We start from the raw sequence: 111,488 nt of genomic DNA on the forward strand, positions 1-111,488 counted from the left end.
GCCGCAATGGAACAGGCGAGAATTCGCCCGATTTTCGACATGTGTGTACTCCACTCTCAACGTGGCCGACGTGGTTCAGCTTCGCCTGCCGGCGACAACGACGGGCGGGGGCGGCCCTGAGTCCGGCAAGCCGCACCCGCACACCGGACGTGGTTACCTGCGGGTGCTGTAGATGACGGTGCTGCCGTCGTTCTTGATGTCGTCGGGGTACACGCCGGTTCCGCCGTTGGCGTCGAGCTCGATGCCTGCGGCCTTGTAAGCCCGCCAGACCAGCTCGGAGCAGTTCAGTCGCAAAGTGCTGTTGATCTTGTTGATGGCGAAGTCGATGTCGTAGGACTTTCCGCGCAGCTCGTTGTAGGCGTAGTTGGCTGCCTTGTTGCGGGTGGTCTGCTTGGCCTTGACGTACATCTTGTAGACGGGGCCGCACTTGTTCAGCGTGGCCGCGGTGCGGGCCTGGCTCAGGCTCTTCGGTCCAGGCGCCTCCACGACGGTTTTCGTGGTGTAGAAGATGCCGACGTGGTTGTGGGGGACGACGGTCTTGGCCCACGAGTGGAAGATGTCGCCCTTGTACCGCGAGTTTCCGACCTTCACCTTCTTGGTGCAGTCGGCGTCGGAGGCGGTGTCGAAGTCCGCGTCGGAGGCGGCGCTGGTGTCCGGCGTGGCCGTCTCCGTGGCCTGCGCGGGTGCGACGAGCAGCCCGGTCATCGCCGCTCCTGCCACCACGCCGGCCGCAATGGACGAGGCGAGAAATCGCCCGATCTTCGGCATGTAGAAACCCTCTCCAGATCCAGGACCTCGACCCTGCCGGGGTGCGTAATCGACACCTGAGCCCTGGTCGCGCATCGAATGTGTTGGTCCTGTCGGGAATTTCCCGATGCTGCGAACAGTGACAGGTCCTGGAATACGGCGAGTACATGCCGGGAATACGAGGTCAGTGGAAGGTTCAGTCGCCTTGCTCGGCCGATAGGTCCAGTCAGCGACCGGACGCAGCCGTTCGTCAGTGGGCTGAGGTCGCCGTCGGCCGCCGAGCTGTTCGCTCACGCCGGCGAGCCCGGAGACGAGGTGCACGACGCTTCTGCGGCCACTCGTGTTCTGGACGTATACCAGACGTATTCCCGCTGCGGTTAACCTCAGGCTGGAATGCGAACCCGATTCGTCGGGATGCGGTCACGAAGAAAGGCTGGATCGGCTTTGATGAAGAAGATGGCCTCCGGTGGCGTGCTGGCGTCACTCGTGGTGGCCGGTGGTCTGATGCTGGGCATGGCCTCACCGGCTCACGCGGACTACAACAGCCCGCTCTACCCGACGTTGTCGAAGTGCAATGAGGCCCGAAAGACCTATGTCTCATCGTGGACCTCGCCTGGACCGTGCTTCCGGATCGAATATGGAAACGGCAGCTTCGCCGGTTACCAGTTCCGGGTGAAAACCCGGTACTGAGACAACGCGCTCAAGTTCAACGTCAAAGTCGCATCCTGAATCCGGATGGCGACTCCAGAACGGAGATCCTGGCCACCCCTGCCCGGGCAACGGAGCCGACCTCGGCGTCTGCCGAGGTCGGCTTCTCCGGGCCGTTCCCCCACCGCTTGACGGATGCCGCTGTCGAACGTCTTCCTCGTGCACCGACGCGCTCGGGCTCTCGTCGTCGACCTCTACAGTGTGTCCAGTCGAGGGGGCGCGATGAGGTTTGGGATTCTGGGACCGCTGGCGGCGTGGCGAGAAGACGAGGAACTCGACCTCGGCACCCCCAAGGCACGAGTGCTGGTGGCGGTGCTGCTGAGTCGAGCGGGCCGCCCGGTTTCGGAAGATCAGCTGGCAGTGGCCCTGTGGGGGAACAACCCGCCGAAGAGCGCCACCAAGAACTTGCAGACCTACGTCCACCGGCTCCGCCGTCAGCTGGGCGATCCGGCTCGCGTCGTACGGCAGGGCGCCGGGTATCTGATTCAGGCGGACAGGGACGAGCTCGACGCCGCGAGGTTCGAGGACTTGGCCCAGGCGGGGCAGGTGGCGGAAATCGCCGACGCGCCGGACGAGGCATCGCGGCGTCTGCACGAGGCGGTGCGGCTCTGGCGGGGGCCCGCGTTCGCCGGTATGGCCGATGTGCCGATGCTGGCCGCGGAGGCCGCACGGCTGGAAGAGGTCCGCCTGTCGGTGCTGCAGTCGAGGATCGCCGTGGACCTGAAGCTCGGACGTCATGCCGAGTTGCTGGGCGAACTGACCGCGCTCGTCCGCGCTCACCCGTTGCGAGAACGGCTTCGCGCCCAGCTGATGCTGGCGTTGTACCGCTGTGGCCGCCGGGCGGACGCTCTCGCCGAGTACACGCGTGCCCGTGCGACCCTGATCGAGGAGACCGGCCTGGACCCGGCCGCCGACCTGCACGATCTGCAGCAGCGGATCCTCAACCAGGACCCTTCTCTCGATCTCGCTCCCGGCGTCGCGGCCACGCTCACAAACGCGCCGAAGACCCCCACCCCCGCCGAGCTGCCGCCGGACATCCCGGACTTCACCGGCAGGGACGACGAGGTGGCCGACCTGGAGGAGGTCCTCACCGCGCTGAGGCCGGGTGCCGTTGCCGTGGCCTGCATCGCGGGTCTGGCGGGCCTGGGCAAGACCACGCTCGCCGTGCACGTTGCTCACCGGATCGCCGATCGTTTTCCCGACGGCCAGCTCTACGCGGACCTCCGTGGCGCCTCCGCCGAGCCTGCCCGCCCGGAGGACGTGCTCAGCCGGTTCCTGTTCGCACTGGGCATCAGCGGCAGCGGTATCCCCGAACTCCTGGACGACCGCGTGGCGTTGTTCCGCAGCTGCGTGGCAGGCCGCAGAATCCTCGTCCTGCTCGACAACGTGGCGGGAGAAGAGCAGGTGCGGCCGCTTCTGCCAGGGGGACCCGGCACGGCGGTCCTGCTCACCGGACGTGTGCGGCTGGTCGGCCTCGAGGGCGCCAGCCTGCTCGAACTCGACGTCCTGCCGTCCGCCCAGGCCATGGATCTGATGCGCGCCATCATCGGCGACGAACGCGTCCAGGACGATCCGAACGCGGCTCGGGAGATCATCCGGTTGTGCGGCCACGTACCGCTGGCGGTGCGCATCTCGGCGGCCAGGCTTCTCAGCAGGCGGCAGTGGACGCTCTCCCACCTCGCCGACGTCCTCGGGGAAGAACGACATCGGCTGGACGAACTCGTGGCGGGCGACCTCGACGTCCGCGCGGGGTTCGAGATGAGCTACCGCATGCTGCCACGGGGCGCGCAACGGGCCTTCCGGCTGGCTGGGCTGCTCGACGCGCCCGACTTCGCCTCCTGGGTGGTGGCGGCGCTCCTCGACCTTCCGGTGCGGCAGGCGGAACGTGAGATCGAGACGCTGGTCGACGCTCATCTGCTGAACCTCACCGGGACCGACGAGACGGGCAGACTCAGGTATCGGTTTCACGACCTGATCCGGTTGTACGCGCGGGAGCAGGCGCGGCGCGAGAACTCCGAATCCGAGCGCCGTGCCGCGCTCGCGCGGGCTTTCGGCGCGTGGCTGGCGCTGGCGGAGGTCGCGTCGGAGTGCGTCCCAGGGCCTTTCTACAGGCTCATGCACAGCGACGCGGCACGCTGGCGGCTGCCCGAGGCCGTCTCCGGCTCGCTGCTGGCCGATCCGATGGCCTGGTTCAGTGCGGAACACGCCGCTTTGATGGCCGCGGTCGTCCAGTCGTGCGAGGAGGGACTGACCCAGCTCGCCTGGGATCTGGCGGGGTCCACCGAGACGTACCTCAACGTGCGCGGTGTGTACGACGGCTGGCAGCGCATGCACGAGCAGGCCCTCGCGCTCTGCCGCTCGACCGGCGACAAGCGGGGTGAGGCCGTGCTCATGCGCGGTCTCCTGCACGTCACCACGTGGAACTCGCCGCCTGGCCCCGGACCGGCGATGACACGGATGCGGGCGAGCGCCTCACAGCTCCTCGAACTGTTCACCACGCTGAACGATCCGCTCGGAACATCCGACGCACTGGCGTCCCTGGCCTGGAGCATGACGGCCGACGGCAACAGCACCCAGGCACTCGGTCTGGCGGAGCGCGCGCTGCGGATGGCCACCGACGCGGACTACGTCGAAGGTCAGGCGCGGGCCTATCACGTGATGGCGATCATCCACGGCGAGGACGACCCCCAAGGGGCGCTCCCGGTCCTGGAGAAGGCGGCGAAAATCGCCGAGAGGCTCGGCAACCCCCACTACACCACGACGATCACCCAGTTCCTCGGAGCGGCGAAGTCGTTCTCCGGTGACGTCGCGGGCGGCCGGGAACTGCTGGAGAGCTCGCTGGAAATGGCGCGGCGGCTGAACTACCGCTATTTGGAGACGTTCTCGCTGCTCTACCTCTCGAAGCTGTTCACAGCGGTGGGGGACGAACGAGCCAGGGCAACCGCCGAGCTCACGCTGGCCTACAGCGAGGACGGCAACTTCGGCCACTACCTCGCCGATGCGCTCAGCGTCCTCGGACAGGTGGACCTGTCGGAGGGCAACGTGTCCGCCGCTGTCAGCGCCTTCGAACGCTCGGTCCAGGTTTGGCGAACTCGCGGTTCGATTCCCTACCTGGCGAGGACACTCCGCGCCCTCGGTGACGCGTACGGCACCGCCGGCGACCACCGCAAGGCCAGGACCGCCTGGGAAGAGGCACGTGAACTGTTCCGCGGGATCTCGCACGAAGAGGGCTTGAGAACCCTGAACGCCCGGCTCGGGTGAGAGGCTCAGCGTCAGACTGCTGATCTGCGGGAGGAGTGCAACGTCCCTGAACGGCGCTCAACGGTGCCGAACGGCGGCTAGTTGCGTTGCGGTTTTTGGTGTTCTAGCGTCTGCGCTGGTAAAGGTCCTTTGTGGACCATGCTGGCAAGGACGCTCGCCATTTGCGTTTCACCGGTGTTTCTGGGGGCCGGGCCCCCAGGCCCCACGCCGGGCAGGCCCCCGGACTCCCGTAGGTTGACCGGCAGATCGGGGTTGTGGTGATTTTCGCTGGTCAGCCATGTCTTGTGTCCGTGGAAAGTGCTGTGCCACAACCATGTTCCGCTTTCGAGCCGGAATGCTGGGTACTCTGCTGACCGTCTGACGGAAGGACACGGGTGGACGACTCGTCGAAGGTCGGTAGGCACGCTCGCGCGGTGCTGGGCGCCGCGGAGGAGTTTCGCGCCGAGGCGGCAGGGGTGCGTGCGGAACCGGAGCGGCTGCTCGCGCTCGCCCGCGCGAAGTACGAGGCGGTTCGGGACTCGCTGGTGGCCGAGCGGCTTCGCGTCATGCCGGTGGACAAGTTGCGGGACACCAAGGCGAACCTGAGGCTGAGCACGCTGAAGGCCGCCGGGTACCGGACTGTCGCCGACGTCGCCGAGGCGCGGTTGGAACAGCTCGACGGCGTGCCCGGGGTCGGGAGGCAGACCGCTGAGCAGATCGTGCGGGTCGCCCGAGCCGTTGTCGACGGTGTCGCGCGGGACACGACTGTCCGGTTGAACCCCGATCGTGCTGACCGTGCTCAGACCGAGTTGCTGCAGCTGATGTCCAAGCTGCGCAGGGCGAACCAGCTCGTCGGTCCGCTGCGCGAGCCGCTCGGAGACGTGCTGGGCAGGGTCGACGCCGACGTGCGCGCCGCGTCCCGTGCCTGGAGCCGGGTGCGGATGTTCTTCTCGTTGCGGAAGAACCGGCAGGCCGCCATCGAGTCGCTCGACCGGCTCGAGGCCCTGCTGGCCAGTCGTGACGTGGCGGCGTTGCGGGCGGTGGGCACGCAGTTGCGCGTGCCGGATCTGGATCACCGCTCGCTGTGGCGCGACTACGAGCGCGACGCGGCCGCCTACAACACGCTGCTCGCCGACCTCGCCGGTGCGGACGCGGTGCCGGATCGCAGTGCCGCCAAGGGGTTCGTCCCGGCCGACATCGAGCACGAGGTCGACGCGACCACACTGGACACCAGTCTGCTGAAGGTGGCGCTGCGCGGCTATCAGGTGTTCGGGGCCAAGTTCGCGCTGGCCCGCAAACGCGTCATCATCGGCGACGAGATGGGACTGGGCAAGACGATCGAGGCCATCGCGGTGATGGCCAGCCTCGCCGCCGGCGGGCGGCGCGGGTTCCTGGTGGTCTGCCCGGCGAGCGTCGTCGTCAACTGGGTCAACGAGATCGCCAGGCACAGCGACCTCGTGCCGCACCGGATGCACGGCGCGGGCCGCGACGGCGCGGTCGGCGAGTGGCTGGCGCAGGGCGGCGTCGGCGTGACGACGTTCGGCACGTTGCCGAAACTGGTGCTGCCGAAGAGGTTCCGCCCGGCGCTGGTCGTGGTCGACGAGGCGCACTACGTGAAGAACCCGGACACGCAGCGCTCGCAGGCGGTCAACACGATCGTGCAGCGCGCGGAGCGGGCGATGCTCCTCACCGGCACGCCGATGGAGAACCGCGTCGAGGAGTTCCGCACCCTGGTCGCCTACCTCCAGCCGAGCGTCGCGGCCCACACCGGCGCCACCGACGCCGTGGTGGGAGCGAAGGCCTTCCGCCGCGTGGTCGCGCCGGTGTACCTGCGGCGCAACCAGGAGGACGTGCTGGGCGAGTTGCCGGAGCTGCTCGAGGTGGAGGACTGGGTCGAGTTCGGCAAGCAGGACCGGGGTGCGTACCTCGAGGCGGTGCGCGGGGGGAACCTGATGGCGATGCGCCGCGCCGCCTACGCGCCGGGCACGCCCCGCGGCTCGGCGAAGCTGGAGCGGCTGCTGGAGATCATCGAGGAGTCGAGGGACAACGGCTGGAAGGTCGTGGTGTTCTCGTACTTCCACGACGTGCTGGACGCGGTCGCGAACCACCTGGAGGTCTTCGGTCCTCTGACCGGCGCGACGTCGGCGCAGGGTCGTCAGGAACTGGTGGACGCGTTCACGGCGTGCGAGGACCACGCGGTGCTGGTGGCCCAGATCGAGGCGGGCGGCGTGGGCCTCAACATCCAGGCCGCGTCCGTGGTGATCATCACCGAGCCGCAGTGGAAGCCGAGCACGGAGGACCAGGCGATCGCCCGGTGCCACCGGATGGGCCAGGTCCGCAAGGTCCACGTGCACCGGCTGCTGGTCAAGGACAGCGTGGACGCGCGGGTGCAGGAGATCCGCGACCACAAGACCCTGCTGTTCGACCACTACGCGCGCGAAAGCGACACGAAGCACTCGCACGCGAGCGCGCTGGACTCGGCGGTGTCGGTGGAGCAGCGAGTGGTGCGGGCCGAGCAGCAGCGCCTCGGTCTCTAGGAGCTGGACGCCGCTCTCAGACACGACGAAGCCCGGCCGGATGAGTCATCCGGCCGGGCTTCGGTGTAGTCCTGCTTGCCGCTGAGAGCTCAGTGGCGGGCGAAGGGACTAGGCGGGGACGATGTTCTCCGCCTGCGGGCCCTTCTGGCCCTGCGTGATGTCGAAGGAGACCTTCTGGCCCTCCTGGAGCTCACGGAAGCCCTGAGCGGCGATGTTCGAGTAGTGGGCGAAGACGTCGGCGCCGCCACCGTCCTGCTCGATGAAGCCGAAGCCCTTTTCGGCGTTGAACCACTTGACGGTTCCGGTGGCCATGGTGCACTCCAAGCATGAATGTGGCGCCCGCACTGTGCGGGGCCGAGGTAACCCGTCATGGCCGAAGGACACCGAACAGCAAAATGCCCGTGACCTGCGATCACGGGCGAACGGTATTTCGTAGCCATGACAGATGACCATCACCCTACACGGGTCGGCCTCCGGGTGGGTACCGCACACGCCGAAAATCTCCAGTTTCTGAGCTGAACTCCGCGTGAACCGACTCGGCGATGTGCTTCATGTCTCGTCGGCACGTGCCGACCGGCACCCCTCGGGGCGTGACGTCTGACGTCCGAAGTGGCCGGTTGGGACTTCGGGGCACGGTGGTGGCGTCCCTAGCGTCGGTGGCGTGACGGACAACAAGATCTTCTTGCCTCGGTTCGGGGCTGTGTGCGGGGTCGTGCTGGGCCTGTCGATCGGGCTGCCCGGGGCCGTCGAGGCCTTCACCGGGGAGACGGCGGTCACCAGTGCGGTGATCGGGTTGGGGACGGCTTTCGGGGCACCCGCGGTTCTGGCGTTGCACGGGCATCAGGCGCACGCGTCGGGGAGGTTCGGGGCGTTCGCGTTCGCCGCGAACCTGCTCGGGCTCGGGCTGTTCACCGGGGTGGCGTTCGCGCTGAACCTGGTGATCTTCTTCCTCGAACCCGGGCAGGTGGCGCCGCTGACGCAGGTGGTGGTGAAGGTGGCCTCGCTGGTGTTCGTGGCCGGCACCGTGCTGTTCGGGGTGTCGATGGTGCGGACGAAGGTGTTCCCCGCGGTGCCTGCCTGGGGGTACGGGATCAGCTTCGTGTTGCTGGCCGTGTTCGCGGCGCTGCCGGACACGCCGTTGTCGGCGCTGGTGCACGTCGCGTGTGCGGCGGTGCTGGTGTGGCTGTCTGTCGCGGTGTGGTCGGCGCGTCCGGCACTAGCCTGAGCGGCATGTACACCTCGCGGCCCGCGTTCTGGGTCTCGCCTGTGATCTGTGCCGCGGTGCTGGTCGCGGGGGTGTACGCGGCGGTCTCCGGGCTTGGTGACACGAGCGTGCCCTTGCTGGTCGGCGGGCTGGTGGTGCTGGTGGCCGTGGACCTCCTGGAGTTCCGGCGTTATCCGGTGCGCACGCCCAAGGCGGTGGCGGCGGGGTTGTTGGTGTCGCGCGCGGTTCTGTACGTGGGACTGGCCTATGTGGACGGTTCCGGACTGGCGCGGGTCATGTTGCTGCTCGTGCCGTTCACGGCCTACTTCGCGTTCGGTCAGGGCGTTGCGGTCGTGCTGGCGGTGGCGTGTTTCGCGGTGGCCGTGGTGAGCACTCCGGACTGGTACGCCGATCTCGAACAGGCGTCGGACCTCGTGATGTTCGCGGTGGGGCTGGTGCTCACCATCACGATGGCGGCGGTGGCGGTGCGCGAGCGCGACGGGCGGATCCGGTTGCAGGAGTCGCATCGGACGGTCGCGGAGCTGTCCGCGGCGGCGGAACGGGCGCGGGTGGCCAGGGATCTGCACGACGACCTCGGGCACCATCTGACGGCGATCGTGGTGTTGCTGGAGAAGGCCGCCGCGTTCCACGACCTCGAGCCGGGCACGGCGAAGACCGCGGTGCTCGACGCCGAACGGTCCGCGCGGCGGGCGTTGGGCGAAGTGCGGGAGTCGGTCCGGTCGCTGCGGTCGTTCCACCTGCCGGCCGCCCTGGACGAACTGGTTGCGGGGCAAGGAGATGTGACGTTGACGGTCAGCGGCTCGTCCGAGGCGCACGACACGGGTGCGTTGCACGCGCTGTATCGGGCGGCGCAGGAGGGCATCACCAACGCGCGCAGGCACGCCGCCGCCGGCAGCATCGCCGTCGCGGTCGAACTCGACGCCGAACGGGCGCGGCTGACCGTGGCCGATGATGGACGTGGCATGGGTGCCGCGGCGGAGGGATTCGGGTTGCTCGGGATGCGGGAACGGGTCGCGCTGGCCGGTGGACGGGTCGACCTCGCCAGTTCGCCTGGCGGTACGACGCTGACGGTGACGATTCCGGTGAGGACGGCGTGACGCGCGTGCTGGTCGTCGACGACCAGCGGTTGATCCGGGAGGGCATCGCGTCGCTGCTGGGACTGCAACCCGGCATCGAGGTCGTCGGCACCGCCGCGGACGGGCACGAGGCCGTGGAGCAGGCGGTGACGCTCGCGCCGGACGTGGTGCTGATGGACGTGCGGATGCCCGGCCTCGACGGAGTGGAGGCGGTGGCGTTGCTGCGCAGGCGTGCGCCCGCCTGCAAGGTCGTCATGCTGACCACGTTCGACGACGAGGACTACGTGGTGCGTTCGCTGCGTGCGGGTGCCACGGGCTATCTGCTCAAGGACCTGCCGTCCCAGGAGCTCGCGGCGGCGGTCAAGCTCGCCGCGGCGGGCGTGGCCCAGTTCGACCCGGCCGCGGCGGCCCGGCTGGCGGCGGTGCTCGGCCGTTCCGACGGCCATCGCGAACCGCTCACCGTGCGCGAGGTCGAGGTGCTGCGACTGGTCGCGGGCGGGGCGACGAACAAGGAGATCGCCGAGCGCCTGCACCTGTCGGAGGGCACGGTCAAGAACCACATCTCGCGCATTCTCGGCAGGCTCGGGCTGCGGGACCGGACGCAGGCCGCGCTTTATGCCCAGTCGCACGGACTTGTGTAACGACGCCTGGCGAAGGTCGCGATGTGGCGGCCATGACCGTTTCCCAGCAGCTGTCGAGGACAGCCGCGATCGCTGCTGGTTTCCTGCTCGTCGTGTCCGCGTGCGGCTCCCCGGAGTCCACCCGGCTTCCGGCTGATCTCACCACCACGACCACGACGACCACCAGTTCGGCCGTCACGACGACCACGCCTCCGCCGGTGACCGTGGAGTCCATCGTGGACGGTCGTACGGCGATGTTGTCCAACGGCACCACGGTTGTGCTCTCCGGACTCGCGCAACCAGGCGAGTGCTGGGCCGCGTCGGCCGTGGAGTTCGCGACGAAGACCCTGGTGGGAAAGCCCGTCCAGGTCGTGGCGTCGCGACTGCTGCTGGCGGACGGCACGGACTACGCGGTCCTCGCCGTGGGACAGGGCGCCGCGCGTGCGATCGCCGGGGCTGACACGGCGATCCAGGTCGCGGAGACGGCCGCCAAGCGGGCGACGATGGGCTTCTGGGGTCCGTCGTGCGGCGGGCTCGACGTGAAGCCCGCGCCCGTCGTGGCACCGCCCGTCGCGCCGCAGCCGCAGCCGAAACCACAGCCCGCGCCACCTGCCCCGGCGCCGGTGAGCTACGCGAACTGCACCGCTGTGAAGGCGGCCGGTGCGGCACCCCTCTACCGGGGACAGCCCGGCTACAGCTCGTCCCTCGACCGCGATGGTGATGGCGTGGCCTGCGAGAAGTAGCTAGAAGCCGCCGCGCTCCAGCACGTTGCGCGCCTCCCGCAGCTCACGGTCGCCGTCGGCCTCGTCGAGGGCACCGGGCAGCGGCGGGTTCGTGTCCTTCTCCGCCACCCACTCCTCCGGTTTCGGGCGGTCGGGCAGCGCGTCCCACTTGTTCTCGCTCATGAATCCCAGTGTGCCCTGACAAACCGGTGGCCGCCGGTGTCAGCGGAATGTCAGCGGCTCTCGCAATCCTTCAGTCGAAACGAAGCTTCCCCGGCACGACTGGGGTGTGCTGGGGCCGGTAAAACGGGACAAAGGGTCAATCGTGCTGAAGAAATTCACTTTTGTGGCATTGATGGGCGCGCTGGTCAGCGCGTCCTTCGGGGCGGGTGTCGCGAACGCGGCGACGGACCGCAACGGTTCCTGCGAGTCGGGCGAGTTCTGCCTGTACTACAACAGCGACAACGCGGGCTCGGTGTCGGACTTCGCCGACTCGATCGCCGACTACGGCGACTCGCAGCCGAGCTGCTACGAGTTCAAGAGCGCCGGCAACGGCCAGGGCGTGTGTGTCAAGAACAACGCCGCGTCGGTATGGAACAAGTCCAGCAAGGCCGTCACCGTCTTCTACAACAGCAACTACGGTGGCGCGAAGCAGACGTTCGCGGCCGGCGCCAAGGGCAACCTCAAGGCCGAGCTGAAGAACGAGAACGCCTCGCACCGCTTCGGTGACGCCGGTGGCGACCCGGACCCGTCGCCGGGCACCTACCCGACGCCGCCGACCAACAACCAGCCGTCCGAGGCCGTTCGCGCGCCTCAGGCCAGCAAGCGCACCGCGTTCGTGCGGACGCAGATCTCCACGCTGACCAACGAGAAGCAGTGCTACGTCGGTGACTACCGTCCGGGCGAGCCCTCGACGAGCAACCACAACACGGGCAACGCGCTCGACTGCACCATCTCGAACGCGATCGGCCAGTACCCGAACGCCACGCAGAAGGCCCAGGGCTGGAAGCTGGCCTACTGGCTGCAGAAGCACGCCGTGAAGCTCGACGTCCGCTACGTGATCTGGCAGGGCAAGATCTGGAGCGTCGCCCGCGCGTCCGAGGGCTGGCGCAACTACACCGCCGGCAGCGGTGTGACCGGTGGCCACTACGACCACGTCCACGTCTCGATCCAGAACCCGTACGGCGACTGATCTGAGTCGTTTCCGAAAAGGCGAGCGCACGATGCGCTCGCCTTTTCGGCGTTTCAGGACCTCAGGTCGTGGACGATCAACGACGCCGAGAGCAGCCGGATGTCCGTCGGATCGGCCGGGTTGTAGCCGGTGAGCTCGGTGACGCGGCGCAGGCGGTAGTTGAGCGTGTTGCGGTGCAGGTGCAGCTCGTCGGCCGTGCGGTGGCGGTTGTGGTCGCTGTTGATGAACGTCCTGAGCGTGTGCACCAGGTCGGGGTGCTCGGACAGCCGGTCCATCACGCGGGCCAAGCGTTTGCGGCCCGGGCCGGGACGGCAGAGCTGGTACTCGAGCAGCACGTCGTCGAGGACGTACGCGCCGGGCGGGCGTCCGAGGCGCTGGGCCAGTTCGGCGATGTCGGCGGCCTGACGGGCGGCGGCGGGAACGTCCTCGCGGTGCTCCGCCGCGGCGATCCCGCCGATCAGGACGGTGCCCGCGGCGGTGTGCAGGCTGCGGACCAGCACGGCGGCGTCCTCCAGGTCCGACTCGACGGTCTCCGCGGTGGTGGGCAGCAGCACCGTTCCGCCGTCGTGGTCCAACGCCGAGAGGGCGTGCTTCGGCAGTTCGGCCCGTAGGCGTCGCACGAGACCGTGGACGGCGAGACGTGCGTCGGCGCCCTCGGCCAGTGCCGGCGCGTCGACACGCACGGCGACTACGACGTGGTGACTGGACAGCTCCAGCCCGATCCGTTCGGCCAGCGGCTCGGCCTCCCTGCCGGTCAGCAGGGCCGCGACCAGCGCACGACCGGCCTCACGGCGTTCGGCGTGCAGGGCCTGCTGCTCGGCGAGGTACGACCCGGCCACGGCGGGAACGGCGACGCTCAGGTACCGCAGCAGCGCCGGCACCGTCGCCAGCAGGTCGGGCACCTCGTCCGGCTCGGCGACGGCGGCCATCGCCTCCCAGCCGACGGTCGCGGCGACGTGGTAGGTGCTGAGCACGATGTCGAGAGGAACGCCCTGCTGAGCGCGGCGCACCGCCGTGGCGATCTGCATGTCGAGCTCCTCGGGCGCGGGCGGCCGCTGTTCCCGCAACGCGCGCAGGAAGACCTGCAGGTGCCGGGTCACCGCCTCGGTGATCTCGCGGTCGACCAGCTGGTGCGGCAGCTGCCGGTACGTCGCGGATCTGGCGAAGAACGCCTCCAGCACCTTCTCGGCGATGCTCGGGATCTGCGTCGCGACACGGTCGTACAGCGGCGAGGCGGGGTTTGGTGCCTGGATGTCGACCACCGCCAGAGGCTTGCGCATCCGTGAGCCTCAGGCGATAGCCCGTTCCGGTGTGGTTGCTTGCACGAAAGAGGGACACCCCCGTTGTGCACGTGCCCCAAACATTTGACCCTATCGAGTGATGGCCGATGAGGACGGCTGCGTCGCGCGGTCAGAATCAGGCGTTGTGAGCAGCGTCGAGGAATGCATGAAGTTGTTGCTGCGTCGCGGGTTCCGGCGGACGGTCGTGCACGATCGGTTCACGTGCGCCAACGCTGTGATGTTCAGACGGGTGTGGCGTGGCACCAACGAGACGGTGCTCGCGTTATCGGAGTCGGAGGCCCTGGCCTATCGCGTGGCCGAGAGCGACGCGGACCCCGCGGACCCGTTCGTCGTCGATCCCGATCTGGCGATGTGGCAGTGCGGTGGCGAGTTCCTGGACGTCGCGGGCCAGTTGCTGGGGCTGCCCGCCGCGCCGGGACAGTCCGCGTTCGACCGGAATTCCGGCGGGTGACGTACCGCCGTTGATGCGTTGAGATGGAGTTCGGCTGCCGCCTGTGTGAACCCTGCGACCCCACACAAGGAGCAACCCGATGCGTCTCATGGCGATCGCCGGTGTCACCGTTCTGATGGTGGCCGGCATTCAGCCCGCGGCCCACGCCGGACCGGTGGGCAGCGGCTGGACCGAGCACAGTCCCGCGTGGAACCTGCAGATCCAGAGCAAGGGCGTGATCACGTCCTATCCGAGCAGCACCACCAGCGCGTCCGGGCCCGGCGGCTCCTACGCCCGCTCGGGCGGGGTGCAGACCTTCAAGCTGGTCAACAACGGCTCCAACCGGGTCGAGGCGCGGATCCAGGACAACTACCGGACCGGGCAGCGGCAGTTCGAGGGTGAGCTCAAGGTCACCGCGGGCACCGACGACGAGAGCGCCATGCAGATCTTCGGCAACGACGGCGACGGCGCCACCACGTTGATGATCAGGTCGTTCTCCCGCGACGGCGGCACCCTGCGCGGCGGCGGCAAGGATCTGGTCAGCGGCATCAACGGCAAGTGGGTGCGGATCAACGTCACCCACAACGCCACCGCGGCCGGCGGCAGCTACTCGATCTACATCAACGGCAAGCAGGTGCACACGGCCAACGGCCCCAAGGGCGACCACTACTTCAAGTACGGCGTGTACGGCACGTTGAAGACGGCGAGCGCCGAGCACCAGTGGCGCAACGTGCACTTCTACCGGAAGTAGTAATCTCGTCCGGTGGGTGAGACCGACCGGATCGGAGTGTTCTACGACGGCACGTGGTTCGCCTACCTGAGCGATTTCTACGCCACCGCGCACCCCAGAGGCGCGCGCATCTCTCTTGACGGCCTGCACGACGCGTTGCGCTGGTACGTCCACACGGAGACGGGTCGTCCGCTGGACGAGTGCGTGGTCGCCGAGGCGCATTACGTGCGCGGTCGCATCGACACTCCCGCCGAATCCTTCGACCGGGCACTGGCTGCCGCCGGCATCAAGCGGCACGACCTGCCGTTGCACAACGGCAAGGAGAAGGGCGTCGACGTCCTGCTCGCGCTGGAGGCGTGGGACCAGGCGACGACGGTGCCGTTGCAGTGGGTCGTGCTGCTGACCGGCGATTCGGACTTCGCTCCGCTCGCGGAGAGGCTGACGGCGCGGGGGGTGCACGTGATCGTGCCGGTGGTGGACATCCGGACGGTCCAGGCGCCGCCCGCGTGGACTCCGCGCACCGCGGCGCCGTTGCGGGCCGCGACGCCGTTCACGCCGGGGTTCGACGCGCTGTTCGCGCCCGGTGACCAGGCCGATTACCCGTTGCGGCGCGCCTTCGTGCGGTCGTCGCAGGTGGTGGCGTCGCCGGTGGGAGCGCCGCGCGGTCGTCGCAAGGGCACGGTGGCCAGCTGGAAGACCGGGCAGGCGCACGGGTTCATCACCGACACGCGCGGCGGGTCGTGGTTCGTCTCGCGCGACGAGTTGCCGTCGGGGCTGACCCTGCTGCTGGCGGGCACGACCGTGTCGTTCACCGGATCGCCCTCGCCGTTGCCCGGCCGCAAGTACCCGAGGGCGCAGGCCGTCCGGCCGGAATGACAATTGTCATCCTCACGTCGTGACGCTGCCTCACTACTGGTGAAAGCCCGCTCCGACCAGGCTTGACGCCATGGAAACGGTGCTTGAGGTGCGCGGGGCGCGGCACGACTACGGTGCCACGCGAGCGTTGGACGTCGTTGATCTCGACGTCGGCGCGGGGGAGTGCGTGGCGCTGCTCGGGCCGAACGGCGCGGGCAAGACGACGCTGGTCAACCAGGTGATCGGGCTGCTGCCCGCCAAGGCCGGTTCGGTGCGCGTGCGCGGCGGAGATCCGCGGGTCGCGGCGACCCGGCGGAACCTCGGGGTGGTGCAGCAGTCGCTCGGGTTCCCGAACACTCTGAAGGTGTCCGAGCTGGTCACGGGGGCCGCGGTGCGGGCGGGCAAGCCCCGGTCGGCGGCCGGGCCGGTGATGGCCGAACTCGACCTGACCGACCTCGCCGGACGACGGGCGGCCAAGCTGTCGGGCGGTCAGAAGCAACGGCTGCAGCTCGCCATGGCGCTGGTCGGCGATCCGTTGCTGCTGGTGCTGGACGAGCCGACGGCGGGCCTGGACGTGCCCGCCCGCAAGCGGTTCTGGCAGATCCTGGCCGAACGGCGTGCGCGCGGGACCGGGGTGCTGCTCACCACGCACATCATCGAGGAGTCCTCGGCCGTCGCCGACCGCGTCGTCGTGCTCGACCACGGCCGCGTGCTCGCCGAGGGCACGCCGGACGAACTGGTCGCGCGGCTGCCCGACCGCACGGTCATCGCCCGAACGGGTCTCGGCTTGGAGCGCCTCCAAGCGCTGCCCGGTGTCGTGTCGCTGCGCAACGACGGCGAGCACGTCCACCTCGGCACGCGTGCGCCGGAGGCGTTGCTGCGGGTGCTGCTCGCGGAGGACCCCGGCCTGACCGACCTGCGGGTCGAGGGCGCCGGGCTGGAAGAGGCAGTGGCCGGTCTGATCGAAAGGGGTGCGGCATGACGGTGCGCGTTTCCGGGCACAGTTCTGGGAAGGTCTTCGGCGTCGAGCTCGCGGACGAGCTGCGGGGGATCGTCCGCGAACCCGCCGCGTTGTTCTTCTCGATCATCATGCCGGTGGCGTTCTTCGCGCTCTTCGTGTCGCTGTTCGGGAAGTTCAGCGACGGAGGGCTGTCCTCCGGCACCACGATGATCGCCACGTTCGGCGCGTTCGGCGTGATCTCGGTCGTGCTGATGAACCCCGGCATCGGCGTCGCGGCCGACCGGGAACGCGGCTGGCTGCGGGCGAAGCAGGTGTCCGCGGTGCCGATCGGCGTGACGCTGGCGGCGAAGGTGGTGGCGGCACTGCCCTACGCGGCAGGGGTGCTGGTCGCGATGACGGCGACGGCGGCCGTGACGGGTGCGTTGAACGCGCCGTTGCCCGCGCTGCTCAGGGTTCTGGGCGTGCTGGTGGCCGGGGCGTTGCCGTTCGCGTTGCTGAGTCTCGCGATCGGGTTCCAGGTCGGCTCGGGTGCCGCGGCCGCCGTGCTCAACGCGATCCTCATCCCGTCCGCCGTCGTGTCCGGACTGTGGATGCCGCTCGACTTCATGCCCGCGTTCTTCCGTGACGTGGCACCGTTCCTGCCGACCTACCACCTGTCAGAGCTCGCTCGCTCGCAGCTCACCGGCGGTCCCGTGCTGACGCATGTGCTGGTGTTGCTGGGGACGGCGATCGTGGCTGCGGTGCTCGCGGCCGTGTCGTATCGTCATGCGCGGTCATGAGAAAAGTCGCTGGGATCTCCCGCTGGTTGCACCTGATCTACCTGGGGAACCTGCTGTGGGCACCGATCTTCGACCCGGCCGCGGACTGGGTGGACTGGGCGCTCGTCGCCGTCGTCGTCGTCGCCTTCGTCCCGATGTACGTGCTGGCGTGGCGGCGGCCGGACCGGGTGCGCTGGTGGTGCCTCGTGCCGACGGTGGTGCTCGGTGCGTTGACGACGCCGTTCAACGCCGGTGCCGCCGTGCTCTTCGTCTACGCGGGGGCGTTCGCCGGCCTCGCGGAGTCACGGCGGGTGGCGATGCGGTGGTTCGTCGGCCTGACCGCGTTGATCTGCGTGTTCGGCGTGGTGTCGGTCGTCGAGATGCCGTACCGGCTGTGGGCGCTGCTGCCGTCGCTGATCTTCCTGTGGGTGATCGGCATCGTGCAGGTGGAGTGGTCCGAACGGGACCGCGAGGGGTCTGACCTGCGCATCCGCACCGCGCGGATCGAGCACCTCGCCACCCTCGCCGAACGGGAGCGCATCGCCCGCGACCTGCACGACCTGCTCGGCCACACGCTGACCGCGATCATCGTGCGCGCCCAGCTCGTCGCCGCGGATCCGGCGCGGGCACAGGAGGAAGCAGCCGAGATCGAACGCACCGCCCGTGCGGCACTGGGCGAGATCCGCGACGCCGTCACCGGCTGGCGCAGCGCGTCGCTCGAGACCGAACTGGAGGCCGCGCGCACCGCGTTGGCGAGCCTCGGCGTCGAGGTCGTCGTGCGCAGGGATCCCGGGCTGGTGATCGTCGGCTCGACCGAGCACGAACTGGCGCTCGCGCTGCGGGAGGCCGTGACCAACGTGGCTCGGCACGCGCGGGCCAGGACGTGCCACATCGGGGTCGAGGCCCGCGACGGTGAACTGCGGCTGGTGATCGCCGACGACGGCATCGGCGGGCACGCGCCGGAGGGCAACGGGCTGACGGGCATGCGCGAACGGATCGCCGCGCTCGGCGGCCTGGTCGCACGCACCGCCACGGCCGGCACCACCGTCACCATCGCCGTTCCGCTGAAGGTGGCCACGTGATCAGGGTCGTGCTGGCGGAGGACCAGGCGATGGTGCGCGGCGCGTTCGCCCAGCTGCTCGACCTGCAGCCCGACGTCACGGTCGTCGCGACCGCGGGGGACGGCGACGAAGCCCTTGCGGCCGTGGCGGAACATCGGCCCGACGTGCTGCTGACAGACATCGAGATGCCCGGCCGCACGGGCCTGGACGTCGCCCAGGAACTGAGCTCCCGAGGCGATCCGACGCGAGTCCTGATCATCACGACGTTCGCCCGCAGTGGGTACCTGCGGCGTGCGATGGACGCGGGCGTCGCGGGGTACGTGCTGAAGGACGCGCCGATCGCGGACCTGGTCTCGGCACTGCGTCGCGTGCACGCCGGCGAACGCGTGGTCGCCGCCGAGCTCGCGATGGCCGCGTGGGACAGCGCCGATCCGTTGACACCGCGCGAACGCGAGCTGCTGCAGGAGGTCACGACCGGTGCGAGCAACGCGGACATCGCGGCCCGGCTCAACCTCGCCGAGGGGACGGTCCGCAACTACCTGTCGACCGCGATGGCGAAACTGGGCGCGCGCAACCGTTCCGAGGCGGCGAACACCGCCCGTGAACGCGGCTGGCTCTAGTTCTTGCGCTTCACCATCTCGTTGATCCAGATCGGTGCGAACGGCGACGTGCAGCCCGGCGGCGTCGGGTAGTCCTTGAGGACCTCCAGTCGTTCACCGATCTCGATCGCACGGGCCCGCAGCGACGGGTGCTCGATCCCGATCTGCGCCAGGCAGTGGTTCATCGCCCACTGCAGCCGCTCCGGGGCGTCCTTCATGTCCTTCTCGACGACGTCGAGCAGACCGTCGAGGTCCAGGCCCTCCGGCTGCTTCGCCACGCGGTCGACGGTCAGCGCCCAGCCCGCGCTCGCGACCACCGGGTCGGGATCGTCGAACCACAGCACGCGCAGTTCCTCGGTGTGCGGGCCCTTCTTCACGACGTAGTTCACGAGCCAGTCGTGCACCTTGGGGCGCTTGGCCTCGCGCAGCATGGTGTCGAGCTGGTCGCGCGAGAACGCCTTGGGACGGCAGATCAGCAAAGCCAGCAGCCGGGCCGCGGTGTCGCCCGTCGCCCACAGTTCGAGCGAGAGGTCCTGCTGGGTCTTGAGGCGCTTCGCGATCGCGCGGAGCTTGCCGAGGTTCACGCCGTGGTCGTCGCCGTGCTTCTCGTTGACCGCGCGCGCCTTGGGGTCGTCGAGCGCGGCCAGTTCGGCCATCAGCACGGCCACCGTCTCGTCTGCCACCGCTCGACCTCCCGTTCGCCACCGACGCCTGACAGCCTACGAGCCGCAACACCGGAAGGCGGGTTGTGCCCTTTGCCGGGGGCACAACCCGCTGACTCAGTCGCTCAGCGCCGCGACCACCGGGCACTGGTCCTGGACACCGTTCTCGGCGACGTCCAGCAACGCCACCCGCACCCGGTCCAGGTCGCGCATCCGCTGCTCGATCTCGGCGACCTTGCCGGTGACCACGTCGCCGACGTCGGGCGTCGTCGAGGCGCTGAGGAGCTGCTCGACCTCGGTGAGCGTGAAGCCGAGCCGTGCCGCGCGGCGGATGAACTTCAACCGCTTCAACGCTTCCGGGTCGTAGTGGCGGTAGCCGCCGTGGGTGCGGGTGGTGGGGACGACGAGGCCGCGGCGCTCGTAGAACCGCACGGTGCTGATGCCCACCCCGGCGGCGCGGGCCAGTTCGGATATGCGCACCACCGGACGCTACCTCCGCACGAGTGCGCGTAGCTGGGCCGCGCCCCAGAACAGCTCCAGCACCAGGAACCCGGCCAGCGCCGGCGTGTGTCCGTTCCACAACGCCCACGCGAACCAGAGGCTGAACAGAGCGCGCCCCGCGGTGTCGGCGGCGATCAGCAACGGTTCGGGACGCAGCCAGCGGACGATCGACCACATCACCACGACCGTGCCGAACAGCGTCGAGAACAGGAGCGTTTCCTTGGCGTGGGGCGTGCCGAGGAGGTCCAGCACCAGCGCGCCGGTCCAGGGCGTGACGAACGCGATGCTCGCCACGAGGTCGTACAGTGCGCCGGCTTTGCCCCAGCGGGCCACGCGATCTCGGGTCATGCCGATCACGATGAGCCCTGCACCGTGGTGCAAGGTCAAGTCCGTTCCCACTACCGTTGCGAGTGGTTGTCGAACCGAAGGAGTCGCGTGACCGGCCAGATCGTCCGCCACGCCGGCCAGATCGAGGCCGTGCGCGTGCGGTTCGCGGCCGTGCACCAGGCCAGCGCGGTCGTCGTCGGCGACGAGACCGTGTACGGGCGGCTGTGCCGGTGGATCATCCACCCCGTCCTGGAGAAGCACGCCCGGCAGGACGAGCTGGTCTCCTACGTCGAGGAGAACCTGCGGCTGATCGTGGCCGGGTTGTACGACCTCTACGGCGTGCGGCCGCCTCGTCCCGACCCCGTGCGGGAGGCAGCCGTGCCGTCGCTGGTGGCGCCGGTCGAGGACTCGGCGCGGGCGGCGATGGAGCTGATCGGGCCGTTGCACGACGTGCTGGACGAGCTCACCGGGCTGCCGGACGTCGTCGCCGCACATGCGATGACCTGGTACAACATCGCGGCCGAGCAGCAGGACATGGCCGACGAGCTCGAGGACTTCCTCGACCACGACGTTCCCGAGTGGAGCGGCGCCGGGGAGCATCTGCGGTTGATGGGCCACAACATCGACGCGATCCGCGGGCTCAGTTCGGTGTCGGCGGCGTTCGGGGAGATCACCGAGAGCGTCGGGGTGCTGGTCGCGCAGACCCGGCGGCTCGTGCGGGAACTCGTGATCAGCCTGGCCGTGGCGCCGACGGACGCGACGCTGTGGCGGCTGGCGTGCCGGATCGCGGTGTACGGGGTGGCGCTCAACGCCACCCTCACGCACCTGGAGGACCGCCTCGAAGGTTAGGCGGCTCGTTGCGCGCGGCGGCGGGCGATCTGCGGCAGGAACCACATGTAGACGCCCGTTCCCATCAGGACGAACAACGGCAGCAGCGGCACGTACGACACCCACACCACCGAGTTGTCCACGGTCAGTGCGACTGCCGTGAACACGACGGTGGCCATGAAGACCATGCTCACCACGCGGTGGAACTGACGGATTCCCTTGCTGCTTACCATTTTCGCTGTCCTCCCGGTTGCTGGTGAGGACAACGGTAGGAGCGTCGGCTCAGCCGCGCTTCTCGATTCCTGACCGGACGATCGCGCGGGCCTCCTCGGGGGTGAGGTTGCCGGTCAGGGTCAGGCTCGCGAGCCCCAGCGCCAGGGCGAGGAGCTTCTTCGCCGCGTCGCCGACCAGCGCCGTCAACAGGGCGATCAGCTCGTCGTAGTCCTGGCGGAGGCGCCCGGCCATTTCCGGGTTCGTGAGGGCGTGCGTCTCGAACGCCTGCGCGACGCGGAACAGCCGGCGATCTTCGTCGGTCGCGGGGATGAGTTCGGTCAGCAGTGCCTCGGCCGGTGACGACTCGGAGAGCCGGGCCTGGACGCGGGCGGTGCCGCGATCGTTGATCGCGGTGAACGCGGCCGTGAGCAGGTCGTCCTTGCTGGGGAAGTAGTGCTGGACGCGACCCACGGACACGCCCGCCCGCTCGGCCACGCGGCGGATGCTGACCTGATGGGTGCCCTCGGTGTCGACGATCGCGAACACCGCCTCCAGGATCGCGCCGCGCCGTTCGTCGTGGGCGGCACCCCTGCCTCGTGCAGGCTTCACTCGGCTCCCTCTTTTCGAGACGTTCGCATTGATTTGACCACATGTCGGATCGCGGCTACCGTCGAGCATCAAATCAATACGTTCGTATTCATCAGGGGGAGCTGTGGAGCTGATCGCACTGGTGTTGCTCGTGCAGGGTGGCGGCGGGTTGATCAACAACCTGACCGGTGGCTCGAAGAGCTGGTTCGCGTTGAACTACGTGGAGATGCCGGACGCGCTGCGCGTCGCGGCGTACGCGGTGATGGTGCTGCTGGGCCTGGTTCTCGTGGTCCGCAGGTTCGGCTGGGACTGGTTGAAGGGCTAGTGCTGTCGTGCGCCATGCAGTGCCTCCGTGACCACTGGAAAGACTCCCTCACCTGGCCGGCGGCGCTGGACTCGGTGGGGTGTGCGGCGCCGCCGGCACTCATGCCGGAAACTTTCTTGGCGCGAGATGTCGATACCGGGCATCTCCCGTTCGACGCACTGATGACAGCAAGCGCGAACACCGAGGAGAACCAGATGCGCACCCTGATCGCCACCGCCTTCGTCTCCCTCGACGGCGTCGTCGAGGGACCCGGTGGCGAACCCGGTCACCGCAGCTCCGGCTGGACCTTCAAGGATATCGAGTTCGACGAGGCCGCCTACGAGATCAAGGGCCGTGAGCAGGAAGAAGCCGCGGCCATGATGATGGGCCGGGTCAGCTACGAGGCGTTCGCCCCGGTGTGGCCGACGCTCGACTACTTCCCGCAGTACAACGCGATGCCGAAGTACGTCGTGTCCAGCACGCTGAAGGAAGACCAGCTGGTCGACAACTGGGGCGACATCACGATCCTGCGGTCGCTGGACGACGTCGCCGCGCTCAAGGAGACCGAGGGCGGCCCGATCTCGCTGCACGGCAGTGCGACGCTGAACCGCAACCTGTCCGACGCGGGCCTGATCGATCGCTACCACCTGCTGGTGTTCCCGGTGCTGCTCGGTGCGGGCAAGCGGCTGTTCAGCGAGTCCGACAAGGACAAGCAGATGCTCAAGGTCGTGGAGAGCGAGTCGTACTCGAACGGCATCCAGAAGCTGGTCTACGACGTCGTGCGCTGACGCACCAGCTCGGCGAGCCGCAGCCACGCCGGCGAGAAGTCCTGGACGTGCGCGCCCAGCAATGACTTCTCGTCGGCGGACAGCACCTCGTGCACGGTCTGCGCCGCCTCCTGTCGCAGCCTGGCCGCCATGACGTCGGCCAGGTCTTGCAGCCGCGGGTCGGCTGGATCCCAGTCGTGGGCCTGGTCGTAGGTGACGTAGAACTGCCGGAAGCCCGGATCCGCCAGCTGGTCCCGTTTCTGCGCGATCCACGTCAGCGCCTGATCCGGGTAGGCGGCGGCGAGCACGATCCAGCCGTCGCGTTCGAAGCTCACGCCGCGTTCGCTGACGCCCAGAGCACGTAGCTGGTCCAGGTAGTCGGTGATCTCGGCGGGCAGGAACATCCGGTCGCCCGCCCGCAGTGCCGCGACGCCGGCCTTGCGGTGCTCCAGCTCCTCGATCTGCCGGGTCAGGCCCTGGCCGATCTCCTCGACGGCCGCCGCGAACTGCTCCGGGGTCGCCCTGATCAGCTCGTGCACGCGGGTCAGCGGTACGCCGGCCGCCGTCAGGGTCCTGATGCGGATCAGGTCGACCACGGCCTGCGCGGGGTAGCGCCGGTAGCCCGAGGCGTCGCGTTCGGGTTCGGGGAGCAGACCGGTCTGGTGGTAGTGGCGCACCGCGCGCACGGTGACCCCGACGTACTCGGCCAGTCGCTTGATCGTCAGCACGTCGTCATTCTGGGGCTTGACCTTGACGGTGCGTCAGCCTTCGAGCATTGCCGGCATGTTCACGAACTGGCATCGCCCGCTCCTGGTCAACACCGTTCTCATGCTCGGACTCGCGCTGGTCGCCGCGTTCGGCATCCTCCTCGACGACCGGGAACTCCTCGGTGAGCCGATCTGGCTGAAACCGCTGAAGTTCGGCCTCGCGTTCGCCCTCTACTCCGGCACTCTCTCGTGGTTGCTGAGCACGTTCACGAGAGCACGCGGGTTCGGCTCCTGGATGGGGACGGCGTTCGCGATCGCCTCGTTCGCCGAGGTCGCGGCCATCACGACGCAGGCGGCCCGCGGCACGTTCAGCCACTTCAACACCTCGACCGACTCGATCACCCTGCTCGCCACGCAGGTCTTCACCAACGGTGTGGCGGTGTTGTTCCTCGTGCAACTGGCGATCGTGGCGCTGGCGCTGCTGCAACGGGACGGCGACCGCGGGCTGAAGCGGGCGGTGCGCGCCGGTCTCGCGATGGCGACGTACGGCATGGTCGTGCCGGTGTACTTCCTGGCCACCGAGGTCCACCAGCGCACGGTCGTCGACGCCAACGGCCGGGAGATCGTGATGTACCAGGGACACGGCATCGGTGAGGCCGGCGACTTCCGGGTGCCTCACTTCGTCGGGCTGCACGCGGTCCAGGTGCTGCTGGTGGTGTTCTTCGCGCTGCGGCGGATGGACGAGAACAGCCGAGCGCGGCTGATCACCGTCGCCGCGCTCGGCTACGCCGGACTGCTGGCCTTCGTGACGTGGCAGGCCGGCAGCGGTCACGCCCTGCTCCCGTGGTGATCAGGTGCACTCGCGCACCGCCGCCACGACTCCGGCGAACGAGTCGACCAGCCAGGTCGGGTTCGCGCTGAGCAGCTGGTCGACGCTGTGCACGCCGTAGGTCACGCCGATGGACGACATCCCGGCACCGTGCGCCATGTGGATGTCGTGCGTGGTGTCGCCGACCATGACCGCGTTCGCCGGTGCCACGCCGAGCTTGCGCAGCACGAGGAGGCCGGACTCCGGGTCGGGCTTGGGCTTCGCGACCTGGTCCGCGCCGACGACGACGGAGAACTCCTCGCGCAGACCGGCCGCGGTGAGCAGTGCCTCGGCGTTCACGATGAACTTGCTCGTCGCGACGGCGAGCCGGAAACCGTCCTCCCGCAACGACTGCAGCCCGTCGTACACGCCGGGGAACACCAGCTGCGTCGCCATCGGCAGCACGATCTTGCGGAACGTCGACTGGTAGACCTCGACGCACCGGGCGACCACCGGTTCGTCCTCTGGCAGGCCGAGCACCTTCGCGAACGCCGAGGGCAGCGGCAGCCCGATCGTGCCGCGAATGGTCGGAGAGTCCACTGTGGGCAGATCGAGCTGGGCGAACACCGCGGCGAACGTCGTGACGATCCCGCGCGGGGAGTCGACCAGCGTGCCGTCCAGATCGAAGATCGCGCAACGGTTCACGAGGAGAACTCCTTCGCGTGGGCGGCGGCGAGCTCCCCGGCGACCTCGGCGGTGTTGATCAGCACCGCCATTGTCGCCTTCGCGGAACGCCCCTCCGTCGCGCGGTCAACGGCACGCTCAAGGTACTTCGTTCCCGTGGCGAGAACGGATGTGATCACGGACTCGATCTCGGCGCTGTCGATGGCGTCCGCGGGCTTGGTCGGTGTGGTGACGAGGAACGAGCCCGGGCTGCCGAGGGCCCAGTGGCTCTCGATCGCCCGGGCGAGCACGGCCGGGTCGTCGACGCGGTGCGGAGCGCGCAGTCCGCTGGACACGCAGTAGAACGCGGGGAAGTCGTCCGACCGGTGGGCGACGACCGGAACGCCGTGCGTCTCCAGGAACTTCAGGGTGAGGCCGAGGTCGAGGGTGCTCCTGGCGCCCGCGCAGACCACCGCGACCTTCGAGCGGGTGAACTGGACGAGATCCGGCGAGACGCGGCGCGCGTCGCGGTGCACACCACCGATCGCGGCCGCGGACAGGAACTTCAGCCCCGCCAGCTCGGCCGCGATCAACGAGGACGCGACGGTCGTCGCGCCCGTCGTCCCGCGGGCCAGCACGACCGGAAGATCCCGGTTGCCGACCCGCGGAACACCTGGTGTGGAAGCGAATCGCTCGATGTCGGTCTCCGAGAGGCCGACGAGGATCCGGCCCTTGTCGATGCCGATCGTGGCGGGCACCGACCCGCTCGCCCGCACCGCGTCCTCGGCCAGGCGCGCGGTCTCCGCGCTGTCCGGGCCGGACCTGAGCACACCCGACGGAAGCGCCACGACGGGCTGCCCCGCCGTGATCGCCTCGGCCACTTCCTCGCCGTACACCAGGGGAATGTTCATCGGCACCTCAGTAGCTCGGGGTCTTGCGCAGGAACTCCTTGCGTTCCAAGATCTCCGGCGCGTAGACCTGGTCCTGCCACGCCTGCGGGTCGACCGGTTCCACGGCGATCGACACGACGCCCTCGTCGCAGCCGAACGCCCGTGTCACCGCCTCGGTGATGGCCGAGACCAGCTCGGACGTCTGCTCCTCGTTGAGCGGGGCAGGGAAGTGCTTGATGTTCACGTGCGGCAATGCGACCTCCTCACGACTGGCCTCCCGCGATGGCGAGGGTGACCGCCTTGGTGACGGCCGCGATCAGTTCGGCCATCTGCTCGTCGGACAGCAGCACCGGCACCGCCGCCACTTCCTCGCGCACGGCGGCGTTCTGCTCCATCGACGCCAGCAGCTCGTCGATGTCGGGCTCGCGCAGCAGGCTGTAGTGGTCGGCCTCCAGCTCGACGATCACCGGGTCGGTGACCGAGAAGCCCTCGCTGCCCTCGATGAACGAGTAGTCGTCGCCCCGCGCCTTGAAGATCGTGAGCGGCGCGGTGATCGTGCGCTCGGCCAGTTCGCTGAAGGTGTACTTGAAGGAGAACGTCTCGGTGACGATCCTGATGATCCGCCGCACGAGCTCGCTGTCGAGGTCGCGGAACTCGCTGCTGATGAACGCCGCGAAGCTGTCGTCGTCCTTCGCGACCTCCAGGCACCGGCCCAGCCGCGCGTCGGTGATGCTGCCCGCGAAGACCGAGAACAGGATCGTCACGAACGCGCTGTTGTCGTAGGACGCCTCGTCGCTGTCCCGCTCCGAGCGCACCTTCGGCGACCCCGGCGCGATCAGGTACAGGTTCGCGATCTCCTCGCCCGCCTGCTCCAGCTGGTAGGCCGTCTCGAACGCGACCCGCGCGCCGAAGGAGTAGCCCCACAACGTGTACGGGCCCTCCGGCTGCACTTCCTTGATGGCCTCGATGTCGGCCGCGGCCATCTCGCGGATCGTGCTGTACGGCGTCTCGCCCTCGTTGATTCCGTGCGCTTGCACGCCGTAGAACGGGCGCTCCGAACGACTTGCGAGCGTGCGCAGGTTCATCGGGTAGCCGCCCAGGCCGGGCCAGCAGAACACCGGCACCGCGTCCCCGTTGGGCTGCAACGGGACCAGCCGCGAGATCGGTCCCTCGTGCAGGCCGTCGACGCGCCGTGAGAGTTGCTCGATGGTCGGCGACTCGAACAGCACCTGCAACGGCAGGGAGGTGCCGAAGTCCTTGTTGATGCGGTTGACCAGGCCCACCGCGATCAACGAGTTGCCGCCGGTCTCGAAGAAGTCGTCGTGCGTCGAGACGGTCTCGCGCTTCATCAGCTTCTTCCACATCTCGCTGATGCGGCGCTCGGTGATGGTGCGCGGCGCGACGAACGGCCGGTCCTGGTCGTCGACGTTGGTCTTGTCCGACTTCTCCAGGGCCTTGACGTCGATCTTGCCGTTCGCGGTGACCGGCAACGCGTCCAGCACCACGACCTTGTTCGGGATCATGTAGTCCGGCAGGAAGTTGACCAGATCGTCCCGGATCAGCTCGGCCGGGCCCTTCATGTGGACGACGTCCTCCTTCATGCCGGGGCTGCGGCGCTGGTCGTAGGAGACCTTGCCGCCCAGGAAGAAGTACGACGGCCCGTCCTGCCGGCCGGCGGCCTTCAGGACGTCGCAGATGCGCTTGGCCGACGGGAGGTCGTTGTTCGTCTTCGAGCTGTAGCCCGACGACATGAAGCCGAGGTCGACGTCGTTGGCGGACAACCGGTGCATGGTCCTGCCGAGGTCGATGTAACGCCGCCACGGCTCAGTGGAACGGCCGATGGCGCTGATGCCGAAGCTCGCGCGCTCGTACACCGCCTGGTTGATGGCGATGACGTGCTTGCGCAGCACCAGGTCGTCGGACACGCGCTCGAACTCGCCGTCGGCGAACCGGTACTGGCCGCCGGGCAGGTTCGTGACGCGGCCGGGGTGCGTCTGGACGTAGACGTCGACCTCGTCCTCGCGGATGCCGGTGTAGGCGCTCAGTTCGAACGTGCCGAGGTAGTAGTCCTCGTCGGCGACGTCCAGCAGTTCCTTGGTCTCCGGGGTGTGCGCGGCGGCCGTGATGTCGAGTCCGTAGCCGGGGAGGACCTCTTCGAAGAGCCCGACCATGTGGCCGGTCTCGATCTCCAGGACCTCCTGGATGTTGTTGAGGTACACCGACTCGATCGCTGCCTTGCGCCCGATGAAGTGCAGTTTCGCCTGCGCTTCATAGCTTTCCGGCAGCGGCGAGATCAGCACGAGCTGGTGGCGCAGCGGGTGGTAGTAGTACAACCCGCTCGGCAGGCCCGCGATGTGGTGCAGTTCCAGGTGGAGCTGGGTCGCGTAGAGCGAGCCCGGTGACGCGTAGCCGTACTTCGGCAGCAGCCGCTGGTCGCTGAAGTGCGCGCCGAAGTAGCGCAGGATCTCGCCCAGCTCCGCGAAGTGGATCGCCTTCGGGTCCTTGGAGCCCGCGCCGATCGGCTTGCGTTCCAGCAACCGCCGCAGGTCGGCGTCGGTGACCTGGCCGCCCTCGTAGAACCGGTAGGACTTGCGCGAGAAGACGACCTTGCGCTGCAGGCAGCTCGCCTCCTCGCCGGGCAGTTCGAAGCTCTGCCGGTCGCTGAGGTCGTCGCGCACGCCGGGGTTCGACAGCTGCGCGCGGACCTGCAGGCGGCTGGACTTCGACTGGTGGTGCGAGCCGGAGTTGCCCTGGTCCATCAGGGCGGCTTCCTTGGGGTTGAGCTCCACGCACGCGATCAGGTTCTGGAACCCCGTGCGCTCGTCCTCCTTGACGATCACCGCGGCGTTGCGCACCCAGTCGTGCGTCTCGATCGCGAGCCGGATCTCGTCCAGCTCGACCCGGTAGCCGCGGAGCTTGACCTGGCTGTCCGCGCGTCCGGCGAACTGCACGGTGCCGTCGAGGTTCTGCGTCACGAGGTCGCCGGTGCGGAACATGCCGTCCACGAACCGTTCCTCGGTCAGCTCCGGCTGGTGCAGGTAGCCGCGGGCGACCTGGACGCCACCGATGTAGAGCTCGCCGATCTCGCCCGGCGTGACCATGTCGCGGTTGTCGTTGAGCACCAGGTACGTCGTGTTCGCGACGGGCAGGCCGATCGAGATCGACTTCGGCGCCTCGGCGAGTTCAGCCGGGTCGACCACGTGCGACGACGAGTTGATCGTCGTCTCCGTCGGGCCGTAGACGTTGATGAGCGCGACGTTCGGCATGTCCGCGACGAACGCCTGGGCGAGCGTGCGGGACAACGCCTCACCACCGCTGAAGACCTGCTTCAGCGACGTGACGGTGTGGAACTCCTCGGTGTCGATCAACGCCTGCAACAGTGTCGGCACGCACTGCAGCGTGGTGACACCGTGCTCGCGCATGGTCTCGATCAGCATCTCCGGGTCGCGGTAGATGCCGGGACGGCCCATCACCACGGTGCTGCCGACCGCGGGGGCCAGGATCTCCCACTGCGCCGCGTCGAAGCTCATCGGCGTCTTCTGCACCACGCGCTTCGTGCCGTCGATGGCGTAGGTGTCGTGCAGCCACAGCATCTGGTTGACGATGCTGCGGTGCTCGATCATCACGCCCTTGGGCCGGCCGGTGCTGCCCGAGGTGTAGATGATGTACGCGAGGCTGTTGTGGGCGGGGGAGAAGCCGTCGTCGAACGCCTCGTCGCAGTCGTCGAGCGTGACGATTCTCGTTGTGCTGGGCGCGAGTTCGGCCAGGCGTTGCTTCAGCGCGGGCTGCGTCACGACGACCTTCGTGCGCGAGTCCTCGATCATGTACCGGAGCCGGTCCTCCGGGTACTCCGGGCTCAACGGCAGATAGGCGCCCCCGCCGCAGAGGATTCCCCAGGCGCCGACCACGAGGTCGAGCGAGGGTTCGACGAACATGCCGACGCAGTCGTCCTCGCTGATGCCGAGGCGGCGCAGATGCGTGGCGAGCGCGGAACTCTGCTCGAAGAGTTCGCCGTAGGTGATGCTTTGTTCACCGAAGACGACGGCTGTGCGATCGGGGTGTTCCTCCACCTGCTTGCGCAGCAGGTCCGGGAGGCAGCCGCCGTCCACTTCAGCTTCGTGCGACATCTCAGAAATCCCCCAAGCGGTCGACAGGCAAGAGTGGTGCGAGCGCGTTCTTGGTTAGTTGAAGAACGTATGAGTAACGGCTCGAAACCCACTGGAGCGATCTGCCTGGTGACCAGCCGAGGAGGTCTACCAGAACCGCCTTGAACGGCAACGGATTCCCGCCCACTGAGACGCGTGGTTCGGTGGCGAATGGTTGCCCCACCGTCCACAGTGGTGTTGGGTGGATGCCAACTTCGAGGGCGGGGCCGCGAGGATGAATGTTCTGCAGTACGTGGCCGATCGCTGGGATCGGCTGTCTTTGCAAGCGTTTCTGCATGTCAGTGCCGTTGTGCAGTGCACAGTTCTGGCGACTGTGCTCGGTGTGGCGATCGGGGTCGCGGTCTATCGCAGTCCGGCCGGATCCGCGCTGGCCACGGCGTTGGCGAGCACGATTCTGACCATTCCGTCGTTCGCGTTGCTGGCGTTGCTGATTCCGGTGTTCGGACTGGGCGCGAACACCACGGTCGTCGCATTGGTGCTTTACGCCTTGTTGCCAATAGTTCGCAACACGGTGGTCGGGCTGGCCGGAGTGGATCCGGCTGTGAGTGATGCCGCAAGAGGGATTGGGATGAGCAGATTCGGGGTACTCGCGCGCGTCGAGTTGCGTTTGGCGTGGCCCGCGATTCTCGCGGGAATGCGGGTCGCCACGCAGATGCTGATGGGGATCGCCGTGATCGCGGCCTATGCGAAAGGGCCGGGTCTGGGGTCCGAGGTGTTCTCCGGGCTCGCGAACGCGGGCAGTGCGAACTCGATGAACCAGGCCCTCACCGGAACGATCGGCGTGGTGATCCTCGCCCTGCTGCTCGACGGCGTGTACGTGCTGGTCAACCGTTTCACCGTGTCGAGGGGCGTCCGTGGCTGAAGGCATCGAGATCCGGCTCGACCACGTCACCAAGCGGTATCCGGGGCAGAAGGCGGCCGCGGTCGACGACTTCTCGATGGTCGTGCCCGCCGGGCAGATCGTGGTGTTCGTCGGGCCGTCCGGCTGCGGCAAGACCACGACCATGCGGATGATCAACCGGTTGATCGAGCCGACGTCCGGCACGATCACGATCGGCGGCGAGGACGCGCTGAAGATCGACCCGGACGACCTGCGCCGGCGCGTCGGCTACGCGATCCAGCAGGCGGGGCTGTTCCCGCACTTCACCGTGGCGCAGAACATCGGGATCGTGCCGGGACTGCTCGGCTGGGACAAGAAGAAGATCGCGGACCGCGTCGACGAGATGATGGACCTGGTCGGGCTCGATCCCGGCGAGTTCTCCGATCGTTTTCCCCGTCAGCTCTCGGGCGGCCAGCAGCAACGGGTCGGCGTCGCCCGCGCGTTGGCCGCCGATCCGCCGGTGCTGCTGATGGACGAACCGTTCGGCGCGGTCGATCCGATCACGCGCGGGCACCTGCAGGACGAGTTGCTGCGGCTGCAGAGCGAGCTCCGCAAGACGATCGTGTTCGTCACGCACGACTTCGACGAGGCCGTGAAGCTCGGCGACAAGATCGCCGTGCTGGGCGACCGGTCCACGATCCTGCAGTACGACACCCCGGACGCGATCCTGGCCAACCCGGCGGACGACACGGTGGCCGGGTTCGTCGGCGCCGGTGCGTCGCTGAAGGCGTTGACGCTGACGCGGGTGCGGGACGTCGAACTGGGTCAGGCGGTGACCGCTCGGTCCGACGCCGATCCGTCCACTGTGGAGCTCGGTGACGAGAAGTTCCTGCTGGTGCTCGACCAGCGCGACCGGCCGCTGACGTGGGTGCGCGCGAGCGAACTGAAGCGCGCGACATCGCTGCATCGCATCGGCCAGCCGGTGCAGGACTCGGTGTCGCTGCAGTCGACCCTGCGGGACGCACTGGAAGCGATGATCACCGAGGGAGGCCGCGCCGTCGTCACCGGTGGTCGCGGCGAGTACGTCGGCACGATCGACCTCGCGACCGTCACCGAGGTCGTGCAACAGCTGCGGACGAACGCATGACGGCCGGGCGGATCCGGTTCTGGGCGCAACCCGTCGCGGTGTTGCTGATCGTCGGCGGAGTGCTGGCGTGGGTGTTCTCCACCGAACTGACGGCGACCGAGAAGGGCACGCTGAACGCGTCGTCGTTGCTGACCGCGTTGCGCGACCACCTGGCGATGACTGTCGTCGTGACCGCGATCGTGGTGGTGGTCGCGGTGCCGGCGGGCATCGTCGCGACCAGGCCGTGGGCCCGTTTTCTCGCACCGGCGTTCCTGGCGGTCGCGAACGTCGGCCAGGCAGCGCCCGCACTGGGTGTGCTGGTGCTGTGGTTCCTGGTCACCGGTGCTTCCGGCGGGCTGTGGGTGGCCGCGCTGCCGCTCGCGTTCTACTCGCTGCTTCCCGTGCTGCGCAACACGATCGTCGGAATCCAGCAGGTCGATCCGTCCCTTGTGGACTCCGGTCGCGGCATCGGCATGTCGGCGTCCGGCGTGTTGTGGCGCGTCGAGCTCCCGCTGGCCGTTCCGCTGATCCTCGCCGGTCTGCGCACCTCGCTGGTGCTCGCGGTCGGCACGGCCACGTTCGGCCTGTTCGTCAACGCCGGCGGGTTCGGGTTGCTGATCGACACCGGCTACAAGCTGAACCTGATGAAGGTCCTGGTGACCGGCTCGGCGCTGGCGGCGGGTCTCGCGCTGCTGGTCGACTGGGTCGGCGCGGTGATCGAGCAGTGGTTCGGCCCCAAGGGGGTCAGGTGAAGAGGGTTCTGCTCGTTCTGGCGCTGTGTCTGGCCGGCTGCGGCCTGGACGTCAACAGCGCGTTGCCCTACAAGGTGTTGCCGGGCTCGATCCAGCTCGACCAGTCGCTCCAGGGCGTCGAGATCACCGTGGGGTCCAAGGACTTCACCGAGAACATCCTGCTCGGCTACCTGGCCGAGATGGCGTTGTCCGCGGCCGGTGCCGACGTCGTCGACCTGACCGACCTGAAGGGCTCTCAGACCGCCCGGCAGGCGCTGCTCAACGGCGAGGTCGACGTCACCTGGGAGTACACCGGCACCGGCTGGATCAACTACCAGGGGAACGTTCTTCCGGTTCCCGGCGGCGAACAGGCGCAGTACGACGCCACGAAGAAGGCCGACCTGGAGAAGTACGGCGTCGAGTGGCTCGCCTACTCGCCGCTCAACGACCAGTACGCGTTCGCCGTCACCGAGGCCTACGGCGAGCAGCACGGCCTGAAGACCACCTCCGACCTGGCGGCGTTCCTCACCCAGAACCCGGATCAGGCGGTGTTCTGCCTGGAGACCGAGTTCACCAGCCGCCAGGACGGTTTCCCGGCCGCGCAACGCACCTACGGGTTCCCGACGACCGAGGTGAAGAACTTCGGCATCGGCACGATCTACTCGGCGGTCGCGGGCGGCACCTGCCCGGTCGGCGAGGTGTTCACGACCGACGGCCGCATCGCCGCGCAGAAGCTCCGCGTGCTGGAGGACGACAAGAAGGCCTTCCCGCAGTACAACGTCGCACCGACCGTGCGCGCCGAGTTCCTCGCGCGGTACCCGCAGATCCGCGGCCCGCTGGAGAAGGTGAGTGCCGCGCTGACCAACGACCAGATGATCGAGCTGTGCCGTCAGGTCGACGTGGAGGGCAGGGACGCGGGCGAGGTGGCGCGCGACTGGATGGTGTCGAAGGGGTTCATCAGGACGGACTGATCAGCGCATCGCCCGTCCGACCGGAGGCAGCACCGAGACCATCGCCGCGGCCAGCCACAGCATCAGCGCGAGGCCCGGCACGATGATCAGCGTGCCGCCGTGGTCGATGGTCAGTCGCACGACTGCGAAGACGTAGTAGGCGACCACGAGGAACCCGAGCCCGGCGAGGACCCGGCGCGCGAACCCGAGCCGGGCGATCACCAGTGCGGCGAGCAGCAGCACCACACCGCCCGCGACGTAGGTGGCGACGATCGCCGGGTCGCCGTTGGCGATGAAGCCGCGCCCGAACGCCAGTCCCAGCAGCGCGACGGCGGCCTCCGGGGTCTGCCGGATGCCCTTGCCGTCGGCGGAGTTCAGCCCTGCCAGCACGAAGCACAGCACCGCGACGAGCAGCCACAGCCCACCCGCGAGGAACGCCGGCGCGACGCTCGGCGGCAGCGGCTGACCCCAGCCGGGGGCGGGGCCGTAACCCGGACCGTGTCCCTGCGGCTGCTGCGCCTGCCAACCCTGGTTCGGATGCACGGCAGCCACCATACGAGCCGTGAGGCCAGGCCGCAGGGAATTCGCGGAAGGCCCAGCGCGGCAGGCGTTTTGCCCGATTGACGTTGCCGGTCCGGCGCGGGAGGTTGTGGGGAAACCGAAGGGGGAGAAGCGAATGCGAGCAACCCTGCTAGGTGTCGCTCTGGCCGTGAGCGGCATGGTGGTCGCGGTGGGACCGGCGAGTGCGGCGGGACCGTGCTCGGTCGACTCGACGAGGACGACTCCGGGCGGCTACGTCGCCAAGGTGTCCTGTTCCAGTCCGACCGCGTTCATCGACGGGTACGGCAGCACGACCGGAGACGCGAATCGGGAGGCGTTGCTGCTGAGGCAGTTCCAGAGCAACGGCGGGCCGCTGTGCAGCGGCGACCTGAGCAGGACGGCGGTCGGCGGGTTCGAGGTCAAGATGTCGTGCGCGAAACCGACCTCGTTCGTCGACGCCTTCGGCACCACGCTGACGGACGCGGCGCGGGAAGCCAGGCTGCTCAAGGAGATCGCGCCCGGCCGGTTCTGCACGCACGACACCGTGCGTGCCATCTCCGGCGGTTACGAGGTCAAGGGCGGTTGCACGAAGCCGACCGTCTGGTTCAGCGGTGTCGGCAGCACTGTCACGCAGGCCGCGGAGAACGCGCGACTGTCCTCAGGCGTCGGCTGAGTTCTTGCGATCGGTGTGGCCCAGAGAGCGTTCCGGCGCCACCCGGTCGCGCACGAGCTGCTTGAGCACGGCGAGGTCCGGGAAGCCTTCCTGAACCTTTCGCGACCACAGGGTCTCGCCGTCGAGCCGCACGTCGAACACGCCGCCGGTGCCGGGGATCAGCGCGACCTCGCCCAGTTCCGCGGTGAACGTGGTCAGCAGCTCCTGAGCGGTCCACCCGGCGCGCAGCAGCCACCGGCACTGGGTGCAGTACTCGATCTCCAGACGCGGTGTCCTCATGTCCGATTCTCAACAGACTCCCCGGAGCGGGTCGCGTCCCAGCCCCAGCTGGCCAGCAGTTGCAGCGCCTCGGCGGACGGCGTGCTCGGCTCCGCGTGGTAGGTGGTCAGGAAGAGGTCGGGCTCGCTGGGCATCCGCAGCGTCTCGTACGACAGCGTCATCTCGCCGACGAGCGGGTGGCGGATCGCCTTGGTGCCGAAGGACTTCTCCTTGACGTCGTGCCTCGCCCAGAGCTGCCGGAACAGCTCGCTCTTCACCGACAGCTCGCCGATCAGGGCGGTCAGCTCGGGGTCGTTCGGGTAGCAGCCCGCGTCCATCCGCAGGAACGCCACGACGTCGGAGGCCTTGCTCTCCCAGTTGACGAAGAGCTCCTGATAGGAGGGCCGGAGGAAGATGAACCGCGCCCAGTTCCGGTCGCGCGGCTCCAGCTCGCCCCAGTCGCCGAACAACGCCGCCGCCATCGGGTTCCACGCGAGCACCTCGCAGCGCCGCCCGCCGATGTACGCGGGCACGTTGATGTTGTCGAGCAGGTGCTTCAGCGCCGGGCGGACGCTGCTGCGCCCCACCTTCTTCTGCTTCTTGTTGTCGTACGGGCAGGCGGCGAGGTTGCGCAGGTGCGTGTGTTCGGCATCGTTGAGCCGCAGCGCACGGGCGATCGCGTCCAGCACCTCGTCCGAGACGTTGCGGCCGTTGCCCTGCTCAAGCCGTGTGTAGTACGCCACGGAAACGCCCGCGAGCTGCGCCAGTTCCTCACGGCGCAGGCCCGGCACACGGCGGGTGCGGCCGTAGCGGGGCAGCCCGACGTCGTCGGGGGACAGCCGCGCACGGCGGCTGCGCAGGAACTCGCTCAGCTCGGTGCGCGGGTCCACGTCCATGCACCCGAGTATCCCCGGCCTGGGCGAACCGTGCCTGCTACTGCTGGTGGTAGGCACGGCAGACGTACGAAAAGCAGGTGTCTGGGTAGCGCCCTCGAACCCGAGCAGTGTCGTCATCGACACGACAACGAGGAGAAACCTGATGAGCACCGTCGCTGCCTACGCCGCTCCCGCACCCAAGGCACCGCTGGAGCGCACCACCATCGAACGTCGCGCGGTCGGCGCGCACGACGTCCTGATCGACATCAAGTTCGCCGGCATCTGCCACTCCGACATCCACCAGGTCGACGAGGGCTGGGGCCAGGGCATCTTCCCGATGGTCCCCGGCCACGAGATCGCCGGCGTGGTCGTCGAGGTCGGCTCCGAGGTCACCCGTCACGCCGTCGGCGACCGGGTCGGCGTCGGCTGCATGGTCGACTCGTGCCGTGAGTGCGAGTTCTGCCTGCGCGGGCTGGAGCAGTACTGCGCGAACGGCAACACCATGACCTACAACGGCATCGACCGCCGCGGCGACGTCACCTACGGCGGCTACTCGCAGCAGATCGTGGTCGACGAGAACTACGTCGTGCGCATCCCTGACGCGCTCCCGCTCGACGTGGCGGCGCCGCTGCTGTGCGCGGGCATCACGCTCTACTCGCCGCTCAAGCACTGGGGCGTCGCACCGGGCAAGAAGGTCGCCGTCGTCGGCCTGGGCGGGCTCGGTCACATGGGCGTCAAGATCGCGGCCGCGCTCGGCGCCGAGGTCACCGTGCTGTCGCAGTCGCTGCGCAAGAAGGACGACGGGCTCAAGCTCGGCGCCCAGGACTACCGCGCCACCAGCGACCCGGCCACGTTCACCGAGCTGGCCGGCAAGTTCGACGTGATCGTCTCCACGGTGTCCGCGCCGCTGGACTTCACCGCGTACCTCGGGCTGCTCAAGACCGACGGTGCCCTGGTGAACGTCGGCGCGCCGGAGGAGCCCGTCTCGATCAACCTGTTCGGGCTGCTCGGCGGCCGCAAGACGCTCGCGGGATCGATGATCGGCGGCATCGCGGAGACCCAGGAGATGCTGGACTTCTGCGCCGAGCACGGCCTGGGCGCCGAGATCGAGCTGATCAACGCCGACGAGATCAACACCGCCTACGAGCGGGTGCAGTCGAGCGACGTGCGGTACCGGTTCGTGATCGACACCGCCACGATCTGAGGACTGCGCCGTGCCCGCTCAGCTGGGCGGGCACGGCACCCCGGTCGCGTAGGCCTTCGTAGCGCCCGCGATCACCGTGTCGAGCTGCAGGAGGGTCTCCTGCAGCTCTTCGATCTGCTTCACCACCGACGAGCGGTGCCCGCGCAGCTTCGCCAGGACCTCCGGTGCCGCCACCCCCGTCACCACGCAGGGCAGCATCTCCAGGATCGACGCGCTGGAGATTCCGGCGGCGTAGAGCTGCTGGATCAGCTTGACCCGGCCGACGGCATTCTCGACGTATCGCCGTTGCCCGCTCCCGCTGCGTTCGGACGCGAGAAGGCCCTGCTCTTCGTAGTAGCGCAACGCGCGCACGCTCACGCCCGTGCGTTCCGCCAGCTCTCCGATGCGCATTGAGACCTCCGCCACAAAAGCTACCTCTGACGTCAACGTCAGGTTTCTACCTTAGCTCTCATGCTGCTCACGAGCTACGAACTCGGAAACCTGACCCTGCCGAACCGCCTCGTCATGGCGCCGATGACCCGCGCACGGGCCGTTGACGGCAAACCGACCGAGGCCACGGCCACCTACTACGCCCAACGTGCCACCGCCGGGCTCATCGTCACCGAAGGGGTGCACCCGAACGCGGTCGGCCAGGCCGGTCCGTTCATGCCCGGTGTCCACACCGACGAGCAGGTCGCGGCCTGGCGCGTGGTCACCGACGCCGTGCACGCGAACGGCGGCCGCATCTTCGCCCAACTCATGCACGGCGGCCGCATCGGTCACGCCGAGGTCGCCGGGCACCAGCCCGTGGGGCCGTCGGCGATCGCGGCCGGCACCGACGTGTTCACCCCGACCGGAATGAAGCCCGCACCGGTGCCGCGCGCGTTGTCCGCGGCCGAGGTCGCCGACCAGGTGCAGGCGTTCGGGGACGCGGCCCGCAAGGCCGTCGACGCCGGGTTCGACGGGGTCGAGCTGCACGGCGCGAACGGCTACCTGATCCAGCAGTTCCTGTCCTCCAGCGCGAACGAGCGCACCGACGGCTACGGCGGCTCGATCAGCGGCCGCATCCGGTTCGCCGTGGAAGCCGTCGAAGCGGCCGTGGACGCCATCGGCCCGGACCGCGTCGGCATCCGGCTCTCACCGGGCGGCGAGATCCAGGGCATCGTCGAGGAGAACGTGCCCGTGCTCTACGGCGAGCTGCTGAAAGCGTTGCCGGACATGGCTTACATCCACGTGCTGGCGACCGTGGACGACGAGCGGCTGATGGAGTTGCGCAAGGCGTGGCCGAGCGCGTTCATCCTCAACCCCGGCGGCCAGATCGGCCCGAACGAGAGCACGCAGGAGCAGGGGGAGCGCTGGCTCGCCAACGGCGCCGACCTGATCAGCTACGGCCGCGCCTACATCGGCAACCCCGACCTCGTCGAACGGTTCCGCCAGGGTCTGCCGCTCGCGAGCTCCGACCAGGAGACCTGGTTCCAGACGCCCGCCGGCTACGTCGACTACCCCAGCCATCAGCACTGAAGCGCGCGCAACAGGTGGTCGACGAGCCGTTCGAGGTAGTCGGGCTCGATCTCGGCCCGCCGGACCGACAGCCGCCAGTAGACCGGGGCCGCGACCAGGTCCAGGGCGATCTCGAAGTCCAGATCCGCCGGTAGTTCGCCCCGGTCGATCGCCCGCCGCAGCGTCACGGCGCCGAGCGCGCGCCGGGGTTCGCCGATCGTCGCCGCGATCGCGTCGGACAACGCCGGAGTGCGCACGGCCTCGGCGGTGAGGTCGGGCAGGATCGTGGCGAACCGGGGGTGCGTCAGCCAGTCGTGCACGGCCGTGACCGTGGCCAGCAGATCACCGCGCAACGATCCGGTGTCCGGAACCTCGGCCAGCGGCACGGAGAACTCCGACAGAGCCGCGACCACCATGTCCTGTTTGGACGGCCACCGCCGGTACAGCGCGCTCTTGCCGACCTCCGCGCGCTTGGCCACGGCCTCCATCGACAGCCGGCCGTAGCCGTGCAGGGCGAGCTCGTCGAACACGGCGTCGGTGATCGCCTGCGTCACCTGGGGCTGCAGGACGGCGGCGCCGGTCGGGGTGCGCTTGGTCATGACGCACATCATAGGACTGGACGAGACGGTCCCGTCCCGCCTAACGTTGTGGACGGGACGGGACCGTCTCGTCCATTTCTTTCTGAGGAGCTTTCGTGGACCTCATCCCGAGGGCACTGCAACTGCTGCTGGACAAGGACATGATCGGGTTCGCCGGCCTGTGGGCCGAGGACGGCGTGGCGGAGTTCCCGTTCGCCCCGCCCGGCTGGCCGGCCAGGCTGGAGGGCCGCGCGGCCGTCGAGGACTACGTGCGCGACTATCCGAAGATGCTCGACATCCAGAGCTTCCCGAAGCAGGTCGTGCACGAGAGCACCGACCCGGACGTGCTGATCGCCGAGTTCGACGCCGAGGGTGTCGTGGTCGCGACCGGCAAGCCGTACCGGACCTCCTACATCGCGGTCATCACGACCCGCGACGGCGAGATCGTGAGCTACCGCGACTACTGGAACCCGCTGCTCGCGCAGGAACTGGCATGACCGCGTTGATCATCGGGGGCACCGGGACGACCGGCAGTCGCCTCGCCTCGTTGCTGCCCGGCGCCCAGGTCGGCACCAGGAAACCGGTGCGGCCCGGCCAGGTCCGGTTCGACTGGGACGTGCCGGCGACGTTTGAACGTGCGCTGGAGGGGATAGATCGTCTTTACCTGATCCCCCCGGTCGGCGTCGTCGATCCCGCACCGGTGGTCGAGTCGCTGCTCACTCGAGCGCGGCTCGTGCGGCGAGTGGTACTGCTGAGCTCGTCCGCGGTGCCGGAGAGCGCCACGGGGATGGGCGCTCTCCCGGCGCTCGTGCGCGCCATGCCGGAGTGGGCGGTGCTGCGGCCGTCGTGGTTCATGCAGAACTTCACCGGCGACCACCTCGTCGCCCAGGGCGTCCGGTCCGGTGAGATCGTCACCGCCACCGGGGACGGCAGGGTCGGGTTCATCGACGCCGCCGACATCGCCGCGGTGGCCGCGCGGGCGTTGACGGATCCGTTGCCGCACAACACCGAGCACCTGATCACCGGTCCCGAGGCGCTCAGCTACGCCGATGCCGCCGCGATCATCACCGAGGTCACCGGGAAGCCCGTGCGGCATCGTTCGGTGAGCACAGGGGAGATGGCCGAACGGATCGCCTCGGTGCTGCCGAAGGAGTTCGCCGCCGTCCTCGCCGCGCTCGACGAGGACATCCGCGGTGGCGCGGAGGACCGGGTCACCACGACCGTCGAGGACGTGACGGGCAGGCCCGCCCGGTCGTTCCGCGACTTCGTCAGGCGAACGTCCAGCGAGTAGCGCCACCCGGACCCGCGGTGGCCACGGCGTGCGCGCCGCGCAACGTGATCCGGTAGACGTACCAGGGCCCCGCGCCTCCGCTCGGCGCCATGAAGGGCGCGGTGAAAGCCGCGCCCTCGCGTTGCGCGGGCCAGCCCGACTCGCGGTACCTCGCGGCGACCCGGTCCAAAGTGGACTCATCGCCGACCAGGTGCGCGTCGCCCTCCAGCACGAGGTCCATTCCGGTCAGCCGCACCGAGATCGTGCAGGCCGGGTTCTCCGCGAGGTTGCGCGACTTGCGCGTGTCGAGCCCGCTCACGAAGTACAGCGCCTCCTCGAACCAGATCGCGCCTATGCCGACCGAGTGCGGCCTGCCGTCCGGTCGCACGGTGTTCAGGAAGAACGGCACGTCCTTCGCCGCGGACTCGGTGGCGAGCAGTTCCTGTGCCTGGCTCCACGGCAGAGCCGCGTTGCCGTACTGGTCGAGGTTGCGGGTCTCACTCGTCGAGTTCGTCATGCAACCGCGTCGAACGGGGATCCGCGTTTTCGACGAGTCAGCGCACCGATTCGCACGGAACGATGAAGAACCAGTCGTCAGGCGCGTGCTCCAGCCGTGCCTCCGTCGCCCCCGCGGCGCATTCCGCACGGGCGTTCGCGAGGCTTTCGTCCCACGCGACGCCCGTGAGCACCGTCTTCGGTTCCCGCAGGTAGGCGAACACGCTGACCACCACGAGGAATCCGATCAGGTAACGGCTTCCGGCGACCACCGCGCGTTCCCAGGTCTTCGCCGGCGTCGCGTCGAGGCCCACGAAGATCGCGGTGAACAGGAACAGGCACGGCGCGATGCTGTAGCGCTGCGCGGCCATCACCACGTCCTCCGCCTGCACCTGCAGGACCTGCGTCCAGTTCAGCACCAGGCACGCCACGATGAGGATCACGCTGTAGGCGCTGGCGACCAGCGCGAGCGTCCGCCCGGTGCGGTCACCGAACCGCAGGCCCGCCGCGATCGGCACGGCGGCGGCCAGCAGCGAGCCGAGGATCAGCAGGTTGCCCATCGCCGGGTAGAGCTCGCTGACCCGCTCGGATCCCGTGAACGCGACCACGGGCACCCGCAGCAGGCTCGCCAGCAGCACCTGCACCGGGTCGACCTGGTCGTGCGAGTACGGCGTGCGCGACGCGAACAGCATCGTCAGCCCCTGCACGACCAGTCCGGCGAGGAACGCGATCGGCACCTCCCTGCGCGGCTGGAAGAGCCGCAGGAGCGCGATCGGCGCCAGGATGAACACCAGCGGGCTCGACAGGGCGGCGAGAACCACGAACAGCGCGATCGGCACGCGTGGGGCGTTGCGCCACAACAGCGCCCAGAAGACGCCGTAGAGCAGGAACCAGTGCAGGTTCGCCATGTTGTTCAACGTCTCGGAGTTGCCCGCCGGCAACACGATGACGAGCGCGGCCAGCGCGAACCGCATCGGTGTCGATTTCAGGTACGCCTTCGAGGCCGCGAACGTGATCAACGCGATGAGCGCCCGCAACACCGCGGCGCAGACCGCGAACCCCGCTGCCGTCCACTCCAGCGGCAGCAGCGCGACCAGCTGGGCGACCAGGCGCGGCAGCATGTGCAGGTAGCCGCCGTACGGGTCGGTCAGGTTCGTCAGCACGGGCGAGCGCACGGCGTCGACCATGAACCGGGCGCCGTCCTCGGCCCACAGGTGGTCGAGCCGGGACCAGCCGGCCGGGATGAGCAGCAGGAACGCCATCGCGGCGAGAAACCCGCCCAGGAGCCCCAGCCACGCCAGTTCGTGCCGCGGTTCGTCCGGCACCGGCAGCACGCTGTCCGCGAGCGCCTTGGGCCGTTGCACCGTGAAAGCCATCAGTCGGTCCCCCGTGTCCGATTTCGAGCCAGGGGAGAACGTAGCCGGTCAGGGCCGGACGAGGTCCGGCAGGCGCTCGTAGGCGGCCCACTGCTCCGCGGAGACCGTGCTGATCTGGGACGAGTTCAGCGCCGCGAGCTCGGTCGAGTTGACCACCCACAGCTTGCCGTCGAGCAGCAGCCCGACCGCGCCGTCCGGGTTGCTCACCGCGGGCGCGCCGGCCGGGACCTTGGCCGTGAGCTTGAACGAGTCGACGCCCTGCGGACGGGTGCCGAGCACGCCGCGGGAGAACTTCTCGGCCACCGAGCGGCGTTCGAACCGCATCAGGTTGCCGCCCGCTACGACGTCGAGCGTGCGCTCCGGGGACGGCACCGCGAAGCCGTTGAGAACCCTCGCCTCGGCCGCGGTGGCGCATCCCCTGATGCCCCTCACGTCGATGCCGAAGTGGGAGATGTTCGTCGGTCCCGCCGGGCCTTCGACGGTGCCGCGCAGCACGTCGATCGCGACTCGGCCGCACGGGTCCTTGGCGTTGATCGGCGCGTGGCCCTCCGGCGTGCGCAGGAGGCCGGGGCCTTCCCTCCACGGGCCGGGGATCAGCACCGGTTCGAACGGGTGGCGGGTGAAGTCCCTGTTCCAGAACGTGATGGTGGTGCCGTTGTCGGTCTCGTGGGCGATGGCGAACGACGACACCGCGTCGATCCACATCCAGTCCGAGCTGAACGCCTCGACCACCGACCGGGTGCGCGGCCCGTTGTTCGACGTCACCGGCTTGAAGCCCTGCTTGCCGAGCGCCTCGACGCCCTTGGCGAACGTCGGGTCCTTCGAGCGCAGCACGTACTGCCCGGCGCCGTTCTGGTGCGAGGCGAGGCCGGTGGTGTCGGTGAACATCAGGTACACCCAGCCGTCGAGGTAGATCGCCGACTGCTGGCCCGCGCCGTAGGTGTTCTCGCGGATGATGTCGCCGGCCGGGCCGAGGATCGACTGACCGCCGTTCTCCCGCGTCCAGGTGATGCCGTCCTTGCTGGACGCGACGCCCGCAGAGCTGCCGTTCGCGTGGTTGTCCCGCGACGCGCCCGTGTAATACATGTAATAGACGTCGCCGATCTTGATCAACGACGGGTCGCACGTGTGCATGGCGTCGAAGCTGCCGCCACTGCCCGAGAACACCGGGACCGCCGTCGAGAACGGCCCACCGACGCCCGGACCCTCGCTGTAGAGGATGTCGTCGCCGCCGGGTGGGGCCGCGCTCAGCTGGCTGCACCACCACGCGCGCACCTTGCCGTTGTCGAGCATCACGGCGGGCGCGTAGTTGTACGGCGCGTCACCGGCTCCGGCGATCACCGTGCCGCCGCTCTGGCGGCCGTTGTCGAGCGCGAGCTTGAGCTTGTCCCTGGGCGGCGGTGCCGGTGCCGGGTCCTTCGACGACGTGGGCTTCTTCTGGTCCGACGGTGCTCCGACCGGGTCGCCGACCGCCGCGTTGGTGCACGCTGTAACCGCACTGACCAGCGCGAGCGCAGCGAGTAACGCGAGAGGTCGACGACTCAGGGGCACTCACCCATCATAGTGATCAGGTCCTCCGTACGGGTGAAGTGCGTTGGCGCAAACCGATTCATGCTCTCTCGATTAGCCCTTCTCGTGGCCGTGACGAGCGCGATTCCGCTGCCCAAGAGCACAATTTCGGCGGTTTGAGGCGCCAAGGGAGACGCACCGGTGTTAGCCGGCTTTGTCGCCGAACGTGTGTGGTGGCACCAGGTCCCCAGAGGTCTGCGCGACCGATGGCAGTCGAGCCGGGCCGGGCTGCTGCGGCAGTGCTGAGCAGGACGAACCCGCGGGCAGCGGGAGTCGTCGAGCCCGTCGCCGGCCCCGTAGAACCCGGCGAACGCCTCGGCGTTGGTGACCGTGCGCTTCGCGTCTGTGACGGTGAGCACACCCGTGTCGTCGGCGGAGAGCCTGCCTTCACCTCAGCCGGCCGGTGGGTGTTCGCGGACCGCGCAGCGGCGGCGGCGCAGGTTCGCCGGTGCCAGGTCGCCGTGCACGAATCCCGTCACCTCCGGCAGGTCCACGAACCGTTGCAGGACCTGCGAGGCTTGGCGCGTTCGTCGGCGTCGAGCAGCGGTTCATCAATCAGCGCACCGAGTTCGGCGTCCGGTTCCACTGCGGCGAGCGCGTCCAGCACCCCGCGGACGGCCTCGTCGCTCGCGGTCTCCGCGGGGGAACCGGGCGACCTACTTCCCGTGCACCACAACGGCATCGTTGAACGTGCCGCGCGCCAGTTCCGCGCCCGGCGTCCTGGGCAGGTCCTCGATCGTCATCAGCTGCCCAGGTAACGGACGACGGCCATCACGCGGCGGCTCACGCCGGACGAGCCGGAGAGGCCGAGCTTGTCGAAGATGGCGTTGATGTGCTTCTCCGCGGCGCTCTGCGAGATGTGCAGCTGCGTGGAGATGCGGGCGTTCGTGAGGCCTTGGGCCATCAGTTCGAGGACGTCCTTCTCCCTCGCCGTCAGCGTTTCGAGCGGGTCGACGTGGGTGGTCCTGGTCAGCAGCCTGCGCACGACCTCCGGGTCGAACGCCGCGCCGCCCGCCGCGACCCTGTCCAGCGCCTCCAGGAACTCGTCCACCTGCGCCACGCGGTCCTTGAGCAGGTAGCCGACCTTGCCGCCGGTGCTGGTGATCAGCTCGGTGGCGTAGCGGTTCTCGACGTACTGGGACAGCACGAGGACGCTGACCTCCGGCCACCGCTCGCGGATCTCCAGCGCGGCGCGCATGCCGTCGTCCTTGTGGTCCGGCGGCATCCGGACGTCGGTGACCACGATGTCCGGCCGGTGCTCCTCGGTGGCCCTGATCAGTTCCGGCGCGGTGCCGACGGCGGCCACGACGTCGTGCCCCTCCTCGGCGAGCAACCGGATCAGGCCCTCGCGCAGCAGCGTCGAGTCCTCGGCCAGGATCACTCGCACGGCAACCTCGCGTAGATCGTGGTGGGACCGCCTTCAGGACTGGTGACCTCGAACGTCCCGTCCACCGCCTTGACCCTCCTGGCCAGCCCGGACAGCCCGGTGCCGGTGGGATCCGCGCCTCCGAAGCCGTCGTCCCACACCATCACCGTGATGTCGCCCGGCGCCGGCCAGACGGAGATCTCCACGACCGTCGGATCGGCGTGCTTGGCCGCGTTGTTGACCGCTTCGGACGCCACGAAGTAGATCACCGTCTCCAGTGCCGTGCCCGGCGACGACTTGAGCTCGTTGCTGATCTCGACGCGCACGCTCGACCGCTCCGCCAGCACCTCGAGCGCCGTTTCCAGCCCCGAGTCGTCGAGCACGGCGGGGTAGACGCGGGTGGCGACCTCGCGCAGTTCGTCGATGGCCTCGCTCGCCGTGAGATGCGCCTGCTGCAGCAACTCCTGCAACTGCTCCTCACCCTTGGCCCGTCGAGCCCTGCCGATCAGCATGCCGAGCGCGACGAGCCGCTGCTGAACGCCGTCGTGCAGGTCGCGTTCGATGCGCCGGCGCTCGTCGTCGATCGCCTCGATCACCTCGGCCCGCGTGCTCGTCAGCTCCGCGACCCGTTGCCGCAGCAGGGTCTGCTGACTCGTCCCGAGCATCGCGGTGGCGAGCCAGCGGTCCAGCACCGCCACCCCGACCACCCCGGCCGTGGTCACGAAGATGACCAGCGCACCCGGAATCGCCACCAGCGCGATCAGTTCGAGGGTGACGCGATCCCCGTCCTTGATCAGGCCCCAGTCGCCGTCGAAGAGCCACGCCGTCACCATCGAGATGGCGACGGCGTACCAGAACGCCAGCATCGAGATCACGCCCGCGCCGAGCGTGCCGACCAGCCACCGCACCGCGAGGTAACGACGGCATCCCTTTCGCGTCAGCGGGTTCGTGTGCACGGCCCGGTCGAACCGCGCGATCCGGCCCAACTCGTATTCGGTCTGCCCGACCACTCCCACGTCGACGGCCGCGGCGGCGAGCCCCAGCAGCCCCGTCACCGAACCGATCGTGAGCCCGGCGAGCATCCGGAACCAGCCGCGCACCAGCGAACCCGCACTGAGCTGCCCCTCCTGATGCACATTCGCCACCGTACTGGCCTGCCTGATCCCGGGCATTGCGGTTTACCGCAGTATCGCCCTGCGGTTTCCCCCACGATTCCCGACGGACAACCTCATGGTCCCGCCCGTCACCCATTCCTAACGTGGATCCCGACCGAATCGCCTTTGTGTGAAGGGAAATCCAATGCTGGCTGAATGGGCCGTCTCGCTGATGGAGTCACTGGGAGGAGTGGGCGCGGCCGTCGTCGTGGGCCTGGACAACCTGTTCCCGCCCATCCCGAGCGAACTGGTGCTGCCCCTGGCCGGCTTCTCCGCGAGCAAAGGCGTGTTCAGCCTGCCCGCGGCCCTGTTCTGGACCACTCTCGGCTCCGTGGCGGGAGCCGTCATCGTCTACCTGGCGGGCATGCTCCTGGGCCGCACCAGAACTCGCGCGCTGGTGGCCCGAATCCCGCTGGTCCGCGTATCGGACTTCGACAAGACCGAAGCCTGGTTCACCCGTCACGGCACCAAGGCCGTGTTCTTAGGACGAATGGTGCCGCTGTTCCGCAGCTTCATCTCGCTGCCCGCGGGCGTGGAACGCATGAACTTCCCGAAGTTCCTCGCGCTCACCACACTGGGCAGCCTGATCTGGAACACCATCTTCGTAGGCGCCGGCTACGTGCTGGGAGAGAACTGGCACCGAGTCGAGTCCTATGCGGGAGTCTTCCAAAAGCTCGTGATCGCCGCGGTAGCCGTCGCCATCACGCTCTTCGTCGTCACCCGCCTGCGCCAGCGCTCCTCGGGCGACCCGGAGGCGACGGCCGTCTTACCGCGCGTGAAGCGCTGACGCCGCCCCGCACGTCACAGGACGAGCAGCTGGCCGAGCACCGCGGCCGGCACCGCGAGCAGGTACAGCACGACCGGCCGTCGTGGCGGGGAAGCAGGAGGCCGGACCAGCTCGCCGCGTTCCCGCCCGGTCCGCAGCGCTTCCATCAGGGCGGCCCGGTTGCGTCCCTTGCGCGCGGCATAGCTCTTGGAGATCTTCGACCACAGCCAGGCGTTGTCGAACTCCCACTCCTCCTCGCCGCCGTCGGCGAAGATGATGTGGATGCGGTTGAACTCCTCGTCGAACTTGGCGATGGAATCCCAGCGATACACCGACATCGTGAACGACCGGACCACGGCGAGCCCGCCATCGTTCCACCGCAGCCGAGGCCGGAGGCCGGACCGCCAGATCATTTCGAGCAGCGGCAGCGCGATCACGAGGATCAGCGCCCACGGGGGAACCCAGGCGGGCAACCGCACCAGTTCCGCCGCGGGCACGACGGCCGCGCCCGCGGTCAGCACGACCGCCGCGAAGTAGTTGATGAGGGCACTGCGCCGAATCTCGTGCAACGTTCTCCCAATCGCGGAACGGGGCCGGCGGACACGTCCGCCGGCCCCACCCTACTCAACCGTTCTCACCAGCAAGACCTGGCGACCATCAGCGGTAACGCGCCCTGAAACGCTGCTGGGTGTTGTATTTCCCGCGTTGCTTCAACGCCCACATGAGACCGGGCTTGAACTGCGCTCGCGCGTTCTTGTACTTGCTGAACAAGCCGCCCTTGTGAGAGCGCGCCACAGGCCACTTCTTGGCCGCGTACTTGGAGATCGCGAACCCGCGAAGGCCGGTGATGGCACCTGAGATTCCTCCTCGCACGACGTGACCCCACACGTTCTCGCTGCGGCGGTTGACGTACCAGTTCGCTGCGCCGAGGCTCGCGCCGACCGCGAAGCCGACGCCGACGGCACAGCCGATGCCGGCGGTGCCGACACAGACCGCGCCGACCACGAGTCCCGTCGCGATGCCGCGCACGTACTTGTTGTCGAGCGCTTTCTTCGCGAAGTTCTTCGTCGCGTTCCACGCCTTGCCCCAGTCCGGCCACTGGCCGTCGAGGTCGGTGTCGTTGATCGGGTCGCCGTTGACGTAGTCGTAGTCGTTGGCAGACCCGCCGTCCACCGGGTCGACGGACAGGAACCGGCCGAGCAGCGGGCTGTACGGACGGGAGCCCATCTGCACCAGGGACAGCGCACCGGCGTGCTCGTACGGGCGTTGGTGCTGTCCGAGCCAGCCGTTGTCCATCTGACCGGGCTGGTTGTCCGGCACGTTGTCCGTGTCGACCGTGCCGTCGGCCTTCACCGGCTCGCCGAACGGCGTGTAGCGCCGCAGATCGCCGACCTGGTTGCCCGCCGCGTCCGTGGTGAGCGTCAGGTCGCCGCGCACCGTCGGGTGGTCGTGCGTGCGCACGTCACCCGCGATGGTCAGCAGCACACCGCCGGGCAGTGAGATGGAACGCGACAGCAGCTTCTTCGTCCCGTCGAGGACGAGGTCGGCGGTGTCACCGGAGGCGGTGTAGCCGTAGAGCAGCACCGAGTGCTGGTCGCCCTGCGACGCACCGCGCCGGACGATCCGGTCGGTGGCGTCGCGCAGGTACGAGACATCCGCCGGATCCGCTCCGACCGAACGCGCGCCGATGCTGCGGCCCGCGCCGTCCCACGACAGGTGGGTGGTCGACCCGCCCGTCGTGTACTCCAGGGTGTTGCCTTCGCTGTCGTACTTGACGTTCGTGACCGCCGAGGCGCCCACGGTGCCGAGCAGCCGGTCCGCCGCGTCGTAGCAGTAGCCGGTCTCCGCGGTGCCCGCTGCCGTCTCGTCGATCAGCTTGACCCTGTTCGTGTTCAGGCCCGCGTTGCCCACGGCACCGGACGTACAACCCGCGGGCGCGCCCGACGTGAAGTCGTAGGTGTAGTGGTGACCCGGCACCCACGCCTCGGTCAACCGGCCGGCCGCGTCGTAGACGTAGTTCGGCTGGCCGGGGCGGGCGTCCACGCCACCGAGGCTCTCGTCGACGATCGTGCCCGCACGGCTGCGGGTCACCGCCGATGTCACCTCGGCACCGGAGGCCGTCCGCCACGTGAGCGAGACGTCCCTGCCCGCCGCGTCCCTGCCGATCGCCGCCAGCGACGTGCCGTTGGAGTACGACACCGACGCCAGCTGGCCCGCGGCGTTGTGGGTGGACGTCGCCAGCACCGAACCGTTGAGCGACGTGGTCTTCAGACGCCCCGCGTCGTCGTAAGTGAAGGTGCTGGTCTGCGCCGCGTCGATCGGCGGGACGACCTTCTCGGAGACCGAACGCCCGAGCTGGTCGTACTTCGACTCCGTGCGCACACCGTTGACGTCGGTGTGCTCGACGACCCGGCCGAGCAGGTCGATCTTCGTGGTGACCGTGCCGGTGTGGTCGGTCACCGAGGAGACCAGCGGATCACCGCCGACGGCGTGGTTCGTGGTGACGGTCCGTTCGCCCGACGAGGGGTTCGCCGGATACCTGACCGACACGACGCGGTCGCGCTCGTCGTAGGTGGTGCACTTCCACTTGCCGGCCACACCGTCCGCGACGACCCGGCCGGACGCGTCGAACACCTGCTCGTCCGAGCGACCGGACGCCAGCTGGGTCTGCTTGGCCATGCCGCCCTGGTTGATCGCCTCGACCGCCGGGGTGCAGGGGTTGTCCCGCGTCTCGGTGTCGCCGTAGAACGAGTAGACGGACTGCGCGCCGTTGGGCATGGTCTTGCCGGTCTTGCGCAGGTAACCCGAGCCCACCGCCTCGTAGCCGGTGCGGCTGGTGAAGCCCGCCGTCACGATGCTGGTCGCGAGTCCGTAGGCGGCGTCCAGGCCGTTCTCGGTGTACTTCGTCGTCGAGACGGAGTCGGGCACCCCGTTCGACTCGTCGCCGACCGTCGAGGTGGTCAGGCCGTACTTCGGCTTGAGACTCGTGGCGGGCACGACCTGCTGGGTGCCACCGGGGGTGGTCCAGTGCAGTTCGAGCTGTGCCAGCGAGACCAGGTCGTAGTAGTCGATCCGGATCTTCTTGGCGGCGCCCGCCGACGGGCTGTTGACCGTCGCCTCGCGCCACTTCGCGCCGGTGTCGATCCAGTCGTCGATGACGCTCTGGTCGTCGACGAACACCCGGACGCCGTCGTCCGCCACGACGCGGAGCTTGTAGTTGCCCGCCTCGGGGAACACGATGTCGCCGGTGGCCCGCAGCGAGAAGTTCTCCGCGGGGATGCCCGTGACCGGCGCGCTCTCGCCCCAGTTCCGGGCGAACGTGCCGTCCGCGGCCAGACCCGTCTGGTACACCTTCGGCGCCCCGACGAGGTCCTTGTTGTCGTAGAACGACACGGCGAGACCGTTGAGGCCCTCGTCGTAGTTCGTCTTCGTGTGCGGCACGGTCGCCGCGCACTCCGGCTTGGGCAGTTGGCCGTTGAAGCACGACGCGGGCGCCGGGCCGTACTTGTCGGTCGGCCGATCCTGGGCGTCGTACACCGTGGTCGACACGCGGCCCGCGCCGTCCGTGGTGGTCAGCTCCTGGTCCTTCACGCTCCAGGTCGTCGACGCGGTCTTGCCGGTGGCGTCCGTGCTGGACAGCAACCGGAAGGCGTCGTCGTAGACCACCTTCGTGACGAACCCGATGGCCGGACTCAGCCCGTCAGCGTCCACATAGGACGTGCGGTTGGCCGGGTCGTAGCGGAAGCCGTGCCTGGTGCGTTCCACGTCGGCCGAGGCCTTCGGCTGGAACACCTGGCGGGCGAGCGGCTTCGGCACCGTGTGGTCGACGTAGTGGACGATGTAGCTCGCCCTGTCGTTGTTGCGGTTCGCCGGGTCCTGCGCGACCCAGTCGACTGCCTTGCCCTCGCGCAGACCGTCGAGCAGGCCGTTGGACGTGAAGCTGAACTCCGTGACGTCCGTGCCGGGGTCCTCGACCCTGACCAGGCTTCCGCGGTGGTAGAACAGCTTCGTCTGGCTGCCGTCCCAGTACTCGATCCGGCACAGCATCTGCGACGGGGGCAGGCGTTCCGCGTCAGGCGGAACGGTGGCGCCCGCGTAGCAGTCGTCGCCCGGCCGGTTGTAGTGCAGCTTGTGCGAACGGCCGGAGACCGGGTCCCTGATCTCCTTCAACCGTGACGGAGAACCGTTGTAGAGGTTCTGCAACGCCGACGGCTTGCGGGAGTCCGTCGCGGTGGACTGCGACTCCAGCTTGCCCTCGGAGTTGAACACGTACACGTCGGTGCCGTAGGTCAGCGTGACGCGGCCGGCGGTGTCGAGCGCGATGACGCCTTCCTCGCCGTGGGGCGGTGTGTAGCCACCGGTCGACTTCTTGGTCCACGTGTGCTTCGCGCCGGTGCCGTCGGTCAGGACGATGTTCTGGTCGGTGACCTTGGCCTCGGTGAAGCTCGTGCCGCTGCCGTCCAGGTCGGCGCTCAGCGTCCAGCCCTTGGGCAGTGCGGGCAGGTCGGAGGAGTGCAGCCAGTCGGCGGGGACGATCTGCTCCGGCACCGTGGTGCCGTCCGAGGTGCGGGTGAACAGGCGCAGGTAGGCGGCACCGGTGACCTCGGCCAGTTCGACCTTGATCGGCACGCGCTGGCCGGCGGTCAACTGGACCTCCGTCGCCATGCCCCAGTTGACGTTGCTGCAGCAACCCTGGTCGTAGACCGAGTTCCCGTTGATCCACACCCGGAGCCGGTCGTCGTGCACACCGGCGAACTGGTACCTGCCGGTCGCCGGAGCCTGGAAGAAGCCTTCCCAGCGCGCGACGAACCAGTCCTTCTCGAGCACCGGGGCGAACGGTGAGGTGTCGCCCCAGTCGACGTTGACCTGAGGCTCGGTGCGCACCAGCACGGGTTGCTGCTGCGCGCCGATCTCGCCGTTGCGCGACAGATCCGGGTAGTACGACGCCCGCAGGCCCTTCTGCTCCTGCTGCTGCGAGTTGTAGGTCATCGTCAGGCCCGCTGTGCCGCCGACCGTGGTGAACGTCGGCGACTCGACCGACGTCGTCACGTTGCCGTTGGCCAGGTTCACCGAGATCGGGCCGAGCGTGTCCACCGGCGCGGGGCCGCGGTCACCGATGCGCTGGTCGACCTTGAGGTGGAAGACCGCGCTCGGGATCGTCGACGTGGTACCGCTGAACGCCTTCGCCTGCCACGTGTACGCCACACCGTCCTGGAGGATGCCCGGCGGCACCGTCCACTTCGGAGTGTCGAGGCAGCCGGAGTCGACCACCACACCGGACTTCGCGTCCGAGCCGGTCGCGACGGTGAAGCAGTACTTCACCGGCTCGCCGTCCGGGTCGCTGACCGGGTTGACGTGCAGCGTCGGCGTGGTCTCGGTGATCACGGCGTGGTCGGCCGGACCGACCAGCGTGGGTGCGGGCGGTGCGGAACCGGTGTCCACGGTCAGCGTCGCGGTGGCGTTCTTGTAGGTCCAGACGCCCGGCGCTTCGTGACCCACGACCATGAACGTCGCCATGTGCCGGATGTCCGCGATGTGCTGCAGGAAGCTGACCAGGCTGTCCCCGGTGAGCGTGCCGACCTGGCCGAAGTTCCCGGTCGCCAGGTAGCCGCCCAGACCGTTGAAGTCCAGCGCGGACGCGTGGTACAGGTGCGCGGGCCAGGTCTTGTCGGGGCTCTGCGGGGAGCGCTGGTTCTGCAGGTCCAGCTTCGCGCCCACGATCCGCTTGCCGTACAACGACTCGTAGTTGAAGCGGATCGAGCTGCGCCAGTACTTGTCGCCGCGGTCCTGGACGTTGCCGAGCTGGACGCCGCAGTTGGCGCACTCGTAGCCGTCGGACTTGTAGGACTCGGCGTAGGCGACACCAAACGTGAACGTCGGGTCGACGCTGACCGGGTAGACCCGCTTCGGGTCCTTGAGCCACGCGTCGTCCACGGCGACCGTGAGCACCCAGTCGTTGCCTGCCTTCTCGACCGTGTAGGTGCCACCGGTCTGTGCGGGCGCGACGGTGTCACCGTCGCCGGCCGAGTCCCACGTGACGATCGGCGGCATCACGATCTTCGGCGTGCCCTGGGCGTCCCGCAGCTCGACCGTGCCCTGCTCCGTCACGGCCGGGACGAGGTTGCCCGTCTTGAGGACGAACCGCCACCTGTTGGCGGAGGGGACCTTCTTGAGCTTGATGGTCTCCTTGACCGAACCCGGCGTGACCTCGTAGGTCAGGTCGGTGTCCGCGGCGACGTCGGTGTACTCCGCCGTCTTGTCCGAGACCTTGGCCGTGCTCCTGGCCTTCTGCTCCGGAGCCAGCGAGACCTTGTGGCCGTCGAACTCGACGTTCACGAGGTTCGGGTCGTCCGCCGCCGCCGCGAGCGACGGCTTGAGCGGGTGCTGCTTCGCCCTGACCCGGCGCGTCGGCACGTCGGCCGTCAGCGTCGTGTCGATCTTCTGCCACTCACCCCTGGCGTCCTTGACGTTCAGCGGGTCGGTGGACTGCCTGATGCTCCGCGTGCCGTCCGGGTTCGTGTACTCCTCGACGAACATGGACTTCGAGGCGATCTTGGACTTCTCCGGGTCGAAGCTCGACCCTTCCCGCTTGGCCAGCGGCCCGAAGTCCGCCTTCGGATCGGCCGGTGCGGTGGCCGGCGCCTGCTTGACGTCGGCACCCTTCAGGACCGGCAGGGAAGCCGGATCGACCGCCGTCACCTTGGGCGGCGGCGCGGCGAACGCCGGTACGGACACCAGCGAGAACGTAAGTGCTGCAACGAGCGTCGCGGCAATGCTCCGTGTTCTTCGCACACGGAACTGCCGCGTCGCGGAACGACGCGTCATGCGTGAAGCCCCCAGCCTCAGATGAAATTGCCCCAGTTGCGCGTGTCCCCCGACATCCACGCATCAGTCAAACGGGCAGAAGCATCGCTTCTGGATCAAAAGGAGACAAGGGGCCAAGCGGCCAAGGTTGCGTTGGTGTAGCTGAAGTCACACCGCGTGTTCGTCCGGTTGCGGGATCGGTGTGGCGCCGGTGCACACGAAGGTGCCCCAGGCCGGGGGAGATGGCCTGGGGCACCTGGGAGGGGCTGGATCAGACGTCGTAGCGGTCCGCGTTCATGACCTTGTTCCACGCGACGACGAAGTCCTGGACGAACTTCGCGGAGGCGTCGTCACTCGCGTAGACCTCGGCGATGGCGCGCAGCTCGGAGTTCGAGCCGAACACCAGGTCGTTGCGGGTGCCGGTCCAGCGGACGGCGCCGGTGGAGCGGTCGCGGCCCTCGAAGTTCTCCTGGTCCTCGGTGACCGACTTCCACTCCGTCTCCATGTCGAGGAGGTTCACGAAGAAGTCGTTGGTCAGCGTCTCCGGCTTGGCCGTGAGCACGCCCGCGGTCGAACCGCCGTGGTTGGCGCCCAGCACGCGCAGGCCGCCGACCAGCACGGTCAGCTCCGGGGCGGAGAGGCCGAGCAGGTTCGCCTTGTCGACGAGGAGGTACTCCGACGGCAGGGGGTGGCCCTTGCCGCGGTAGTTGCGGAAGCCGTCGATCGTGGGCTCCAGGACGGCGAACGACTCGGCGTCGGTCTGCTCCTGGGTGGCGTCGGCGCGGCCCGCGAGGAACGGCACCTCGACGTCGTGGCCCGCGGCCTTGGCGGCCTGCTCGATCGCCGCGGCACCGCCGAGGACGATCAGGTCGGCCAGCGAGACCTTCTTGCCGCCCGACTGGGCTGCGTTGAACGCCTCCTGCACGCCTTCCAGCGTGCGCAGGACCTGCGCGAGCTGGTCGGGCTCGTTGACCTCCCAGCCGCGCTGCGGCTCGAGGCGGATGCGCGCGCCGTTGGCGCCGCCGCGCTTGTCGCTCTGGCGGAACGACGAGGCCGAGGCCCACGCGGTCTTGACGAGCTGCGAGACCGACAGGCCGGACTCGAGGATCTTCGCCTTCAGCGATGCCACGTCGTCGGCGGAGATGACCTCGTGGTCGACGACCGGCAGGCGGTCCTGCCAGATCAGCTCCTCCTGCGGCACCTGCGCGCCGAGGTAGCGCTGGATCGGGCCCATGTCGCGGTGGGTCAGCTTGAACCACGCACGGGAGAAGGCCGCGGCGAACGCCTCGTGGCTCTCCGCGAACTTGCGCGAGATCGGCTCGTAGATCGGGTCGAAGCGCAGCGCGAGGTCCGTCGTCAGCATGTGCGGCGTGCGGTTGAGGGTGCCGTCCTCGGGGTCCGGCACCGTGTTGGCGCCCGCTCCGTCCTTCGGCTTCCACTGGTGCGCGCCGGCGGGCGACTTGGTGAGCTCCCACTCGAACTCGAAGAGGTTCTTGAAGAACAGGTTCGTCCACTTGGTGGGCTGCTGCGTCCAGGTCACCTCCAGGCCGGAGGTGATGGCGTCACGACCCTTGCCGCTGCCGTGCGTGCTGATCCAGCCGAAGCCCTGCGCGTCGATCGTGGCACCCTCGGGCTCCGCGCCGACGAGCTCGGGGTCACCCGCGCCGTGCGCCTTGCCGAAGGTGTGGCCACCGGCGATGAGCGCGACGGTCTCCTCGTCGTTCATGCCCATGCGGCCGAACGTCTCGCGGATGTCGCGGGCGGAGGCCAGCGGGTCCGGGTTGCCGTTGGGGCCCTCGGGGTTGACGTAGATCAGACCCATCTGGACGGCCGCGAGCGGCGACTCCAGGTCGCGGTCACCGCTGTAGCGGGCGTCGCCGCCGAGCCACGTGGTCTCCGGGCCCCAGTAGACGTCCTCGTCCGGCTCCCACACGTCCGCGCGGCCGCCGGCGAAGCCGAAGGTCTCGAAGCCCATGGTCTCCAGCGCGCGGTTGCCCGTGAAGATCATGAGGTCGGCCCAGGAGACCTTCTTGCCCCACTTCTTCTTCACCGGCCACAGCAGACGGCGCGCCTTGTCCAGGTTGCCGTTGTCCGGCCAGCTGTTCAGCGGCGCGAAGCGCTGCATGCCCGCGCCGGCGCCACCGCGGCCGTCGTGGGTGCGGTAGGTGCCCGCGCTGTGCCACGCCATGCGGATCATGAACGGGCCGTAGTGCCCGAAGTCCGCGGGCCACCAGTCCTTCGACTCGGTCAGCACGGCGTCGACGTCGCGCGCCAGCTCGTCGAGGTCGACGGTCAGGAACTCCTGGCCGTAGTCGAGCTCACCGCCGAACGGGTCCGCCTGGACCGGGTGCTTGCGCAGGATCCGCAGGTTGAGCTGGTTGGGCCACCAGTCTCGGTTGCTGCCGCCCTCGCTGGGATGGCTGATGCGACCGTGTGCGACCGGGCAGCCGCCGGCCTCCTCCTCGTTCAGGTCTGCCAGCTTGGCGTCAGTGCTGTCGGACACGGGAATCCTTCCGGGTGTTCAGGAACTTTTCGCGGCGGTCGTGCATTCGGGGCACGAGCCCCAGTAGATGACCTCGGCCTCGTCGATGACGAACCCGTGGTCGTCGGATGCGTCCAGGCACGGTGCGTGGCCGACTGCGCAGTCGACGTCGGCGATGGCACCGCAGGATCTGCACACGACGTGGTGGTGGTTGTCCCCGACGCGGGCCTCGTAGCGGGCGACCGAACCCTGGGGCTCGATCTTGCGCAACAGGCCGGCACCGGTCAGCGCGCGGAGTACGTCGTACACGGCCTGATGGGAGACCGCGCCGAGGTTCTGACGCACGACACCGATGATCGAGTCCGTGTCGGCGTGCGGGTGGGAGTGCACCGCGGACAGCACGGCTATCCGCGGAGCCGTCACCCGGAGCGACGCTCCACGCAACAGACGCTCGAAATCGGAAGCCGTGGGCACGAACGTCACCCTGCCGTCTTTTCTGGAATGAGTCAAGTTAATGAACGATGCAGTTCACCCGAACGCGGTCACCGCCGCACGGCCACCACGGCGTCGGCCAGTCGCCGCACGCCCTCGGCGAGCACGTGCTCAGGTGCGCCGCCGTAGGTCAAACGAAGAAAACTGCCCGGCGGTTCAGCGGCGAACCACGGCCGGCCCGGGAACACCACGACATCGCGCGCCGCGGCGGCCGTCGTCAGCTCCAGGTCGTCCACGCCGTCCGGCAACGTCGCCCACAGGTGCAGGCCACCGGACGACTTGGCGAGCTCGAACTCCGGCAGGTGTTCGCGGATCGCGTGCGTCAGAGCGTCACGCCTGGACCTCAAGGACTGCTGGAGCGTGCGCAGGTGCCGCCGCCAGACCGGGGACGTCACGAAGTCGATCGCCGCCTCCTGCAACGGCCCCGCGACGTAGAGGTCCTGCCGGGACCGGGTGTTCTTCAGCCGGGTGCCCGCCGGGCCGCGGGCGCCGATCGCGGCGACGCGCAGTCCGGGCGCGGCGACCTTGGTGAGCGAGCGGACGTAGACGACGTGACCGTCGGTGTCCTGCGAGACCAGCGTCGGAGGCGCGGTGCCGTCGATGGTGAAGCCGCGTGCCCAGTCGTCCTCGACGAGGAACGCGCCCATGCGGCGGACGATTCGCATGACCTCGGCCCGGCGTTCTTCGGACAGCACGGCGCCGTGCGGGTTCGCGTGCAACGGCTGGCAGTAGAAGACCTTCGCGCCCGTGCGTTCGAACGCGGCCTGGAGCAGGTCCGGCCGCACGCCGTCCTGATCCGCCGGGACCGGTACGACCTTGAGCCCGGCGTCGCGCGCCGCCGCGATCGCGCCGAGATAGGTGGGCGACTCGACCAGTACGGCGTCACCACGGTCACCGAGCCCGCGGAACACCGTCGCGAGCGCCTCCTGGGCGCCCGCGCACACCGTGATGTCGCCGGCCCTGAGCTCACCGCCGGCCTCCTTCGCGAACCACGCGCGCAGCTCTTCCTTGCCCTCGACGGGAACGCGCCCCCACGAGGCCGGGCGCCGCGCCGCGCGACTCAGCGCGGCACCGAGCGCGTCGGTGGGCTGCAGCTCAGGATCGAGATAGCCGCTGGTCAGCGGGATGGCCTCGGGTTTCGGCACCGCGACGAGGTTCGCCACCAGGTCCTCGCCCGGCCTGCCCTCGCCGAGCGCCACGGCCTGCCACGACAGGTCACGGCTGGTCGCGGTCGTGCGCGCGGCGACGTAACTGCCGCGGCCGGGCCGCACCTCGACCAGTCCCTCGGCGGCGACGCGCTGGATCGCCTGCTGGACAGTCGCGGGCGAGGCCCGGTGCCGCGCCATGAGGTCGCGCACCGAAGGCATGCGGTCGCCGGCCCGGCCGGACCGTGCCGCTGCTCTCAGCTCCTCGATAACGCGTACGGCTGCGTTATCCTCATTCATGAGAGCCAAGAGTAACGTTATCCTGCCGGCGGGGGTAACACTGGGCGCGCTCGGCGTCCTGGGTTTCAGCTACTCCCTGCCCGCGACCCGCCTGGCAGTGGCCGGACTGGACCCGTGGTTCGTCGCGTTCGGCCGCGCCCTCGTCGCAGGGGTCCTGGCTATCGCCTACCTGGCGTTATCACGAGCGCCGCGCCCGACGGCATCGCAGATCCGCCGCCTGGTCGTCGTCGCGGTGGGCATCGTGATCGGCTTCCCGCTCTTCACGTCGTTGGCCCTCACCACCCAGACCTCGGCCCACGGCGCCGTCGTGATCGCCGTGCTGCCCATGTCCACGGCGATCTGGGCCGTCCTGCGCGCCTCCGAACGCCCGCCCATCGCGTTCTGGCTCGCCAGCGGCGCCGGCCTGCTCGCGGTGCTGGCGTTCGTGGCCACCGGCGGCGGCTTCTCCGGTTCGCTGAGCCTGGCCGACGTCTACCTGCTCGTCGCCGTTGTGTTGTGCGGCCTGGGCTATGCCGAGGGAGGCGCGCTCTCCCGGGAACTGGGCGGCGCCAGGACGGTCTGCTGGGCGCTGGTCGTCTCGCTGCCCGTCACGATCCCGGTTTCCTTGTACACAGCGGACTTCTCGCGCGCTGACGGCGTCGTGTGGCTCAGTTTCGCTTACGTGGCGCTGATCTCGATGTTCCTGGGCTTCTTCGCCTGGTACGCGGGCCTGGCCGCGGGCGGCGTGGCCAAGATCGGCCAGATCCAGCTGGCCCAACCGGTTCTGACGCTCATGTGGTCCGCGCTCGTCCTCAGCGAACCGGTCGGCTGGCAGGCCCTCGCCACCGCGGCCGTCGTGCTCGTCTGCGTCGTGCTGACCCAGCGCAGCCGCGTGCCCAGCGGCCCGAAACTGTCAGACCCTCCTGTCATCCTCGACCCATGCCCATCGAAGTCGCGAGCAAGCGACGCAAGCTGAAGCGCCCGGACGCGGTGGTCATCGACGTGACCTCCCGCGGCCCTGACCCGTGGGTGCGCTTCAGCCCGTTCTACCCGCACGGCTCGATACCGGTGCCGCTGTCTCCAGGCGTGACGAGCGAGTCCGTCGAAGGCCTTTGGCAGGCGCTGAAGGTCTTCGAGAGCACTGACGTCGATCCGTCGAAGCTCGCGGTGACGTCGATGAAGGGCCTGAAGCGCACGGTCCGCCGCTTCGGTCAGGTCCGGGGCCACCGCGCGGGTCTGGCCGGCGAGCGCCTGCTCGACTACCGCACGGCCCGGCAGGAGATCTACTTACCGGCCTACCACTGGGTTCTGGAGCACCGGCTGCAGGCGGAAGTCGTGCGGCTGCACGAGTTGGCCGAGTCCGCGGACGTCGTCCTGCTCGACTACACGACCAACGGCGACGTCGAGGACCTCAGCACGCCGCTGTCGCACGCCGCCCTGATCGCCGACCACCTGAGGAGGCTCACCGCTCACGCGTCCTGAAAGCCGGATTTATACTTTCCGCTCTTCGGCTTTGGGGGTCGGCAGTGGCGACAACGAGCAAGCAGCTCTTCAAGATCTTGGACGGGCTCGCCGAGGTGCAGCGCTCGTCCGGGCAGCAGTACGACTCGTTCCGCGTGCGGGGCAAGTTGTTCGGCTACTACTGGCCGCGCACGCAGACGGTCGGGCTGAAGCAGACGCTGTCCGAGCAGCTGGCGCTGGTGGCGGAACGGCCAGAGGTGTTCGAGGTGCAGTTCACGGCCGGTGGTTTCGGCTGGGTCGTGGTGTACCTCGAAGGCATCCAGGCGGACGAGATGAAGGAACTGGTCTTCGAGGCGTGGCGGTTGTCGGCGCCGGAGGAGCTCGTCGCCCAGGTGCCGGATCTCGCGCTGTGACCAGGGTCAAGTTCGAGCTGCCCGCTGACGATCTCGGGCGTGCGACGGCCTTCTACCGCGATGTGTTCGGGTGGTCGGCGCAGCAGTTGCCGTTCGACTACGTGCTCGTCGACACCGAGGGGGAGCCCGTCGACGTCGGCGACGCCGACGGCGGGATCTCGCCGCGGACCGAGTTCGTGCAGGGTCCCGTGCTGATCATCGACGTGCCCAGCGTCGACGAGGTGGCACGGAAGGTCGAGGAAGCCGGCGGTGTGGTGCTCAACGCCAAGGAGCGCGTCGGCGACTTCGGGTTGTCGCAGTACGTCAAGGACAGCGAGGGCAGCGTGCTGTGCCTGTGGGAGTCGATTCAGGACTGACGGCGCAGGGCCAGTGCCGAGCCGTCCGCGAACGTCAGTCTGACGATCGGCCGCGCGGGCAGACTTGCTCCCGTGCAAGGGGTTTCCAACGACCGCACGGCGCTGCTGGGGATCTCGGCGAACGTGGTGAACACGCTGGAAGGCTTGGCCTCGAACAGACGCGTCGGGTAGACGACGGCCACGCGCTGGTCGCTCACGGCGAGTCGGGCGTTGCCGCGGCTGAAGGCGAAGTGGTCCGCCAGCGACACGGCGAGGCAGGAGGCCGCAGGCGCGTCGACCCAGTAGCCGAGCGTCGGGTCGTCGGTCCAGTCCTGCGGTGACGGGGGAGCGGGCAACGGCCACCGCTGCCCGTCCAGCTCCAGCGCGGGCATCGGACTCGACGCGACTAGAGGCAGCCGCACCTCGCCGCCGACGACGCCGCCCACGTGACCGACGATCGGCGGCAGGCCGAGCACCAGGCGTTCGCCTGGGCGCAGCCAGAACTTCGTCAGCTCCGAGACGACCACTTCGTCGTCCGCGACAGCAGGGTTCTCCAGCAGGAACTCGAAGCCCGAGCCGTCCACGAATGTCACGCGGTCGTGCGAGACAGAGGCGATCTGTGCACGCGGAAACTCGCACACGATCCGGTAGTCCGGCACCGCGACGGGCTCGCCCTCCACGTGCTCGCCGTACTTCCTGCGGTTGTCGGCGAGGATCTTGCCGACCTCGCGGCCGAACCCGATCGCCTTGCCCAGGAACGACTTCTCCGGAGCGACGACAGGCTCAACGTGTCGCTCGGCGACCACCAGCCGAGTGGACGTCAACGCCCACAACCGATCCACGCGCTTGCCGGGCTCGAATCGCGCCATCGCCGAAGCGGCCAGGGAACCGGCCGAAGGCCCGAACACCAGGTGATCGGCGGCGGGAGCCTTGTCGTCGCCCGAGTCGCCACCGCCGCCCAGCGCCGTCAGCGCGAAGTCGCCCACCCCGCGCCCCACGGCGGAAGCACCGCGGGCGAACAGCGAACGGCCCGGTGCGCCGAGCTGGTCGAGGCCGTCGACGGCGTAGTAGAAGGTCCGCCGGTACATCGCCCACACCAGCGCCTCGCCCGCCCGGCAGACCTGCTGCCGGGCGACGTGGCCGGGGCCCAGGGGCTCCGCGAAGATCACTCGTACTCGAATCCTCGGTTCATGGCGTCAGCGCGGTCCTCGTCGGAGGACGGGTCCTGACCCTTGTCGTAGCCGTACTTGATGCCCTGCTCGACGGCGAGGCCGGGAGCATTCTCCATGATCCCGTTGGTGATGGCGGTCGGCACGTGGGTCGTGCCGCTCAGGCCCGCCGTGCGCAGGCCCGCCTCGGTGAGGTTCGTCGTCAGCGAGTCCGCACCGGCACCGTCGACGCCGAACCGACCGGCGAAGCGGTTGCCGGTCTTGGACGCCATCGTCGCCGGGTCGGCCTTGGTGACGATCTTGGCCAGCGGGTTCGCGTCGATCTTGCGCATGACCCACTTCTCGGCCATGTTGCCCTCGCGCAGGCCCTCTGCCTTCTCGACGAGCTTGCGCAGCGGTCCCTTGCGCAGCGCCTGCAGCAGGTCCTCCAGCTTGTCGATCAACGGCTTGAGCTTGCCGAGCAGCTGCTTGACCTTCAGGCCCAGGCGCGCCATCGTGCCGCCGACCTGCGCGGTGGTGGCGACGCCCGCCGCGGCCATCGAGGCACCGGCGGTGATCCACGAGGCGGCCAGCGCGGCCAGCCATTCGATGATCAGGCCCATGACCAGCTCTTGCAGGATGTCGATGCAGATCTCGACGAACGCGTCGAACAGGTCGGCGGCGAGCTCCAGCATCTGCTGCAGGCCGCGGATCTCGTTCGAGAACGCCTCCGCTCCCGCGCCGAACTCGTCCATCTGCTTGCGGAACTTGTCGCCCGCCTGCCCCGTCCACGGTTCCGACGTCGCGGCGGCACGGGACTTCTCGTGCTCGCCGGTCTGCTTCACCCAGTCCGCGACCTTGCCCCAGCCGGTGCCGGTGCTGCGCATCTGCTCGGGGTCGCCGATCGCGGGTTCGAGCACGAGCTCGACGATCGGGCTGATCACGATGCCGATCAGGAACCCGAGGCCGTTGTCGATGAACGACTGGCCGGGGCTCATCACGAACCGCAGCTGCTCCATGCGCGCGTTGACCGCCGCGATGGCCACGTCCGGCGGGCTGCCGGCACGGGAGATGTCGCCGCTCGTGCTCATCCACGAGCTGCCGTAGCCCGCGTTCTGCTCGAAGTCGCTCTTGCGGTTGCCGTCGCCCGCGCTGTTCAGATCTGCCAGCGAACCAGGGCCTCCGCTGCTGAACTTCTGCAGTCCCTGGTGGATCGCGTCCTCGACATCGCGGTACGTCTGCGCCGTCTGGTCGGTGCGCTCGGCCACGCCCTCCAGGAAACCCTTGGCCTTGTTGGCCATCTCCTGGCATTCCCGCAGACCCTCGAAGTACTTGAACGCCATGAGCTCGCCGAGCGGACCGAAGCAGTCGTCGCTCACGCGTGCCTGGTCGAGCAGGGTCGCCAGCTGTCCGAAGTGGCCGGCGGCCTCCCGCGAACCCTGGCCGTGCGCCGTCAGCGCACCGCCCTGCACCTGGAATCCCGTCATGCCCCCATCACCTCAGGATCGAGTTGCCGCCGAAGTCGTCATCGTCTGAGACCGGCCTCGGCCTCGGACGGTTCCCGGCAGGCGGTGCGGGCGGCATCACGTTCTGCGTCATGTTCTGCGGCACGTTCGGCGCCGCATGAGGTGCGGGAGCCTCCGGCATCATCACGGCCGAGTGCGCGCTGAACGCGTCCTTGAACCGCTCCGCCTGATCACCCAGCACCGGCGTCACGGTGTCCTGCAACGCCTGCGCGGCCTGCTGCGTCGCCGCCCTGATGGTGGCGAGGATCTCCTGCTGCAGCTGCGTGTGGCTGTACTTCATCGCATTAGGACTGAGCTGCAACCCCAGCACCGCCCCCGACGGCGCGACGGTCACGGTGACGGAGCCGTCGCCGCTGCGAGCCTGGCCGCGCAGTTCCGCGATCTTGTCCTTGAGCTGGCCCGCTCTGGCTGCCTGCTCCTGGAACGCGCGGATCTTCTGCTCGATCTGTGCCCTTCTGTCCGGCACGGCGACCCCTTCCCCAGTGTCTGAACAGGTCGCTCACCACGGTAGCAACGCGGTCTGACACCTCACTGACGCTTCAGCGGAAGAGGATTCGGGTGATCTCCGTGTCGGTGGCGCGGCCCTCGTCGTAGGCGCCCTCGCCCTTGAGGTTGTTCATGATCGCGAGCGTGTACCGGGCGTCCTGACCGACGAACCCGACGGAGTTCATCACCCAGCCGCCCTCTTCCTCCGACCAGCCGTTCTTCGCACCGGAGTCCGGTCCCCAGACGCCCCACTGCTGCACGGCGCCGACCTGGCGCATCTGCCCGACGATGTACTCGCGGTCGTCCGCGGGGACGGTGTCGAGGATGTAGTTCATCAGGCGGTCGAGGTCGTTCGCGGTGCACTTCTCGAAGCCCCAGTAGGGGAATGTGGCCGTATATCCCTTTTGTGGCACCAAATCGGTCATTCCGTACTTGCCGAACGCCGCGTTGAACGTCGTGCCGTTGTACTTCTTCCACAACGAGTCCGCCGCGTCGTCGTCGGACGTGTGCAGCATCGCGTTCATCAGCTTGCGGTCGTCGCTGCTCAGCTTGATCTTGCCGGCGCGGTGGCGCTCCAGCAGGTTCACGACCATCGCGAGCTTGATCGTCGACGCGGTCCACGTCATGTCGTCCGCGTGGTCGTTGCGCCAGGTCGCCCCGTTCTTGCGGTCGCGCAGCACGAAACCCACGGTTCCCGGCCTGGTCTCGGCGTAGTCCTGGGCGGCCTTGAGGCGCTTCTGGAAGTCGCACTCGAACCCGCTGTCGGGCAGCGGGCAGACCTCGGGCGTCGCGACGAGCGGCGCTGCCGCGGGGGTGTGGGACGGCGGTTGCGTGCGTGCGGCGGCGGGAGGTTCCGCCGTCACTGCGTGGCCACATGCCGTGAGGGCAAGCGCGCACGCAACAAGGATCGGACGGAGCATGCGCCGCACGCTAATGGCTCCGATCGGAGGTAGTCGACCGCCATACGGACGCGTTGATCACGAAAAGGTTAAGTCAAAGATGTTTGACACTGTGTCTGCTTCGCTTTACCTTGGTGATGTCAGGTTTCTTTGACATCAGGAGCGGGACCATGGCGTTCGAGGAGAAGCGGGCCTGGGCCTTGGCGGTCATCGCCGTGGTTGGTTACGCCGTGTATGTCGTGCTTGTCCTGACTGGTGCGGAAGGGCGTCCGCTGGTCGAGGCTCCCTACATCGGGGCCATGTTGTGGACGATCTCACTCGGAATCGTCGCCGGCATCGTGTCGGGCATCTGGTTCGGCATCGCCGCGCGGGGCGACGGGTTGCAGGCCGACGAACGGGACCGCGAGATCGGCCGGATCGGCGACGGCATCGGTCAGTCGTTCGTCGTCATCGGCGGTGTGTCCGCGATGGCGCTCGCGATGCTCGAGGCGCCGTACTTCTGGATCGCCAACGTGCTCTACCTGTGCTTCGTGCTGTCCGCGGTGCTGGGCTCGTTGGCGAAGCTCGCGTTCTACCGGCGAGGACTGGCGTGAAGCCGACGAAGGTCACGAACTCCATCCGCGCTCTGCGGTTCGCGCACGGCGAGATGAAGCAGGCCGATCTCGCCACGGCCATCGGCGTGACGCGGCAGACGCTGATCGCCATCGAGCAGGGCAAGTACTCGCCCTCGCTGGAAGTGGCCTTCAAGATCGCGCGTGTGTTCAAGGTGTCGCTCGAAGAAGTGTTCCAGTACCCGGAGGAGGAAGAGCTGTGAAGGCTGTCGTACAACGAAGATACGGATCGGCGGTGTTCGGTGACCTCGATGTGCCTGTGCCTGGGAAGGGCGAGGTTCTGCTGGAGGTGCGGGCGGCGGGCGTCGACATGGGCGTCTGGCACCTGCTCACCGGCAAGCCGTACCTGGTGCGGTTCCTCGGTTTCGGGTTCCGCGGGCCGAAGTCCCCGGTACCGGGCAGGGACGTCTCCGGTGTGGTGAAGGAGATCGGGCCCGGCGTCAGCGAGTTCAGGGTCGGCGACGAGGTGTTCGGCACGTGCGAGGGGTCGTTCGCCGAGTACGCCGTCGCGCCGGTCTCACGGCTGGCGCGCAAACCGGAGGGGATCTCCTTCACGGAGGCCGCCGCGCTGCCGATCTCGGGTGGGACGGCGCTGCAGGGGCTGCGCGGAGTCCAGCCGGGGCAACGGGTCCTGGTGCTCGGCGCCGGTGGTGGCGTCGGTTCGCACGGGGTCCAGATCGCGAAAGCCCTTGGCGCACATGTGACAGCTGTGTGCAGCACGCGCAAGGTCGAGCTGGCCAGGTCGCTGGGTGCCGACGAGGTCTTCGACTACACGGTCGCGGACTTCACCGGCACGTACGACCTGATCCTGGACTGCGGTGGTGCCAGGCCGTTGTCGAGGCTGCGCGGGGCGACCAGCGAACACGGCAGGATCGTGCTGGTCGGCGCGGAGACAGGAGGAGCGATCACGGGTGGGTTCCACAAGTCGCTCGGCGCGTTGTTCCTGAACCCGTTCTCGTCCAGGAAGTTCGTCCCGTTGATGTCGAAGGAACTCAGCGTCGTCTACGACGAGCTGCGCGTCATGGTCGAGGCGGGCACGCTGAAAGCCGCGGTGGGCAAGGTCTTCCCGCTGTCCGAAGCACTCGACGCGGTGGACCACGTCTACTCGCGACGGTCGGTCGGCAAGACGGTCGTAGCGATCTGACCGCCCACCACCACGGTCGTCACGTGGTGCAACGCCGTGATGTCCCGCATGGGATCTCCTTGCACGGCGATGATGTCAGCATCCCAGCCAGGCTTCAGCGCGCCCTTGCTGACGTTCAGCGCCTTCGCCGCCTGGCTGGTCGCGCTGGCGAGCACGACCGCGTTCGGGATGCCGGCCTCGATCATCTGGCCGAGGGCGTGGGCGGTGATCCCGTGCGGCTTGCCCGCCCCGATCCCGCCATCGGTGCCGGACACCGCCCGGACACCGCGGTCGTGCATGCGGCCCACGATGTTCAGCTTCGCCGGAATGCTCATCCCGGCACGCTCGAACGCCTCCAGGACGTGTGGCGGCGGATCCTGCGTGTTGCCCAGGGTGTGGCAGACGGCGATGTCCGCCTCGGCCAGCGCGTCCATCAGCTCCACCGGCATCCGCATACCTCGATCGGTGAGGCACGTGCAGTGCTCGATGCCGTCCACGCCCGCGGCCACGGCCCGTTGGATCGCGGCGAGGCTGTGCGCGTGGGCGGTCACCGGCAGGCCGTGGGAGTGCGCTTCCTCCACGACCACGCGGAGTTCGTGTTCGGTGAACTGACAGTCGTCGACGGCGGTACCGGGCGTCGCGAACCCGCCGCTGGCCATGATCTTGACGACGTCGGCCCGCCGTTCGGCCCGTTCACGCACGGCGCGGCGGAGCGCGTCGTCGCCGCTGGTCTCACCGCCCATCGACCAGCAGTGGCCGCGGGGACAGGTGAGCGGAGGGCCGGAGGCGAGAACGCGCTGACGGTGCTGGGACCGCTGGTCGAGCACCGACCACCGCCGGTCACCGAGATCGCGGACGGTGGTCACCCCGGCCCGCAGCTGGCGGTCGAGGCTGTCCCTGATGACCGCGTCCAGGTGTTCCGCGGTGAACTCGGGCAGCCGGTCCAGCGCGCCGTTCTCGCTGTCCGCGCCCAGGTGCACGTGGGTGTCGATCAGTCCGGGCAGGACGGTGGCGGTGCCGAGATCGACGACCTCGGCACCGGCGACGTCCGGATGCCCCTGCTCGACGGCTTTGATCGTCCCGTTCTCGGTGATGACCGTGACGGGTCCGGCGATCGACCGCTCACCGTCGAAAGCACGCCCTGCCCGCAGCGCCAGCATCGGCACATTCTGAGCGCCACATGCTGGGAAAGCAATGGTCAGCGTGCGTGCGGAAGGGTGGTGAACTCGTCGACCTGCGGCAGGTCGTGCCCGAGCCGGTCGCGCTTCGCGGTCAGGTAGGCGATGTTGTGGGCGTTGGGGGTCATCAACGACGGCACGCGCGCCGTCACCGAAATTCCGTGGGACTCCAGCGCCGCGATCTTGTCCGGGTTGTTGGACATCAGCCGCACGGACTGCACGCGCAGGTGCTTGAGCACGCGAGCCGCGGGGGAGTAGTCGCGCACGTCCACGGGCAGACCGAGCGACGTGGCCGAGTCCAACGTGTCCAGTCCGGCGTCCTGCAGCACGTGCGTGCGAATCTTCGACACCAAACCGATTCCGCGCCCCTCGTGGCCGCGCAGGTACACGAGGATGCCGTTGCCCTCACGCACGATGGTGTTCAGCGCGGCGTCGAGCTGCTCGCCGCACTCGCAGCGCATGGCGGCGAAGATGTCCCCGGTCATGCACTCGGAGTGGATGCGCACGAGGACGTTCTCACGCAGCTTTGTCTTGCCGTAGACCAGCGCCATGTGCTCGTGACCGTCCGCCCGGAACGCGACTGCGCGGAAGGTGCCACGCCGTGTCACCAGATCGGACTCCGCAACGTCTTCCTCGTTGAAGGCCTGTTCGAACATCTCCGGTCCCCTTGTCGCCAGGCGCCTTCCGAACGTGCAGCTACGCTCGGATGGAGGTCGCACCGTAACCCGACCGCACAGCGGAGGTCATCCTGTTCAGCATCACCGTCCGCGATCACGTGATGATCGCCCACAGTTTCCGCGGCGAAGTCTTCGGTCCGGCACAACGTCTGCATGGAGCAACGTTCCTGGTGGACGCAACGTTCAAACGTGCTGAGCTCGATTCGGACAACATCGTCGTCGACATCGGACTCGCGACCCAGGAGCTGAACAAGGTCCTGGCCGCCTTCAACTACCGCAATCTGGACGAAGAACCCCAGTTCGCGGGCATCAACACCTCCACGGAGTGGCTCGCGAAGCACATCGCGGACCAGCTCGCGGACAGGATCTCCGAGGGCGCTCTGGGTGAGGGCGCTCACGGGATAGATGCGATCGCCGTCACACTTCACGAGTCCCACGTGGCGTGGGCCGGCTACGAACGTGCACTTCGTCCTTCCGGCTGACGTCGAGGATCCGGGCAGTCCCAGCGGCGGCAACGTCTACGACCTGCGCGTGAGCGCGGGCCTGAACAGACTCACCGTCGCTGGTGACTGGCCGTGTCCGAGCGACACCACCGCGTTGCGGCAAACGCTTGCGGCGATCCCCGACGGTGATGTGGTGCTCCTCGACGGCCTGGTCAGCTGCGGAGTACCCGAAGTCGTCGTTCCTCACGCCCAACGGCTCAGACTCGCTGTGCTCGTCCACCTGCCGCTGGCCGACGAGACAGGTCTCGACCCCGAGACGGCGCGCGACCTCGACGCCCGGGAAGGCCAGGTCCTAGGGGCCGCGAGGGCGGTCATCGCGACCAGTCCGACGGCCGCGCGGGACATCGAGCGCCGGCACGGGCTCGACCAGGTCCACGTCGTCGTCCCCGGCACCGATCCGGCGCCACCGGCACGCGGCACGGACGGCGTCCACCACCTGCTCTGCGTCGCGTCCATCACACCCCGCAAAGGCCACGACCTGCTGGTCAGGGCGTTGCGGCGGATCGAACGCGACTGGCGGCTGACGTGCGTCGGCCCGCACCGGCCGTTCCTGCGCGAACTCCCGCGCGACGACCGGGTCAGCTTCCCCGGCCCGCTCACCGGCGAGGCTCTGACCAGCGCGTACGACAGCGCGGACCTCTTCGTGCTGGCCTCCAGGAACGAGACCTACGGCATGGTCGTCACCGAGGCGCTCGCCCACGGTCTGCCGGTCATCGCGAGCGCGGTCCCGGACGCACTCGGCGACGGCGGTCTGCTCATTCCCGCCGGGGACGAAAATGCATTGGAAGCTGCACTAACACGCTGGTTCCAAGATCAAGAATTCCGGGCTGAACTGCGCTCGAAGGCGCTCGCCCGGCGGGCCGTTCTGTCCACATGGGACGAATCCACAGAGGACCTCCGAAGGGTGCTGGCTACGCTCCGGCCATGACCTTCGCCCCGGAATGGCTGGCACTGCGGGAAATCGCCGACGCACAGGCACGCTCGACCGAGCTCGCTGACGTGGTCCGCGAAACTCTGGTGAACCGAAACCCCCTGACGATCCGTGACCTCGGTTGTGGAACGGGATCGATGGGACGATGGCTCGCCGGGAGGCTCGGCGGCGTGCAGCACTGGGTGCTGCACGACCGCGACCCCCGGCTGCTCGGGCTGGCGGAGGCCGGCATGAGCGCCTTCGAGAACGTCACCGTCGAGACGCGTGAGGGCGACCTCACGTCCCTCAAGGCCGCCGACATCGCAGGGGCTGACCTGGTCACTTGCTCCGCGTTGCTCGACTTGCTCACTACTAACGAGATGAACGCTCTGGCGGTTGCATGCGTAGAAGCACATGTGCCCGCTCTGTTCACGCTCTCGGTGGCAGGCCGGATCGACATCGATCCGGCCGAGCCGCTCGACGCCGCCTTCCAGGACGCGTTCAACGCTCACCAGCGTCGCGTCGTGGACGGGCGCCGTCTGCTCGGACCTGATGCTCCCGCCGCTGCCGAAGAGGCGTTCGTGGCAGCCGGCGCTTCGGTTCGGACGGCTCAGAGCCCCTGGCGGATGCACGGCGATGCCCTGCAGTCCGAGTGGCTGAAGGGCTGGGTCGACGCCGCGGTGGAGCAGGAACCCGCACTTGCCTCCGAGGCGTCCGAGTACCTGCGCCGCAGGTCAACGGCCTCTGTGGTGGTCCACCACGTCGACCTGCTGGCAATACCTGGAGCTGCATGATGAAGAAGTTCTGGCCGTGGCTTCGCCTGGTGCTGGCGTTGGGCATCCTGGTCGCGCTGGGCGTACGCCTGGGCACCGGGGCGTTCCTCGACGGACTGCGCGCGATCGACGCGTTCTCCGTCGCCGCCGCACTGGCGATCGGGCTCGTGACGACGGTGCTCAGCGCGGGTCGCTGGGTCCTCGTCGCGCGCCGCCTCGGCCTGCCGCTGACCCTGAAGTCCGCGGTCAGCGACTACTACCGCGCCCAGCTCGTCAACGCCGTGCTGCCTGCGGGTGTGCTCGGCGACGTGCACCGTGCGGTCAACCACGGCCGTGAGTCGGGCGACGTCGGACGGGGCGTGCGCGCCGTGTTCTTCGAGCGCTTCGCCGGTCAGATCGTGCTCATCGGGATCGGGCTCGCGGTGCTGCTGACGCACCCCGCGCCCGGCCTCGACCTCGCGCCGGACGGCACCACCGCCGGGCTCGTTCTCGCCGGTCTGGCCATCGCCGCGGTCGTCGGCTGGCAGATCGGGCCGGTGCGCCGCGTCCTCGTCCACACCCTCGCCGACGGCATCAGGCTGCTGTCCTTCCGGACCTGGCCCGCCGTCATCGGACTGTCGGCCGCCACGGTCGCGGGCTACGTCGCGATGTTCCTGGTGGCCGCCCGTGCCGCCGGGTCCGACGCCACGATCGCCCAGCTCGCGCCGGTCGTCGTGCTGGCGCTGCTGATCATGGCCATCCCGGTGAACATCGGCGGGTTCGGCCCGCGCGAGGCGTTCCTCGCGGTGGCGTTCGGCGCCGCCGGTCTGGGTGCCGCGCAGGGCTTCACCACGGGCATCGTCTACGGCGTGCTGGCGCTCATCGCCGCGCTGCCCGGCGCGGTCGTGCTCTTCCTGTCACGCCGGAAGACCGAAAAGGTCCAGGTAGTGACGGAACGACTCGGTCAGCCCCGCGAGCAGGAGCTCGCCCTTGCGCGCTGACGCGAGCGACGGCCGCCCGATGACGCCGGAGGGCGTGTACGGCGCCAGACCCAGGGTGAGCATGTGCCGCCGGTCCTCAGCCAGGTGGTCAGAGCCTTCATAGCCGGGACGGATCAGATCGGGGTGCGCGTGCAGCAGGATCGAGGTCTCCAGTTCGCCCGCGTGCATGTCGCTGTACGCCGAGGTCTCGATGCCGGCCTTCTCCCTCGCGAACGCCCAGTCGTCCCGTCCCGGGAACAACGCCAGACCCTCGCCCTCCTGCACGATGTTCGACAGCACGTAGTTGCCGCCGTGGCCGTTGACCAGCACCACGTTCGTGACACCGTTGCGCCGCAAGGACTCCGCGATGTCCGTGACCACTGAGATCAACGTGCTCGCGGAGATGCTGACGGTCCCCGGCCAGTCGGCGTGCTCCTGCGAGCACGAGAACTGGATCGGCGGCAGCAGCCGGACCGGATACCTCGCCGCGATCTCCGACGCGATGGTCCACGCGATCACCGAGTCGGTGGCCAGCGGCAGGTGCGGGCCGTGCTGCTCGGTGCTGCCGACCGGGAGCACGGCCACGCTCTTGCCGCGGACGTCGACGGTTGTGTCACTCGGAAACATGGGGCTCCCCAGCATTGTTTTGGCCGTAGTCAATCCGGTGGCACAGCGCCGGAATCTCGCCGTCGGCCAGCCTCGGCATCACGTCCGGGAGCTCGTCGAACGCGCTGTGCCCGGTGATCAGCGCGTCGAACCTGTCGTCGGCCAGCAGATCGAGCGCGACCGCCATGCGTTCCGCGTAGCTGCGGTCGGGACGGCCGACCGTGCCGACCTGGCTGCTGCGGATCGTGAGCCGGCGCGAGTGGAAGAACTCGCCCAGCGGCACGGAGATCATCCTGTCGCCGTACCAGCTCAGCTCGATCACGCGGCCTTCCGGCGCGAGCAGGTTCAAAGCGGTGGTGAGGCCGGGTTCGGTCGCACTGGCGTGGAAAACCAGATCGCATCCGTCGAGAGCGTTGCCCGGCAAGGCGAATCCGACACCGAGCTGCTGGGCGACGGCCTCGCGAGCCGGATCGGCGTCCACGAGCTCGACGCGGGCGCCGGGGAACGTCGCCAGCACTGCCGCGATGCTCGACCCGACCATGCCGCCGCCGACCACCGCGATCCGGTCGCCGATCAGCGGACGCGCGTCCCACACGGCGTTGACCGCGGTCTCGACGGTGCCCGCCAGCACCGCTCGTTCGGCAGGAACAGCGTCGGGCACCGGCGTGACCGAGGTTTCCGTTACCACGTAACGAGTCTGATGTGGATAGAGGCAGAACACCGTGCGCCCGCGCAAATGCGAGGGCCCGTGTTCAACGACCCCCACGTTGAGGTACCCGTACTTGACCGGCCACGGGAAGTCGCCCTCCTGGAAGGGGGCCCGCATGACCGCGTACTGGTTCTCCGGCACGCCGCCGCGGAACACGAGCGTCTCCGTGCCGCGGCTGACACCGGAGAACAGCGTGCGCACCTCGACCTCACCGGGACCGGGCTCGGCCAGTGTGACCTGCCGAACTTCTCCTTTTCCCGATTCATTGAGCCAAAAGGCACTCGCCGTACGTGTCACTCACAACACCTCCGCCGCACGAAGTTCGTTAGGGGCACCTGATGATCACACTTCAGCACACCAGGACGGCTCCCGTCCTCCGGGAGCCTGCCATCTGGGCGGGACTTCAGGTCCTCGCGCTGGGCGTGGTCGCTGCCACAACCGGTCTCGGGCCGCTCGGCTGGGCCGCCGGTCTGGCCTACGGGTTCGCCACGTGGGCGTTCCTCGGCTACGGCATGCAACGCCACCGCACCTCGGCGTTGGGACCGGCTGACCGGGTCACGCTGGCCCGCGGCCTGATGGTCGGCGCGGTCACCGCCCTGGTCGCCGACCGCGCCGGGCAGGACGTGCCGGTCGCGCTGGTCGTGACGCTGGCGGCCGTCGCGTTGTCACTCGACTGGGTGGATGGTCAGGTCGCTCGCCGCACGGGCACCTCGACCGCGCTGGGCGCCCGGTTCGACATGGAGGTCGACGCGTTCCTGATCCTCGTGCTCAGCGCGTACGTCGCCGTGCACATGGGTCCGTGGGTGCTCGCGATCGGCCTCATGCGTTACGTGTTCGTGGCTGCTTCCTGGCGTCTGCGCTGGATGAACGCGCCGCTGCCGGCCAGCTACGCCCGCAAGGTCGTGGCCGCGGTCCAAGGGATCTTCCTCGTCGTCGCGGCCTCGGGCCTGCTGCCGTACGCGGGCGTCCTCGTCGGTCTCGCGCTGGCGTCATTGGTGTGGTCGTTCGGTCGCGATGTGCTCTGGCTGTGGACCAACGCCGCTGTCGCGGTGGGAGAATCCCGCCATGTCTGAGCAGACCTCGACAGCGGCGAAGATCGGCAACATCGTCGTCTGGATCCTGCAGATCGCGCTCGCCGTGCAGTTCGTGATGAACGGCTACGCGTTGTTCACCGACTCGTTCGTCGCCAAGTTCGACGACATCGGCCTCGGTCAGTGGTTCCGGTACTTCACCGGCGTGCTGGAGATCGGCACCGCGATCGGCCTGCTCATCCCGCCCATCTGCGGCCTCGCGGCGCTGGGGCTCGCGGGCATCATGGCCGGCGCGGCACTGACCGAGCTGACCCTGGTCACCAACGGCGGCTTCGACGACGCGATGATGCCGCTGATCTTCATGGTGTGGGCGCTGGTGATCGCGGTCTACCGCCGTGAACAGATCTTCGGCGTGGTCAAGCTCGTCAGGAAGTGACTTTCGGGAAGTAGCGGAGCACCGCGACGTCCCCGACTTTCGTGACGTCCTCCAGGTGGAATCGGCGTGCCGGTCCACCGGGGAATTCGGCGGGATTCACGAAACGCGGGGCCGTCGCCTGTCCGATCAGCATCGGTGCCACCGCCACCCGGATCTCGTCGGCCAGCCCGGCTTCGAGGAACGCCGTGTGAATGCTCGTACCGCCTTCGACCATGAGCTTTCTCACGCCTCGTGCGCCGAGATCGTCCAGGATTTCTGAGAAATCACTGAAGGTCTTCGTTTCGGCGAGGTGCCCGACCGTGGTCTCCGCGGTCTTCGAGTAGACCAGACGTTCGCCGCCGCAGTGCCAGAACCGCAGGTCAGGATCCAGTTGGCCACTTCGGGTGACGGTGACTCGCAACGGGAACTCGGGTTTGCCGTCCGCTATTCTCCGTGCGCGTCGTTCGTCGCTGTAGACGAGCAGTCGCGCGTTGTCGCGGCGCAACGTCTCGGCCCCGGCCAGAATCGCGTCCGACTCCGCGCGCATCCGGTCGACGTGATCGAAGTCCTCGTCGTTGGAAAGCGGAAACCTCTCGGTGCCGCGATCGTCGATGTGGCCGTCGAGGCTGACGGCGACGCTCAGCAGAACGTGCGGGCGGGTCACGGGATCCGATGATAGGGCAGTTGAACCGTTCGCGGGCTGTGCCGCGTTTACCTCATAGGGTCCGGAAAGGGGAATCTCGGTGAGGATGTTGCTGCGGCGGACGGTCACGGTCCTGGCAGGACTGTTCGTGTTGTTCGTGCTCATCGCACCGAGCGACCTCGAGAAGTTCTCCTTCGAGGCGTTCCTGCGGGTGCCGCTCGAAGGCCTCATCGGCGTGCTGGTGCTGGTGCTGCTGCCAGACCGGTTCCGCAAGCCCGCGGCCGTCATCGGCGGCGTCGCGCTGGGCCTGTTCACGGTCGTGAAGATCATGGACATCGGCTTCGACATGGTGCTGTACCGGCCGTTCGACCTCGTGCTGGACTGGCCGCTGCTGGTACCCGCCATCGACTTCGTGGACGTGACGTTCGGCCGTTTCGCCTCCGTCCTCGCCGTCGGTCTCGCGGTCGCGCTGGTCGCCGGAATCGTGTTCGTCGCCGCGATCTCGGTGCAGCGCCTCGGTTCCGTGGCAGCCGGACGGCGCCCGATCGCGATCCGCGCGGTGGCTCTGCTCGCGGTCGCCTGTGTTTCGCTTGCCGTCCCCGGAGTCCCGGTCTACTCGGACGCCGCCGCCACGTCGCTGGTGGATCACGCCCGCCGCGTGCAGGCCGGTCTGAACGACAAGGAGGTGTTCGCGGCGGAGGCCTCGGTCGACGCCTTCCGCGGGCATCCCGGGCTGCTGTCCTCGTTGCAGGGCAAGGACGTCGTCTTCACGTTCGTGGAGAGCTACGGCAAGTCCGCCCTCGACATGCCGGACGTCGCGTCGAAGCTGGCTCAGGGCAATGATCGATTGAAGGCGGCCGGCTACTCGGCTCGTTCCGCCTACCTGACCTCGCCGACCGCGGGCGGTGGCAGCTGGATGGCGCAGGCGACGTTGCTGTCCGGGCTGTGGATCGACAACCAGCAGCGCTACCGCAACCTCGTGGCCTCCGACCGGCTGACGCTGCCGAGGGCGTTCCGCGAGTCGTCGTGGCGCTCGGTCGGTGTCGTCCCCGGCATCACACAGGCGTGGCCGGAAGGCGACTTCTTCCACTACAACCAGATCTACGCCGCCCAGGACCTCGGTTACAAGGGCCCGCGCTTCGGCTACGCGACGACACCTGACCAGTTCACCTTGGAGTCGTTCCAACGCAACGAGCGCTCGAAGGCCCATGGCCCGGTGATGGCGGCCATCCCGATGGTGTCCTCGCACGCGCCGTGGTCACCGACGCCGGACTCCGTGGAGTGGGACAAGCTGGGCGACGGCTCGATCTACTCGACCATGCCCGCCTCGAACGACCCGCCGGAGTCGATCTTCGGCCGTGACCCGGCGGCCGTGCGCGCCGACTACTCGCACTCCATCTCGTACTCGCTGGAGTCCGTGCTCTCCTACATCGAGAAGTACGGCGACGAGAACCTGGTGATGGTGTTCCTCGGCGACCACCAGCCCGCGCAGATGGTGACCGGCGAAGGAGCGTCGCGGGACGTGCCGATCACCATCGTCGCCAAGGACCCGGCCGTGATGGCCGAGGTCCAGGACTGGAAGTGGGACGACGGGATCAAGCCGGGAGGGTCGGCCCCGGTGTCGCGGATGAGCGACTTCCGGGACCAGTTCCTCTCGACCTTCAGCCCGCCCAAGGCGTGATCAGCCCATCGTCTTCTGACCGTCGATCGTCTCGCGGATGATGTCCGCGTGGCCCGCGTGCTGCGAGGTCTCGGCGACGATGTGCACGAACACGCGCCGCGCCGACCACGTCTTGCCCTCGGGGAACCACGGGGCGGCCGGCAGCGCGTGGGAGAGGTCCATGTCGACCGTCTCGACCAGCTTGTCGGTGTAGGCCGCGACCTCGTTGTAGCGGGCGATGATGCTCTCCAGCGTCTCGCCCGGCTCCATCCGGAAGTTCGCCTCGTGGTTCTCGTAGTCCGTCGACTCGGGGTCGGTCTCCATCGCCGAGGTGCCCTGCTCGATGAACTTGACCCAGCTCTCCTCGACCGACGCGACGTGCTTGATCAGACCGCCGATGCTCAGCGCGCTGGCCGTCGGGCTCGACGCCGCCTGCTCGTCGCTCAGACCCTGAGCGGTGAACGTCAGGAACCAGCGGTGCTGCTTGAGGGTCTCGAGCAGGTCCGCGCGCTCGCCGGTGAGGATCTCGGTGGTGGTCATCGCTTCTGTCCTTCGCTCGTTTGTCCCGACATGAAGGACTCTAGGACCACTTGAGGTCAGCTTGTGTCCTAGACGAACGGCCGCTCTAGCGAAACTTGAGCGCCGTTCAAGCGGTTCGCGCCTGACCTGTGGTCACTGTCCGTGAATCCGTCGAAAGTGAGATGTTCGGTACCGGAGATCGACCAGACTCGCGCCATGCGTCTGGCCCTGTCCCTGCTTCTCGTGCTGACCGCCTGCTCGACGACGCCCGCGGACCCGGTGGCCCTGCTCAAGGAGTGGCGGCAGATCGCCCAGAAGCAGGGGTCGGTGCGGTTCGACGTCAGGATCGAGGTCGAGGGCAAGGACCCGCGCCGGCGGGCTTACGCGGGCGTGCAGCACGTCGGCAGCGCCGGCGCCACGACGCAGGGAGACGTGACCGCGCACGTCGAGACGAGATACCGCACCACCGACTACCGCTGGGTGACCGTGGGAGACGACGGCTACCTGCAGCACAGCGGGCTCACCATGCCACCGGGGAAGACGTTCACCAGCATGGGACTCAACGACGCGCCCTGGGTGGGGCCGTACTCCAGCGACCTGTCGATGGCCACGCAGGACTACCACCCCGGCAACCTGTTCGGCGACATCGACCGCGACACGCTCCGCCTCACCGAACGGGACGGCGGCCGGTACGTGTTCAGCGCGGGTGGAGTGCCGCACTCAGGCGGTTACGCGAACGGCGACGTCCGGCTCGTCGTCGAGGTGGACGACGAGAACCGGGTGGTCCGGGTCGAGCAGAGCATGCCGTCACCCGACAGGCAGCACGCGCGTCTCACCGCCGTCTACAGCCAGTGGGGCACCGCACCGGACGTGCTGCGGCCTCCACAGGAGACCGTGGCGAAACCGAAGGAAGTCGTCGCCGTGCAGCGTTAGGGTCGAGGTCATGATTGCCGAGGACCTCCAGCGCTACCTGCAGGCTTCCCGCGACTCGATCGTGTCCTCTTTGGACGGACTGGGCGAGTACGACATCAGGCGCCCGCTCGTGCCCAGCGGCACCAACCTGCTCGGCCTGGTGAAGCACCTGATCGGCATCGAGTTCGGCTACCTCGGCGCGAGCGCGGGCCGCCCGGCTCCGGTCACGCTGCCGTGGGTCGAGGACAAGTCGGTCTGGGAGAACGGCGACATGTGGGCCAAGCCCACCGAGACCCGCGAGCACCTCGTCGACCTGTACCGCCAGGCCTGGAAGCACTCCGACGAGTCGATCGCGCGGTTGCCGCTGGACTCACCGGCATCGGTCGAGTGGTGGCCGGAGCACAAGCGGCGGACGACGTTCGGGCACCTGCTCGTCCGCGTCACGGCGGAGACCGCGCAGCACGCCGGGCACTGCGACGTCGTGCGGGAGCTCATCGATGGGCGATCCGGCGCGGACAACCCCGACGGCTACTACGACCTGGTCCTGAGCATGGCGAGTGCGCCGATCACCGGGCCGGGCACGAGCAGCAGGAACGCGTAACGCCAGGTCACGACCTCGGCGAGCAGTGGAACGAGCTGGATGCTGACCACCGTCAGCCCGAACCCGACGGCGGTCAGCGCGGTGAGGGCCGTACCGACGTAGCGCGGGTCGGCGACCTCGCTCAGCGACGCCGAGAACACCCCGGAGTCCGCGATCACCGAGGCGCCCCACACCGCGCAGAACGCGATCAGCAACGGCGTTCCCCAGGCCAGCGGCGAGAGCAGGCAGCAGAGCCCGCTCACCGTGAGAGCGCCGACGGCGGCGGGCGCGCGGCCGAACCTGTCCGCCGCCCAGCCGCCTGCGAGACAGCCGGCGAACCCCGCCACGCCCATCGTCAGGAACACGGTGAGGCCGACGGGTTCCCCCGAGCTCAGCAGGAACGTCGGCAGCCACGTCCACAGCGCGTACAGCTCCCACATGTGGCCGAAGTAGCCGAGGTTCACCAGCCGAGGCTTGCGCTCGCGGAACATCTGCACGGCATAACGCGGGTTGAGCTGCGCGGTCGTTCCACTCACGAACGGCCCCGGCCGCACGAACGCAAGCGCGACCACGGCACCGAGAAACGCGATCAGCGCGGCAGCGACGAGCACCTCGCGCCACGGCAGCCGCCCGAACACGTGGGGGAGCGCCGACCCCAGGGTCAGCGCCCCGATCAGCACGCCCAGGGCACGGCCGCGGGTGCGGGTCTCCGACCAGGACGCCATCAGCTTCATGCCCACCGGGTAGACGCCCGCGAGCGCCACCCCGGTCAGGAACCGCAACGGGATCGCGGCGGCCAGTCCGTTCACGAACAGCCCGAGCACCAGCGTGAACGCCGCACCGGCCGCCGAACAGCACGCGATCAGCAGGTGCGGGCGGACGCGGTCGGCCAGGTTGAGCACCGTGGCCCCGACCGCGCCGACGACGAACCCGAGCTGCACGGACGCGGTCAGCCACACCGCCGCGCCCGCGCTGATGCCCCACTCGACCCGCAGGGAAGGAACGACGGCGGACATCGAGAACCACACGGCCAGGCCGAGGACCTGGACGAGTGCGATGGCCGCCCGTCTCATCAGCAGACCGAGTCGCTCGGCTGAGGGTTCGCGAGCCCGAACAACGGCCGCAGCCTCAGCCCGATCCACGTGCCGCCCAGCGCGAACACGCCCCACAGCCACCCGTGCAGCGACCCGACGGAGATGCCGCCGAGGTACGCGCCGATGTTGCAGCCACCGGCGAGCCGAGCCCCGATGCCCATCAGCACACCTCCCAGCACGGCCGCGAGCGCCGTCCGCCACGGGATGCTGCTGTGAATCTTCCACGCTCCGGCCGCCGCCGCAGCGATGGCGGCGCCGATCATGATGCCGATGTTGGTCAGCGACGTCTTGTCCGTCCAGATCGGAGCGGCGAGCGCCTTGGCGTTGGCCGGCGTCTGCCAGAACTCCCACGCCTCCGGGTGCAGCCCGAGCAGCTGCACGACCTTCGCGCCCCACAGCGCGAACGCGAACGTGACGCCCCAGATGCCACCGGACACCAGGAACACCGCCGCCGCCAGCACGCCCAGCACCACCGCGCCGACCAGCAGTGGCCAGGAGCCGCGAACGATCCGTGCCAGCCCACGTGCGGTCGGCACCACGTCGGCGGGCGGTGGGTTGCGACGGGCCTGCACCAGCCGCGTCACGAAGAAGATGGCCGTGAGCGCCGCGATCGTGATCAGCCACGAACCCCACCAGCCGACGTGCTCCGACAGCACCACGGCCGGAAGTGCGGGCCAGCCGTCGAACAGCGGGAACGCCCAGGTGTAGAGCACGGACCCGGCGATGAAACCGAACAGCGTCAGCACGATCGTCGACTGCCCGGACCCGACCGCGAACAACGTGCCCGAAGCACAGGCCCCGCCGAGTTGCATGCCGATCGCGAACAACACCGCGCCCACCAGCAACGCCAGGCCCAGGGGATTGCCCACCGCCTTGGGCACCGACCCGAACAGGCCGGAGCCGGTCGAGATGATCAACGCGATCAGCGTGGCCGCCGTGCCGAGCAGCACGGTGTGAGCGCGCAGTCCGGCGCCGTTGCCGACGGCGATCAGCTGCCGCCACGCCGAGGTGAAACCGAAGCGGGAGTGGAACAACGCGAGGCCCAGCGCCAGGCCGAGCGCGAGCAGCACGCCCTGCTTCGCGCCGTAGGAGGCCCACACGAACCAGGTCAGGCCGACCGCCAGGAGCCCGGCGACGACCAGCGGGACGGTGCGGACCGGTTCCTCCGGAGAGGGGACCGGGGCCGCGCACGATGTCGGGAAGTACTGCGTCGTCACCGGGAACTCCTGAACGGGACTAGTTGGGGATGATGAAGTTGGGCGCCTTGACCACGGACTCGATCAGGCCGAAGATCGGCACGCCGAGCGGCGCGGTCGTCCACTTGTTGTTGAGGTCACTGGTGTCCGGCTTGTCCACGACCACCGGGTCGGCGAGCGCGGGCGAGGCGAAACCGGCGAGCACGGCGCCGCTGAGCACGGCCGCCGCAACGATCTTCTTCATGGAACTTCCTTTCCTGGAGGGAAAAATCAGCCGCCGACGAACTTGAGCAGTTCGAAGATCGGTGCCAGAGCGGCGGGAACGCCGATCGCCGGGTCGAGCACGGAGCCCAGGTCGAGTCCGGGCAGGACCCAGATCGGCACGGACTCGGTGAGGAACTGCGTCGCCATCTCTCTCCTTCACGACAGCACCGGACTGACCGGTACGACGGTGGCTTTCGGGACCCATTGCCCCGCCAGCTCTTCCTGCATGGGCATGCCGGGACCGTGCGCCTCGCCCGGTCCCATCGGCATCGCGGTCACCTGCGCGACCGCGTAGATCTGCACCTGGTCGCCGGCGGACCGACCGCCCAGCCACGACCGGAACCCCGCAGGCGTCGGATTCGTGCCGCCGAACTCGTTGCCGACTTCGATCGCGTAGCCGATCGGCAGTTGTTCGCGCGGGTCGAACCGCAGAGGCACGGCCAACGTGGTCACCGAGGTCGCGATGGGGGCCGTCAGCAACCACGGTGCGACGTACAGGCCGTGCGGGTGGACCGGGCTTTCCGCCTGCTCGACGCCCGCCCGGGACAACGCCCTGTACCCGTCCGACCAACCGGACAGCACCACGAGCGCGTCGCCGGAATCACTTACCGGCAACGAAGAACGCACCAGCGCGGCGGCCCGAACGCCGCGCGGCGTGCCGTCCTCGACGAGCTTGACACTGGTGACACCCTTGTTCTTCAGGAACGTCACCAGCTTCGTCAGCGAGTCCGCGTCCTCAGTGGACAGTTCATCGGCCGGGCACGACGTGAGCACGTCCCGCCGTCCGCTCGCCAGACCACCGAGCGCCGCGGAAGCGCACTCGACGTCCGCCGCCGGTCCAGGCGCGGTCCCGGTGTCGAACGAGACCCCGAAGTCGTCGTTCACCCTGATCTCGCCACGCCCGGCCGGCAGGTCGACCAGCGCCCACGTGCCGTCCGCGCCCGCCGACGGCACGGCCGCGATCTCCGGCCCGTCGCCGACCTTCACCCGGTGGTTCCCGGACGGGAAGTGCACCAGGTTCGGGCCGGGCCGGTGCGGGCTGATCAGCACTGGAACGCCACCCGCCGACGCCAGCACCGGAACGCCGGGAATCGGGAGCTCCTGCGGCGAGGGGATCGCGGCCAGCCCGCTCCAGGCGAGCAGGGAGGCCACGACCGCAAGAGTTCCGCACCGGCGAATCCCCAGCGCTGCCAACGGAAGCAGTACCACGACCACCAGCCCGAGGCCGAGCACCGTCTCGTAGATCCGGCGGTCGAACGCGAGCCCGGACGACACCAGCCGCACCAGACCCGCCAGTGCCAGCACCACGCCCAGCGACAGCGCGTGCTGCCGGAAACGAGCGCCCGGAGTCAGCGCCAGCGCCACCCACGCGACCGCACCGGCCACGTAGACGGTGTTGGCCACCAGCAGCAGGCCGGAGTCCCCCACGGAGGTCTCGATCACCAGCAGCAACGTCAGCGCCGCCGCCACCCACCGGACAGCGGGTTTGCCCAGCAGCACCGGCACAAGGGCCACCAGCACCCCATGCGCCACCGCGCCGAGCACGTGCGCGTCGAACGCCACGAGTGACACCGTGATGAGCCCGGCAGCGACCGCCGCGAGTGCGAAGTTCGCGGCCCTCACCCCTTTCGGGACCGTGACCGCGAGACCGGAGCCCGCGATCAGGGCCGACACGAGCAGCAGTGCGAGCCGCACGACGACGACCCAGACCGAGACACCCTCGGCGGTGTCGAAACCTCCGTGGGGATGATCCATTACTTCACGTCCGCATCCGCGACCACGAACAGCTCGGAGTGCGGCTTCGCGTTGCCGAACGGGCCGTGCGGCCAGTCCTTGCGGTTGAAGTTGACGCCGACCTGGCCGGAGAACTCGTCCTTGAACGACGTGTCCAGCGTGAGCTGGCCGTTCGGGCCGATCTTCACCACGTTGACCTTGTGGTCACCGTCGAGACCGGTGCGCGCGACGAAGTAGTTCGACACCGCGATGCGCTTCGGCGAGGTGATCTCGCGGTAGAAGCCGTCGGAGCCGAGCTCGAAGTTGTCGTACGCGCCCCAGTGCGGACCCGCGGCGGGCGTGCCGGGGTTGATCGGGACGGCACCCGCGAGCGACGGGCAGTCGGCCTCGGAGCCACCGTTCTGCGCCTCGGCCAGCGTGTCGATGCGGCACTGGAACGAAGTACCCGCCGCCAGCAGCTTCTCGATGTTCAGCACGTACACGCCACCGGTGGTGCCGGGGTCGTTCGGGCCGAGCGCGCCCTTGCCCCGCCCGGAAATGGCGCGGTAGAGGTACTCGTCGTCGGGCGAGGTCTGGATCCACCCGCCGTTCGAACCGCCGCCGTTCGAGTCGTTGCCCGCGTGGATCGCCTTGCCGGCCGATCCGTCGTCGAACACCTCGTACCAGTGCGGCTCGGCCGCCGTGATGTCCGGCGTGTAGTGCACCGCGCCGCCCTGCATGGTCTGGGCGAACGCGCCCTTGTGACCGGGTAGGTTCGTCACCGTCGTCTCCATGACCGCGCGGCTCTCCTGGTGCAGCGGGTCGGCGGGATCGGAACGGGGACCGTTCTGCAGGTAGCTCACGGCCTTGAGCTCCGGGTTGTTCCGGTCGGAGATGTCCCACGTGCGCACCGTCGGGCGACGCAGGTAGGGCGAGGGCGCCTTGACCGGGTCGAGAATGATGTTGCGGGGCTCGGCGTAGTCCGAGGTCACCAGGATGTTCAGGTCCTCACGGGCCTGGATGCCGTGCGGGTTCGCACACGACGGGGCGCCGAGGCGTGGCAGGTTCGCGCACAGCTTCGGATCGTCGCCCTGAGGCGTCGCCGCCGACACCTGGGAGAGCACCTTGCCGGTCTGGTCGAACCGCACCAACGAGCCGGGCGAGCCGGCGAAACCGTTGCCCACCACCGTCTGCCCGTTGGCGTAGACGTACGGACCGGGCACCACGGGGCCGCCCATGTAGGTGCCGTAGGCCGTGCCGTCCTTCAACGTCCAGTAGGCGTCCGGAACAGAGCCGCCGAGCGTGTTCGTCGGCAGGCTGATGCCCTTGAGCTTCAACTGGGGGAGCGCGCTCACGTCGAACGCGTAGGTGGCCGCCGCGAACAGCGCGCCCGCGTAGATCGTGTCGCCCTTGTGCCACACGTACTGCATGTGGTGCGGCTCGTTCTCGACCAAGGGTCCGACGGTCGCGGTGTTCACGACCTTGCCGTAGTCGGGCGAGCCCTCCGTCGCGTCGATGACCGCGAGGAAGTCAGGCCCCGGCAGCGCGTTGGTGACCTTGCCGAGGCCTCCGGTCAGCGATCCCGGCAGATTCTTGAGGTCCTTGACGAGCGTGTCCGCGATGTTCTCGTCTCCAGCCCAGACGAGAAGCCACTTCTTCCGTTCGCCACTGCTGTCGCGCGTTTGTGCCTGCGGGGTGAGGTGGTTCTTCACCCAGTACTGCTTGCCGTCCGACGCGGTCTTGCTGTCCACGAACGTCTGCACATCGGCATAAGCGGGGGAGTTGTCCCCGCTCGCCGTGACGACGCCGGCCGCGAGTACCGCGACAGCGGCTCCGGCCAGGGTTTTTCGCCATCGCATTGCGTTGTTCTCCTTGTTTTGGGCATGCCGAATTCACCGTTTTCCGGCGGTGCGCGGAAAGCAGCGGTCAGGCGGGGGAAGGGTGCTCAGAAGGAGCGACAGAGTGCGCTGGCCTGGTGACCCAGGTCCACGTGGAGGCGTCCTACCAGGACGACAGCGGTGCACATGACGCTGAGGATCTCGATAGTCACCCTGTGTTGTCAATTCGGTGACCAAAGTATGGGAGCGATTGAATATCGGTCCAGGGACTATCTCGGTGACCGAAGTTTCCATTTTGTATTGCTATTTGTGCTGACGCATTCCTTGTCGAAAGTTAGGGGTACTCGGTTCCGAACGGCAGGGGCGCTCAAGCCACGGCCTTCGTAGGTTCGGCTGGGTGACTTGGCTGACTGTGGGCACCGACGCGGTGCTCGGTGTGTTCGCGTTGATGTTTCTGTTGCTGTGGTTCAAGCACAGGCTGCGGGCGTTCCTCGCCGGCGCCGGTGTGGTGGTGGCCTACGCGATCAGCGAGGTCGTCAAGCTGATCGTGCAGGAGGACAGGCCCTGCCGGACGCGGCCGTCGATCGCGGAGTGCCCGGAGCCGGGCGACTGGTCGTTCCCCAGCAACCACTCGGTGATCGCCGGCTCGTCCGCGATGGCGATCTGGGCGCTGCACCGGACTTATGGCTGGGTCGCGGCCGTGTGCGCGATCGCGGCGGCGTCGTCGCGGGTCATCGTGGGTGTCCACTATGTACACGACGTCATGGCCGGGCTGGCCCTTGGAGCGTTGGTGTCGTGGGGGATCGCGGTGCTGCTGGAGAAGCGGCAGCGCAGGGCGGTGACCAACGCCGACGCGCCGACCGTGGTGATGCAGCGACTGCGATGATGGGTGCCGTGTGGGAGGTCCTGCTCTACCTGGTCCTGTTCGGCGCGGCTTTCTTCCTGGTGCGCAACAGGCCCGCGGTGGCTCTCGGGATCGCGCTGGGAGCCTGGCTCGTCTGCTACCTGGTCAGCGTGGAGTTCGACGTCAGGGTGGTCGCGCTCGCTCCCGCGCTGGCGCTGGTCAGCTTTCTCGCCGGACGCCACGCCCCGGATCCGCGGCCGGGCGCGATCGCCCTGACCGTCGCCGAGATCGCCGGCGTCGTCGTGGCGCTGACCGAGCGCGGCGGCTCCGACACCGCGCTCGCCGTGACCTCCGGCGTCGGGGTGCTCGGCGTCATCCCGTGGGCGATCGGCCGGTTCCGCCGCCGGTACTGGGAACTGCGGGAGGTCGGCTGGGAGCTCGCCTCCTTGCTGGAACGGGACGTCGACAACGCTCGCAACGCCGAACGGGCCCGGCTCGCGGGCGAGATGCACGACCTGGTGGGCCACGAACTCGCACGGGCCGCGCTGCTGACCGGTGCGCTGGAGCTGGAACCCACGCTCACCGCACAACAACGCGAGGCAGCCAAGACGGCCCGCGCCAGCGTCACCGCCGCCGCGGAACGGCTGGCCGACGTCATGCAGGTGCTCCGGGCCGACGAGGACGAACCCGTCGCGACGATCGAGGAAGTCGTTGCCAGGAGCGGAATCGACGTCGAGCTCACCAACGGCCGCACCGCGCCGATCGACGGGATCATCGCGCGGACCGTGCACCGGGTGACCGCCGAAGCGCTGACGAACGTGATCAAGCACGCACCCGGCGCGAAGGTCACCATCCAGCTCACCGCGAACCTCGAACTGCGGATCACGAACGGCCCGGCGCCGAAGACCCACGCGGTCGGCAGCGGCAAGGGACTGGTGGGCCTGGCCGAACGCGTCGCGCTGGTCGGCGGCTGGTTCGAGGCGGCGCCCTCGGACGACGGCGGGTTCGAGGTCAGGGCGAAGCTCCCGGAACGTCCGCGTGCGCGGAACACACCCACGCACGTGCGTCGCGAACGCACGGAGAAAGAACTCCGCAAGAGCGCTCGCAGGACCGTGCTGATCACATCGGTCGTGTGCGTCGGCATCGCGATCGGTGTGCCGGGCTACATGGTGTTCGACGCGGTGACGTCCGTTCTCACACCCCAGCAGTTCGAACGGGCACAACTCGGGCAGAACGAGGACGACATGGATCTGCCGCTGCGCACCCGCGTCGACAACCCGCTCGGCGTCACCGCGCCGCCCGGCACCGAGTGCCGCTACTACAGCACGCACCCCAACCCGTTCGACGGCGACCGCCACGACCTGCACCAGCTGTGCTTCCGGGATGATCGGCTCGTGTCCAAGCAGTGGCTCGCCAGGAGGAGCGGTTGATCAGGGTCGTGCTCGCGGACGACGAACCGGTGGTCAGGTTCGGCGTGAAGGCCGTGCTCGCGACCGCCGGGGACGTCGAGGTGGTCGCCGAGGCGTGCAACGGCAGCGAGGCGATCGACCTCGTCGCCCGGCACCGGCCCGACGTCGCCGTGCTCGACATCCGCATGCCCGTGTTCGACGGGCTGGACGCGGCCAAGGTGATCCGCGAGTGTCATCCGGGCACGAAGACGCTGGTGCTGACGACGTTCGCGGACGACGCGTACATCAGCCGGGCGCTGGGGGAGGGCGCGGCCGGGTTCGTGCTGAAGACCGGCGACCCGCAGGAGATCATCTCCGGCGTCCGCGCGGTCGCGAGCGGCGGCGCGTTCCTGTCTCCCGTGGTGGCCAAGCGAGTGGTGGACCAGCTGTCCCGCGCACACCCGCGACCGCTTGCGACGCAACGGATCGAGGTGCTCACGGCACGGGAACGCGAGGTGCTCGGCCTGGTCGGCGCCGGCCTGTCCAACGCGGAGATCGCGGCCCGCATCCACGTCGTCGAGGGCACCGTGAAGGTCTACGTCAGCACGATCTTCCGCCAGCTCGGCGTCAAGAACCGGGTGCAGGCGGCGATCATCGCCCACGAGTCCGGGATCATCCCAGCCGGATAAGTCCGATGTGGGTTGAATGTTCTTGCGGCACAAGCGAAATCACTCGCATGTGCCGCAGGTCACCGTACACTCCGGACCGTCGTCGACCGCGCGATCAACGGCGTCGAACTGCCTGACCACGCGGGGTGAATCAGGTGCGGGCGCCGATGCCGGAGATCGCCCGCACCTCCATCTCCGCTGCCTTGGCGGTCATCTCCGGCTCGCGCTTCGAGAAGATCGTGGCGAGGAACCCGCACAGGAACGAGAACGGGATCGACACCAGGCCGGGGTTGCCGAGCGGGAACCACGCGAAGTCGATGTCCGGGAAGATCGACGTCTTCGCGCCGGACATCACCGGCGAGAAGATGATCAGCGTCAGGCACGAGCCCAGGCCGCCGTAGATGCTCCACAGCGTGCCGGTGGTGTTGAAGCGCCGCCAGAAGATCGTGTAGAGGATCGTCGACAGGTTCGCCGAGGCGGCCAGCGCGAGCGCCAGCGACACGAGGAACGCGACGTTCTGCCCGTTCGCCGCGATACCGCCGATGATCGACAGGATGCCGACGACGACCGCCGTCAGCCGGGCGACCCTGATCTCCCTGCGCGGCTCGGCGTTGCCGCGCTTGATCACGTTCGCGTAGACGTCGTGGGCGAACGAGGCGGAGGCCGCCAGGGTCAGGCCCGCGACGACCGCGAGGATCGTGGCGAACGCGACGGCGGACACGATGCCGAGCAGCACCGCGCCCCCGATCTCGAACGCGAGCAGCGGTGCCGCCGAGTTCTCGCCACCCGGTGCCGCGGCGATCTTGTCCGTGCCGACCAGTGCCATCGCGCCGAAGCCGATCACCAGCGTGCACAGGTAGAAGATGACCATCGTCCAGGTCGCCCACACGACCGAGCGACGGGCCTCGGAGGCGTTCGGCACGGTGTAGAAGCGCATCAGCACGTGCGGAAGAGACGCGATGCCCAGCACCAGCGACAACGCCAGCGAGACGAAGTCCAGTTTGGACATGGCGCTGAAGCCGTACTTCGCGCCGGGGTCCAGCACCGCTTCGCCGAGCTTGTTGTTCTCGGTGGCCTGCTGCATGATCGCCGACAGGCTGAAACCGAACTTGCCCAGCAGGAACACGCTCATCAGCGTCACGCAGAGCAGCAGCAGGACGGCCTTGATGATCTGCACCCAGGTCGTGCCCTTCATGCCGCCCAGCAGCACGTAGAGCACCATGACCATGCCGACCAGCGCGATCAGGATCGCCTGGCCCCACTTCGAGGTCACGTTGAGCAGCAACGCGATCAGGCCGCCGGCGCCCGCCATCTGCGCGATCATGTAGAAGAACGAGATCACCAGCGTCGCGTTCGCGGCGGCGGCACGCACCGGGCGCTGCCTCATCCGGAACGCCAGCACGTCTCCGACGGTGAAGCGGCCGGTGTTGCGCAGGCCCTCCGCGATCAGCAGCAGGCCGACGAGCCACGCGACGACCCAGCCGACGGAGTAGAGGAACCCGTCGTAGCCGTGCGCCGCGATACCGCCGGAGATGCCGAGGAACGACGCGGCGGACAGGAAGTCACCGGACAGCGCCACGCCGTTCTGGGCGCCGGTGAACGAGCTGCCGGCGGCGTAGTAGTCCGACGCCGTCACGTTCCGGCTGCTGAAGCGGTAGACGATGTAAAGGGTGATCAGGACGAACACCGCGAAGACGCTGAGGTTCAGCACCGGGTTGCCGGTGGTGGGCATGCCTTACTCCTCGACGCCTGTCATCTCTGCGAGCAATTGACGCTGCGGGTCAAGCCGTCGCTTTGCGTAACGGGCATAACCGAGCGTGATGATGATCGAAGTCACAAACTGTCCGAGGCCCAGCAGGATCCCGAGGTTGATCACCCCGATCACCTTGGTGCTGACGAAGTCTTTCGCGTACGCGGACAGCAGTACGAAGGTCAGGTAGGACGAGAGGAAAAGCGCGGTCATCGGGAAGATGAACGTCGTGAGCCGTCGGCGCAGGACGCGGAATTCATCGGTCTGCCGAATCAGCTCGAACTTCGGGTTGCCGTCGGAATCGACGTACGACAAAGTCTCGGGGTCGTCGAACGACGCGAAACCCCGGATTTCCCGGTACTCGTGCTGCGCTTCGCCAGGCGACCTCATCGCCTTGGTCATGTACCCCTGCCCCTCGTGTGCGGCGCCCACTGTAGCGCTCTCACGTGTGCAGTCAACGTCGCGGATCTCCCGGAAACGGACGAAACCGGACCAATGCCGGGCAGTCATCGGACTGAAACCGGACTGTAAACCGGACGCCATTCGTCTCAAATGGTACGTCCCGGGCTTTGTCTCAAGAGGAGTGTCCGAGGTTGCGTCGTGTGCAACACCTGAAGCCTTGGTCAAGCCCGTTGTCGCACGTGTGCACCTGGCCTAGGATCGATCGGTCCGCGTATTGGTGACGGTTGGGGATAAAGTGGGGTTCTTAGCGCGCGAACGTCAGGTCGCGCCTCCCGGATGGAACCGCTGGCTCGTTCCGCCCGCAGCACTGGCGATTCATCTCTCCATTGGTCAGGCCTACGCCTGGAGCGTCTTCAAGACTCCGCTGGAGAAAACTCTCGGCATCACCGGAACGCAGTCCGCGCTGCCGTTCCAGCTCGGCATTGTGATGCTCGGGCTCTCCGCCGCGGTGCTCGGCACGACGGTCGAGCGCAGGGGCCCGCGCTGGGCCATGCTGATGTCCCTGATCGCCTTCTGCTCCGGTCTGCTGATCTCGGCGGTCGGCGTGTGGGCCGGTCAGTACTGGGTCGTCGTCCTGGGCTACGGCCTCGTCGGCGGCATCGGTCTCGGCATCGGCTACATCTCGCCGGTGTCCACGCTGATCAAGTGGTTCCCCGACCGGCCGGGCATGGCGACCGGCATCGCGATCATGGGCTTCGGCGGCGGTGCGTTGATCGCGTCGCCGTGGTCGACCTCGATGCTGACGGCGTTCGGCGCCACCTCGACGTCGGGCATCGGCAAGGCCTTCCTCGTGCACGGCATCGCCTACGCGGTCTTCATGAGCGTCGGCGTGCTGCTGATCCGCCTGCCCTCCAAGGAGTTCACGGCGGAGAAGGAAGCACTGCTCAAGGACAAGCCGAAGGCCACCGTCGGCTTCAACGTCTCGGCGAACAACGCGATCAAGACGCCGCAGTTCTGGCTGCTCTGGGTCGTGCTGTGCTTCAACGTCACCGCGGGCATCGGCATCCTGGAGAAGGCCGCGCCGATGCTGGTCGACTTCTTCAAGGAGTCCTCGACGCCCGTGGCCGCGACCGCCGCCACCGGTTTCGTCGCGCTGCTCTCCGCCGCGAACATGGCGGGCCGGTTCATCTGGTCGTCCACTTCGGACATCGTGGGCCGCAAGAACATCTACCGCCTCTACCTCGGCGTCGGCGCACTGCTCTACCTGGTGCTGCTGACCGTCGGCTCGACCAGCACCCCGCTGTTCGTGATCGCGGCGATGGTGATCCTGTCGTTCTACGGCGCGGGCTTCGCGACCGTCCCGGCGTACCTGCGCGACCTGTTCGGCACCTACCAGGTCGGTGCGATCCACGGTCGCCTGCTGACCGCGTGGTCGGTGGCGGGCGTGCTCGGGCCGCTGATCGTCAACGCCATCGCGGACGCGGGCAAGAAGGCCGGGCACGTCGGTCCTGACTTGTACGCGACGTCGTTCTACATCATGATCGCGCTGCTGGTCGTCGGTTTCGTCGCGAACGAGTTGATCCGCCCGGTCGACCCGAAGTTCCACGAGCCGAAGGCCGTCGAGGAGACCGGGAAGCCCTCGTCCAAGGACGACGACGAGGCCACGGTCGCCAAGTGGAACGAAGCCGAGGCCGCCGACGCTGCCGAGACGGCTGTTGACAAGGAAGACGCGGAAGGCGTGGTGAAGAAGTGAGCGCACCCCTGGAGAACCGGTCGAGCACGTTGCTGCTGATCGGTGCGTGGCTGTGGGTGGGCCTGCCGCTCGCCTACGGCCTGTACAGGCTCTTCCTGAACGCGGCCAAGCTCTTCGTCTGATGTTCAACGCGCTCGTCAACTGGCGCAACTGGCGCCTGCCGGTGAAGCTCGCCGCGGTGTTGATCGTTCCGGTCACCATCGCGGTGGGCTCCGGCGTACTGCAGATCAATTCACAGATTGATCGTGCCGAGTCCTACGCGGCGCTCCAGCGACTGGTGAAGGTCCGCGCCGCCCTGATCCCCGTGATCGAGGGCGTGCAGGCGGAACGGCGGATCGTCGCCGAAGGTGCCGGCCCGCAGCTCCTCGCCGACCAGACCAAGCGCACCGACGACGCCCGCGCGGCGTTGCGGGACGAGATCGCGAAGACCTCGCTCGGCGAGGTCGTGACCGCCCGCATGAACGACGTGCAGGGCAGGATCGGCGACCTGGCGGCGTTGCGGGAGCGGACCGACGACGTCCCCGCCGTGATCAAGACGTACAGCGAGCTCAGCGAGTCGTTGCTGGACGTCGACGAGGTGATCGCCAGCGAGTTCGGCGACGCCGCGCTGCTGCGCACGGCGATGGGCCTGCACCACGTGGTGCACGTGCGGGACCAGGTCCTCTACCAGCAGGCGGTCGTGCTGTCCGGGCTCACCCGCGGTCAGCTGACGACCGCCGAGGTGCGGGCGCTGGTCGAGTCGAACGTCAAGCTCGGCTACATCGCCGGCGAGTTCGCCGCGCTCGCGACCCCGGACCAGCTCAAGACGTACGGCAAGAACTTCAACGGCCCGGACATCGAGGCCCAGCGCACGATGCTGGCCGCCGCGGTGCTGCACCCGACCTCGGACGCCCCGAACACGGGCACCAACACGGGCAACAACAGGCCCAGGCCGTTGCCGATCGCGGCGGCGGACTGGACCAAGGCGTCGGGCGCCGTCGTGACGTCGATGGACGGCGTGGTGCAGGGTCTGCAGACCGACCTGCGCGACACCGCGAACCGCCTGCGCGACGAGAGCAGTGACGCGGCCGGAACGGCGTCCGCGATCCTGTTCGCCAGCCTCATCCTGGCCGCCACCATCGGGTTCGTCGTCGGCCGCTACCTGCTGCGTTCGCTGAACGCCCTGCGCCGCTCCGCGCTCGACGTGGCCTGGGAAAAGCTGCCCGAGATGGTCGCCACCGGCCGCGGCAGCACCGAGATCGAACGCGTGCCGGTGGACACCACCGAGGAGTTCGGCCAGGTGGCGCGCGCGTTCGACGAGGTGCACCAGCAGGCCGTCAAGTCGGTCATCGAGCAGGCCGGCATGCGCGCGAACATGCGCAACATCTTCGTGAACCTGTCGCGGCGCAGCCAGAGTCTCGTCGAACGCCAGCTCAAGCTGATGGAGGAGCTGGAGAAGTACGAGGAGGACCCGGACCAGCTCGCGAACCTCTTCAAGCTCGACCACCTCGCCACCCGCATGCGCCGCAACAACGAGAACCTGATGGTGCTCTCCGGCGGCGACGTGGCGCGGCGGTTCCACAAGCCGATCCCGCTCACCGACGTGCTGCGCGCGGCGGCCGCGGAGATCGAGCAGTACCAGCGGGTCATGGTGCACACGGCGCCGAACGCCGAGGTCGTCGGTTACGTGGCGAGCGACCTGGTCCGGCTGCTGGCCGAACTTCTCGACAACGCGACGGCTTTCTCGCCGCCGCACACCCAGGTCTCGATCAGCGCGTCCATCGAGGCTGGCGACATCGTGCAGATCGACGTGGTCGACCACGGCATCGGCATCGACCCCGAGGCACTGGCCGGCGTGAACGAGCGCCTGGAGGCCGCGGGGGAGGGCGTCGACATCCAGGTGTTCCGCGAAATGGGACTTTTCGTCGTCGGCAGACTCGCGGCACGCCACCAGATCGTGGTACGTCTGGACGCCAAACAGGGCCAAGGGACTCGCGCGATCGTGTTGGTTCCGGCCGAACTGGCACCAAGGCGGGAAGAGTCCTGGGAGTCTTTCCGAGGGGAGACGATCGAACGGCAGCAGGCATCGTGGTTCCAGCAGACGAGTCCGGCCGCCGTACCGCCGCCTCCCCCCGCACCCGCACGTCAGACGCCGGAATCGGCCCGAGGCTTCCTCGACGCCTTCCAGCGCGGTGTGCAGCGCGGCCTTCCCGACCACCAGGAGAGTCGATGAGCACGCAGGTTGACCAGTTCGGCTGGCTGGTCACCAACTTCGCCGAACGCACGCCAGGCATCGAGCACGCCGTGGTGATCTCGGCCGACGGCTTGGTGTTGATCTCGTCCTCGAAGCTGCCCGAGCAGGTCGCACCGCAGTTCGCGGCGATCGTGGCGGGCGTGGTCTCGCTGGCCGACTCCGCGTCGAAGTGCTTCGCCGGGGAGTCGGTCGTGCGCACCGTCGTGCAGATGGACCGGGGCGTGATGCTGCTGTCGGCGATCAGCGACGGCTCGGTCCTCGCGGTGCTGGCGTCGTCCTCCGCGGACGTCGCGCAGATCGCGTACGAGATGACCGTGGTCGTGCGGCAGGTGGGCCAGCTGCTCACGCCGGAACTGCGGGCAGAGCTGGCATGAGCAGAGAGCCTGACGATCAGGTCAACTTCGGCGACCTGATCAGCGGTTTCAGCTTCGACAGCGAACGGATCCGCAAGCGCGGCAAGAAGGCGCAGCGTGCGCCGGAACCGCCGCCGGAGCAGCCGGACCCGTACGCCACGGCGCCGTTCGAACCGGTCCCGCCGCTGCCGTCGATCGAGGACGGCGTCGACACGTCGTCGTCGATCGTGCGCGCGTACGCGTGGACCGGCGGCCGCACCACGTCCGACGTGCACCTGGAGATCGAGACCCTGGTCTCGGTGAACGAGTTCTCGGCCACCGCCGTGCGCCCGGAGCACCAGGACGTGCTGGCACTGTGCTCGCAGCCGCGGTCGGTGGCGGAGATCGCCGCCCTGCGCGGACTGCCGCTGGGCGTCACCAAGGTGCTGCTCGGCGACATGGCCGGGCACGGGCTGATCGACGTGCACCGGACGGCGTCGTCCTACGGCGGCGATCGGCCGGACGGGCTGCTGCTCGAACGCGTGCTGGCAGGACTGCGCAGGCTCTAGCCCTCAGGGACGGCCCGGCCGCTGATACGGTCGTGGCTCGACTATCTGGGGGTAGCGATGGAGTTCCAGGACGTGGTCCGCCGTCGGCGGATGGTGCGCAAGTTCACCGACGAGCCGGTCAGCGACGAGAGCATCCAGCGGATCATGCGCAACGCCGTGCGCGGTCCGTCAGCCGGGTTCTCGCAGGGCCAGGGCTTCCTCGTCCTGCGGGGGGAGCCGCTCAAGCGGCTCGCCGAGATGTTCGAGTGGTGGGGCGGGGAAGAGGCGAAGACGGCCCCGGTCGTCGTCATCCCGTTCTCGTCCAAGCAGGTCTACCTCGACCGGTACGCGCAGCCCGACAAGGCCTGGGCCGGTCTCACCGAGGAACGCTGGCCCGTGCCCTACTGGGACATCGACACCGGCATGGCCGCGTTGCTGATCCTGCAGACGGCCGTGGACGAGGGCCTGGGCGCGGTGTTCTTCGGCACGGACAAGGAGACGTGGCCGGAGTTGCGCGCGGCGTTCGGCGTGCCGGACACGTACGTGCCGATCGGCATGATCGCGATCGGGCACTCGGCGGAGGAGGGCGTCTCCGAGGGTGCCTCGCCGCTGCGGCGCAAGCGCAAGGTGTTCGACGAGGTCGTGCACTGGGGTCAGTGGAAGTGAGATCGTTCGGCCTGCTCGGGCCGCTGGACGTGGTGCTCGACGGGCGCCACGTCCACATCCCGCCCGGCAAACGACGGGTGGTGCTCGCCGCCTTGTTGCTGCGCCCCGGTCAGGTCGTCGGAGTGGACGAACTCGTCGAGCTGGTCGGCGGTTCGCGCAACGCCCTGCAGACCACGGTCGGCCGCCTGCGCGAGGTGTTGCCGGGGCTGGTGCTGACCAAGCCGGCCGGATACCTGCTGGACGTGCGGCCCGACGAGGTCGACGTCCACCGGTTCGACCGGCTGGAGCCGCGCGAGGCGCTGGCGCTCTGGCGAGGGCGCCCGTTCGCGGACATCGGCAGCGACGCGCTCGAACGCGACCACGTGCCCGCGTTGACGGAGAAGTACCTCGCGACGCTGGAAGCGCGGATCGAGCAGGACCTGCGTGCCGGCGAGCACGAGCAACTGGTGCCCGAACTGCGTTCGCTGACGGGCCAGCACCCGACCAGGGAACGGATGTGGGCCCAGCTGATCGTGGCGCTGCACCGCTGCGACCGGCAGACCGAGGCGTTGCAGGCCTACGACGACATCCGCGGCAGACTCGCCGCGGAGCTGGGCCTCGACCCCGGCAAGGACCTGCAGAAGGCCCACCAGCAGGTGCTCACGGCCGACAACCGCCCGCGCGCCCGCAACGACCTGCCCGGCGACATCGCCGACTTCGCCGGCCGTGCCTCCGACCTTGACGAGATCCTCGCCGCCGTGCCGTCCGGATGCGTCGCGATCACCGCGATCGACGGCATGGCCGGCATCGGCAAGACCACGATCGCGGTCCGCGCCGCGCACCGGCTGGCCGCCCGCTTTCCGGACGCACAACTGTTCGTGGACCTGCACTCCTACACCGCGGGCGTCGAGCCGCGCACCCCGTCCGACGCGCTGCTGGCGTTGCTGACCGCGCTCGGCGTGCCCGCGCAGGACATCCCGGACGGCCTGGACGCCCGCGCCGCCCGGTGGCGGGCGGAGATGGCGCACCGCAAGGCACTCGTCGTGCTCGACAACGCGGGCAGCACCTCCCAGGTCCGTCCGCTGCTGCCCGGCACCGGCCTGGTGCTGGTCACCAGCAGACGCCGGCTCGTCGACCTGGACGCCGCGCACACGATCTCGCTGGACGTGCTGTCCGAAGAGGACTCCCTGAACCTGCTCGCGAGCATCATCGGCCGCGCGAAGCTCGACCAGGACCTGGACTCCGCACGCGAGATCGTCCGGCTCTGCGGCTACCTGCCGCTGGCCGTCCGCATCGTCGGCGCCCGCTGGCGCACCAGGCCGGCGTGGTCCGCGCAGGACCTGACCCGCCGCCTCACCGGGCAGAGGCTGAGCGAGCTGACCGCGGGCGAACGCAGCGTCGCGGACGCGTTCGCCCTGTCCTACCAGCAACTCACGGCCGAGCAGCAGCGCCTGTTCCGGCGGCTGGGCCTGCACACGGGCGAGGACTTCGACGCCCACCTGGCCGCGGCGATGATCGGCACGACACGGGTCGAGGCCGAACGGCTGCTGGAAGAACTCCTGGACGCACATCTGGTGCAGCAGAAGGAGAACGGCCGCTACCGGTTCCACGACCTCCTGGCGGACCACGCGAAGGCCAGCGTGGAGGCGGACGAGAAGACCGAGGCCGTCACCCGCCTTCTCGACCACTACCTGCGCAACGCGGCTGAGGCCGCGGACGTGCTGAACCCCGGCCGGCCGCGGATCCACACCGCCGTCCGGTACGAACCCGCCGATCCGCTGCGGTTCGCGACGCACGCCGACGCGGTGGCGTGGCTGGAGAAGGAGCGCCTCAACCTGAAGGCGGCCGTGTACCTCGCGGCCTACCAAGGGCATTACCAGCACGCGTGGCAGATACCGCACCTCATCGCGTACTTCCTGCTGATGCGAGGCTACGGCCGCGAACGGGTGGAGTTGCAGAGCCTCGCGCTGGCGGCCACGCACCAGCTCGGTGACCTGAAGGCACGCGCGGAAGCGCTGCGGGGGCTGGGATCGGCGTACATGGAGGACAGCGACCCGCGTGCGGTGCAACACCTGCACCAGGCGCTCGACCTGATGCGGCAGATCAAGGACCTGCGCGGCGAGGCCTCGACGCTGGGCGTTCTCGGCATCATCGCGCGAGAGCGCCGCGAGCTGGACAAGGCGATGGAGTACTTCCAACGCGGTCTCACGCTGATGCGTCACATCGGCGCGAGAACGGGCGAGGCGAACGCTTTGCACAACATCGGCATCGTGTACGCGGAGCGCGGTGAGAACGACCAGGCTCTGGTCCACATCGAGAAGTCGCTGGAGTTGCTGACGGCGCACGGCGACGTGCGGTCGTGCGCGATGGTCCTGCACGACATCGGCTACGTGCACTACAACGAGTTCAGGGACGAGGAGGCCGTCGCGTTCATCGGACGGACCCTCGCGGCGTACCGGGAGTCGGGCGACTGGCGCGGCGGCGTGATGGCCATGGCCGACTTCGGCTACCTGCTGTACGCCATGGGCAGACTCGACCAGGCCCGCGAGATGGTGCGCGCGATGCTCCGGCAGACCCGCGAGTCGATGAGGCAGCCCGACGACGAGTCCGTCCTCTCGGCCATGACGAAGGTCAGGGACCGCCAGGGCGGGATCGCGATCCTGATCTCCCTCGCCCTCCACGCGGAGCTGAACGGACGGCTGGACGCGGCGGTGCGTTACGCTCAGCGGTGCCTCGACCTGGTCCGCCACAACAAGCGGAGCTGGGGCGAGGCACGTCTGCTCATCCAGCTGTCCGGCCTGCACCACGCGCTCGGGGACACGGCCGCCGCGATCCGCTGCGGCGAGGAGGCGGTGCAAGCCGCCGAACGCCTGTGCCAGCGGCGGACCGTCGACCGCGCGAAGCAGGCACTCGCTACAGCGTCAGCCCCAGCGCCACCAGCATGATCACGGCCGCCGCCAGCACGGCGAACGCCACCCACTGCTGCATCTTGTCCGTGGTCCTGCGCATCCCCAGCTCCCCTCGGTGGTGTTGCCACCGAGGGTCGTGAAGCCCGTCCCCACCTCGTCCCCACCACGATCACACGGGCCGTGAAGCCGCGGGAATTCTGTGTGAAACTGAATTGCGCTGACAGGTCTCCGGCGGAAGGGAGCGGTGTGCAGACCGCGCTGTTCCCACGCCCGCACCAGCTTCCCGCCGCCGTCGCCGACTTCGTGGGGCGGGAGGAGCTGCTGCAGTCCGTCGTCGACCGGATCATCCCGTTTCCGCAGGTGGTGCTGCTGACCGGCGCGGTCGGCACCGGCAAGACGGCGCTCGCCGTGCACGCCGCGCACCGGGTCGCGAACGGCCACTTCCCGGACGGTCAGCTGTTCGTGCGGCTGCGCGGCACGACCCCGCACGAGGTGCTCGGCCGGTTCCTCACCGCGTTCGGGCTGCCCGCCCCCGGCGATTTCGCCGCCCGGCTGAGCGCCTATCGAGACGCTGTCGTGCGCCAGTCGCTTCTCCTGGTGCTGGACGACGTCACGTGCGTCGACCAGGTGAAGCCGTTGCTGCCGCACGCACCCGGATGCGCGGTGCTCGTGACTTCCCGGCACGCCTTGAAGTTGCCCCACGTCGTCGAGGTCGGTCCGCTGGAACCCGCGCAGGCGATGATGTTGCTGGGCAACCAGATCGGCCCCGACCGGCTGGCCGCCGAGAGCGCGCCGGCGCAGGCGCTGGTGGCCGCCTCGGACTGTTCGCCGCTCACGGTGCGGATCGCCGGGGCCGTGCTCGCGGCCCGCCCTCACTGGCCGCTGGCGCTGCTGGCCGACCGCCTGCGTGATCCGCGCGGGCGGCTGGAGACCCTGTCGCACGGCGGGTTGTCGGTCCGGGCGCGGCTGGAGGAGACGGCGGGGGACCTGAGCCCGCACGCCCGCCGGTTGCTGGGCCTGCTCGCGGGAGTGGGCGCGCGGCGGTTGCCGTCGTGGGCGCCGGTGGTGGCGTTCGGGGACGTGCGCGGACAGTCCGCTGTGGACGAACTGGTGTCGGCGCACCTCGTCTCGGCCGGCGCGGACGGCTATGCGGTGCCCGAACTGGTGCGGGAGTTCGCGTCGGGTCAGTCCGACGCCGGTGAGGCCCTGCGCCGCGTGCTCGGTGGCTGGCTGTACCTGCTGGACCAGGCCCACGCCGCGATGTACGGCGGGGACTTCTCCGTCGTGCGCGGCTGTTCGGCACGCGAAGTGGTGCGGCCGGACCGGCTGCTGCGAACCGATCCGCGGGAGTGGCTGGAGTCCGAGCACGAGAGCCTGTGCGACGCGGTCGAACTGGCCGCGGGGGCCGGTCTGGACGAGCCGGCCTGGGAGCTGGCGCACCGGCTGGTGACGTTGTTCGAGACGCGCACCGGCTTCGAAGGCTGGCAGCACACGCACGACATCGCGCTGGCGGCGTGCGAGAAGGTGGGCAACCGGCGTGGCGCGGCCGTGCTGCACTGCTCGCTCGCGTCGCTGCACATCAGCCAGAGCCGTTACGACCTCGCGCACGAGATGACTTTGCGCGCCAAGGACTTCTTCGAGGACCACGACGACCTCGCGGGTCTCGGCCTCGTCTACCGCAACCTCGGCATCGTCGCTCGCTCGTCCGGCGAGTTCGCCACCGCCCGCCAGTGGTACCAGCACGCGCTCGCGGTGTACGAGCGGTTCGCCGACCCGGTCGGCCAGGCGTCCGTGCTCCAGCACCTCGCCCAGATCGACCTGTACGACGGCGACACCGACGGTGCCGGCGAACGCCTGAGCGCCGCGCTGGCCGCGTGCGACGGAACCGGCCCCGCACGGGTGCTGGCGCAGATCAACTACCGCCTGGGCAAGCTGCTGGCCGTGGACGGACGGCACGACGAGGCGTTCGGCGTGCTGACCACCGCGCTCGACCTGGCCCGCGCCGCACGGGATCGTCGTGGCGAGAGCTTCGTGCTGTACGCGTTGGGGCGCAACGAGTTCGTGCGCTGCCGGCTCGACCAGGCCCGCACCCTGCTGCACGAGGCCGCGGTCCTCTGCGAGGCGAACTTCGACGTCGTGGGAGCGGCGAGGGCCCGTCTCGAACTGTCTCGCGTGCACCAGGCTCTCGGTGAGGTTCAAGTCGCCGCCGAACTGGAAGCGGCGGCCCGTGCGGTTTACTCGGAATTCGGCTTGAAACCCGTCCTGGGCGATGTGATCTTTCATCCATGAGGTTGGTGTGAGGTATTGCTCCAACCGAGTGCTTGGCTCACCCGTAAGATTCCGTTAGGGTCGCATTCGCGGGCAATTGGCAGGGCGGGCGACGTTATCAAAAATCGCCCGAAAATTGATCAAAAATTAGTCACTTGTTCGTTTGCAACCATGATGCTGCTCCGTCCGGGTGGTGCCTTCCACGGCAGGACCAGTCGCTGCTCACCCTGCGGGACGGTGTTGACGGAGACGTGTGCGTGCAGTGGTGCGGGGTCGGCCAAAAGGGGCTTGCGAGTCGTGAGAATCGGACCAGTCTTGTCTAATGGCATCGCCGGGATCCGTCCGGCGGACAGTGGCCTCGACGCGGGGGTGGAACGCACCATGGGTGGTGTCCCGACGTTTCCCCACGGCAGACCACTGACGTGGGCGGATCTGGAGGCGATGCCTGATGACGGGCACCGTTTCGAACTCGTCGACGGGGTGCTCGTCATGAGCCCCTCACCGCGCCCCGTGCACCAGCGGGTGGTCGCCCGGCTGCTGGTGGCGCTGACCGCTGTCTGCCCACCGGAGCTGGAGGTCCTCCCCGCTCCGGTCGACGTCGTGCTCGCCGACGACACGGTCTTCATCCCCGACCTGGTGGTGGGCCGGCGCGAGCAGTTCTCGAAACAGGCGCTCATCGGGCCACCCGTGCTGGCGGTCGAGGTCCTTTCGCCGCGCACGCGACACGTGGACCTCGAACTCAAGCGGGCGAAGTTCCAGGAAGTCGGCTGCGAGAACTACTGGATGATCGACTACGACAGTCCGTGGCTGCGGTGCCTGCACCTGGAGAACGGCGTCTACGTCGAACAGGCGCGGTCCGACGGCGAAGAGATCATCGAACTGCAATTCCCGTTCGCGGTGAAACTCAGCGCCCAGTCACTGGTGCGCTGAGTGGTCGCCGGTCGGAACGGACTGGGCTGAACGGGCGACACCGATCTACGAACGTGTGGATCAACGTTTCACCATCTGGCGTCCCCGCGCGTCGGGCTGGTTGCGTGCATCGCGACACGTCCACCGCGCGGAGGTTCACACCACATGCAGCCGTTCCAGCTGCCGGAGTTCTACACGCCCTATCCGGCCAGGCTGAATCCGAACCTCGAACGCGCCCGCGTCCACACACGGGCCTGGGCGCACGAGATGGACATGATCGACGTGCCACAGCACGGGACGGTGATCTGGACCGACGACGACCTCGAGTCGCACGACTACGCGTTGCTCTGCGCGTACACCCACCCCGACTGCGACGGTGAGACGCTCGACCTCGTCACCGACTGGTACGTCTGGGTCTTCTACTTCGACGACCACTTCGTCGAGCTCTACAAGCGCAACCCCGACATCAAGGGCGCACAGGCCTACCTCGACCGGCTGCCGCTGTTCATGCCGGTCAACGGCGTGATCACGGCGACGCCGGAGAACCCGGTCGAGAAGGGACTCGCGGACCTCTGGCGCCGCACGGTCGGCAAGCACTCGCTCGACTGGCGCGAGCGGTTCGCCGACAACACCAAGCACCTGCTCGACGAGTCGATGTGGGAGCTGCACAACATCAGCGCGCAGCGGCTCAGCAACCCCATCGAGTACGTCGAGATGCGCCGCAAGGTCGGCGGGGCGCCGTGGAGCGCGAACCTCGTCGAGCACGCGGTCGGCCTCGAAGTGCCGGCCTCCATCGCCCTGTCCAGGCCCATCGGGGTCCTCCGGGACACGTTCAGCGACGCCGTGCACCTGCGCAACGACCTGTTCTCCTACGAGCGCGAGGTGCTCGACGAGGGCGAGCTGTCCAACGGCGTGCTGGTGTTCGAGAAGTTCCTCGACGTGCCCACCCAGGAGGCCGCGGAGGCCGTCAACGACCTGCTGACGTCCCGGCTGCACCAGTTCGAGCACACGGCCCTCACGGAGGTGCCGATCCTGCTGGACGAGCACGCCGTCGACCCGATCGGGCGTGCGGCCGTCCTCGGCTACGTGAAGGGCCTGCAGGACTGGCAGGCGGGCGGCCACGAGTGGCACCTGCGGTCGTCGCGGTACATGAACAAGGGCGCCAGGACGGGCCTGTCCGCCACGAACGTCCTCGGCTCGTACGCCAAGACCATGCCGCAGCGGCTCAAGCAGTTCAGCAGCACGCCGAAGGTCGTCGAGCCGTACGCGCTGCCGGAGTTCAGGACGCCCTTCACGCTGACCCTGTCGCCGCATCTCGACCAGGCGCGCGAGGAGGTCATCACGTGGGGCCGGGAGATGGGCATCCACGACGAGGGCATCTGGGACGAGGCCAAGCACCGGGGCTTCGACCTCGCGCTGTGCTCGTCGGGGCTCGATCCGGACGCGACGCCGGAGGAACTGTTCCTCTCGGCGGCCTGGCTCACCTGGGGCACCTACGCCGACGACGTCTACCCGTGGGTGTTCGGGCGGCTGCGGGACCTGGCCGGGTTGAAGATCCAGACCGCGCGGCTCAAGCAGTGCATGCCGCTGGACATGGTGCTGACCGTGGCGCCGGCCAACGCGATGGAACGCAGCCTGGCCGACCTCTGGCGGAAGACCGCGGGCCCCATGTCCGGCGAGTTCCGCACGACGTTCCGGCAGACCGTGGACGACATGGTGGACGCGTGGGTGTGGGAAGTCGTCAACATCCAGCAGAACCGCGTGCCGGACCCCGTCGACTACCTGGAGATGCGGCGGTCGACGTTCGGTTCCGAGCTGACGACGTCGCTGTCGCGCTTTTCGCATTCGACGACGGTGCCGCCGGAGATCTGGGGAACCAGGGTCATCCAGACCATGGAGCGGTCGGCCATGGATTACTGCTGCATGCTCAACGACGTCTTCTCGTACTTGAAGGAGATTCAGTACGAGGGCGAAGTGCACAACATGGTGAAGGTGGTCGAGACCTTCCTCGGTGTTTCGCAGTCCCGCGCTTTCGAACTGACCTACGCGTTGATGGACGCCCGCCTGGGGCAGTTCATCGCGTCGGTCGACACGCACCTGCCGAAGATGTTCGAGGACCTCTCACTGGACTCGGCCACGCGGGCGTCGCTCACCCGGTACGCCGACGAGCTGAAGGACTGGATCGTCGCGATCATCAACTGGCACGAGGAGACGAGCCGGTACGGCGAGGACGAGATCCGGACCCCGGTGAACTCGGGAGCGTTCAGCCAGGGCCCGTCGGGCCTCGGCACGTCGGCCGCCCGGCTCCTCACCCGGTAGCCGCCGTCAGGCGCTGACCGCCGACGGTCAGTGGACGGTCAGCGCCTGCCCGCACCTTGTGAGCAACACCGACTCACAGGGGGCAACACCATGAAGAACGTCCTGATCTCCGGCGCCAGCATCGGCGGACCCGCGCTCGCTCATTGGCTGCGTCACCACGGTTTCAGCGTCACCGTGGTGGAGCGGGCACGCGGCATGCGGCCCGGCGGTCAGGCCATCGACGTGCGCGGCCCGGCCCTGGAGGTCATCGAGCGCATGGGCCTCGGCGACCAGTTGAGGTCGTTCAGCACCAACATGCGCGGCATGAACGTGGTCGACGCCGACGGCAACGAGCTCTACCGCTCCACCACGCACACCCTGAGCGGCGGCGACCTGTCGAGCCCCGACGTCGAACTGCTGCGCGACGACCTCGCCCGGATGCTCTTCGACGCGGCGGACGGCGTCGAGTACCTGTTCGACGACACGATCACCTCGATCGACGGCACCCGCGTCACGTTCGAGAAGGCGGCACCGCGCGACTTCGACGTCATCGTCGGCGCGGACGGCCTGCACTCCAACGTCCGCAAGCTCGCGTTCGGCCCCGAGTCGGAGTTCATCACGCACCTCGGCATGAACCTCGCCGTCTTCACCGCGCCGAACTTCCTCGGCCTCGACCACTGGCAGACGTTCCAGCAGGGCGAGGTCGTCGGCGGCGGCATCATGAGCGCCCGGTCGAACGCGGAATGCCGGGTGTACATGGGTTTCAACGGTGTGGCCGACTTCGACCACCGCGACGTCGGCGCCCAGCGCGCCCTGATCGCCGAGAAGTTCGCCGACGCGGGCTGGGCGTGGCAGACCGCGCTCAAGCACATGTGGGAGGCGCCGGACTTCCACTTCGACTCGATGAGCCAGATCCGGATGGACTCCTGGTCCCGCGGCAACGTCGTGCTGCTCGGCGACGCCGGTTACTGCGGTTCGCCGTTGTCCGGGCAGGGCACCAGCATGGCCCTGATCGGCGCGTACGTGCTCGCCGGTGAGCTAGCCAAGGACCCGTCGACCGCCTTCGAGCGCTACGAGGAGATCCTGCGGCCGTACGTGGTCGCGAACCAGGACATGGCGTTGAAGAACCAGGCGAACGGCGGCGCGCCCACGGAGGAGTTCGCCGACGTCGTCAACAGCCTCAGCCTTCCCAGCTACTGATCTTCTCCTGGATCGCCGCACGGACCTCGTCCTCGGGGATCACGGCACCGGTGAACCTCACCACCGCCGTGATCCCCTTGGCGTCGAGGTGGCGGTAGTCGGCGAAGCTCAAGCCCTCCAACGCTTCCTGGATCTCGGCGTCGCCGAACGAGGTGTGGCCCATGACCTCCTGGGCGTCGATCACCTGACCGGCGCGGGCGAACGACAGCCGCGTGAGCCGGTTGACGTTCCAGTAGTGGCTCGCGGCCTTCCCGTTGCGGGACAGGCGTTCCAGCACCTCGCCGCGAGAACCCTGCCAGTTGTTGCCCTCCACGACGAGCACGCCGCCGTCGATCTCCAGGGCGATCGAGTCCTCTTCGAACTCGCCCACGACGTCGTCCACGCCGGCGTTCGTGATGATCGTGACCGTCGCCGCCTCACCGAGCACTTCCTTGAGCCAGCGGTACGGCTGCTCAGGACGGGAGATCGGCGGTGGCGCCGGTTCGCCGCGCAGCAGGTGCCCGACGCGGTCGGTCTTCTTGTGCAGCAACGGATCCGACATCGGTTGCGGCCAGATCGTCAGCTCGTAGCGTTCGTCGTCCTCGTCACGGCCGCTCGCGCAGACTCGGACGCGGAACTCTCCCGGCCACGGAGCGGTGGCGCCGTGACCGAACCTGGCGTCACCCTCCACCGCGACGTAGCTGATCTCGGCGACCTCGTCCCAGCTCTCCAGATCCGGCGGGCCCGGTTCGTCCAGCAGGACCCTCACGGAGACGGGGACCTGGCCCTGCTCGATGCCCGTGCGGACCGCGAACCCGGTGTCGATCGCGCCTGCCAGGCCCGTCGCCGTGAAGTCCGCCTTGGTCTTGCCCAGTTCCTCGACCAGCACGAACTCGTGGTCGAACACCTGCGCGCTCGTGCTCCAGGACATGCCCTGGTACTCCCGGCGCCGCTTCTCCAGCAACGCCCTCTCGTAGGCGGGAGGCATGGGGACGTCCGGCAGGATCTCGGCGGCCGCGCCGATCGCGATCCCGATGGCCGCCACCGGATCGGCCGCGGTCGGGGTGCCGAGCGCGTTGAGGATCGCCCTGGACACCGCCACGGCCACCGCCAGGTGCGCCGCCCCGCGCTTGGTGGCGATCGCCGCCTCGTCGCCCGTGACCTCGCTCAGGTCCGGGAGCATCGCGCGCACCTGCTCGACGATCAGGTCGGTGGCGCCCTGGTGCACCGCGTTCACCATGCTCATCGGCGTGGCCAGCGCGCTCTGACCGCTCATCGACATCAGTCCGAAGCTGCTGCCGTCCGGCAACGGCCGCAGCCGCGCGACGAGGTCGGCGGGCGCGGTCAGGTCCAGCCGGGCGACGCCCAGTTCCAGCGCGCCGAGCAGCCGTTCCGCCGGCAGTGAGGGGAACGCGTGCAACGCCTGCTGCACCACGGAACCGACCGCGAAGTGGTCCTGCCTCCTGCGCTCGGTGTGGCGGCCCAGCAGCGCCGCCGGCTCGTCCGGGATGAGCGCCTCGATCACGGGCACCACGTCGTCGATCAGCCTTCGGAAGTCCCCCACGCCCGTGATTCTGGCATGTCCCGAGCAAAGAATTGGCTCAGACCATTGACGACAAAAGGGATGTCTGAGCAGGCTGAAGGCAGGGTCGCCGCCCCCCGACTCGTGAGGAGGAGTCGTGAGAACTCGCGTTCTCGCCGCGGTCATCGCTGTCACGGCAGCGTTGTCCGTCAGCGCGCAGTCGCAAGCCGCGGAACCACTGCAGAGCCTGGTGCCGGTCCCGGTGTCGGTGCAGGCCAGAAGCGGTGTCACGCACACCCTGACGGCCGCCACGAAGATCTACACGGCTCCGGCCGCACGCGACGTCGGCACCTTCCTCGCCGGAGTCCTGCGGCCCTCGACCGGGTACGCGTTGCCGGTGTCCGACGCGACAGGAACCCCGGCGGACGGAATCTCGCTGCTGCTCTCGGGCGCACCCGGCACGGTCGGGGAACAGGGCTACCAGCTCGACGTCGCCGCGAACAGCATCGTGTTGCGCGCCAACACCTCCGAGGGCCTGTTCACGGGCGTGCAGACGTTGCGGCAACTGTTGCCCGCCAAGGTGGAGAGCACGACCGCGCAGGCCGGTCCGTGGACCGTGCCGGGCACGCTGATCGTCGACTACCCGCGGTTCTCCTACCGCGGCGCGATGCTCGACGTGGCCCGCCACTTCCACCCGGTCTCCACGGTCAAGCGCTACATCGACCAGCTGGCGCTCTACAAGATCAATTACTTCCACCTGCACCTGAGCGACGACCAGGGCTGGCGGATCGTGATCGACAGCTGGCCGCGCCTCGCCACCTACGGGGGCAGCACGCAGGTCGGCGGCGGCCCCGGCGGTTACTACACCAAGGCGCAGTACAGCGAGATCGTGCAGTACGCGGCCTCGCGCAAGATCACGGTGATCCCCGAGATCGACCTGCCGGGCCACACCAACGCGGCACTGGCCTCGTACGCGGAGCTCAACTGCAACGGCCAGGCTCCGCCGCTGCGCACGGACATCGAGGTCGGCTACTCCTCGTTGTGCGTGGGCAAGGAGATCACCTATCAGTTCGTGGACGACGTGATCCGCGAGATCGCGGCGCTCACGCCCGGCCCGTACTTCCACATCGGCGGCGACGAGGCGCACTCGACGCCGGACGCCGACTACCAGACGTTCATGAACCGCACCCTGCCGATCGTGAAGAAGTACGGCAAGACCGCGCTAGGCTGGCACGAGTTCGTGAAGACCACCACCGACACCACCGCCATCCCGCAGTACTGGGGCACCTCGACGTCCAACGCCGTGGTGCAGGCAGCGGCGGCACGCGGTCACAAAGTCATCATGTCGCCCGCGAACAAGGCGTACCTGGACATGAAGTACAACTCCAGCACGCCTTTGGGCCTGTCGTGGGCCGGTCTGATCGAGGTCCAGACCGCGTACGACTGGAACCCCGGAACGCACCTGAGCGGCGTGCCGGAGTCCGCGGTCCGCGGCGTCGAAGCTCCACTGTGGAGCGAGACGCTGGTGACCGGGCAGGACATCGAGTTCATGGCGTTCCCGAGGCTCGGCGCGATCGCCGAACTGGCCTGGTCGCCGTGGTCGACGCACAACTGGGACCAGTTCAAGGTGCGCCTGGGCAACCAGGGCCCGCGCTGGACGACCATGGGCATCAACTTCTACAGGTCCACCCAGGTGCCGTGGGACACCGGCGGCCCCGGACCGGGCCCCTGCACGCAGCCGGCGTGGGAGCGCGACAAGGTCTACACCGGCGGCAACGTGGTCTCCCACAACGGCCACAAGTGGAACGCCCAGTGGTGGACGCGCGGTGAGGAACCAGGCACCACCGGCCAGTGGGGTGTCTGGCGCGACGGCGGCGTCTGCTGATCGCTGATTGCTCCGGTGCGGACGAGTAGCACTCGTTCGCACCGGGTATCAGGTTGTCGTGGATGCCCGAGTTGCCGTATTTGCCCCGTCCCCTCAGTTGACCGTCACCGTCGAGGACCTCGATGGCGAACCGGACGTGCACCTGCACGCCGGTGGCCAGGGTTTCTGGCAGTCCAGGATGATCGCTGCCCTCGGCGTCGAAGCAGTGGTGTGCGCGACGTTCGGCGGTGAGACGGGCCGTGTGCTGCGCACCTTGCTGGAAGGCGAGCACGTCGAGCTTCAGGCACGGGAAGTCGCCGCACGCAACGGCGCCTACGTGCATGATCGCCGTGACGGAAGCCGCGACGAGATGGTCGAGATGCTCCCGGACGCGCTGTCCCGGCACGAGCTCGACGACGTGTACGAGTCGGCGCTGGTGGAAGGCATCCGTGCGGGCACAGCCGTGCTGAGCGGGCCGTCCGACGACCGGGTGCTGCCCCACGACACGTACTTCCGCCTCACCTCCGACCTGACCGGCAACGGCTGCCGCGTGATCGTCGACCTGGCGGGGGAACGGCTCGCCGAGGCCGTGCGGGGCGGCCCGCACGTCGTCAAGGTGTCGCACGAGGAACTGGGCGAGGAAGAGCTGCCCAAGCTCATCAAGAAGGCCCGCGAGATCGCTTCTTCGTGCGTGCACGGCGTGGTGGTGTCCCGTGCCGACGAACCGGCGTTGGCGCTGCTCGAAGACCAGTTGTACCTCGTGCGGATGCCTCAGCTGCAGCCCGTCGACACGCGTGGCGCGGGTGACTCCATGACCGCGGGGATTTCGGCGGGCCTCGCGCTGGGTATGTCGTTGACGGACGCGGTGAAGCTCGGCGCGGCCGCCGGCGCGGTCAACGTGACCCGCCACGGCCTCGGCAGCGGAGGCGGAGAGGCGGTGCGCGAGCTGAGCAAACGCGTGGAACTGGAGCCGATCGAGGAATGAGCGGATGCGCGCGCTGATCACGAACGACGACGGAATCGACTCGCCCGGCCTGGCGGTGCTGGCGTCTGCGGCCCTGGAGGCAGGCCTGGAGGTGGTGGTGGCGGCACCGGCCACCCAGGCCAGCGGCACGAGCGCCTCCGTCGCGGCGGCGGGCGAGAACGGCAGGGTGGCGAGCGAACGCCGTTCGTTGCCCGGCCTCGACGTGGAGGCCTACGCGGTCGCGGCGCATCCGGGGCTGATCTCGCTCATCGCGTGCCGCGGCGGCTTCGGCGGCAAGCCCGACGTGGTGCTGTCCGGGGTGAACCTCGGTGCGAACGTGGGCCGCGCGATCCTGCACTCCGGCACCGTCGGCGCGGCGCTGACCGGGCACCTGAACGACGTCACGTCGATGGCGGTGTCGCTCGACGTGGGGTTGGACGAGCCGGAACCGTTGTGGGACAAGGCGGGCGAGGTGGTGCGCGTCGTGCTGCCGTTGCTGCTGGAGATGCCCGCGGCCTCGGTGCTGTCGGTGAACGTGCCGAACATCGCCGACGTGCGCGGACTTCGCTGGGCGGAGCTGGCGCGGTTCGGCACCGTGCAGAGCCGGGTGGACGAACGGGACGACGGCGAGGTCGAGCTCGTCCACGTCTACGCAGAGGAGTCACTGGTGCCCGGCACGGACACGGCGTTGCTGGCCGAGGGGTTCGCGACCGTGACGGCGTTGCGCTCGGTGGACCGCGACGTCAGTTCTGAGCGCGCTTTGCCGGCCTGGCCAGCGTGATCACGAGCCCGATCAGGGCCGTCCGCACCTCGAGAAAACTTTCGGTCGTCAGGTCGTTGAGCGAGAAAGCCAGCATCCCGAACGACAACAGCAGGAGAATCCCGTACATCCGCGCGAGGTCGTGCCGCCACGCCATCGCGACGCCCAGCGCCCCGACCCCGATCTGGACCACGTGGTAGTTCGGGTCCAATCCGAACACGTCGAACCATCCGAACGCGAGCTGCAGCAAGCCCGCCGTGAGAGTGAGCGCCTGCGGCCTCGTGAACTCGAACTGATCGTTCAGCAAGGCCATGGGTCTCTACCCTTCGGATCGCCGCCAGACCGCGTCGTACTTCGCCTGTCGCGCGCGGTCCCTCACGGCGTTTCGTTCCCGGCGACCCTGAGTCGCCGACCCTCGTGGATACCCGTACTTCGTGAGCCGGTAATCCACGCTTTCGGGTGCGTAGGAGAGCGCGAAGTACAGTCCTACAACGAAACCGAGCGCTCCGCACGCGATTGCGAGTGGCCACGCCGAGCCGAGTCCGAAGACCAGCGCCAGCGTGATGGCCGTCGTCAGCGGCGTGACCTGCACAAGACTGCGCACCGTGAAGCGCACCAACCACTTCGGACCGGTCACGTCGTCGAAGACGAACTCCCGGTACTTCTGCGGCAGCCTGCCACCCGCGTAGTACCAGAGCTTCAATGCCGGGTTCATCGGACGGCCTTGGCGATCACCTTGTGCAGCACCTGGTTCAGCTGCGCGAGCTCTTCGAACGTCATGTCGAGCTGCTCCACGACCTTGAAGGGAATCTTCAGCGCTTCTTTTCTCAGCTCCTGCCCGGCCTCGGTCAGGGTGAGCGCGAGCGCGCGTTCGTCCGCCTTGTCCCGCTGCCGCTCGACGTAGCCGACCGCCTCCAGCCGCTTGAGCAGCGGGCTGAGGGTGCCGGGGTCGAGCTGCAGGACGTTGCTCAGGTCCTTGACGGTGCGCGGCGACCGTTCCCAGAGCGCCAGCATCACCAGGTACTGGGGATGCGTGAGGTTCAGCGGCTCCAGGATCGGGCGGTAGACCGCGATGACCGTCCGGCTGGCCACGGCCAGCGCGAAGCAGACCTGCCGCTCCAGTTCGAGCGGGTTCTCCGGAATACTTGGTGTACTAATCATTGGTGTACACACTAACTCGGAGGCGCGCTGAGATCCAGGAGGTGTGGCGCAGTGCTCAGACGGTCACTTCAAGGCTTCCGCGAGGACCTCGGCGGTGACGGCGGCGCCCGCGCGGGTCATCACGGTGCCGCCGTGGTCGACCTCGTTGATCAGCACGGGTTCGTGCAGCACGGGCAGTGCGGTGCGGAACTCCTGGGCCTGCTCGACGGTGTAGGCGGGCGGGCTGTCCGGGCCGGTGCTCCACTCGGCGTGCAGGAACCAGGTCGGCACGGTCAGTTCCCGCCAGCGCGA

General features: G+C 68.7%; 115 protein-coding genes and 1 pseudogene (2 of these 116 cut by a window edge). 63 read left to right on the forward strand and 53 right to left on the reverse strand.

Going from position 1 to position 111,488, the window contains the following annotated elements; translation table 11 throughout:
• Both SK854_RS27035 and SK854_RS27040 read right to left on the reverse strand, forming a co-directional pair.
• Positions 1 to 41 carry the 5' end (the start) of a hypothetical protein gene (locus SK854_RS27035; protein WP_319977922.1) on the reverse strand. 559 nt of this gene lie to the left of the window's left edge, so the window shows 41 of its 600 coding nt (coding positions 1-41); it begins with the start codon at positions 39 to 41; its stop codon lies off the left edge, out of view.
• Between the two features lie 112 nt (positions 42 to 153).
• Complete coding sequence (locus tag SK854_RS27040) at positions 154 to 768, reverse strand: YiiX/YebB-like N1pC/P60 family cysteine hydrolase (protein ID WP_319977923.1); 615 nt, start codon at positions 766 to 768, stop codon at positions 154 to 156.
• 426 nt (positions 769 to 1,194) lie between these two features.
• Between SK854_RS27040 and SK854_RS27045 the strand changes: the two genes are divergently transcribed.
• The 3 genes from SK854_RS27045 (at position 1,195) to SK854_RS27055 (ending at position 7,232) form a co-directional block, all read left to right on the forward strand.
• Positions 1,195 to 1,437 carry a hypothetical protein gene (locus SK854_RS27045; RefSeq protein ID WP_319977924.1) on the forward strand — a complete coding sequence of 81 codons (243 nt, stop codon included), beginning with the start codon at positions 1,195 to 1,197 and terminating at the stop codon, positions 1,435 to 1,437.
• A gap of 240 nt (positions 1,438 to 1,677) precedes the next feature.
• Positions 1,678 to 4,716, forward strand: coding sequence for an AfsR/SARP family transcriptional regulator (locus tag SK854_RS27050; protein ID WP_319977925.1), 3,039 nt, complete (start codon positions 1,678 to 1,680; stop codon positions 4,714 to 4,716).
• A gap of 374 nt (positions 4,717 to 5,090) precedes the next feature.
• Positions 5,091 to 7,232: a DEAD/DEAH box helicase gene (locus tag SK854_RS27055; RefSeq protein WP_319977926.1), complete on the forward strand. Its 2,142-nt coding sequence runs from the start codon at positions 5,091 to 5,093 to the stop codon at positions 7,230 to 7,232.
• Positions 7,233 to 7,340: 108 nt separating this feature from the next.
• Here SK854_RS27055 and SK854_RS27060 read toward each other — a convergent pair whose 3' ends face one another.
• Positions 7,341 to 7,544 (reverse strand): cold-shock protein, encoded by a 204-nt coding sequence (locus SK854_RS27060; protein ID WP_030475722.1) that lies wholly within the window; start codon positions 7,542 to 7,544, stop codon positions 7,341 to 7,343.
• 349 nt (positions 7,545 to 7,893) lie between these two features.
• Between SK854_RS27060 and SK854_RS27065 the strand changes: the two genes are divergently transcribed.
• Genes SK854_RS27065 through SK854_RS27080 form a run of 4 tightly spaced genes read left to right on the forward strand, consistent with a single transcriptional unit; the run spans position 7,894 to position 10,896 of the window.
• Positions 7,894 to 8,457, forward strand: a complete 564-nt coding sequence (locus SK854_RS27065; protein ID WP_319977927.1) for a hypothetical protein — start codon at positions 7,894 to 7,896, stop codon at positions 8,455 to 8,457.
• A gap of 5 nt (positions 8,458 to 8,462) precedes the next feature.
• Positions 8,463 to 9,554: a sensor histidine kinase gene (locus tag SK854_RS27070; protein WP_319977928.1), complete on the forward strand. Its 1,092-nt coding sequence runs from the start codon at positions 8,463 to 8,465 to the stop codon at positions 9,552 to 9,554.
• Positions 9,551 to 10,174 (forward strand): response regulator transcription factor, encoded by a 624-nt coding sequence (locus SK854_RS27075; protein ID WP_319977929.1) that lies wholly within the window; start codon positions 9,551 to 9,553, stop codon positions 10,172 to 10,174. The genes SK854_RS27070 and SK854_RS27075 overlap by 4 nt, the downstream gene beginning before the upstream one ends.
• Before the next feature lie 32 nt (positions 10,175 to 10,206).
• On the forward strand, positions 10,207 to 10,896 hold the full coding sequence (locus SK854_RS27080; protein ID WP_319977930.1) for an excalibur calcium-binding domain-containing protein: 690 nt from the start codon (positions 10,207 to 10,209) through the stop codon (positions 10,894 to 10,896).
• On the opposite strand, the gene SK854_RS27085 is transcribed toward SK854_RS27080, so the two are convergent.
• Positions 10,897 to 11,058, reverse strand: a complete 162-nt coding sequence (locus SK854_RS27085; protein WP_319977931.1) for a hypothetical protein — start codon at positions 11,056 to 11,058, stop codon at positions 10,897 to 10,899. It lies immediately after the preceding gene.
• A 142-nt stretch (positions 11,059 to 11,200) separates the two neighbouring features.
• Between SK854_RS27085 and SK854_RS27090 the strand changes: the two genes are divergently transcribed.
• Entirely contained in the window at positions 11,201 to 12,067 is an 867-nt protein-coding gene (locus SK854_RS27090; protein ID WP_319977932.1) for a peptidase inhibitor family I36 protein, read from the forward strand.
• 53 nt (positions 12,068 to 12,120) lie between these two features.
• Here the strand turns inward: SK854_RS27090 and SK854_RS27095 are convergent, their stop codons facing one another.
• Entirely contained in the window at positions 12,121 to 13,347 is a 1,227-nt protein-coding gene (locus SK854_RS27095) for a PucR family transcriptional regulator (RefSeq protein WP_319977933.1), read from the reverse strand.
• Positions 13,348 to 13,513: 166 nt separating this feature from the next.
• Between SK854_RS27095 and SK854_RS27100 the strand changes: the two genes are divergently transcribed.
• The 7 genes from SK854_RS27100 to SK854_RS27130 all read left to right on the forward strand — a co-directional run bounded on the left by SK854_RS27100 (position 13,514) and on the right by SK854_RS27130 (position 18,783).
• Complete coding sequence (locus tag SK854_RS27100; RefSeq protein WP_319977934.1) at positions 13,514 to 13,819, forward strand: hypothetical protein; 306 nt, start codon at positions 13,514 to 13,516, stop codon at positions 13,817 to 13,819.
• Positions 13,820 to 13,898: 79 nt separating this feature from the next.
• Entirely contained in the window at positions 13,899 to 14,549 is a 651-nt protein-coding gene (locus tag SK854_RS27105) for a hypothetical protein (RefSeq protein WP_319977935.1), read from the forward strand.
• A 12-nt stretch (positions 14,550 to 14,561) separates the two neighbouring features.
• Positions 14,562 to 15,404, forward strand: a complete 843-nt coding sequence (locus SK854_RS27110) for an NYN domain-containing protein (protein ID WP_319977936.1) — start codon at positions 14,562 to 14,564, stop codon at positions 15,402 to 15,404.
• A gap of 70 nt (positions 15,405 to 15,474) precedes the next feature.
• The gene (locus SK854_RS27115; RefSeq protein ID WP_319977937.1) at positions 15,475 to 16,365 is read left to right on the forward strand and encodes an ABC transporter ATP-binding protein; all 891 of its coding nucleotides are present in this window, start codon (positions 15,475 to 15,477) and stop codon (positions 16,363 to 16,365) included.
• Positions 16,362 to 17,123 (forward strand): ABC transporter permease, encoded by a 762-nt coding sequence (locus SK854_RS27120; RefSeq protein ID WP_319977938.1) that lies wholly within the window; start codon positions 16,362 to 16,364, stop codon positions 17,121 to 17,123. Before SK854_RS27115 ends, SK854_RS27120 begins: the two co-directional genes overlap by 4 nt.
• Positions 17,120 to 18,184 (forward strand): sensor histidine kinase, encoded by a 1,065-nt coding sequence (locus SK854_RS27125; RefSeq protein WP_319977939.1) that lies wholly within the window; start codon positions 17,120 to 17,122, stop codon positions 18,182 to 18,184. Before SK854_RS27120 ends, SK854_RS27125 begins: the two co-directional genes overlap by 4 nt.
• A complete protein-coding gene (locus SK854_RS27130) occupies positions 18,181 to 18,783 on the forward strand; it encodes a response regulator transcription factor (protein WP_319977940.1) in 603 nt (200 codons plus the stop codon). The genes SK854_RS27125 and SK854_RS27130 overlap by 4 nt, the downstream gene beginning before the upstream one ends.
• On the opposite strand, the gene SK854_RS27135 is transcribed toward SK854_RS27130, so the two are convergent.
• The 3 genes from SK854_RS27135 to SK854_RS27145 form a co-directional block, all read right to left on the reverse strand.
• The gene (locus SK854_RS27135; protein ID WP_319978192.1) at positions 18,780 to 19,418 is read right to left on the reverse strand and encodes a DNA alkylation repair protein; all 639 of its coding nucleotides are present in this window, start codon (positions 19,416 to 19,418) and stop codon (positions 18,780 to 18,782) included. The two genes, SK854_RS27130 and SK854_RS27135, sit on opposite strands and share 4 nt — an antisense overlap.
• Positions 19,419 to 19,541: 123 nt before the next feature.
• The gene (locus SK854_RS27140) at positions 19,542 to 19,904 is read right to left on the reverse strand and encodes a MerR family transcriptional regulator (RefSeq protein ID WP_319977941.1); all 363 of its coding nucleotides are present in this window, start codon (positions 19,902 to 19,904) and stop codon (positions 19,542 to 19,544) included.
• Between the two features lie 9 nt (positions 19,905 to 19,913).
• A complete protein-coding gene (locus tag SK854_RS27145) occupies positions 19,914 to 20,273 on the reverse strand; it encodes a hypothetical protein (RefSeq protein WP_319977942.1) in 360 nt (119 codons plus the stop codon).
• A gap of 87 nt (positions 20,274 to 20,360) precedes the next feature.
• On the opposite strand from SK854_RS27145, the gene SK854_RS27150 reads away from it, so the two are divergent.
• Entirely contained in the window at positions 20,361 to 21,101 is a 741-nt protein-coding gene (locus SK854_RS27150) for a hypothetical protein (protein WP_319977943.1), read from the forward strand.
• On the opposite strand, the gene SK854_RS27155 is transcribed toward SK854_RS27150, so the two are convergent.
• Together SK854_RS27155 and SK854_RS27160 are read right to left on the reverse strand one after the other, a co-directional pair.
• Positions 21,098 to 21,313, reverse strand: coding sequence for a hypothetical protein (locus tag SK854_RS27155; protein WP_319977944.1), 216 nt, complete (start codon positions 21,311 to 21,313; stop codon positions 21,098 to 21,100). The two genes, SK854_RS27150 and SK854_RS27155, sit on opposite strands and share 4 nt — an antisense overlap.
• Positions 21,314 to 21,362: 49 nt before the next feature.
• A complete protein-coding gene (locus SK854_RS27160; RefSeq protein WP_319977945.1) occupies positions 21,363 to 21,902 on the reverse strand; it encodes a TetR/AcrR family transcriptional regulator in 540 nt (179 codons plus the stop codon).
• A 103-nt stretch (positions 21,903 to 22,005) separates the two neighbouring features.
• Here SK854_RS27160 and SK854_RS27165 point away from each other — a divergent pair, with 103 nt between their 5' ends.
• On the forward strand, positions 22,006 to 22,206 hold the full coding sequence (locus SK854_RS27165; RefSeq protein ID WP_319977946.1) for a hypothetical protein: 201 nt from the start codon (positions 22,006 to 22,008) through the stop codon (positions 22,204 to 22,206).
• A 194-nt stretch (positions 22,207 to 22,400) separates the two neighbouring features.
• Positions 22,401 to 22,973, forward strand: coding sequence for a dihydrofolate reductase family protein (locus SK854_RS27170; protein ID WP_319977947.1), 573 nt, complete (start codon positions 22,401 to 22,403; stop codon positions 22,971 to 22,973).
• On the opposite strand, the gene SK854_RS27175 is transcribed toward SK854_RS27170, so the two are convergent.
• Positions 22,955 to 23,680 carry a MerR family transcriptional regulator gene (locus SK854_RS27175; protein WP_319977948.1) on the reverse strand — a complete coding sequence of 242 codons (726 nt, stop codon included), beginning with the start codon at positions 23,678 to 23,680 and terminating at the stop codon, positions 22,955 to 22,957. The two genes, SK854_RS27170 and SK854_RS27175, sit on opposite strands and share 19 nt — an antisense overlap.
• Before the next feature lie 55 nt (positions 23,681 to 23,735).
• On the opposite strand from SK854_RS27175, the gene SK854_RS27180 reads away from it, so the two are divergent.
• Positions 23,736 to 24,509, forward strand: a complete 774-nt coding sequence (locus tag SK854_RS27180) for a hypothetical protein (RefSeq protein ID WP_319977949.1) — start codon at positions 23,736 to 23,738, stop codon at positions 24,507 to 24,509.
• On the opposite strand, the gene SK854_RS27185 is transcribed toward SK854_RS27180, so the two are convergent.
• Genes SK854_RS27185 through SK854_RS27200 form a run of 4 tightly spaced genes read right to left on the reverse strand, consistent with a single transcriptional unit; the run spans position 24,510 to position 30,147 of the window.
• The gene (locus SK854_RS27185; protein ID WP_319977950.1) at positions 24,510 to 25,172 is read right to left on the reverse strand and encodes an HAD family hydrolase; all 663 of its coding nucleotides are present in this window, start codon (positions 25,170 to 25,172) and stop codon (positions 24,510 to 24,512) included.
• Positions 25,169 to 26,041, reverse strand: coding sequence for a pseudouridine-5'-phosphate glycosidase (locus tag SK854_RS27190; RefSeq protein ID WP_319977951.1), 873 nt, complete (start codon positions 26,039 to 26,041; stop codon positions 25,169 to 25,171). Before SK854_RS27190 ends, SK854_RS27185 begins: the two co-directional genes overlap by 4 nt.
• A 7-nt stretch (positions 26,042 to 26,048) precedes the next feature.
• A complete protein-coding gene (locus SK854_RS27195) occupies positions 26,049 to 26,264 on the reverse strand; it encodes a tautomerase family protein (RefSeq protein ID WP_319978194.1) in 216 nt (71 codons plus the stop codon).
• A gap of 19 nt (positions 26,265 to 26,283) precedes the next feature.
• Positions 26,284 to 30,147, reverse strand: coding sequence for an amino acid adenylation domain-containing protein (locus tag SK854_RS27200; RefSeq protein ID WP_319977952.1), 3,864 nt, complete (start codon positions 30,145 to 30,147; stop codon positions 26,284 to 26,286).
• Positions 30,148 to 30,400: 253 nt separating this feature from the next.
• Between SK854_RS27200 and SK854_RS27205 the strand changes: the two genes are divergently transcribed.
• Genes SK854_RS27205 through SK854_RS27220 form a run of 4 tightly spaced genes read left to right on the forward strand, consistent with a single transcriptional unit; the run spans position 30,401 to position 33,834 of the window.
• Positions 30,401 to 31,048, forward strand: coding sequence for an ABC transporter permease (locus SK854_RS27205; RefSeq protein ID WP_093599265.1), 648 nt, complete (start codon positions 30,401 to 30,403; stop codon positions 31,046 to 31,048).
• Positions 31,041 to 32,153, forward strand: coding sequence for an ABC transporter ATP-binding protein (locus tag SK854_RS27210; RefSeq protein WP_319977953.1), 1,113 nt, complete (start codon positions 31,041 to 31,043; stop codon positions 32,151 to 32,153). The genes SK854_RS27205 and SK854_RS27210 overlap by 8 nt, the downstream gene beginning before the upstream one ends.
• Positions 32,150 to 32,884 carry an ABC transporter permease gene (locus SK854_RS27215; RefSeq protein ID WP_319977954.1) on the forward strand — a complete coding sequence of 245 codons (735 nt, stop codon included), beginning with the start codon at positions 32,150 to 32,152 and terminating at the stop codon, positions 32,882 to 32,884. The genes SK854_RS27210 and SK854_RS27215 overlap by 4 nt, the downstream gene beginning before the upstream one ends.
• On the forward strand, positions 32,881 to 33,834 hold the full coding sequence (locus SK854_RS27220; RefSeq protein WP_319977955.1) for a glycine betaine ABC transporter substrate-binding protein: 954 nt from the start codon (positions 32,881 to 32,883) through the stop codon (positions 33,832 to 33,834). Before SK854_RS27215 ends, SK854_RS27220 begins: the two co-directional genes overlap by 4 nt.
• On the opposite strand, the gene SK854_RS27225 is transcribed toward SK854_RS27220, so the two are convergent.
• Positions 33,835 to 34,356 carry a hypothetical protein gene (locus SK854_RS27225; protein ID WP_319977956.1) on the reverse strand — a complete coding sequence of 174 codons (522 nt, stop codon included), beginning with the start codon at positions 34,354 to 34,356 and terminating at the stop codon, positions 33,835 to 33,837.
• Between the two features lie 133 nt (positions 34,357 to 34,489).
• Here SK854_RS27225 and SK854_RS27230 point away from each other — a divergent pair, with 133 nt between their 5' ends.
• Positions 34,490 to 35,026 (forward strand): hypothetical protein, encoded by a 537-nt coding sequence (locus SK854_RS27230; RefSeq protein WP_319977957.1) that lies wholly within the window; start codon positions 34,490 to 34,492, stop codon positions 35,024 to 35,026.
• Here the strand turns inward: SK854_RS27230 and SK854_RS27235 are convergent.
• Complete coding sequence (locus SK854_RS27235) at positions 35,012 to 35,305, reverse strand: SelT/SelW/SelH family protein (RefSeq protein ID WP_319977958.1); 294 nt, start codon at positions 35,303 to 35,305, stop codon at positions 35,012 to 35,014. The genes SK854_RS27230 and SK854_RS27235 overlap by 15 nt on opposite strands.
• Positions 35,302 to 36,180 (reverse strand): helix-turn-helix domain-containing protein, encoded by an 879-nt coding sequence (locus SK854_RS27240; RefSeq protein ID WP_319977959.1) that lies wholly within the window; start codon positions 36,178 to 36,180, stop codon positions 35,302 to 35,304. Before SK854_RS27240 ends, SK854_RS27235 begins: the two co-directional genes overlap by 4 nt.
• 142 nt (positions 36,181 to 36,322) lie before the next feature.
• Here SK854_RS27240 and SK854_RS27245 point away from each other — a divergent pair, with 142 nt between their 5' ends.
• A complete protein-coding gene (locus tag SK854_RS27245; RefSeq protein WP_402909205.1) occupies positions 36,323 to 37,363 on the forward strand; it encodes an NAD(P)-dependent alcohol dehydrogenase in 1,041 nt (346 codons plus the stop codon).
• A gap of 18 nt (positions 37,364 to 37,381) precedes the next feature.
• Here SK854_RS27245 and SK854_RS27250 read toward each other — a convergent pair whose 3' ends face one another.
• Positions 37,382 to 37,753, reverse strand: coding sequence for a MerR family transcriptional regulator (locus SK854_RS27250; protein WP_319977960.1), 372 nt, complete (start codon positions 37,751 to 37,753; stop codon positions 37,382 to 37,384).
• A 60-nt stretch (positions 37,754 to 37,813) separates the two neighbouring features.
• On the opposite strand from SK854_RS27250, the gene SK854_RS27255 reads away from it, so the two are divergent.
• The gene (locus tag SK854_RS27255; protein WP_319977961.1) at positions 37,814 to 38,863 is read left to right on the forward strand and encodes an alkene reductase; all 1,050 of its coding nucleotides are present in this window, start codon (positions 37,814 to 37,816) and stop codon (positions 38,861 to 38,863) included.
• Here the strand turns inward: SK854_RS27255 and SK854_RS27260 are convergent.
• Positions 38,854 to 39,441, reverse strand: coding sequence for a TetR/AcrR family transcriptional regulator (locus SK854_RS27260; protein ID WP_319977962.1), 588 nt, complete (start codon positions 39,439 to 39,441; stop codon positions 38,854 to 38,856). The two genes, SK854_RS27255 and SK854_RS27260, sit on opposite strands and share 10 nt — an antisense overlap.
• A gap of 95 nt (positions 39,442 to 39,536) precedes the next feature.
• On the opposite strand from SK854_RS27260, the gene SK854_RS27265 reads away from it, so the two are divergent.
• Entirely contained in the window at positions 39,537 to 39,917 is a 381-nt protein-coding gene (locus SK854_RS27265; RefSeq protein WP_319977963.1) for a nuclear transport factor 2 family protein, read from the forward strand.
• Positions 39,914 to 40,711, forward strand: a complete 798-nt coding sequence (locus tag SK854_RS27270; protein ID WP_319977964.1) for an NmrA family NAD(P)-binding protein — start codon at positions 39,914 to 39,916, stop codon at positions 40,709 to 40,711. The genes SK854_RS27265 and SK854_RS27270 overlap by 4 nt, the downstream gene beginning before the upstream one ends.
• Here SK854_RS27270 and SK854_RS27275 read toward each other — a convergent pair.
• Genes SK854_RS27275 through SK854_RS27285 form a run of 3 tightly spaced genes read right to left on the reverse strand, consistent with a single transcriptional unit; the run spans position 40,689 to position 44,112 of the window.
• A complete protein-coding gene (locus SK854_RS27275; RefSeq protein ID WP_319977965.1) occupies positions 40,689 to 41,207 on the reverse strand; it encodes a pyridoxamine 5'-phosphate oxidase family protein in 519 nt (172 codons plus the stop codon). The two genes, SK854_RS27270 and SK854_RS27275, sit on opposite strands and share 23 nt — an antisense overlap.
• A gap of 37 nt (positions 41,208 to 41,244) precedes the next feature.
• On the reverse strand, positions 41,245 to 42,561 hold the full coding sequence (locus SK854_RS27280; protein WP_319977966.1) for a hypothetical protein: 1,317 nt from the start codon (positions 42,559 to 42,561) through the stop codon (positions 41,245 to 41,247).
• A 48-nt stretch (positions 42,562 to 42,609) separates the two neighbouring features.
• Positions 42,610 to 44,112, reverse strand: coding sequence for a beta-xylosidase (locus tag SK854_RS27285; protein WP_319977967.1), 1,503 nt, complete (start codon positions 44,110 to 44,112; stop codon positions 42,610 to 42,612).
• A 224-nt stretch (positions 44,113 to 44,336) separates the two neighbouring features.
• Between SK854_RS27285 and SK854_RS27290 the strand changes: the two genes are divergently transcribed.
• Entirely contained in the window at positions 44,337 to 44,888 is a 552-nt protein-coding gene (locus tag SK854_RS27290; protein ID WP_319977968.1) for a hypothetical protein, read from the forward strand.
• Here the strand turns inward: SK854_RS27290 and SK854_RS27295 are convergent.
• Positions 44,873 to 45,517 (reverse strand): response regulator transcription factor, encoded by a 645-nt coding sequence (locus tag SK854_RS27295; RefSeq protein WP_319977969.1) that lies wholly within the window; start codon positions 45,515 to 45,517, stop codon positions 44,873 to 44,875. The genes SK854_RS27290 and SK854_RS27295 overlap by 16 nt on opposite strands.
• Positions 45,508 to 46,632 (reverse strand): sensor histidine kinase, encoded by a 1,125-nt coding sequence (locus tag SK854_RS27300; RefSeq protein WP_319977970.1) that lies wholly within the window; start codon positions 46,630 to 46,632, stop codon positions 45,508 to 45,510. The genes SK854_RS27295 and SK854_RS27300 overlap by 10 nt, the downstream gene beginning before the upstream one ends.
• 163 nt (positions 46,633 to 46,795) lie before the next feature.
• Here SK854_RS27300 and SK854_RS27305 point away from each other — a divergent pair, with 163 nt between their 5' ends.
• Positions 46,796 to 47,437: a DedA family protein gene (locus tag SK854_RS27305; RefSeq protein ID WP_319977971.1), complete on the forward strand. Its 642-nt coding sequence runs from the start codon at positions 46,796 to 46,798 to the stop codon at positions 47,435 to 47,437.
• A 14-nt stretch (positions 47,438 to 47,451) separates the two neighbouring features.
• Here SK854_RS27305 and SK854_RS27310 read toward each other — a convergent pair whose 3' ends face one another.
• From SK854_RS27310 to SK854_RS27330, 5 genes are all read right to left on the reverse strand, one after another.
• Complete coding sequence (locus SK854_RS27310) at positions 47,452 to 47,985, reverse strand: hypothetical protein (protein WP_319977972.1); 534 nt, start codon at positions 47,983 to 47,985, stop codon at positions 47,452 to 47,454.
• Positions 47,986 to 48,073: 88 nt separating this feature from the next.
• Positions 48,074 to 54,151: a PA14 domain-containing protein gene (locus SK854_RS27315; protein ID WP_319977973.1), complete on the reverse strand. Its 6,078-nt coding sequence runs from the start codon at positions 54,149 to 54,151 to the stop codon at positions 48,074 to 48,076.
• 340 nt (positions 54,152 to 54,491) lie between these two features.
• The gene (gene katG / locus SK854_RS27320) at positions 54,492 to 56,723 is read right to left on the reverse strand and encodes a catalase/peroxidase HPI (RefSeq protein ID WP_319977974.1); all 2,232 of its coding nucleotides are present in this window, start codon (positions 56,721 to 56,723) and stop codon (positions 54,492 to 54,494) included.
• A gap of 18 nt (positions 56,724 to 56,741) precedes the next feature.
• Positions 56,742 to 57,176: a Fur family transcriptional regulator gene (locus SK854_RS27325; protein WP_090068208.1), complete on the reverse strand. Its 435-nt coding sequence runs from the start codon at positions 57,174 to 57,176 to the stop codon at positions 56,742 to 56,744.
• Between the two features lie 68 nt (positions 57,177 to 57,244).
• Entirely contained in the window at positions 57,245 to 58,639 is a 1,395-nt protein-coding gene (locus tag SK854_RS27330; RefSeq protein WP_319977975.1) for an aminotransferase-like domain-containing protein, read from the reverse strand.
• Here SK854_RS27330 and SK854_RS27335 point away from each other — a divergent pair.
• The 4 genes from SK854_RS27335 to SK854_RS27350 are packed head-to-tail and all read left to right on the forward strand — an operon-like array spanning position 58,638 to position 60,848.
• Entirely contained in the window at positions 58,638 to 59,594 is a 957-nt protein-coding gene (locus tag SK854_RS27335; protein WP_319977976.1) for a DMT family transporter, read from the forward strand. The genes SK854_RS27330 and SK854_RS27335 overlap by 2 nt on opposite strands.
• Positions 59,558 to 60,100, forward strand: coding sequence for a DUF6939 family protein (locus SK854_RS27340; RefSeq protein ID WP_319977977.1), 543 nt, complete (start codon positions 59,558 to 59,560; stop codon positions 60,098 to 60,100). Before SK854_RS27335 ends, SK854_RS27340 begins: the two co-directional genes overlap by 37 nt.
• Positions 60,101 to 60,144: 44 nt before the next feature.
• Complete coding sequence (locus SK854_RS27345) at positions 60,145 to 60,492, forward strand: MmcQ/YjbR family DNA-binding protein (RefSeq protein ID WP_319977978.1); 348 nt, start codon at positions 60,145 to 60,147, stop codon at positions 60,490 to 60,492.
• Positions 60,489 to 60,848, forward strand: coding sequence for a VOC family protein (locus tag SK854_RS27350; RefSeq protein ID WP_319977979.1), 360 nt, complete (start codon positions 60,489 to 60,491; stop codon positions 60,846 to 60,848). Before SK854_RS27345 ends, SK854_RS27350 begins: the two co-directional genes overlap by 4 nt.
• On the opposite strand, the gene SK854_RS27355 is transcribed toward SK854_RS27350, so the two are convergent.
• The 4 genes from SK854_RS27355 to SK854_RS27370 form a co-directional block, all read right to left on the reverse strand.
• Positions 60,839 to 61,996, reverse strand: coding sequence for a hypothetical protein (locus SK854_RS27355; RefSeq protein WP_319977980.1), 1,158 nt, complete (start codon positions 61,994 to 61,996; stop codon positions 60,839 to 60,841). The two genes, SK854_RS27350 and SK854_RS27355, sit on opposite strands and share 10 nt — an antisense overlap.
• On the reverse strand, positions 61,993 to 63,462 hold the full coding sequence (locus SK854_RS27360) for a WXG100 family type VII secretion target (RefSeq protein ID WP_319977981.1): 1,470 nt from the start codon (positions 63,460 to 63,462) through the stop codon (positions 61,993 to 61,995). The genes SK854_RS27355 and SK854_RS27360 overlap by 4 nt, the downstream gene beginning before the upstream one ends.
• A 7-nt stretch (positions 63,463 to 63,469) precedes the next feature.
• The gene (locus SK854_RS27365; protein ID WP_319977982.1) at positions 63,470 to 63,967 is read right to left on the reverse strand and encodes a YbaB/EbfC family nucleoid-associated protein; all 498 of its coding nucleotides are present in this window, start codon (positions 63,965 to 63,967) and stop codon (positions 63,470 to 63,472) included.
• A gap of 73 nt (positions 63,968 to 64,040) precedes the next feature.
• Entirely contained in the window at positions 64,041 to 64,850 is an 810-nt protein-coding gene (locus SK854_RS27370; protein ID WP_319977983.1) for a serine hydrolase, read from the reverse strand.
• Positions 64,851 to 65,056: 206 nt separating this feature from the next.
• Here SK854_RS27370 and SK854_RS27375 point away from each other — a divergent pair, with 206 nt between their 5' ends.
• The 3 genes from SK854_RS27375 to SK854_RS27385 are packed head-to-tail and all read left to right on the forward strand — an operon-like array spanning position 65,057 to position 66,641.
• Positions 65,057 to 65,479, forward strand: coding sequence for a hypothetical protein (locus tag SK854_RS27375; RefSeq protein WP_319977984.1), 423 nt, complete (start codon positions 65,057 to 65,059; stop codon positions 65,477 to 65,479).
• Positions 65,480 to 65,532: 53 nt separating this feature from the next.
• Complete coding sequence (locus SK854_RS27380; protein WP_319978196.1) at positions 65,533 to 65,700, forward strand: helix-turn-helix transcriptional regulator; 168 nt, start codon at positions 65,533 to 65,535, stop codon at positions 65,698 to 65,700.
• Positions 65,697 to 66,641: an NAD(P)-dependent alcohol dehydrogenase gene (locus SK854_RS27385; RefSeq protein ID WP_319977985.1), complete on the forward strand. Its 945-nt coding sequence runs from the start codon at positions 65,697 to 65,699 to the stop codon at positions 66,639 to 66,641. Before SK854_RS27380 ends, SK854_RS27385 begins: the two co-directional genes overlap by 4 nt.
• On the opposite strand, the gene SK854_RS27390 is transcribed toward SK854_RS27385, so the two are convergent.
• Positions 66,599 to 67,780, reverse strand: a complete 1,182-nt coding sequence (locus SK854_RS27390; protein ID WP_319977986.1) for an amidohydrolase family protein — start codon at positions 67,778 to 67,780, stop codon at positions 66,599 to 66,601. The two genes, SK854_RS27385 and SK854_RS27390, sit on opposite strands and share 43 nt — an antisense overlap.
• A gap of 38 nt (positions 67,781 to 67,818) precedes the next feature.
• On the reverse strand, positions 67,819 to 68,454 hold the full coding sequence (gene ribA / locus SK854_RS27395) for a GTP cyclohydrolase II (protein WP_093598477.1): 636 nt from the start codon (positions 68,452 to 68,454) through the stop codon (positions 67,819 to 67,821).
• Between the two features lie 92 nt (positions 68,455 to 68,546).
• Here ribA and SK854_RS27400 point away from each other — a divergent pair, with 92 nt between their 5' ends.
• From SK854_RS27400 to SK854_RS27415, 4 genes are read left to right on the forward strand one after another with little or no spacing between them, the layout of a single operon-like run.
• Positions 68,547 to 68,957, forward strand: coding sequence for a 6-pyruvoyl trahydropterin synthase family protein (locus SK854_RS27400; RefSeq protein ID WP_030481432.1), 411 nt, complete (start codon positions 68,547 to 68,549; stop codon positions 68,955 to 68,957).
• Positions 68,935 to 69,906 (forward strand): glycosyltransferase family 4 protein, encoded by a 972-nt coding sequence (locus SK854_RS27405; RefSeq protein WP_319977987.1) that lies wholly within the window; start codon positions 68,935 to 68,937, stop codon positions 69,904 to 69,906. The genes SK854_RS27400 and SK854_RS27405 overlap by 23 nt, the downstream gene beginning before the upstream one ends.
• Complete coding sequence (locus tag SK854_RS27410; RefSeq protein WP_319977988.1) at positions 69,903 to 70,682, forward strand: class I SAM-dependent methyltransferase; 780 nt, start codon at positions 69,903 to 69,905, stop codon at positions 70,680 to 70,682. Before SK854_RS27405 ends, SK854_RS27410 begins: the two co-directional genes overlap by 4 nt.
• Positions 70,682 to 71,641, forward strand: a complete 960-nt coding sequence (locus tag SK854_RS27415; RefSeq protein ID WP_319977989.1) for a lysylphosphatidylglycerol synthase transmembrane domain-containing protein — start codon at positions 70,682 to 70,684, stop codon at positions 71,639 to 71,641. The genes SK854_RS27410 and SK854_RS27415 overlap by 1 nt, the downstream gene beginning before the upstream one ends.
• On the opposite strand, the gene SK854_RS27420 is transcribed toward SK854_RS27415, so the two are convergent.
• Both SK854_RS27420 and SK854_RS27425 read right to left on the reverse strand, forming a co-directional pair.
• Positions 71,558 to 72,247: a creatininase family protein gene (locus tag SK854_RS27420; protein ID WP_319977990.1), complete on the reverse strand. Its 690-nt coding sequence runs from the start codon at positions 72,245 to 72,247 to the stop codon at positions 71,558 to 71,560. The two genes, SK854_RS27415 and SK854_RS27420, sit on opposite strands and share 84 nt — an antisense overlap.
• Positions 72,234 to 73,232 carry a zinc-dependent alcohol dehydrogenase gene (locus SK854_RS27425; RefSeq protein WP_319977991.1) on the reverse strand — a complete coding sequence of 333 codons (999 nt, stop codon included), beginning with the start codon at positions 73,230 to 73,232 and terminating at the stop codon, positions 72,234 to 72,236. Before SK854_RS27425 ends, SK854_RS27420 begins: the two co-directional genes overlap by 14 nt.
• A gap of 41 nt (positions 73,233 to 73,273) precedes the next feature.
• On the opposite strand from SK854_RS27425, the gene SK854_RS27430 reads away from it, so the two are divergent.
• Together SK854_RS27430 and SK854_RS27435 are read left to right on the forward strand one after the other, a co-directional pair.
• The gene (locus SK854_RS27430) at positions 73,274 to 74,008 is read left to right on the forward strand and encodes a CDP-alcohol phosphatidyltransferase family protein (protein ID WP_319977992.1); all 735 of its coding nucleotides are present in this window, start codon (positions 73,274 to 73,276) and stop codon (positions 74,006 to 74,008) included.
• Complete coding sequence (locus SK854_RS27435) at positions 74,001 to 74,402, forward strand: DoxX family protein (protein WP_319977993.1); 402 nt, start codon at positions 74,001 to 74,003, stop codon at positions 74,400 to 74,402. Before SK854_RS27430 ends, SK854_RS27435 begins: the two co-directional genes overlap by 8 nt.
• On the opposite strand, the gene SK854_RS27440 is transcribed toward SK854_RS27435, so the two are convergent.
• Positions 74,392 to 75,153 (reverse strand): RibD family protein, encoded by a 762-nt coding sequence (locus SK854_RS27440; RefSeq protein ID WP_319977994.1) that lies wholly within the window; start codon positions 75,151 to 75,153, stop codon positions 74,392 to 74,394. The genes SK854_RS27435 and SK854_RS27440 overlap by 11 nt on opposite strands.
• Here SK854_RS27440 and SK854_RS27445 point away from each other — a divergent pair.
• Entirely contained in the window at positions 75,131 to 76,705 is a 1,575-nt protein-coding gene (locus SK854_RS27445; RefSeq protein ID WP_319978197.1) for an alkaline phosphatase family protein, read from the forward strand. The genes SK854_RS27440 and SK854_RS27445 overlap by 23 nt on opposite strands.
• On the opposite strand, the gene SK854_RS27450 is transcribed toward SK854_RS27445, so the two are convergent.
• Positions 76,706 to 77,224, reverse strand: coding sequence for a DinB family protein (locus SK854_RS27450; RefSeq protein WP_319977995.1), 519 nt, complete (start codon positions 77,222 to 77,224; stop codon positions 76,706 to 76,708). It abuts the gene before it with no gap.
• A 195-nt stretch (positions 77,225 to 77,419) separates the two neighbouring features.
• On the opposite strand from SK854_RS27450, the gene SK854_RS27455 reads away from it, so the two are divergent.
• Both SK854_RS27455 and SK854_RS27460 read left to right on the forward strand, forming a co-directional pair.
• Positions 77,420 to 78,136, forward strand: coding sequence for a hypothetical protein (locus SK854_RS27455; RefSeq protein WP_319977996.1), 717 nt, complete (start codon positions 77,420 to 77,422; stop codon positions 78,134 to 78,136).
• 10 nt (positions 78,137 to 78,146) lie between these two features.
• The gene (locus SK854_RS27460; protein WP_319977997.1) at positions 78,147 to 78,716 is read left to right on the forward strand and encodes a DinB family protein; all 570 of its coding nucleotides are present in this window, start codon (positions 78,147 to 78,149) and stop codon (positions 78,714 to 78,716) included.
• Here SK854_RS27460 and SK854_RS27465 read toward each other — a convergent pair.
• From SK854_RS27465 to SK854_RS27490, 6 genes are read right to left on the reverse strand one after another with little or no spacing between them, the layout of a single operon-like run.
• Positions 78,647 to 79,768 carry an MFS transporter gene (locus tag SK854_RS27465; RefSeq protein ID WP_319977998.1) on the reverse strand — a complete coding sequence of 374 codons (1,122 nt, stop codon included), beginning with the start codon at positions 79,766 to 79,768 and terminating at the stop codon, positions 78,647 to 78,649. The genes SK854_RS27460 and SK854_RS27465 overlap by 70 nt on opposite strands.
• Positions 79,768 to 81,006, reverse strand: coding sequence for a YeeE/YedE family protein (locus tag SK854_RS27470; RefSeq protein WP_319977999.1), 1,239 nt, complete (start codon positions 81,004 to 81,006; stop codon positions 79,768 to 79,770). Before SK854_RS27470 ends, SK854_RS27465 begins: the two co-directional genes overlap by 1 nt.
• 19 nt (positions 81,007 to 81,025) lie before the next feature.
• Entirely contained in the window at positions 81,026 to 81,229 is a 204-nt protein-coding gene (locus SK854_RS27475; RefSeq protein ID WP_319978000.1) for a hypothetical protein, read from the reverse strand.
• A gap of 26 nt (positions 81,230 to 81,255) precedes the next feature.
• A complete protein-coding gene (locus tag SK854_RS27480) occupies positions 81,256 to 81,396 on the reverse strand; it encodes a hypothetical protein (protein WP_319978001.1) in 141 nt (46 codons plus the stop codon).
• Between the two features lie 9 nt (positions 81,397 to 81,405).
• Positions 81,406 to 83,004: a hypothetical protein gene (locus SK854_RS27485; protein ID WP_319978002.1), complete on the reverse strand. Its 1,599-nt coding sequence runs from the start codon at positions 83,002 to 83,004 to the stop codon at positions 81,406 to 81,408.
• Positions 83,004 to 84,821: a hypothetical protein gene (locus SK854_RS27490; RefSeq protein WP_319978003.1), complete on the reverse strand. Its 1,818-nt coding sequence runs from the start codon at positions 84,819 to 84,821 to the stop codon at positions 83,004 to 83,006. Before SK854_RS27490 ends, SK854_RS27485 begins: the two co-directional genes overlap by 1 nt.
• A 376-nt stretch (positions 84,822 to 85,197) precedes the next feature.
• Here SK854_RS27490 and SK854_RS27495 point away from each other — a divergent pair, with 376 nt between their 5' ends.
• The 3 genes from SK854_RS27495 to SK854_RS27505 are packed head-to-tail and all read left to right on the forward strand — an operon-like array spanning position 85,198 to position 87,721.
• Positions 85,198 to 85,686, forward strand: coding sequence for a phosphatase PAP2 family protein (locus SK854_RS27495; protein ID WP_319978004.1), 489 nt, complete (start codon positions 85,198 to 85,200; stop codon positions 85,684 to 85,686).
• An 8-nt stretch (positions 85,687 to 85,694) separates the two neighbouring features.
• Complete coding sequence (locus SK854_RS27500) at positions 85,695 to 87,074, forward strand: sensor histidine kinase (RefSeq protein WP_319978005.1); 1,380 nt, start codon at positions 85,695 to 85,697, stop codon at positions 87,072 to 87,074.
• Positions 87,071 to 87,721 (forward strand): response regulator transcription factor, encoded by a 651-nt coding sequence (locus SK854_RS27505; RefSeq protein ID WP_319978006.1) that lies wholly within the window; start codon positions 87,071 to 87,073, stop codon positions 87,719 to 87,721. Before SK854_RS27500 ends, SK854_RS27505 begins: the two co-directional genes overlap by 4 nt.
• Positions 87,722 to 87,851: 130 nt before the next feature.
• On the opposite strand, the gene SK854_RS27510 is transcribed toward SK854_RS27505, so the two are convergent.
• Positions 87,852 to 89,432, reverse strand: a complete 1,581-nt coding sequence (locus tag SK854_RS27510) for a solute symporter family protein (protein WP_319978007.1) — start codon at positions 89,430 to 89,432, stop codon at positions 87,852 to 87,854.
• Positions 89,433 to 89,435: 3 nt separating this feature from the next.
• Entirely contained in the window at positions 89,436 to 89,852 is a 417-nt protein-coding gene (locus SK854_RS27515; RefSeq protein ID WP_093598522.1) for a DUF485 domain-containing protein, read from the reverse strand.
• Between the two features lie 295 nt (positions 89,853 to 90,147).
• Here SK854_RS27515 and SK854_RS27520 point away from each other — a divergent pair.
• The 11 genes and pseudogenes from SK854_RS27520 to SK854_RS27570 all read left to right on the forward strand — a co-directional run.
• Positions 90,148 to 91,464 (forward strand): annotated as a pseudogene (locus SK854_RS27520) (OFA family MFS transporter); the annotation flags it as partial.
• A 137-nt stretch (positions 91,465 to 91,601) separates the two neighbouring features.
• On the forward strand, positions 91,602 to 91,727 hold the full coding sequence (locus tag SK854_RS27525) for an MFS transporter small subunit (RefSeq protein ID WP_319978009.1): 126 nt from the start codon (positions 91,602 to 91,604) through the stop codon (positions 91,725 to 91,727).
• On the forward strand, positions 91,727 to 93,817 hold the full coding sequence (locus tag SK854_RS27530; protein ID WP_319978010.1) for a sensor histidine kinase: 2,091 nt from the start codon (positions 91,727 to 91,729) through the stop codon (positions 93,815 to 93,817). Before SK854_RS27525 ends, SK854_RS27530 begins: the two co-directional genes overlap by 1 nt.
• Positions 93,814 to 94,212 (forward strand): roadblock/LC7 domain-containing protein, encoded by a 399-nt coding sequence (locus SK854_RS27535; protein WP_319978011.1) that lies wholly within the window; start codon positions 93,814 to 93,816, stop codon positions 94,210 to 94,212. Before SK854_RS27530 ends, SK854_RS27535 begins: the two co-directional genes overlap by 4 nt.
• On the forward strand, positions 94,209 to 94,739 hold the full coding sequence (locus SK854_RS27540; protein ID WP_319978012.1) for a DUF742 domain-containing protein: 531 nt from the start codon (positions 94,209 to 94,211) through the stop codon (positions 94,737 to 94,739). Before SK854_RS27535 ends, SK854_RS27540 begins: the two co-directional genes overlap by 4 nt.
• Positions 94,740 to 94,796: 57 nt before the next feature.
• Positions 94,797 to 95,384 (forward strand): nitroreductase family protein, encoded by a 588-nt coding sequence (locus tag SK854_RS27545; RefSeq protein WP_319978013.1) that lies wholly within the window; start codon positions 94,797 to 94,799, stop codon positions 95,382 to 95,384.
• Positions 95,375 to 98,308, forward strand: coding sequence for an AfsR/SARP family transcriptional regulator (locus SK854_RS27550; protein ID WP_319978014.1), 2,934 nt, complete (start codon positions 95,375 to 95,377; stop codon positions 98,306 to 98,308). The genes SK854_RS27545 and SK854_RS27550 overlap by 10 nt, the downstream gene beginning before the upstream one ends.
• 210 nt (positions 98,309 to 98,518) lie before the next feature.
• Positions 98,519 to 100,561, forward strand: coding sequence for a tetratricopeptide repeat protein (locus SK854_RS27555; RefSeq protein ID WP_319978015.1), 2,043 nt, complete (start codon positions 98,519 to 98,521; stop codon positions 100,559 to 100,561).
• A gap of 276 nt (positions 100,562 to 100,837) precedes the next feature.
• The gene (locus SK854_RS27560; protein ID WP_319978016.1) at positions 100,838 to 101,470 is read left to right on the forward strand and encodes a Uma2 family endonuclease; all 633 of its coding nucleotides are present in this window, start codon (positions 100,838 to 100,840) and stop codon (positions 101,468 to 101,470) included.
• A gap of 144 nt (positions 101,471 to 101,614) precedes the next feature.
• The gene (locus SK854_RS27565; protein ID WP_319978017.1) at positions 101,615 to 103,768 is read left to right on the forward strand and encodes a terpene synthase family protein; all 2,154 of its coding nucleotides are present in this window, start codon (positions 101,615 to 101,617) and stop codon (positions 103,766 to 103,768) included.
• 90 nt (positions 103,769 to 103,858) lie between these two features.
• Complete coding sequence (locus SK854_RS27570) at positions 103,859 to 104,947, forward strand: FAD-dependent monooxygenase (protein ID WP_319978018.1); 1,089 nt, start codon at positions 103,859 to 103,861, stop codon at positions 104,945 to 104,947.
• On the opposite strand, the gene SK854_RS27575 is transcribed toward SK854_RS27570, so the two are convergent.
• A complete protein-coding gene (locus tag SK854_RS27575; protein WP_319978019.1) occupies positions 104,928 to 106,490 on the reverse strand; it encodes a hypothetical protein in 1,563 nt (520 codons plus the stop codon). The two genes, SK854_RS27570 and SK854_RS27575, sit on opposite strands and share 20 nt — an antisense overlap.
• Positions 106,491 to 106,605: 115 nt before the next feature.
• Here SK854_RS27575 and SK854_RS27580 point away from each other — a divergent pair, with 115 nt between their 5' ends.
• The 3 genes from SK854_RS27580 (at position 106,606) to surE (ending at position 110,057) form a co-directional block, all read left to right on the forward strand.
• Positions 106,606 to 108,333 (forward strand): family 20 glycosylhydrolase, encoded by a 1,728-nt coding sequence (locus SK854_RS27580; RefSeq protein WP_406601837.1) that lies wholly within the window; start codon positions 106,606 to 106,608, stop codon positions 108,331 to 108,333.
• A gap of 97 nt (positions 108,334 to 108,430) precedes the next feature.
• On the forward strand, positions 108,431 to 109,297 hold the full coding sequence (locus SK854_RS27585) for a 1-phosphofructokinase family hexose kinase (RefSeq protein WP_319978020.1): 867 nt from the start codon (positions 108,431 to 108,433) through the stop codon (positions 109,295 to 109,297).
• A gap of 4 nt (positions 109,298 to 109,301) precedes the next feature.
• The gene (gene surE / locus SK854_RS27590; RefSeq protein WP_319978021.1) at positions 109,302 to 110,057 is read left to right on the forward strand and encodes a 5'/3'-nucleotidase SurE; all 756 of its coding nucleotides are present in this window, start codon (positions 109,302 to 109,304) and stop codon (positions 110,055 to 110,057) included.
• Here the strand turns inward: surE and SK854_RS27595 are convergent.
• From SK854_RS27595 to SK854_RS27610, 4 genes are all read right to left on the reverse strand, one after another.
• Positions 110,020 to 110,349 (reverse strand): hypothetical protein, encoded by a 330-nt coding sequence (locus tag SK854_RS27595; protein WP_319978022.1) that lies wholly within the window; start codon positions 110,347 to 110,349, stop codon positions 110,020 to 110,022. The two genes, surE and SK854_RS27595, sit on opposite strands and share 38 nt — an antisense overlap.
• 6 nt (positions 110,350 to 110,355) lie before the next feature.
• Positions 110,356 to 110,751 carry a DUF5313 family protein gene (locus tag SK854_RS27600; RefSeq protein ID WP_319978023.1) on the reverse strand — a complete coding sequence of 132 codons (396 nt, stop codon included), beginning with the start codon at positions 110,749 to 110,751 and terminating at the stop codon, positions 110,356 to 110,358.
• The gene (locus tag SK854_RS27605) at positions 110,748 to 111,197 is read right to left on the reverse strand and encodes a MarR family winged helix-turn-helix transcriptional regulator (protein WP_319978024.1); all 450 of its coding nucleotides are present in this window, start codon (positions 111,195 to 111,197) and stop codon (positions 110,748 to 110,750) included. Before SK854_RS27605 ends, SK854_RS27600 begins: the two co-directional genes overlap by 4 nt.
• Positions 111,198 to 111,260: 63 nt before the next feature.
• Positions 111,261 to 111,488 carry the end of an alpha/beta fold hydrolase gene (locus tag SK854_RS27610; RefSeq protein ID WP_319978025.1) on the reverse strand. Its footprint extends 597 nt past the window's final position, so 228 of the gene's 825 nt are visible here — the last part of the coding sequence; its start codon lies beyond the right edge, outside the window; the stop codon is at positions 111,261 to 111,263.

This window comes from Lentzea sokolovensis (genome assembly GCF_033949975.1).
In the GTDB taxonomy this organism is placed as follows: domain Bacteria; phylum Actinomycetota; class Actinomycetes; order Mycobacteriales; family Pseudonocardiaceae; genus Lentzea; species Lentzea sokolovensis.

Excerpts from the sequence above, each read along its gene's own strand:
- SK854_RS27375 (WP_319977984.1), top strand. The coding sequence starts at position 65,057 with ATGGCGTTCGAGGAGAAGCGGGCCTGGGCCTTGGCGGTCATCGCCGTG.
- SK854_RS27050 (WP_319977925.1), top strand. The coding sequence starts at position 1,678 with ATGAGGTTTGGGATTCTGGGACCGCTGGCGGCGTGGCGAGAAGACGAG.
- ribA (WP_093598477.1), bottom strand. The coding sequence starts at position 68,454 with ATGTTCGAACAGGCCTTCAACGAGGAAGACGTTGCGGAGTCCGATCTG.
- SK854_RS27490 (WP_319978003.1), bottom strand. The coding sequence starts at position 84,821 with ATGCGATGGCGAAAAACCCTGGCCGGAGCCGCTGTCGCGGTACTCGCG.
- SK854_RS27605 (WP_319978024.1), bottom strand. The coding sequence starts at position 111,197 with ATGATTAGTACACCAAGTATTCCGGAGAACCCGCTCGAACTGGAGCGG.
- SK854_RS27060 (WP_030475722.1), bottom strand. The coding sequence starts at position 7,544 with ATGGCCACCGGAACCGTCAAGTGGTTCAACGCCGAAAAGGGCTTCGGC.
- SK854_RS27095 (WP_319977933.1), bottom strand. The coding sequence starts at position 13,347 with ATGCGCAAGCCTCTGGCGGTGGTCGACATCCAGGCACCAAACCCCGCC.
- SK854_RS27465 (WP_319977998.1), bottom strand. The coding sequence starts at position 79,768 with ATGAGACGGGCGGCCATCGCACTCGTCCAGGTCCTCGGCCTGGCCGTG.
- SK854_RS27105 (WP_319977935.1), top strand. The coding sequence starts at position 13,899 with ATGCGTCTCATGGCGATCGCCGGTGTCACCGTTCTGATGGTGGCCGGC.
- SK854_RS27180 (WP_319977949.1), top strand. The coding sequence starts at position 23,736 with ATGTTCACGAACTGGCATCGCCCGCTCCTGGTCAACACCGTTCTCATG.
- SK854_RS27450 (WP_319977995.1), bottom strand. The coding sequence starts at position 77,224 with ATGACCACCACCGAGATCCTCACCGGCGAGCGCGCGGACCTGCTCGAG.
- SK854_RS27430 (WP_319977992.1), top strand. The coding sequence starts at position 73,274 with ATGATCACACTTCAGCACACCAGGACGGCTCCCGTCCTCCGGGAGCCT.
- SK854_RS27435 (WP_319977993.1), top strand. The coding sequence starts at position 74,001 with ATGTCTGAGCAGACCTCGACAGCGGCGAAGATCGGCAACATCGTCGTC.
- SK854_RS27445 (WP_319978197.1), top strand. The coding sequence starts at position 75,131 with ATGTTGCTGCGGCGGACGGTCACGGTCCTGGCAGGACTGTTCGTGTTG.
- SK854_RS27205 (WP_093599265.1), top strand. The coding sequence starts at position 30,401 with ATGAATGTTCTGCAGTACGTGGCCGATCGCTGGGATCGGCTGTCTTTG.
- SK854_RS27045 (WP_319977924.1), top strand. The coding sequence starts at position 1,195 with ATGAAGAAGATGGCCTCCGGTGGCGTGCTGGCGTCACTCGTGGTGGCC.
- SK854_RS27200 (WP_319977952.1), bottom strand. The coding sequence starts at position 30,147 with ATGTCGCACGAAGCTGAAGTGGACGGCGGCTGCCTCCCGGACCTGCTG.
- SK854_RS27260 (WP_319977962.1), bottom strand. The coding sequence starts at position 39,441 with ATGACCAAGCGCACCCCGACCGGCGCCGCCGTCCTGCAGCCCCAGGTG.
- SK854_RS27565 (WP_319978017.1), top strand. The coding sequence starts at position 101,615 with ATGCAGCCGTTCCAGCTGCCGGAGTTCTACACGCCCTATCCGGCCAGG.
- SK854_RS27460 (WP_319977997.1), top strand. The coding sequence starts at position 78,147 with ATGATTGCCGAGGACCTCCAGCGCTACCTGCAGGCTTCCCGCGACTCG.
- SK854_RS27515 (WP_093598522.1), bottom strand. The coding sequence starts at position 89,852 with ATGACCAAGGCGATGAGGTCGCCTGGCGAAGCGCAGCACGAGTACCGG.
- SK854_RS27190 (WP_319977951.1), bottom strand. The coding sequence starts at position 26,041 with ATGAACATTCCCCTGGTGTACGGCGAGGAAGTGGCCGAGGCGATCACG.
- SK854_RS27485 (WP_319978002.1), bottom strand. The coding sequence starts at position 83,004 with ATGGATCATCCCCACGGAGGTTTCGACACCGCCGAGGGTGTCTCGGTC.
- SK854_RS27390 (WP_319977986.1), bottom strand. The coding sequence starts at position 67,780 with ATGCTGGCGCTGCGGGCAGGGCGTGCTTTCGACGGTGAGCGGTCGATC.
- SK854_RS27100 (WP_319977934.1), top strand. The coding sequence starts at position 13,514 with ATGAAGTTGTTGCTGCGTCGCGGGTTCCGGCGGACGGTCGTGCACGAT.
- SK854_RS27535 (WP_319978011.1), top strand. The coding sequence starts at position 93,814 with ATGAGCACGCAGGTTGACCAGTTCGGCTGGCTGGTCACCAACTTCGCC.
- SK854_RS27170 (WP_319977947.1), top strand. The coding sequence starts at position 22,401 with ATGCGCACCCTGATCGCCACCGCCTTCGTCTCCCTCGACGGCGTCGTC.
- SK854_RS27250 (WP_319977960.1), bottom strand. The coding sequence starts at position 37,753 with ATGCGCATCGGAGAGCTGGCGGAACGCACGGGCGTGAGCGTGCGCGCG.
- SK854_RS27360 (WP_319977981.1), bottom strand. The coding sequence starts at position 63,462 with ATGACGGGATTCCAGGTGCAGGGCGGTGCGCTGACGGCGCACGGCCAG.
- SK854_RS27540 (WP_319978012.1), top strand. The coding sequence starts at position 94,209 with ATGAGCAGAGAGCCTGACGATCAGGTCAACTTCGGCGACCTGATCAGC.
- SK854_RS27530 (WP_319978010.1), top strand. The coding sequence starts at position 91,727 with ATGTTCAACGCGCTCGTCAACTGGCGCAACTGGCGCCTGCCGGTGAAG.
- SK854_RS27480 (WP_319978001.1), bottom strand. The coding sequence starts at position 81,396 with ATGGCGACGCAGTTCCTCACCGAGTCCGTGCCGATCTGGGTCCTGCCC.
- SK854_RS27280 (WP_319977966.1), bottom strand. The coding sequence starts at position 42,561 with ATGGCTTTCACGGTGCAACGGCCCAAGGCGCTCGCGGACAGCGTGCTG.
- SK854_RS27115 (WP_319977937.1), top strand. The coding sequence starts at position 15,475 with ATGGAAACGGTGCTTGAGGTGCGCGGGGCGCGGCACGACTACGGTGCC.
- SK854_RS27570 (WP_319978018.1), top strand. The coding sequence starts at position 103,859 with ATGAAGAACGTCCTGATCTCCGGCGCCAGCATCGGCGGACCCGCGCTC.
- SK854_RS27595 (WP_319978022.1), bottom strand. The coding sequence starts at position 110,349 with ATGGCCTTGCTGAACGATCAGTTCGAGTTCACGAGGCCGCAGGCGCTC.
- SK854_RS27275 (WP_319977965.1), bottom strand. The coding sequence starts at position 41,207 with ATGACGAACTCGACGAGTGAGACCCGCAACCTCGACCAGTACGGCAAC.
- SK854_RS27545 (WP_319978013.1), top strand. The coding sequence starts at position 94,797 with ATGGAGTTCCAGGACGTGGTCCGCCGTCGGCGGATGGTGCGCAAGTTC.
- SK854_RS27510 (WP_319978007.1), bottom strand. The coding sequence starts at position 89,432 with ATGCCCACCACCGGCAACCCGGTGCTGAACCTCAGCGTCTTCGCGGTG.
- SK854_RS27415 (WP_319977989.1), top strand. The coding sequence starts at position 70,682 with ATGAAGAAGTTCTGGCCGTGGCTTCGCCTGGTGCTGGCGTTGGGCATC.
- SK854_RS27475 (WP_319978000.1), bottom strand. The coding sequence starts at position 81,229 with ATGAAGAAGATCGTTGCGGCGGCCGTGCTCAGCGGCGCCGTGCTCGCC.
- SK854_RS27080 (WP_319977930.1), top strand. The coding sequence starts at position 10,207 with ATGACCGTTTCCCAGCAGCTGTCGAGGACAGCCGCGATCGCTGCTGGT.
- SK854_RS27145 (WP_319977942.1), bottom strand. The coding sequence starts at position 20,273 with ATGACCCGAGATCGCGTGGCCCGCTGGGGCAAAGCCGGCGCACTGTAC.
- SK854_RS27125 (WP_319977939.1), top strand. The coding sequence starts at position 17,120 with ATGAGAAAAGTCGCTGGGATCTCCCGCTGGTTGCACCTGATCTACCTG.
- SK854_RS27600 (WP_319978023.1), bottom strand. The coding sequence starts at position 110,751 with ATGAACCCGGCATTGAAGCTCTGGTACTACGCGGGTGGCAGGCTGCCG.
- SK854_RS27240 (WP_319977959.1), bottom strand. The coding sequence starts at position 36,180 with ATGGACGTGGACCCGCGCACCGAGCTGAGCGAGTTCCTGCGCAGCCGC.
- SK854_RS27330 (WP_319977975.1), bottom strand. The coding sequence starts at position 58,639 with ATGAATGAGGATAACGCAGCCGTACGCGTTATCGAGGAGCTGAGAGCA.
- SK854_RS27380 (WP_319978196.1), top strand. The coding sequence starts at position 65,533 with ATGAAGCAGGCCGATCTCGCCACGGCCATCGGCGTGACGCGGCAGACG.
- SK854_RS27235 (WP_319977958.1), bottom strand. The coding sequence starts at position 35,305 with ATGAGGACACCGCGTCTGGAGATCGAGTACTGCACCCAGTGCCGGTGG.
- SK854_RS27290 (WP_319977968.1), top strand. The coding sequence starts at position 44,337 with ATGGCAGTCGAGCCGGGCCGGGCTGCTGCGGCAGTGCTGAGCAGGACG.
- SK854_RS27335 (WP_319977976.1), top strand. The coding sequence starts at position 58,638 with ATGAGAGCCAAGAGTAACGTTATCCTGCCGGCGGGGGTAACACTGGGC.
- SK854_RS27305 (WP_319977971.1), top strand. The coding sequence starts at position 46,796 with ATGCTGGCTGAATGGGCCGTCTCGCTGATGGAGTCACTGGGAGGAGTG.
- SK854_RS27040 (WP_319977923.1), bottom strand. The coding sequence starts at position 768 with ATGCCGAAGATCGGGCGATTTCTCGCCTCGTCCATTGCGGCCGGCGTG.
- surE (WP_319978021.1), top strand. The coding sequence starts at position 109,302 with ATGCGCGCGCTGATCACGAACGACGACGGAATCGACTCGCCCGGCCTG.
- SK854_RS27155 (WP_319977944.1), bottom strand. The coding sequence starts at position 21,313 with ATGGTAAGCAGCAAGGGAATCCGTCAGTTCCACCGCGTGGTGAGCATG.
- SK854_RS27135 (WP_319978192.1), bottom strand. The coding sequence starts at position 19,418 with ATGGCCGAACTGGCCGCGCTCGACGACCCCAAGGCGCGCGCGGTCAAC.
- SK854_RS27070 (WP_319977928.1), top strand. The coding sequence starts at position 8,463 with ATGTACACCTCGCGGCCCGCGTTCTGGGTCTCGCCTGTGATCTGTGCC.
- SK854_RS27410 (WP_319977988.1), top strand. The coding sequence starts at position 69,903 with ATGACCTTCGCCCCGGAATGGCTGGCACTGCGGGAAATCGCCGACGCA.
- SK854_RS27245 (WP_402909205.1), top strand. The coding sequence starts at position 36,323 with ATGAGCACCGTCGCTGCCTACGCCGCTCCCGCACCCAAGGCACCGCTG.
- SK854_RS27340 (WP_319977977.1), top strand. The coding sequence starts at position 59,558 with ATGCCCATCGAAGTCGCGAGCAAGCGACGCAAGCTGAAGCGCCCGGAC.
- SK854_RS27230 (WP_319977957.1), top strand. The coding sequence starts at position 34,490 with ATGCGAGCAACCCTGCTAGGTGTCGCTCTGGCCGTGAGCGGCATGGTG.
- SK854_RS27120 (WP_319977938.1), top strand. The coding sequence starts at position 16,362 with ATGACGGTGCGCGTTTCCGGGCACAGTTCTGGGAAGGTCTTCGGCGTC.
- SK854_RS27455 (WP_319977996.1), top strand. The coding sequence starts at position 77,420 with ATGCGTCTGGCCCTGTCCCTGCTTCTCGTGCTGACCGCCTGCTCGACG.
- SK854_RS27085 (WP_319977931.1), bottom strand. The coding sequence starts at position 11,058 with ATGAGCGAGAACAAGTGGGACGCGCTGCCCGACCGCCCGAAACCGGAG.
- SK854_RS27215 (WP_319977954.1), top strand. The coding sequence starts at position 32,150 with ATGACGGCCGGGCGGATCCGGTTCTGGGCGCAACCCGTCGCGGTGTTG.
- SK854_RS27420 (WP_319977990.1), bottom strand. The coding sequence starts at position 72,247 with ATGTTTCCGAGTGACACAACCGTCGACGTCCGCGGCAAGAGCGTGGCC.
- SK854_RS27270 (WP_319977964.1), top strand. The coding sequence starts at position 39,914 with ATGACCGCGTTGATCATCGGGGGCACCGGGACGACCGGCAGTCGCCTC.
- SK854_RS27255 (WP_319977961.1), top strand. The coding sequence starts at position 37,814 with ATGCTGCTCACGAGCTACGAACTCGGAAACCTGACCCTGCCGAACCGC.